Annotated in this window: 98 protein-coding genes, 3 pseudogenes and 1 riboswitch (2 of these 102 cut by a window edge); of the genes and pseudogenes, 67 read left to right on the forward strand and 34 right to left on the reverse strand. The window is 74.2% G+C overall.

Translation table 11 applies throughout. The annotated features are described in order from the left end of the window. On the forward strand, nucleotides 1–745 hold the 3' portion of the coding sequence (gene egtD / locus ACFP3R_RS06025) for an L-histidine N(alpha)-methyltransferase (protein WP_380633621.1). The gene continues 230 nt to the left of window position 1, outside the view; 745 of the gene's 975 nt are visible here — the last part of the coding sequence; its start codon lies beyond the left edge, outside the window; the stop codon is at nucleotides 743–745. A 190-nt stretch (nucleotides 746–935) separates the two neighbouring features. On the opposite strand, the gene ACFP3R_RS06030 is transcribed toward egtD, so the two are convergent. Continuing rightward, nucleotides 936–2,033: a DUF4037 domain-containing protein gene (locus ACFP3R_RS06030; protein ID WP_380633622.1), complete on the reverse strand. Its 1,098-nt coding sequence runs from the start codon at nucleotides 2,031–2,033 to the stop codon at nucleotides 936–938. Between the two features lie 111 nt (nucleotides 2,034–2,144). Between ACFP3R_RS06030 and ACFP3R_RS06035 the strand changes: the two genes are divergently transcribed. Together ACFP3R_RS06035 and ACFP3R_RS06040 are read left to right on the forward strand one after the other, a co-directional pair. After that, nucleotides 2,145–3,740, forward strand: a complete 1,596-nt coding sequence (locus tag ACFP3R_RS06035; RefSeq protein WP_380633624.1) for an alpha/beta fold hydrolase — start codon at nucleotides 2,145–2,147, stop codon at nucleotides 3,738–3,740. A gap of 170 nt (nucleotides 3,741–3,910) precedes the next feature. Then, complete coding sequence (locus tag ACFP3R_RS06040) at nucleotides 3,911–6,619, forward strand: TIM-barrel domain-containing protein (protein WP_380633626.1); 2,709 nt, start codon at nucleotides 3,911–3,913, stop codon at nucleotides 6,617–6,619. 73 nt (nucleotides 6,620–6,692) lie between these two features. Here the strand turns inward: ACFP3R_RS06040 and ACFP3R_RS06045 are convergent, their stop codons facing one another. Further along, nucleotides 6,693–8,891, reverse strand: coding sequence for a pectate lyase family protein (locus ACFP3R_RS06045; protein WP_380633627.1), 2,199 nt, complete (start codon nucleotides 8,889–8,891; stop codon nucleotides 6,693–6,695). 295 nt (nucleotides 8,892–9,186) lie between these two features. Here ACFP3R_RS06045 and ACFP3R_RS06050 point away from each other — a divergent pair, with 295 nt between their 5' ends. Beyond that, on the forward strand, nucleotides 9,187–10,032 hold the full coding sequence (locus tag ACFP3R_RS06050; RefSeq protein ID WP_380633629.1) for a tetratricopeptide repeat protein: 846 nt from the start codon (nucleotides 9,187–9,189) through the stop codon (nucleotides 10,030–10,032). A 53-nt stretch (nucleotides 10,033–10,085) separates the two neighbouring features. Here ACFP3R_RS06050 and acnA read toward each other — a convergent pair whose 3' ends face one another. Continuing rightward, a complete protein-coding gene (gene acnA / locus ACFP3R_RS06055; protein WP_380633630.1) occupies nucleotides 10,086–12,896 on the reverse strand; it encodes an aconitate hydratase in 2,811 nt (936 codons plus the stop codon). Nucleotides 12,897–13,053: 157 nt separating this feature from the next. Here acnA and ACFP3R_RS06060 point away from each other — a divergent pair, with 157 nt between their 5' ends. Together ACFP3R_RS06060 and ACFP3R_RS06065 are read left to right on the forward strand one after the other, a co-directional pair. Beyond that, on the forward strand, nucleotides 13,054–13,797 hold the full coding sequence (locus ACFP3R_RS06060) for an ABC transporter ATP-binding protein (RefSeq protein ID WP_380633632.1): 744 nt from the start codon (nucleotides 13,054–13,056) through the stop codon (nucleotides 13,795–13,797). Continuing rightward, nucleotides 13,794–14,441 carry a hypothetical protein gene (locus ACFP3R_RS06065; protein ID WP_380633634.1) on the forward strand — a complete coding sequence of 216 codons (648 nt, stop codon included), beginning with the start codon at nucleotides 13,794–13,796 and terminating at the stop codon, nucleotides 14,439–14,441. The genes ACFP3R_RS06060 and ACFP3R_RS06065 overlap by 4 nt, the downstream gene beginning before the upstream one ends. Before the next feature lie 31 nt (nucleotides 14,442–14,472). On the opposite strand, the gene ACFP3R_RS06070 is transcribed toward ACFP3R_RS06065, so the two are convergent. Then, a complete protein-coding gene (locus tag ACFP3R_RS06070) occupies nucleotides 14,473–15,945 on the reverse strand; it encodes a flagellar basal body protein FliL (RefSeq protein WP_380633636.1) in 1,473 nt (490 codons plus the stop codon). After that, complete coding sequence (locus tag ACFP3R_RS06075) at nucleotides 15,942–16,304, reverse strand: hypothetical protein (RefSeq protein WP_380633637.1); 363 nt, start codon at nucleotides 16,302–16,304, stop codon at nucleotides 15,942–15,944. Before ACFP3R_RS06075 ends, ACFP3R_RS06070 begins: the two co-directional genes overlap by 4 nt. A gap of 129 nt (nucleotides 16,305–16,433) precedes the next feature. On the opposite strand from ACFP3R_RS06075, the gene ACFP3R_RS06080 reads away from it, so the two are divergent. The 4 genes from ACFP3R_RS06080 (at nucleotide 16,434) to ACFP3R_RS06095 (ending at nucleotide 20,819) form a co-directional block, all read left to right on the forward strand. Continuing rightward, nucleotides 16,434–17,168 carry an SIR2 family NAD-dependent protein deacylase gene (locus ACFP3R_RS06080; protein ID WP_380633639.1) on the forward strand — a complete coding sequence of 245 codons (735 nt, stop codon included), beginning with the start codon at nucleotides 16,434–16,436 and terminating at the stop codon, nucleotides 17,166–17,168. A gap of 61 nt (nucleotides 17,169–17,229) precedes the next feature. After that, nucleotides 17,230–17,799 (forward strand): carbonic anhydrase family protein, encoded by a 570-nt coding sequence (locus ACFP3R_RS06085; protein ID WP_380633641.1) that lies wholly within the window; start codon nucleotides 17,230–17,232, stop codon nucleotides 17,797–17,799. A gap of 22 nt (nucleotides 17,800–17,821) precedes the next feature. Beyond that, complete coding sequence (locus ACFP3R_RS06090) at nucleotides 17,822–19,351, forward strand: AMP-binding protein (RefSeq protein ID WP_380633642.1); 1,530 nt, start codon at nucleotides 17,822–17,824, stop codon at nucleotides 19,349–19,351. 148 nt (nucleotides 19,352–19,499) lie between these two features. Next, nucleotides 19,500–20,819, forward strand: coding sequence for an NlpC/P60 family protein (locus tag ACFP3R_RS06095; protein WP_380633644.1), 1,320 nt, complete (start codon nucleotides 19,500–19,502; stop codon nucleotides 20,817–20,819). A 49-nt stretch (nucleotides 20,820–20,868) separates the two neighbouring features. Here the strand turns inward: ACFP3R_RS06095 and ACFP3R_RS06100 are convergent, their stop codons facing one another. Continuing rightward, nucleotides 20,869–21,645, reverse strand: coding sequence for an ion transporter (locus ACFP3R_RS06100; protein ID WP_380633646.1), 777 nt, complete (start codon nucleotides 21,643–21,645; stop codon nucleotides 20,869–20,871). A 390-nt stretch (nucleotides 21,646–22,035) separates the two neighbouring features. On the opposite strand from ACFP3R_RS06100, the gene ACFP3R_RS06105 reads away from it, so the two are divergent. The 5 genes from ACFP3R_RS06105 (at nucleotide 22,036) to ACFP3R_RS06125 (ending at nucleotide 26,455) form a co-directional block, all read left to right on the forward strand. After that, the gene (locus ACFP3R_RS06105; RefSeq protein ID WP_380633648.1) at nucleotides 22,036–22,785 is read left to right on the forward strand and encodes an MHYT domain-containing protein; all 750 of its coding nucleotides are present in this window, start codon (nucleotides 22,036–22,038) and stop codon (nucleotides 22,783–22,785) included. Nucleotides 22,786–22,809: 24 nt separating this feature from the next. Beyond that, nucleotides 22,810–23,355, forward strand: coding sequence for a molybdenum cofactor guanylyltransferase (gene mobA / locus ACFP3R_RS06110; RefSeq protein ID WP_380633650.1), 546 nt, complete (start codon nucleotides 22,810–22,812; stop codon nucleotides 23,353–23,355). A gap of 87 nt (nucleotides 23,356–23,442) precedes the next feature. Then, nucleotides 23,443–24,504, forward strand: a complete 1,062-nt coding sequence (locus tag ACFP3R_RS06115; protein ID WP_380633651.1) for an AAA family ATPase — start codon at nucleotides 23,443–23,445, stop codon at nucleotides 24,502–24,504. A 17-nt stretch (nucleotides 24,505–24,521) separates the two neighbouring features. Continuing rightward, nucleotides 24,522–25,490 (forward strand): DUF58 domain-containing protein, encoded by a 969-nt coding sequence (locus tag ACFP3R_RS06120; protein ID WP_380633826.1) that lies wholly within the window; start codon nucleotides 24,522–24,524, stop codon nucleotides 25,488–25,490. Beyond that, nucleotides 25,490–26,455: a VWA domain-containing protein gene (locus ACFP3R_RS06125; RefSeq protein ID WP_380633653.1), complete on the forward strand. Its 966-nt coding sequence runs from the start codon at nucleotides 25,490–25,492 to the stop codon at nucleotides 26,453–26,455. The genes ACFP3R_RS06120 and ACFP3R_RS06125 overlap by 1 nt, the downstream gene beginning before the upstream one ends. Nucleotides 26,456–26,510: 55 nt before the next feature. Here the strand turns inward: ACFP3R_RS06125 and ACFP3R_RS06130 are convergent, their stop codons facing one another. The 3 genes from ACFP3R_RS06130 to ACFP3R_RS06140 are packed head-to-tail and all read right to left on the reverse strand — an operon-like array spanning nucleotide 26,511 to nucleotide 29,515. After that, on the reverse strand, nucleotides 26,511–27,422 hold the full coding sequence (locus ACFP3R_RS06130) for a TAXI family TRAP transporter solute-binding subunit (RefSeq protein WP_380633655.1): 912 nt from the start codon (nucleotides 27,420–27,422) through the stop codon (nucleotides 26,511–26,513). Continuing rightward, nucleotides 27,419–28,846, reverse strand: coding sequence for a sensor histidine kinase (locus ACFP3R_RS06135; RefSeq protein WP_380633657.1), 1,428 nt, complete (start codon nucleotides 28,844–28,846; stop codon nucleotides 27,419–27,421). The genes ACFP3R_RS06130 and ACFP3R_RS06135 overlap by 4 nt, the downstream gene beginning before the upstream one ends. Further along, on the reverse strand, nucleotides 28,847–29,515 hold the full coding sequence (locus ACFP3R_RS06140; RefSeq protein ID WP_380633828.1) for a response regulator transcription factor: 669 nt from the start codon (nucleotides 29,513–29,515) through the stop codon (nucleotides 28,847–28,849). 56 nt (nucleotides 29,516–29,571) lie between these two features. On the opposite strand from ACFP3R_RS06140, the gene ACFP3R_RS06145 reads away from it, so the two are divergent. After that, nucleotides 29,572–30,300, forward strand: a complete 729-nt coding sequence (locus ACFP3R_RS06145; RefSeq protein ID WP_380633659.1) for an ANTAR domain-containing protein — start codon at nucleotides 29,572–29,574, stop codon at nucleotides 30,298–30,300. A 119-nt stretch (nucleotides 30,301–30,419) separates the two neighbouring features. Here ACFP3R_RS06145 and ACFP3R_RS06150 read toward each other — a convergent pair whose 3' ends face one another. Continuing rightward, nucleotides 30,420–31,349, reverse strand: a complete 930-nt coding sequence (locus ACFP3R_RS06150; RefSeq protein WP_380633661.1) for a DUF6801 domain-containing protein — start codon at nucleotides 31,347–31,349, stop codon at nucleotides 30,420–30,422. Nucleotides 31,350–32,166: 817 nt separating this feature from the next. Further along, a complete protein-coding gene (locus ACFP3R_RS06155) occupies nucleotides 32,167–33,555 on the reverse strand; it encodes a PucR family transcriptional regulator (protein WP_380633663.1) in 1,389 nt (462 codons plus the stop codon). A 233-nt stretch (nucleotides 33,556–33,788) separates the two neighbouring features. On the opposite strand from ACFP3R_RS06155, the gene ACFP3R_RS06160 reads away from it, so the two are divergent. Genes ACFP3R_RS06160 through ACFP3R_RS06185 form a run of 6 tightly spaced genes read left to right on the forward strand, consistent with a single transcriptional unit; the run spans nucleotide 33,789 to nucleotide 39,980 of the window. Continuing rightward, a complete protein-coding gene (locus ACFP3R_RS06160) occupies nucleotides 33,789–34,880 on the forward strand; it encodes an MCE family protein (protein WP_380633664.1) in 1,092 nt (363 codons plus the stop codon). Nucleotides 34,881–34,890: 10 nt separating this feature from the next. Beyond that, entirely contained in the window at nucleotides 34,891–35,907 is a 1,017-nt protein-coding gene (locus ACFP3R_RS06165) for an MCE family protein (RefSeq protein ID WP_380633666.1), read from the forward strand. Then, on the forward strand, nucleotides 35,904–36,872 hold the full coding sequence (locus tag ACFP3R_RS06170) for an MCE family protein (RefSeq protein WP_380633668.1): 969 nt from the start codon (nucleotides 35,904–35,906) through the stop codon (nucleotides 36,870–36,872). The genes ACFP3R_RS06165 and ACFP3R_RS06170 overlap by 4 nt, the downstream gene beginning before the upstream one ends. After that, nucleotides 36,872–37,879: an MCE family protein gene (locus tag ACFP3R_RS06175; RefSeq protein WP_380633670.1), complete on the forward strand. Its 1,008-nt coding sequence runs from the start codon at nucleotides 36,872–36,874 to the stop codon at nucleotides 37,877–37,879. The genes ACFP3R_RS06170 and ACFP3R_RS06175 overlap by 1 nt, the downstream gene beginning before the upstream one ends. A 23-nt stretch (nucleotides 37,880–37,902) precedes the next feature. Further along, the gene (locus tag ACFP3R_RS06180) at nucleotides 37,903–38,886 is read left to right on the forward strand and encodes an MCE family protein (protein ID WP_380633671.1); all 984 of its coding nucleotides are present in this window, start codon (nucleotides 37,903–37,905) and stop codon (nucleotides 38,884–38,886) included. Continuing rightward, nucleotides 38,886–39,980 carry an MCE family protein gene (locus ACFP3R_RS06185; RefSeq protein ID WP_380633673.1) on the forward strand — a complete coding sequence of 365 codons (1,095 nt, stop codon included), beginning with the start codon at nucleotides 38,886–38,888 and terminating at the stop codon, nucleotides 39,978–39,980. Before ACFP3R_RS06180 ends, ACFP3R_RS06185 begins: the two co-directional genes overlap by 1 nt. Before the next feature lie 188 nt (nucleotides 39,981–40,168). Here the strand turns inward: ACFP3R_RS06185 and ACFP3R_RS06190 are convergent, their stop codons facing one another. The 3 genes from ACFP3R_RS06190 to ACFP3R_RS06200 all read right to left on the reverse strand — a co-directional run bounded on the left by ACFP3R_RS06190 (nucleotide 40,169) and on the right by ACFP3R_RS06200 (nucleotide 42,288). Beyond that, complete coding sequence (locus ACFP3R_RS06190) at nucleotides 40,169–40,546, reverse strand: YchJ family protein (RefSeq protein ID WP_380633675.1); 378 nt, start codon at nucleotides 40,544–40,546, stop codon at nucleotides 40,169–40,171. After that, nucleotides 40,543–40,848: a hypothetical protein gene (locus tag ACFP3R_RS06195; RefSeq protein WP_380633677.1), complete on the reverse strand. Its 306-nt coding sequence runs from the start codon at nucleotides 40,846–40,848 to the stop codon at nucleotides 40,543–40,545. The genes ACFP3R_RS06190 and ACFP3R_RS06195 overlap by 4 nt, the downstream gene beginning before the upstream one ends. A 96-nt stretch (nucleotides 40,849–40,944) precedes the next feature. Further along, nucleotides 40,945–42,288 (reverse strand): glycoside hydrolase family 6 protein, encoded by a 1,344-nt coding sequence (locus ACFP3R_RS06200; RefSeq protein ID WP_380633679.1) that lies wholly within the window; start codon nucleotides 42,286–42,288, stop codon nucleotides 40,945–40,947. 554 nt (nucleotides 42,289–42,842) lie between these two features. Between ACFP3R_RS06200 and ACFP3R_RS06205 the strand changes: the two are divergent. The 11 genes and pseudogenes from ACFP3R_RS06205 to ACFP3R_RS06255 form a co-directional block, all read left to right on the forward strand. Next, nucleotides 42,843–44,627, forward strand: a pseudogene (locus ACFP3R_RS06205) (glycoside hydrolase family 3 protein); the annotation flags it as partial. Continuing rightward, entirely contained in the window at nucleotides 44,619–45,032 is a 414-nt protein-coding gene (locus tag ACFP3R_RS06210; RefSeq protein WP_380633829.1) for a cellulose binding domain-containing protein, read from the forward strand. The pseudogene ACFP3R_RS06205 and the gene ACFP3R_RS06210, both read left to right, overlap by 9 nt. 210 nt (nucleotides 45,033–45,242) lie before the next feature. Further along, a complete protein-coding gene (locus ACFP3R_RS06215; RefSeq protein ID WP_380633681.1) occupies nucleotides 45,243–47,903 on the forward strand; it encodes a glycoside hydrolase family 9 protein in 2,661 nt (886 codons plus the stop codon). A 156-nt stretch (nucleotides 47,904–48,059) separates the two neighbouring features. Further along, nucleotides 48,060–50,990 (forward strand): glycoside hydrolase family 48 protein, encoded by a 2,931-nt coding sequence (locus ACFP3R_RS06220; protein ID WP_380633683.1) that lies wholly within the window; start codon nucleotides 48,060–48,062, stop codon nucleotides 50,988–50,990. Nucleotides 50,991–51,254: 264 nt separating this feature from the next. Then, nucleotides 51,255–53,780, forward strand: coding sequence for a beta-glucosidase family protein (locus ACFP3R_RS06225; protein ID WP_380633684.1), 2,526 nt, complete (start codon nucleotides 51,255–51,257; stop codon nucleotides 53,778–53,780). A gap of 1 nt (nucleotide 53,781) precedes the next feature. Beyond that, the gene (locus ACFP3R_RS06230; RefSeq protein WP_380633686.1) at nucleotides 53,782–54,780 is read left to right on the forward strand and encodes a LacI family DNA-binding transcriptional regulator; all 999 of its coding nucleotides are present in this window, start codon (nucleotides 53,782–53,784) and stop codon (nucleotides 54,778–54,780) included. A gap of 244 nt (nucleotides 54,781–55,024) precedes the next feature. Further along, nucleotides 55,025–56,644 carry an extracellular solute-binding protein gene (locus ACFP3R_RS06235; protein ID WP_380633687.1) on the forward strand — a complete coding sequence of 540 codons (1,620 nt, stop codon included), beginning with the start codon at nucleotides 55,025–55,027 and terminating at the stop codon, nucleotides 56,642–56,644. Continuing rightward, nucleotides 56,631–57,605: an ABC transporter permease gene (locus ACFP3R_RS06240; protein WP_380633689.1), complete on the forward strand. Its 975-nt coding sequence runs from the start codon at nucleotides 56,631–56,633 to the stop codon at nucleotides 57,603–57,605. The genes ACFP3R_RS06235 and ACFP3R_RS06240 overlap by 14 nt, the downstream gene beginning before the upstream one ends. Beyond that, complete coding sequence (locus ACFP3R_RS06245; RefSeq protein WP_380633691.1) at nucleotides 57,602–58,552, forward strand: carbohydrate ABC transporter permease; 951 nt, start codon at nucleotides 57,602–57,604, stop codon at nucleotides 58,550–58,552. The genes ACFP3R_RS06240 and ACFP3R_RS06245 overlap by 4 nt, the downstream gene beginning before the upstream one ends. After that, on the forward strand, nucleotides 58,549–60,498 hold the full coding sequence (locus ACFP3R_RS06250) for a beta-galactosidase (protein WP_380633693.1): 1,950 nt from the start codon (nucleotides 58,549–58,551) through the stop codon (nucleotides 60,496–60,498). Before ACFP3R_RS06245 ends, ACFP3R_RS06250 begins: the two co-directional genes overlap by 4 nt. Next, nucleotides 60,467–62,428: a glycosyl hydrolase family 95 catalytic domain-containing protein gene (locus ACFP3R_RS06255; protein WP_380633694.1), complete on the forward strand. Its 1,962-nt coding sequence runs from the start codon at nucleotides 60,467–60,469 to the stop codon at nucleotides 62,426–62,428. The genes ACFP3R_RS06250 and ACFP3R_RS06255 overlap by 32 nt, the downstream gene beginning before the upstream one ends. 27 nt (nucleotides 62,429–62,455) lie before the next feature. Here the strand turns inward: ACFP3R_RS06255 and ACFP3R_RS06260 are convergent, their stop codons facing one another. Beyond that, nucleotides 62,456–62,764, reverse strand: a complete 309-nt coding sequence (locus ACFP3R_RS06260; protein ID WP_380633696.1) for a transcriptional regulator — start codon at nucleotides 62,762–62,764, stop codon at nucleotides 62,456–62,458. 358 nt (nucleotides 62,765–63,122) lie between these two features. Between ACFP3R_RS06260 and ACFP3R_RS06265 the strand changes: the two genes are divergently transcribed. Continuing rightward, nucleotides 63,123–64,595 (forward strand): amidase, encoded by a 1,473-nt coding sequence (locus tag ACFP3R_RS06265; RefSeq protein WP_380633698.1) that lies wholly within the window; start codon nucleotides 63,123–63,125, stop codon nucleotides 64,593–64,595. Between the two features lie 10 nt (nucleotides 64,596–64,605). Then, a complete protein-coding gene (gene cutA / locus ACFP3R_RS06270; RefSeq protein ID WP_380633700.1) occupies nucleotides 64,606–64,932 on the forward strand; it encodes a divalent-cation tolerance protein CutA in 327 nt (108 codons plus the stop codon). Between the two features lie 92 nt (nucleotides 64,933–65,024). Here cutA and ACFP3R_RS06275 read toward each other — a convergent pair whose 3' ends face one another. Next, a complete protein-coding gene (locus tag ACFP3R_RS06275; protein WP_465269984.1) occupies nucleotides 65,025–67,673 on the reverse strand; it encodes an FAD-binding and (Fe-S)-binding domain-containing protein in 2,649 nt (882 codons plus the stop codon). Nucleotides 67,674–67,758: 85 nt separating this feature from the next. On the opposite strand from ACFP3R_RS06275, the gene fabG reads away from it, so the two are divergent. The 8 genes from fabG to ACFP3R_RS06315 all read left to right on the forward strand — a co-directional run bounded on the left by fabG (nucleotide 67,759) and on the right by ACFP3R_RS06315 (nucleotide 75,503). Next, nucleotides 67,759–68,463, forward strand: coding sequence for a 3-oxoacyl-[acyl-carrier-protein] reductase (gene fabG / locus ACFP3R_RS06280; protein ID WP_380633703.1), 705 nt, complete (start codon nucleotides 67,759–67,761; stop codon nucleotides 68,461–68,463). 56 nt (nucleotides 68,464–68,519) lie between these two features. Then, on the forward strand, nucleotides 68,520–69,287 hold the full coding sequence (gene fabI, locus ACFP3R_RS06285; RefSeq protein ID WP_380633705.1) for an enoyl-ACP reductase FabI: 768 nt from the start codon (nucleotides 68,520–68,522) through the stop codon (nucleotides 69,285–69,287). 85 nt (nucleotides 69,288–69,372) lie between these two features. Next, the gene (locus ACFP3R_RS06290; protein WP_380633707.1) at nucleotides 69,373–70,392 is read left to right on the forward strand and encodes a ferrochelatase; all 1,020 of its coding nucleotides are present in this window, start codon (nucleotides 69,373–69,375) and stop codon (nucleotides 70,390–70,392) included. Further along, the gene (locus ACFP3R_RS06295) at nucleotides 70,389–70,862 is read left to right on the forward strand and encodes a YcxB family protein (protein ID WP_380633708.1); all 474 of its coding nucleotides are present in this window, start codon (nucleotides 70,389–70,391) and stop codon (nucleotides 70,860–70,862) included. The genes ACFP3R_RS06290 and ACFP3R_RS06295 overlap by 4 nt, the downstream gene beginning before the upstream one ends. 32 nt (nucleotides 70,863–70,894) lie before the next feature. After that, a complete protein-coding gene (locus ACFP3R_RS06300) occupies nucleotides 70,895–71,692 on the forward strand; it encodes a hypothetical protein (protein ID WP_380633709.1) in 798 nt (265 codons plus the stop codon). A gap of 432 nt (nucleotides 71,693–72,124) precedes the next feature. After that, nucleotides 72,125–73,945 carry a glycoside hydrolase family 6 protein gene (locus ACFP3R_RS06305; protein ID WP_380633711.1) on the forward strand — a complete coding sequence of 607 codons (1,821 nt, stop codon included), beginning with the start codon at nucleotides 72,125–72,127 and terminating at the stop codon, nucleotides 73,943–73,945. A gap of 105 nt (nucleotides 73,946–74,050) precedes the next feature. Beyond that, a complete protein-coding gene (locus ACFP3R_RS06310) occupies nucleotides 74,051–74,902 on the forward strand; it encodes an aminoglycoside phosphotransferase family protein (RefSeq protein ID WP_380633713.1) in 852 nt (283 codons plus the stop codon). 94 nt (nucleotides 74,903–74,996) lie between these two features. Next, on the forward strand, nucleotides 74,997–75,503 hold the full coding sequence (locus ACFP3R_RS06315) for a hypothetical protein (protein ID WP_380633715.1): 507 nt from the start codon (nucleotides 74,997–74,999) through the stop codon (nucleotides 75,501–75,503). 287 nt (nucleotides 75,504–75,790) lie between these two features. Here the strand turns inward: ACFP3R_RS06315 and ACFP3R_RS06320 are convergent, their stop codons facing one another. After that, nucleotides 75,791–76,792 carry a hypothetical protein gene (locus ACFP3R_RS06320; protein WP_380633716.1) on the reverse strand — a complete coding sequence of 334 codons (1,002 nt, stop codon included), beginning with the start codon at nucleotides 76,790–76,792 and terminating at the stop codon, nucleotides 75,791–75,793. A gap of 206 nt (nucleotides 76,793–76,998) precedes the next feature. Here ACFP3R_RS06320 and ACFP3R_RS06325 point away from each other — a divergent pair, with 206 nt between their 5' ends. From ACFP3R_RS06325 to mshC, 3 genes are all read left to right on the forward strand, one after another. Next, the gene (locus ACFP3R_RS06325; protein WP_380633718.1) at nucleotides 76,999–78,384 is read left to right on the forward strand and encodes a sigma 54-interacting transcriptional regulator; all 1,386 of its coding nucleotides are present in this window, start codon (nucleotides 76,999–77,001) and stop codon (nucleotides 78,382–78,384) included. Between the two features lie 13 nt (nucleotides 78,385–78,397). Then, entirely contained in the window at nucleotides 78,398–80,332 is a 1,935-nt protein-coding gene (locus ACFP3R_RS06330; protein ID WP_380633720.1) for a vWA domain-containing protein, read from the forward strand. Nucleotides 80,333–80,656: 324 nt separating this feature from the next. After that, nucleotides 80,657–81,895 (forward strand): cysteine--1-D-myo-inosityl 2-amino-2-deoxy-alpha-D-glucopyranoside ligase, encoded by a 1,239-nt coding sequence (gene mshC / locus ACFP3R_RS06335; RefSeq protein ID WP_380633722.1) that lies wholly within the window; start codon nucleotides 80,657–80,659, stop codon nucleotides 81,893–81,895. 64 nt (nucleotides 81,896–81,959) lie between these two features. On the opposite strand, the gene ACFP3R_RS06340 is transcribed toward mshC, so the two are convergent. Next, nucleotides 81,960–83,765, reverse strand: coding sequence for a S8 family peptidase (locus tag ACFP3R_RS06340; protein ID WP_380633724.1), 1,806 nt, complete (start codon nucleotides 83,763–83,765; stop codon nucleotides 81,960–81,962). Nucleotides 83,766–83,940: 175 nt separating this feature from the next. Further along, the gene (locus ACFP3R_RS06345) at nucleotides 83,941–84,420 is read right to left on the reverse strand and encodes a GbsR/MarR family transcriptional regulator (RefSeq protein ID WP_380633726.1); all 480 of its coding nucleotides are present in this window, start codon (nucleotides 84,418–84,420) and stop codon (nucleotides 83,941–83,943) included. A 98-nt stretch (nucleotides 84,421–84,518) separates the two neighbouring features. On the opposite strand from ACFP3R_RS06345, the gene ACFP3R_RS06350 reads away from it, so the two are divergent. Genes ACFP3R_RS06350 through ACFP3R_RS06365 form a run of 4 tightly spaced genes read left to right on the forward strand, consistent with a single transcriptional unit; the run spans nucleotide 84,519 to nucleotide 88,962 of the window. After that, nucleotides 84,519–85,469: an ABC transporter ATP-binding protein gene (locus ACFP3R_RS06350; protein WP_380633728.1), complete on the forward strand. Its 951-nt coding sequence runs from the start codon at nucleotides 84,519–84,521 to the stop codon at nucleotides 85,467–85,469. Beyond that, nucleotides 85,466–87,061 carry an ABC transporter permease gene (locus ACFP3R_RS06355; RefSeq protein WP_380633730.1) on the forward strand — a complete coding sequence of 532 codons (1,596 nt, stop codon included), beginning with the start codon at nucleotides 85,466–85,468 and terminating at the stop codon, nucleotides 87,059–87,061. Before ACFP3R_RS06350 ends, ACFP3R_RS06355 begins: the two co-directional genes overlap by 4 nt. Before the next feature lie 48 nt (nucleotides 87,062–87,109). After that, nucleotides 87,110–87,667 carry an ArsR/SmtB family transcription factor gene (locus ACFP3R_RS06360; protein ID WP_380633731.1) on the forward strand — a complete coding sequence of 186 codons (558 nt, stop codon included), beginning with the start codon at nucleotides 87,110–87,112 and terminating at the stop codon, nucleotides 87,665–87,667. Further along, the gene (locus ACFP3R_RS06365; protein ID WP_380633733.1) at nucleotides 87,664–88,962 is read left to right on the forward strand and encodes an MFS transporter; all 1,299 of its coding nucleotides are present in this window, start codon (nucleotides 87,664–87,666) and stop codon (nucleotides 88,960–88,962) included. Before ACFP3R_RS06360 ends, ACFP3R_RS06365 begins: the two co-directional genes overlap by 4 nt. On the opposite strand, the gene ACFP3R_RS06370 is transcribed toward ACFP3R_RS06365, so the two are convergent. Next, nucleotides 88,911–89,807 carry a PAC2 family protein gene (locus tag ACFP3R_RS06370; RefSeq protein WP_380633735.1) on the reverse strand — a complete coding sequence of 299 codons (897 nt, stop codon included), beginning with the start codon at nucleotides 89,805–89,807 and terminating at the stop codon, nucleotides 88,911–88,913. The two genes, ACFP3R_RS06365 and ACFP3R_RS06370, sit on opposite strands and share 52 nt — an antisense overlap. Nucleotides 89,808–89,960: 153 nt before the next feature. Between ACFP3R_RS06370 and ACFP3R_RS06375 the strand changes: the two genes are divergently transcribed. After that, nucleotides 89,961–90,626 (forward strand): HAD family hydrolase, encoded by a 666-nt coding sequence (locus tag ACFP3R_RS06375; protein WP_380633737.1) that lies wholly within the window; start codon nucleotides 89,961–89,963, stop codon nucleotides 90,624–90,626. Between the two features lie 57 nt (nucleotides 90,627–90,683). Here the strand turns inward: ACFP3R_RS06375 and ACFP3R_RS06380 are convergent, their stop codons facing one another. The 3 genes from ACFP3R_RS06380 to ACFP3R_RS06390 all read right to left on the reverse strand — a co-directional run bounded on the left by ACFP3R_RS06380 (nucleotide 90,684) and on the right by ACFP3R_RS06390 (nucleotide 92,524). Beyond that, complete coding sequence (locus ACFP3R_RS06380) at nucleotides 90,684–91,421, reverse strand: CbtA family protein (RefSeq protein ID WP_380633739.1); 738 nt, start codon at nucleotides 91,419–91,421, stop codon at nucleotides 90,684–90,686. A gap of 11 nt (nucleotides 91,422–91,432) precedes the next feature. After that, nucleotides 91,433–91,618, reverse strand: coding sequence for a CbtB-domain containing protein (locus ACFP3R_RS06385; RefSeq protein WP_380633741.1), 186 nt, complete (start codon nucleotides 91,616–91,618; stop codon nucleotides 91,433–91,435). Nucleotides 91,619–91,643: 25 nt separating this feature from the next. After that, nucleotides 91,644–91,818, reverse strand: a riboswitch (cobalamin riboswitch). 49 nt (nucleotides 91,819–91,867) lie between these two features. Continuing rightward, entirely contained in the window at nucleotides 91,868–92,524 is a 657-nt protein-coding gene (locus tag ACFP3R_RS06390) for a (2Fe-2S)-binding protein (protein ID WP_380633742.1), read from the reverse strand. 19 nt (nucleotides 92,525–92,543) lie between these two features. On the opposite strand from ACFP3R_RS06390, the gene ACFP3R_RS06395 reads away from it, so the two are divergent. Then, the gene (locus ACFP3R_RS06395) at nucleotides 92,544–93,173 is read left to right on the forward strand and encodes a LysE family translocator (protein ID WP_380633744.1); all 630 of its coding nucleotides are present in this window, start codon (nucleotides 92,544–92,546) and stop codon (nucleotides 93,171–93,173) included. A gap of 6 nt (nucleotides 93,174–93,179) precedes the next feature. On the opposite strand, the gene ACFP3R_RS06400 is transcribed toward ACFP3R_RS06395, so the two are convergent. After that, a complete protein-coding gene (locus ACFP3R_RS06400; protein WP_380633746.1) occupies nucleotides 93,180–94,364 on the reverse strand; it encodes a GNAT family N-acetyltransferase in 1,185 nt (394 codons plus the stop codon). Between the two features lie 83 nt (nucleotides 94,365–94,447). Here ACFP3R_RS06400 and ACFP3R_RS06405 point away from each other — a divergent pair, with 83 nt between their 5' ends. The 3 genes from ACFP3R_RS06405 (at nucleotide 94,448) to ACFP3R_RS06415 (ending at nucleotide 96,203) form a co-directional block, all read left to right on the forward strand. Continuing rightward, nucleotides 94,448–94,891 (forward strand): GNAT family N-acetyltransferase, encoded by a 444-nt coding sequence (locus ACFP3R_RS06405; RefSeq protein WP_380633747.1) that lies wholly within the window; start codon nucleotides 94,448–94,450, stop codon nucleotides 94,889–94,891. A 66-nt stretch (nucleotides 94,892–94,957) separates the two neighbouring features. Next, nucleotides 94,958–95,221, forward strand: a complete 264-nt coding sequence (locus ACFP3R_RS06410; protein WP_033434999.1) for a phosphoribosyl-ATP diphosphatase — start codon at nucleotides 94,958–94,960, stop codon at nucleotides 95,219–95,221. Nucleotides 95,222–95,285: 64 nt separating this feature from the next. After that, nucleotides 95,286–96,203, forward strand: coding sequence for an AEC family transporter (locus ACFP3R_RS06415; protein WP_380633748.1), 918 nt, complete (start codon nucleotides 95,286–95,288; stop codon nucleotides 96,201–96,203). A gap of 29 nt (nucleotides 96,204–96,232) precedes the next feature. Here ACFP3R_RS06415 and ACFP3R_RS06420 read toward each other — a convergent pair whose 3' ends face one another. Beyond that, nucleotides 96,233–97,111: a RecB family exonuclease gene (locus ACFP3R_RS06420; RefSeq protein ID WP_380633749.1), complete on the reverse strand. Its 879-nt coding sequence runs from the start codon at nucleotides 97,109–97,111 to the stop codon at nucleotides 96,233–96,235. An 89-nt stretch (nucleotides 97,112–97,200) separates the two neighbouring features. Here ACFP3R_RS06420 and ACFP3R_RS06425 point away from each other — a divergent pair, with 89 nt between their 5' ends. Continuing rightward, complete coding sequence (locus ACFP3R_RS06425) at nucleotides 97,201–98,331, forward strand: site-2 protease family protein (RefSeq protein WP_380633751.1); 1,131 nt, start codon at nucleotides 97,201–97,203, stop codon at nucleotides 98,329–98,331. Nucleotides 98,332–98,419: 88 nt separating this feature from the next. On the opposite strand, the pseudogene ACFP3R_RS06430 reads toward ACFP3R_RS06425, so the two are convergent. Then, a pseudogene (locus ACFP3R_RS06430) lies at nucleotides 98,420–99,058 on the reverse strand (response regulator); the annotation flags it as partial. After that, nucleotides 99,055–100,170 (reverse strand): sensor histidine kinase, encoded by a 1,116-nt coding sequence (locus ACFP3R_RS06435; protein ID WP_380633753.1) that lies wholly within the window; start codon nucleotides 100,168–100,170, stop codon nucleotides 99,055–99,057. The pseudogene ACFP3R_RS06430 and the gene ACFP3R_RS06435, both read right to left, overlap by 4 nt. A gap of 109 nt (nucleotides 100,171–100,279) precedes the next feature. Between ACFP3R_RS06435 and ACFP3R_RS06440 the strand changes: the two genes are divergently transcribed. Together ACFP3R_RS06440 and ACFP3R_RS06445 are read left to right on the forward strand one after the other, a co-directional pair. Continuing rightward, complete coding sequence (locus ACFP3R_RS06440; protein ID WP_380633754.1) at nucleotides 100,280–100,825, forward strand: hypothetical protein; 546 nt, start codon at nucleotides 100,280–100,282, stop codon at nucleotides 100,823–100,825. 93 nt (nucleotides 100,826–100,918) lie between these two features. After that, nucleotides 100,919–101,746 (forward strand): tRNA (adenine-N1)-methyltransferase, encoded by an 828-nt coding sequence (locus ACFP3R_RS06445; protein ID WP_380633756.1) that lies wholly within the window; start codon nucleotides 100,919–100,921, stop codon nucleotides 101,744–101,746. A gap of 58 nt (nucleotides 101,747–101,804) precedes the next feature. On the opposite strand, the gene ACFP3R_RS06450 is transcribed toward ACFP3R_RS06445, so the two are convergent. Further along, nucleotides 101,805–102,263 (reverse strand): hypothetical protein, encoded by a 459-nt coding sequence (locus ACFP3R_RS06450; RefSeq protein ID WP_380633758.1) that lies wholly within the window; start codon nucleotides 102,261–102,263, stop codon nucleotides 101,805–101,807. 75 nt (nucleotides 102,264–102,338) lie between these two features. Here ACFP3R_RS06450 and ACFP3R_RS06455 point away from each other — a divergent pair, with 75 nt between their 5' ends. Together ACFP3R_RS06455 and arc are read left to right on the forward strand one after the other, a co-directional pair. Next, complete coding sequence (locus tag ACFP3R_RS06455) at nucleotides 102,339–102,653, forward strand: hypothetical protein (RefSeq protein WP_380633759.1); 315 nt, start codon at nucleotides 102,339–102,341, stop codon at nucleotides 102,651–102,653. A gap of 227 nt (nucleotides 102,654–102,880) precedes the next feature. After that, entirely contained in the window at nucleotides 102,881–104,680 is a 1,800-nt protein-coding gene (gene arc, locus ACFP3R_RS06460; RefSeq protein WP_380633761.1) for a proteasome ATPase, read from the forward strand. Nucleotides 104,681–104,796: 116 nt separating this feature from the next. Here arc and ACFP3R_RS06465 read toward each other — a convergent pair whose 3' ends face one another. From ACFP3R_RS06465 to ACFP3R_RS06480, 4 genes and pseudogenes are all read right to left on the reverse strand, one after another. Then, nucleotides 104,797–106,815 (reverse strand): nSTAND1 domain-containing NTPase, encoded by a 2,019-nt coding sequence (locus tag ACFP3R_RS06465; RefSeq protein ID WP_380633830.1) that lies wholly within the window; start codon nucleotides 106,813–106,815, stop codon nucleotides 104,797–104,799. After that, nucleotides 106,698–107,066, reverse strand: a pseudogene (locus ACFP3R_RS06470) (toll/interleukin-1 receptor domain-containing protein); the annotation flags it as partial. The gene ACFP3R_RS06465 and the pseudogene ACFP3R_RS06470, both read right to left, overlap by 118 nt. 60 nt (nucleotides 107,067–107,126) lie before the next feature. Continuing rightward, entirely contained in the window at nucleotides 107,127–107,771 is a 645-nt protein-coding gene (locus ACFP3R_RS06475; RefSeq protein ID WP_380633831.1) for a response regulator, read from the reverse strand. 86 nt (nucleotides 107,772–107,857) lie between these two features. Then, nucleotides 107,858–108,958: a sensor histidine kinase gene (locus ACFP3R_RS06480; RefSeq protein ID WP_380633763.1), complete on the reverse strand. Its 1,101-nt coding sequence runs from the start codon at nucleotides 108,956–108,958 to the stop codon at nucleotides 107,858–107,860. Nucleotides 108,959–109,069: 111 nt separating this feature from the next. On the opposite strand from ACFP3R_RS06480, the gene ACFP3R_RS06485 reads away from it, so the two are divergent. The 6 genes from ACFP3R_RS06485 to ACFP3R_RS06510 all read left to right on the forward strand — a co-directional run bounded on the left by ACFP3R_RS06485 (nucleotide 109,070) and on the right by ACFP3R_RS06510 (nucleotide 112,981). Then, on the forward strand, nucleotides 109,070–109,978 hold the full coding sequence (locus ACFP3R_RS06485; protein WP_380633765.1) for an ABC transporter ATP-binding protein: 909 nt from the start codon (nucleotides 109,070–109,072) through the stop codon (nucleotides 109,976–109,978). After that, nucleotides 109,975–110,739 carry an ABC transporter permease gene (locus tag ACFP3R_RS06490; protein WP_380633767.1) on the forward strand — a complete coding sequence of 255 codons (765 nt, stop codon included), beginning with the start codon at nucleotides 109,975–109,977 and terminating at the stop codon, nucleotides 110,737–110,739. Before ACFP3R_RS06485 ends, ACFP3R_RS06490 begins: the two co-directional genes overlap by 4 nt. Nucleotides 110,740–110,893: 154 nt before the next feature. Further along, nucleotides 110,894–111,394 (forward strand): hypothetical protein, encoded by a 501-nt coding sequence (locus ACFP3R_RS06495; protein ID WP_380633769.1) that lies wholly within the window; start codon nucleotides 110,894–110,896, stop codon nucleotides 111,392–111,394. A gap of 1 nt (nucleotide 111,395) precedes the next feature. Then, a complete protein-coding gene (locus ACFP3R_RS06500; protein ID WP_380633771.1) occupies nucleotides 111,396–111,563 on the forward strand; it encodes a hypothetical protein in 168 nt (55 codons plus the stop codon). Between the two features lies 1 nt (nucleotide 111,564). Then, the gene (locus ACFP3R_RS06505) at nucleotides 111,565–111,990 is read left to right on the forward strand and encodes a DUF6879 family protein (protein ID WP_380633773.1); all 426 of its coding nucleotides are present in this window, start codon (nucleotides 111,565–111,567) and stop codon (nucleotides 111,988–111,990) included. Nucleotides 111,991–112,060: 70 nt separating this feature from the next. Then, nucleotides 112,061–112,981, forward strand: coding sequence for an aldo/keto reductase (locus ACFP3R_RS06510; protein WP_380633775.1), 921 nt, complete (start codon nucleotides 112,061–112,063; stop codon nucleotides 112,979–112,981). Here ACFP3R_RS06510 and ACFP3R_RS06515 read toward each other — a convergent pair. Continuing rightward, nucleotides 112,953–113,252 (reverse strand): DUF6191 domain-containing protein, encoded by a 300-nt coding sequence (locus ACFP3R_RS06515; RefSeq protein WP_380633777.1) that lies wholly within the window; start codon nucleotides 113,250–113,252, stop codon nucleotides 112,953–112,955. The two genes, ACFP3R_RS06510 and ACFP3R_RS06515, sit on opposite strands and share 29 nt — an antisense overlap. After that, the gene (locus ACFP3R_RS06520) at nucleotides 113,204–113,743 is read right to left on the reverse strand and encodes an NUDIX hydrolase (protein WP_380633779.1); all 540 of its coding nucleotides are present in this window, start codon (nucleotides 113,741–113,743) and stop codon (nucleotides 113,204–113,206) included. The genes ACFP3R_RS06515 and ACFP3R_RS06520 overlap by 49 nt, the downstream gene beginning before the upstream one ends. 104 nt (nucleotides 113,744–113,847) lie before the next feature. Between ACFP3R_RS06520 and ACFP3R_RS06525 the strand changes: the two genes are divergently transcribed. Next, nucleotides 113,848–115,343, forward strand: the 5' portion of a protein-coding gene (locus tag ACFP3R_RS06525) for an FtsX-like permease family protein (protein ID WP_380633781.1). Its footprint extends 964 nt past the window's final position; the window shows 1,496 of its 2,460 coding nt (coding positions 1–1,496); the start codon lies at nucleotides 113,848–113,850; its stop codon lies off the right edge, out of view.

The raw sequence follows: 115,343 nt of genomic DNA on the forward strand, positions 1-115,343 counted from the left end.
GACCGGCGCCCGCGCCCTGGTGGAGCTGGGCTCCGGCTCGTCGGAGAAGACCCGGCTGCTGCTCACCGCGCTGCGCGGGCACGGCACGCTGGAGGAGTTCGTGCCGCTGGACGTGTCGTCGTCGGCGCTGGTCGAGGCGGCGCGGGCGATCCTGGCCGACTACCCGGGCCTGCGCGTGCACGGCGTGGTCGGCGACTTCACCGAGCACCTGGGCCTGCTGCCGGGCGCGCCGCCGCGGCTGGTGGCGTTCCTGGGCGGCACGATCGGCAACCTCATCCCCGAGGAGCGCGACAAGTTCCTCAGCTCGGTGCGGGAGGTGCTGGGCGCGGGGGAGTGGCTGCTGCTCGGCACCGACCTGGTGAAGGAGCCGGACGTGCTCGTGCGCGCCTACGACGACGCGCGCGGGGTGACGGCGGAGTTCAACCGCAACGTGCTGCGGGTGGTGAACCGCGAGCTGGGCGCGGACCTCGACCCGGCCGACTTCGCGCACGTCGCGCTGTGGAACGCCGAGGAGGAGTGGATCGAGATGCGGCTGCGGGCGCTGCGGCCGGTGCGGTCGCACGTGGCGGCGCTGGGTCTGGACGTGGAGTTCGCGGAGGGTGAGGAGCTGCGGACGGAGGTGTCGACGAAGTTCCGGCGCGCGGGGGTGGAGCGGGAGCTGGCCGCGGCGGGCTTCGAGCTGCACCGGTGGTGGACCGACGAGGAGGGGCGGTTCGCGCTGAGCCTGGCCCGCGCGGCCGGGTAGGCGGGGGGTGCTCGGCCGGTCGTGGGGCGGTCGAGCACCCCGCCCCGCCTCGGCCCCGCGACAAGCACCCCGCAGCCGTGAGCCCGCGGGGTGAGGGCGCGCGGGGTGAGGGCGCGCGGGGACCGCGCGGTCGGACGGGTGAGGTCCGGCCGGTCGCGCCGTCAGTGCCCGCCGTCAGTGCCCCGCGCCGTCAGTGCGCCGCGACCGCCCGGAACGCCAGGCCGCGCAACCGGGCCGGGTGGCTGAGCACGTCGGTGCTGTCCACGAACTGGTCCACCGCCCCCACCAGCGGCAGCGCGGCCACCTCCGGGTCGGTCACCGCGGCGGCCAGCGCCCGGGTGAACCGGTCCGCGCGCAGCACCCGGAACGGCCGGTCGTGGTACCACCGGACCGCCGGGTCGACCGGCTCGGCCAGCCCCAACCCGTCGCACACCCGCGCCACGTGCTCGTAGGCCACCACCAGGTGCTCCTCCCGCTCGCGCCAGTTCCCGGCGGCCAGCACCGCCCGCAGCACCGGCACCAGCTCGGCGTACCGGGCGAACGCGCTGCCCAGCCACTTGGAGTAGGGCGGGTACCGGCGGTCCAGCAGCAGCCGCAGCCGCATCAGGTCGCGCACCAGCCGGGCCGCCACCACGGCCGACCCCAGCTCGTCGCCGACCTCGCCGCACCGGCCGACGAACGCCTCCTCCTGCGAGATCCGCAGCCACTGGCAGGCCAGCACGTGCCGCCACACGTCGTCGGGGTACCAGCGCAGCTCGGCGCGGGCCGGGGTGAGCTGCCCGAGCCCGTCGTGGAACACCGCGCCCGCCGTGGTCTCCAGCAGCCGCTGGGTGGGCGCCGCGAGCCAGTCCGCCGCGGTGACGCCCGCGCGGGGGTCGAAGCCCAGCTGCCGGTCGAACCAACTGCCCAGGTCGGTGATCTCCACCCGGTGGTCCACCGGCCCCGAGGTGGGCGCCATCACGCCGGCGGCCTCGTCCCCGGTGGTGCCGTCCCCGGTGGTCGCGAAGTGCGTCGGCCACCCGAGGAAAATCTTGGGCAGGTGCTCCGCCAGCGCGGCCCGGACGTCGTCGGCCCTGGTGTCCTCCGGGTCCAGGAACAGCTGGAGGCGCGGCCCCCACTCGTGGTCCGCCGATCGGGTGGTGTCGAAGCCCAGCACCTCCGAACCGGAGCCGATCCGGGCCGCGCTGTGCGGCACCGGGCCGAAGTGCTCGTGGACCAGCGGTTCGACCGCTTCCCGGTAGAACCGCTCGGACAGCTCCAGGCCGGGAAGGAACCGATCGGCGGCCACGAATCCTCCGTTCTGCGGGTATTGCTCGACACGATCGGGTGAGAGCCTCGCGCGATGGCGTCGCGGTGTCTCTGAGGGGCGACGCCGAGTGAACAGAGGGAGCGCTACCCCATGCAACTCCGATACAGAGCGCTGGTCCTGACCTTAGCCGCGGGCACCGCGGTCTCGGGTCTGGTCGGAACCGGTTCCGCCGCCGCCCGGGAAGCGCAGGGCGCCACCCCGGTCGAGTGGTCGACCTGCGCGGCCGACGTGCTCGCCGAGATCCCCGAGGCCCAGCGGACCAAGGTCAGCTGCGCCAACCACCCCGTGCCGCTGGACCACCGCAGGCCGGGCGGCCCCAAGATCACCGTGGCGCTGATGAAGCGCCCCGCCGACGACCAGGCGAACAAGGTCGGCTCGCTGTTCCTCAACCCCGGCGGCCCCGGCGGCGCCGGGCTCATCTACTCCGCCTACGGCAGCTCCTTCTTCCAGCCGGGGGTGATGGAGCGGTTCGACCTGATCGGGTTCGACCCGCGCGGCGTGGGCCGCAGCTCGCCGCTGCGCTGCTTCGAGACGCTGGAGGAGGCCGAGGAGGTCTTCGGCCGGATGTCCGCGATCCCGCTGACGCGGACCCAGATCCGCGACACCACGGTTGCCACCGAGGACTACACCGACGCGTGCGCGCGCACCGCCGGCCCCCTGCTGGACCACATGTCGACCGAGGCCGTGGTCCGCGACCTCGACCTGCTGCGGCAGGGCGTGGGCGACCGGCAGCTGAACTTCGTCGGCTTCTCCTACGGCACGCTGATCGGCGCCACCTACGCCAACATGTTCCCGTCGAAGTCCCGGGCCCTGGTGCTGGACGGCAACGTCGACCCGGCGCTGCGCACCACCAACGGCGCCGAGTACGACCGGCAGCGCGCGCAGGGCTTCGAACTGGCGCTGGACGCCTTCCTCAAGCGCTGCGACGCCGAGGGCGACAGGTGCGCCTACAGCGAGGGCAACCCGCGGGCCAAGTTCGACGAGGTCCGCGACCACCTGCGCACCCGGTCGATCACCCTGCCGTCCGGTCAGGTCGTGACCTACGACGGCTACGTGGGCCGCGTGTCCAGTGACCTGTACGCGCCGACCCGCTTCAAGGCGCTGGCCGCGTGGTTGCAGGCCGTCTACGCGGTGCTGCACCCGGAGGCCGCGCCGTTCTCGGCCCAGGCGCAGGTCGACGAGCTGCCGCCGCTGGCCAACCGGCGCGGCCTGGCCGACGTCCGGCCGCTGCCCACCGCGGACACCCCGTACGAGTTCGACGACTCGTACTACGGCGTCAACTGCTCGGACAAGCCCTTCCCGCGCATCCCCCAGCTGTACCCGGCGGTGGCCGCCGCGTGGGAGCGGGAGTCGCCGACCTTCGGCCGCTCGCAGGCCACCTCCGACCTGCTGACCTGCGCGACGTGGCCGGTGCCGCGGCCCGACCGCTACGCCGGCCCGTGGGGCAAGCGCACCCCGAACCCGGTCGTCGTGGTGGGCAACTACTACGACCCGGCCACGCAGCACAAGTTCTCCCAGCGCATGGCCCGCCAGCTGGGCAACGCGCGGCTGCTCAGCGTGGACGCGTTCGGGCACTGCATCCTGGGCGACAGCGCGGGCGTGGACACCCTGGTGACCGACTACCTGGTGAACCTCAAGGCCCCGGCCAACGGCCAGGTCTTCCAGCCCAACGCCCAGCCCTTCTAGCCCGTCCCCGGTGGTTCCCCGGTGCGGTCGTCGCGTTCGCGGCGGCCGCACCGGCGCGTTCCCCGCGGGTAGGGTCGGCCACGCCGGTCCCACCCGCGGGCAACCTCCCGCGGTGCTCGGCGTCCACCTCGGTGGAGAACCGACCGCACCACCCCGGGGAGCCCCGTTCCATGTCCAAGCGCGTACTGGTGCTGCTCGCGGTCGTCCTCGCCGCGGTCCTCGTGGTGGTGCTCGCGGTGGTGTTCCGGGACCGGGAGGAGCACCCCGGCGCGGTGGTGGACGGCCAGGTCCGGTTCCAGGTCCTGACGCCCACCCTGATCCGCGCGGAGTACGCCGAGGACGGGGAGTTCGAGGACCGGCCCACCTACAACGCGGTCAACCGCGGCCTGGCCACCACCGCGTTCACCACCGAGGAGGTCGACGGCTCCCTGGTGATCCGCACGGACCGGCTGACGCTGCGCTACCGGCAGGGCTCGGGCCGGTTCGGGCCGGACAACCTCCGGGTCGAGCTGGACGCGGGCGGCGAGGCGGTCACCGCCCGCCCGACGTGGGGTCAGCCCGGCGAGTGCGGCCTGGGCCTGGTGTGCGAGGCCGAGACCATGCTCGCGCTGGAGGGCGCGCAGGGCGTGCGCGACGCCGACGGGTACACCGGTCCCGGCTACGTCGCGGACCTGACCGCGCCGGGCGCCGGGGTCGAGTGGAGCCAGCGGGAGGTCACCGCGGCGGGCGAGCACCGGGTCCACCTCCGCTACCGCGCGGACCGCGCCCAGGAGCTGGTCGTGCGGGCCGGTGACCGGGAGCAGGCGGTCGCGCTGGAGCCGACCGGCGGCGAGTGGGCCGAGGCGGGCGCCGTGCTGACCCTGCCCGCCGGCAGGACACCGCTGTCCCTGCGCTGCCCCGACGGCGGCTGCGACGCCGCGGTCGACCACGTGGCCGTCACCCCGCCCGGCGACGGCTTCCCCGAGCACACCGGGGCCGAGCACGCGGCCGCCAACCTCGGCGGCTGGCGGCGCAGCCTCGACTACGTCGACCAGCCGCGCTCGCTGCCGGTGATGATGTACGAGGGGCTGCTCAGCCGGGACGGCTGGTACCTGCTCGACGACAGCGGGACCGCCATCGCGAACCCCGACGGCACGACCACGCCCCGGGCCGAGCGCGACGGCTACCAGGACGGCTACCTCTTCGGCTACGGCCACGACTACCGCCAGGGGCTGCGCGACCTCAGGGACCTGACCGGGCCGCCGGTGATGCTGCCGCGCCAGGCGTTCGGCAACTGGTACTCCCGCTACGCCGCCCACGACCAGGACCACTACCGCGACGAGCTGCTGCCCGCGTTCGAGGCGGCGGGCGTCCCGCTGGACGTGCTGGTGGTGGACACCGACTTCAAGAGCCCCAACAAGTGGAACGGCTGGAACTGGGACGAGTCGCTGTTCCCCGACCCGGACGGGTTCTTCCGCTGGGCCGAGGAGCAGGGCCTGCGGGTGGCGCTCAACATCCACCCCAGCATCGACGCGAACGACCCCCGGTACGCGGAGGCCGTGCGCACCGCGGGCGGGGAACTGGCGCCCGGCGAGTGCGGCATGGGCGGCGACATGGACTGCCGGGTGTTCGACCTGAGCGACCCGCGCCAGCGCCAGGCGTACTTCGACCTGCACCGGGAGTTCGAGGAGCTGGAGCCGGAGCTGCTGTGGTGGCTCGACTCGTGCTGCGACGGCAGCGCGTTCCGGCCCGAGGGCATCTCCCCGGACAGCGCCTTCAACGCCGAGTACGTCCGCCGCGCCGAGCAGCGGGGCCTGCGCGGCTTCTCCTGGAACCGCAGCGGCGGCGGCTACAACGGCTACGGCGGCAACCAGGTCTACCCGGCCGGGCCGTGGGCCGAGCACCGCTACACCGTCGACACGTCGATGGACACCTCCTCCACCTGGGAGCTGCTCGCGTTCGCCTCGGAGTACACGAGCAGCCGCGGCAACATCGGGATGCCGTACCAGTCCCACGACATCGGCGGCCACAACTACGCGGGCAACCCGGACAACCGGCTCCCCGACGACCTCTACGCCCGCTGGGTGCAGTTCGGCGCCTTCCAGCCGCTGCTGCGGCTGCACTCCAACCACGGCTACCGGCTGCCGTGGGAGTACCCGGGGGTCGAGGAGGCGGCGGTGAGGTTCCTCAAGCTGCGCAAGGCGCTGCTGCCGTACACCTACACGGTGGCGCGGCAGGCGCACGACACGGGCCTGCCGATGAACCGGCCCCTCTACCTCGACCACCCGGGGCACCCGGAGGCGTACGAGCACCCGTCGCAGTTCATGTTCGGCGATGACGTGCTGGTGGCGCCGGTGACCTCGCCGGGGACCGAGGACGTGCCCACGGAGCTGTGGGTGCCGCCGGGCACGTGGGTGGACTACTTCACCGGCGAGACCGTTACCGGGCCGACCACGACCACGGTGACCTCGGACCTCGACACCATGCCGGTGTTCCTGCGGGTCGGCGGCATCCTGCCCACCAGCGCCGACGACACCTCCAACGCCCGGGAGCAGGTCGGGGACCTGGTCCTGGACGTGGTCGCCGGCGCCTCGGGCTCCTTCGAGCTGTACGAGGACGAGGGGGAGGGCCTGGGGTACCGGCGGGGCGAGTCCGCCCGCACCGCGATCCGCTACTCCGAGGAGGACGGCTCGGTGACCGTCGAGCCGCGCGCCGGGTCGTTCGCGGGCGCGCCGGCCGAGCGGACGTGGACGGTGCGGCTGCGCGGCGTGGCCGAGCCGACGCGGTTGGCGGTCAACGGCGCGGACGCCCCGGGGTGGGAGTACGACGCCGAGAGCCGCACGCTGACCGTCACCGCGACCTCGCCCGCCGACCGGGAGCTGACCGTCACCACGCGGTGAGGGTCGGCTCCCGGCACGCACGCGACGCGGGCCGCCCCGGGGGTGGGACGGCCCGCACGCGGTCCGGAGCGGGTCAGATCTTGCCCGTGCCCGCGCCCTGGGTCACGATGGCCTTGACGTCGGCCGCCGGGGCCGCGGTGTACCGGTAGTAGTTGGCCGGGTTCTCGACCGAGCCGCCCACCACGGGGTCGCCGGACTCACCCGTGTAGTGGTTGTTCCGCTCGACGATGCTGCCCTTCGGGCCCGCGTAGCTGGTGGTCATGGGCTCCTCGACGTCCTCGAAGTAGTTGCCCTCGACCCAGCAGCCCGCCTGCTGCTGGCAGGCCACGCCGACGTCGCTGTTGTCGTAGAAGTAGTTGTTGAGCACGTGCACCGGGTTGCCGAAGCGGACGCGCGGGTTGCGCTGCGGCGTCTTGTCGAACCAGTTGTGGTGGTAGGTGACCTTCAGGTACCCGGTGTCCTGCGCGCCGTTGTCGTCGTCGTGGCCCAGCAGCATGTTCTTGGTGTGGTTGTGGGTGTGGTTCCACGAGATCGTCACGTAGCTGGACCCGCGCTTGACGTCGATCAGGCCGTCCTTGCCCGCGGACAGGTCGTTGTGGTCGATCCAGACGTGGTGGGAGAACATCTGGACGTTGATCGAGTCGTCGTTGGCGTTGCGGAACACCATGTTGCGGATGATCACGTTGTGCACCGCGTTGGCCGGGGGCGAGGTGACCTCGCTGACCGGCAGGCCGACGTTGAGGCCGCCGCCGGTGATGCCGGAGCTCGCGCCCACGCCGATGATCGTCTTGTCCGAGGACACGTCGTACATGCCCGCCGGCAGGGTGATCAGGCCCTGCACCCTCACCACGCGCGGGCCGTCGGCCTTGATGTTGGCGATGAAGTCGGCGGCGTTGGTGACGGTGACCTCGGGGCCGCCCGCGCCGCCGGTGGTGCCGTTCTGGCCCAGGGCGTTGACCGACGCGAAGCCCACCGGGCCGTCGGTCGGCTGCCCGCCGCCCTGGTCGGGGGTCCGCACGGTGACCGCGCCGGACGGCGACGAGGCGTTGCCCGCCGCGTCCCCGGCCACCACGTAGAAGGTGTAGTCGGTGGCCGGGCTCAGGCCGGTCACGGTGAACGAGGTGCCGGTGGCGGTGCCGACCCGCACGTCGGTCGCGCCGGCCTCGCGGTAGACGGTGTAGCCGGAGACGCCGACGTTGTCGGTGGCGGCGTTCCAGGCGAGCGCCACGCTGGTCGCCGAGGTGCCGCTGGAGCGCAGGCCGGACGGCGCGGCGGGCGGCGTGGTGTCGGGGACGGGCGAGCCCAGCCTGCCCACGCCCGCGCCGGCGCGGACCTTGGCCGGCACGGTGTTCGGGTCGTCCACGGTGTAGGCGTAGTACGTGCGGGGCTCGGTGACCGCCCCGTCCGACTCGGGCACGCCGGAGTTCACGTAGACGTTGTTGCGCTCCACCAGCCGACCGGGGTCGGACTCGAAGATCTGGACCTTCGTCGGCGAGGCGACGTTCTCGAAGTAGTTGCCCTCGACCAGCACGCCCGCGTCCATCGCGGTGGCCGCGCCGTAGGAGTCGGTGCCCCGGACGTCCCGGTAGTAGTTGTTGAACACGTGCACCGGGTCGGCGAAGCGGACGCGCGGGTTGCGCTCCGCGGTGCCGTCGAAGAAGTTATGGTGGTAGGTGACGCGGAGTTTGCCGTCGTCCTGTCCGCCGTTGCCGTCGGAGTGGCCGACCAGCGAGTTCTTCTGCTGGTCGTGGAAGTGGTTCCAGGAGACGGTGACGTAGTCGGAACCGCGTTTGACGTCCAGCGCGCCGTCGTAGGCGCCGGACAGGTCGTTGTGGTCGACCCAGACGTGGTGCGCGCCGTCGGTGATGTTGATCGCGTCGTCGTTGGCGCCGGTGAAGGTCAGGTTCCGGATGATCACGTTGTGCGTGCCGTCGACGTCGAGGCCGCCGCCGGTGATCCGGCCGCCGGTGCCCACGCCGATGATCGTCTTGTCGGACTCGACGTCGAGCATCCCGCTGATCTGGATGGTGCCGCTGACCTGGATGACCACCGGGTCGGTCCGCTCGACCGCGGCCTCGAACTGGCTGCGGCTGGTGACCGTCACGGTCTGGCCGCCCGCGCCGCCGGTGGTGCCGTTCTGCCCCAGGGCGTTGACGGAGGCGAAACCGATCGGGGACGCCTCGGCCGCTGCCGCCGGTGTGGTCGCGACGACGGCTGACGTGAATCCGCCGATGAGCGTCGCGGATAACGCGAGCGCGGTTGTTCTCCTCACGAAGTCCTCCGTTGGACTCGGCCGACAGCGTTGTCGGCGGTGCGCGGGTGGGAACGGTGGCGGCGTTCTCCTCTCCAGCAATAGGGGGTCGTGTTCGGATATGTCAAAAAGATTCACATGCGTGTACCCGTTCGACGATTTCGATTGATTTCGACTGGCTGTTCGATTGTCATTCCAGCGGGCGTGGCATGGTTCACGTGGTTGAACGGCTGTTTCGCCCGCGATGATCACCCCCCGGCGTGTGGGCCGAACGGGTAACAGCCCGTCGGACGTGCCGGCGTGGCGCGGGACTGGTGTGGTGATCTCGGCGGTCGACGGCACCGGCGGGGTCGGCAAGACGGCTTTGGCCGTCCACTGGGCGCGCCGCGTGGAGCGCCATTTCCCGGACGGCACGCTGTTCGTGAACCTTCGTGGCTACGGTCCGGGTGATGCTCTTGCGCCCAGCGAGGTGCTGGAGTCGTTCCTCGGCGCACTGGGCGTGGCGCCTGATGCCATCCCGGCCGGCTTGGAGGCCCAGGCGGCCCTGTACCGGTCGGTGCTGACCGGGCGGAGGGTGCTCGTCGTGCTCGACAATTCGACGGTTCCTGCCAACGGCTCCTGCCGGAGCAGGCACGGCTGTTCCGGCTGCTGGGTGTCCACCCGGGGCCCGGCCCCGATATCGGTCCACGCCGCAGCCGCACTCGCCGACGTCGGTCTACCTGTCGTGCGCCGGTTGCTGGAAGCGCTCATCGACGCGCACCTGCTGGAGCGCACCGGCAGGGACCGCTACCACCTGCACGACCTCTTGCGCGTCTACGCCGCTGGTCAGGTGGACGGGAACGACGCGGGTGCGCACAAGCGGGCCGGTGACCACGGAGCCGTGGTAGCGGCTCCCGTGCACCTGGCGATGGCGCTGTCGGGTCAGGGCAGGCACGACGAAGCGGTCCGCACCTGCGAACGGGTTCTCGGCGAACTCGACGAGCGACATGGAGGACCGCCGGACACCGCGGAGTTCTTCGAGGTCTTCGGGACTTCGCTGCGAGCGGTTGGCGAGGTCGACCGGGCCTGCGAGTTCCGGCAGCGGGCGTTGGCGCTGTACGAGGTCTTCGACCTCGGGCGGGCTGCCGAGGTGCGTGATCAGTTGGACGCCTTGAGGCCGTGACCGACGAGGGGCCGTCCACCACCCGGTGGACGGCCCCTCGTCGGTCGGGCGGGTCAGCCGCGGACCATCTTGCGCAGCACGTACTGCATGATGCCGCCGTTGCGGTAGTAGTCCGCCTCGCCGGGGGTGTCGATGCGGACGACCGCGTCGAACTCGACCTCCGCGCCGTCCTCCCCGGTGGCCTTGACGTGGACCGTGCGCGGCGTCTCACCGTCGTTGAGCGCGGTGATGCCGGTGAAGTCGAACGTCTCGGTGCCGTCCAGGCCCAGGGACGCGGCGTCCTCGCCCGCGGGGAACTGGAGCGGCAGCACGCCCATGCCGATCAGGTTGGAGCGGTGGATGCGCTCGAAGGACTCGGCGATCACCACGCGCACGCCCAGCAGGGAGGTGCCCTTGGCGGCCCAGTCGCGGGAGGAGCCGGAGCCGTACTCCTTGCCCGCCAGCACGACCAGCGGGACGCCGGCCTCGGCGTAGGCCACCGACGCGTCGTAGATCGTGGTCTGCTCGCCGCCGGCCAGGAAGTCGCGGGTGTACCCGCCCTGGACGTCGTCCAGCAGCTGGTTGCGCAGCCGGATGTTGGCGAACGTGCCCCGGATCATCACCTCGTGGTTGCCGCGCCGCGACCCGTACGAGTTGAAGTCCTTGCGCTCCACGCCGTGCTCGGTCAGGTACCTGCCCGCGGGCGAGTCGACCTTGATCGCGCCGGCCGGGGAGATGTGGTCGGTGGTCACCGAGTCGCCCAGCAGCGCCAGCACGCGCGCGCCGCCGATGTCGGTCACCGGGGCCGGCTCCATCTCCATGCCCTCGAAGTACGGGGGCTTGCGGACGTAGGTGGACTCCGCGTCCCAGTCGAACGTGTTGCCGGTCGGCGTGGGCAGCGACCGCCACCGCTGGTCGCCCGCGAACACGTCCGCGTAGCCCTTGGTGAAGCCCTCCGGCGAGATCGACGACGCGACGACCTCGGAGACCTCCTGCGCCGACGGCCAGATGTCGGCCAGGTACACCGGACGGCCCTCGGCATCGGTGCCCAGCGGCTCGGTGGTGATGTCCTTGTCCATCGTGCCGGCCAGCGCGTAGGCCACCACCAGCGGCGGGGACGCCAGGTAGTTCATCTTGATGTCGGGGTTGATCCGGCCCTCGAAGTTCCGGTTGCCCGACAGCACGGACACCGCCGCGAGGTCGCCCTCGTCGATGCCCGCCGAGATCTCCTCCTGCAACGGGCCGGAGTTGCCGATGCAGGTGGTGCAGCCGTAGCCGACCAGGTGGAAGCCCAGCTTCTCCAGGTACGGCAGCAGGCCGGCGCGCTCGTAGTAGTCCATGACGACCTTGGAGCCCGGCGCCAGGGTGGTCTTCACCCAGGGCTTGCGCTCCAGGCCCTTCTCCACGGCCTTCTTCGCCAGCAGCGCCGCGCCGATCATCACCGACGGGTTCGAGGTGTTGGTGCACGAGGTGATCGCGGCGATCGCGACCGCGCCGTGGTCCAGCTCGAACTCCGCGCCGTCCAGGGACACCCGCACCGGGTTGGACGGCCGGCCCTCGCTGCCCTCGGCGGCCGAGTGGGACACGCGCGGCTCGCCGCCCGCGTCGCCGTCGGCGGGCGAGATCGGGTCGCTGGCCGGGAACGTCTCCTCGACCGCCTCGTCCACGCTGGAGCGGGACTCGTCCTCGGTGTCGGACACGTACGCGCCGAGGGCCTGGCGGAACGCCTCCTTGGCGCCGGCCAGCTCGATGCGGTCCTGCGGGCGCTTCGGGCCGGCGATCGACGGCACGACCGTCGACAGGTCCAGCTCCAGGCGCTCGGAGTAGACCGGCTCGGCGTCCGGGTCGTGCCAGAGGCCCTGCTCCTTGGCGTACGCCTCGACCAGCGCCAACTGCTCGGCCGAGCGGCCGGTCAGCTCCAGGTAGTCGATGGTCTCGCCGTCGATCGGGAAGATCGCGCAGGTCGAGCCGAACTCGGGGCTCATGTTGCCGATGGTGGCGCGGTTGGCCAGCGGCACCGCGCCCACGCCCGAGCCGTAGAACTCGACGAACTTGCCGACCACGCCGTGCCGGCGCAGCATCTCGGTGATGGTCAGCACCAGGTCGGTGGCCGTGGTGCCGGCGGGCAGCTCGCCGTGCAGCTTGAAGCCCACCACGCGCGGGATCAGCATCGACACGGGCTGGCCCAGCATCGCGGCCTCGGCCTCGATGCCGCCGACGCCCCAGCCCAGCACGCCGATGCCGTTGACCATCGTGGTGTGGGAGTCGGTGCCGACCAGGGTGTCCGGGTACGCCTGGCCGTTGCGCACCATGACCACGCGGGCCAGGTGCTCGATGTTGACCTGGTGGACGATGCCGGTGCCCGGCGGGACGACCTTGAACTCGTCGAACGCGGTCTGGCCCCACCGGAGGAACTGGTAGCGCTCCTTGTTGCGCTCGTACTCCAGGTCCACGTTCAGCTCGAACGCGTCCGGCCGGCCGAACACGTCGGCGATCACCGAGTGGTCGATGACCAGCTCGGCGGGCGCCAGCGGGTTGACCTTGGCCGGGTCGCCGCCGAGCTGGGTGACGGCCTCGCGCATGGTGGCCAGGTCGACCACGCAGGGCACGCCGGTGAAGTCCTGCATCACCACGCGGGCGGGTGAGAACTGGATCTCGGTGTTCGGCTCCGCGGCCGGATCCCAGCCGCCCAGCGCGCGTACGTGGTCGGCGGTGATGTTCGCGCCGTCCTCGGTCCGCAGCAGGTTCTCCAACAGGATCTTCAAGCTGTACGGCAGGCGCTCCGCGCCCTCGACCGCGCTCAGCCGGAACACCTCGTACGAGGCGTCGCCGACGGTGAGCGTGCCGCGGGCGCCGAAGCTGTCCTTGCTCGCTGGTGCAGTCACGTGAAACTCCATCTGGTGACGCGCAAAGTCGGTTCGGGAACTTCTGCTGAGTCTCCCGCACCGGTCGGTGCGGTGCCTCCCTGCCCTAAACAGTACGCGTGTCTTGTATAAACCTTCAACCGGGTCCCACCTCGGTCCGGGCATCATCACACCCGTGGTGCGTCTTGATCGAATCGGCAAGCGCTACGGCCGGGGCCCGTGGGTGCTGCGGGACCTCTCGCTCGACGTCGGGCCGGGCGAGGTGGTCGCGCTGCGGGGCGGCAACGGCTCCGGCAAGTCCACCCTGCTGCGCATCGCGGCGGGCGTCACCGCGCCCACGACCGGCCGGGTCGCGCGCGGCGCGTCGGTCGGCTACGCGCCCGAGCGCTTCCCGACCGGGGTCCGGCTCTCCGCCCGCGAGTACCTGCGCCGACTGGCCGCCGTGCGGGGCGTGCCGCCGAGGTGGGACCTGGTCGAGGCGCTGGGCTTCGCGGGCGACCCGGACGCGCCCCTGGCCACCCTGTCCAAGGGCAACGCGCAGAAGGTCGCGCTGGTCCAGGCCCTGCACGCGACCGACCTGCTGGTGCTGGACGAGCCGTGGTCCGGGCTGGACGCGGCGGCCGGGGCCGTGCTGGGCGGGCTGGTGGGCGCCTCGCCGGCGGCCGTCGTGCTGACCGACCACCACGGGCACGACGTGCCCGGGGTGCGGGAGGTGTTCCTCGGCGAGGCCCGCGCCGGGGTGGTGGTGATCGAGCTGGACCGGGTGGGGGAGGCGTTCGCGCTGATCAGCGGCTTGGCGGGGGTGTCGTCGGCACGTCCGGTCGGTGCCGGGGCACGGGTGGAGGTGCGGTCCGGGCACAGCGACGGGGTGCTGGCCGAGGCGCTGCGGCTGGGCTGCTCGGTGCGGAGCGTGCGGTCGTGAGGGCGCTGGTGGGTTACCTGGTGGTGGACGTGCTGCGCACCCAGCGCTGGCTGCCGCCGCTGCTGCTGTTCGCGGCCGTGCTGGGGATGCTGTACGCCTCCGACGCGGGACCGCCGCTCGCCGCCTACGCGGGGACGTGCGTGCTGGTCCACCCCGTCTCGGCATGGCTGGCGGTCGTCGTCGCGGGGACCGAGGGCCCGGTGCGGCGCGCGGTCACCGCGGTGACGGCGGGCGGTTGGGCGCGGGTCCAGGTCGCGGTGACCGCGGTGTCCGCCGCGGGCGCGCTGGGGTTGGCGCTGGTCGCGGCTGTGGTGCCGGTGCTGACCCAGCCCCGCCCGTACCCGCCCGCGGTCGTGGCCCAGGGGTTCGGCGGGCTGGCGGTGTGCGCGCTGGTCGGCGTCGGGGTGGGCGTGCTGTGCGGCCGCCCGGTGGTCGACCGGGTCGGCTGGTCGGTGCTCGCGGCGGGCGGCCTGGTGGTCCTGCCGCTGCTGTTCGGCCGCACCCCGCCGATCGGCAACCTGCTGTGGTCGCTGTCCCACGGCGACGGCGTGCCGGGCGCGCTCGCGCTGTCGGGCGGGCTCGCCCTGCTGCTCGTGGCGGGCGCCACCGCGCTGGCGACGGCACTCGGCCCCCGCCGCGGCTGACAGCGCCGGGACGGGGGCCGGGGAGCGCGTCCTACTTGACGGCCTTGATCAGCTCGTCGAGGTCCTTCGGCTCCAGACCGCGCATCAGCGTCAGGAACAGCTCGCTGTAGGTCCGGAACGGGCTGACGTACCACTTGCCGTCCACCTCGGTGGCGACCACGCCGACGCCGTCCTTGAGCACCTGCGCGCCGACCCGGGCGATCACGTCGATGGCGGCCGACGGGACGTTGCGCCCGCCCTGCTGCCGCACCAGCTGCGCGATCTCGTCGGCGCACAGCCGCTGCTTCTCGCCCTGCGCCTCGGCGGTGTAGCAGTCGCCGTCGCGGGTGATCTCGCCGGTCTCGCCGTCGACCTCCAGCACCAGCCTGCGGATGGTCAGCTGGGTGCCGCCGGTGACCTCCTTGGCGTCGGTCTCCAGCTCGACGAGCTCCGCCCCGGTCGCGGGCACCCGGCCCATCTGGTCCAGGATCACCGGGCCGACGTCCTGGAGCACGCCCATCTCGTCCGGCGGCAGCAGCGCGATGACGCCCTTGACGTCACCGGACATCGCCTTCTCCACGAGCTGCTTCGCCGCGTCCTCGGGCGAACCCGCGCCGGCGGGGGCGATGCCCTGCTTCGGCCACTCCAGGCCCTCTTCCTCCAGCGCGGCGTTCGCGATGGTGTAGAAGAGGCTCGGGTACCACTCGTCGCCGACCTTGATGGTGGCGATGCCGATCGGCTCGCCCTTGCGGTCGGCCTTGACCTCGGCGAAGTCGAGCGTCTCGGTCTGCGGCTCGGCCCGCTCCAGCTCCGCGCCCAGCGCGTCGACCAGCTTGTCGGTCAGCGGGATCTGCTTGACGTCCGAGGTGATGGTGATCCGGCCCTCGGTCACCTTGTTGATCGTCAGGTGGTCGTTGACCCGGAGGGCGGCGGCCTCGTCGAACTTGATGCCCTCGCTGGTGATCTGCACCCCGCTGAGCTTGTTGGGGTCCGCGTCCGGCTTGAGGATCTCCAGCCGCTTGGCCTCGCTGACGGTGGCCTCGGTGTAGTCCTTGCTCAGCGCCGCCTCGGCGGGCGCCAGGCCGTTCATGATGCCCAGGACGTCACCGCTGCCCAGCGCGCTGAGCAGGTTGTTCGCCGCGGTCGACGGGGTGTCCGCGCCCGCGGCCACGTCGTCGGAGCTGCGCAGCGCCCACACCGTGCCGACCGTGCCGGCGGCCAGCACCAGGACGGCCACCACGGCGGTGACCACCAGGCCGGTCCGCTTCTTCTTCGGCGGCTCGGCGCCGACGTAGCCGTGCGGCGGCTGGCCGTACGGGTGCTGCGGGAACCCCTGCTGGGGGAAGCCCTGCTGCGGGTATCCCTGGGGACCGGTCTGCGGGTAGCCGCCCTGCTGGGGCTGACCCTGCTGGTGCTGTCCCTGCTGCGGGTAGCCCTGCTGCGGGTACCCGCCCTGCTGGGGCTGCCCGTAGGGGTTGTTCTGCTGCGGTTGCCACTCGCCACCGCCGCCGCCTGGGTAGGTCACGGTGCTCCTCCTGTACTGCCGAACGCTGTGCGGGTTTTCGCGGTGAGCACGGTGATCGCCCCCGCGATCGCCAGCACGGCACCACCGAGGGTGACCACCGGTCCGGTCGCGGTGATCCCGACCAGTGCCGCCTCGCTGCCCCCTTGGACGGCGGCGAGTGCCGCCACCGTTCCCGCGATCGTGCCGAAGATGAGGCCCCCGCACGAGGCGATTCGCGGAAATCGCACGGCCCAGAGGAGGACCGAGCACGCCGCCAGCGGGGTCAACCCGACCCAGGTGCCGCGCACCAGCTCCCCCGGCACGCCGTCCAACCCGGCGAAACCACGGAGCGCGAGCACCTCGTAACTGGTCCTCGTCACGGAACCCGACCTCAGCCACGGCAGGAACGTGCCCACCACCGCTGTGACCAAGCCGACAACCGAGAGCACCCCACCTGTCCACGTCCTGCGCACCGGCACATGCTCGCAAACGTGTGGGACGGTGTGGGCATGAGTGCTCGGGACGTGATGGCCACCGCCCGCCGGATCACCGCGCTCACCGGCGCCGGCGTGTCCGCCGCGTCGGGAGTGGACAGGTTCACCCTCCCCTCCCCGGACCACCTCGCCTCCGCGGTGGTGCGCCGGGAGCTGTGGCGGTCCTGGCTGGACGATCCGATGTGGACCGCCGAGCCCAACGCCGCGCACCGGGCGCTGGCCCGGCTGGAGCGCGCCGGGCGGGTGCGGGCGCTGCTGACGCAGAACGTGGACGGGCTGCACCGGCGGGCCGGGTCGACGGCGGTCGAGCTGCACGGCTCGGTCGCGCGGGTGGTCTGCGTCGACTGCGGCGCGGGCGCGTCGGTGGAGTGGGCGCTGGCGGAGGTGCGCGGCGGCGCGGACGAACCGCGGTGCCCGCTGTGCGGCGGGGTGGTGCGGCCCGCGGCGGTGGCGTTCGGCGAGCCGCTGGCCGAGGAGGTGCTGAGGGCGGCGCGCGCGGCCGTGCTGGACTGCGACGTGCTGCTGGTGGCCGGGACGTCGTTGGCGGTGGAGCCCGCCGCCTCGCTGGTGGGGCTCGCGGTGCGCGCGGGGGCGGCCCTGGTGGTCTGCAACCTCGGGCCGACCCCGTACGACGGGGTGGCCGCCGCGGTGGTGCGCGAGCCGGTCGAGCGGTCGCTGCCCGAGCTGGTCGCGGTGCCCGTGGTGGCCTCCGGCCCGGTCCGGACCTGGGGCGACCCCAGCACCTGGTGATCACCCGTCGGAGGAGGTCGATCACCCGCCCGTGGCGGGCTCCCGGTGCCATCCTGGTCCCATGGGGGACCAGCAGTCGCCGATCAACATCGGCCGCACCGTCACCACGCCCGACCTGGTCGACCAGTTGGAGATCGGCTGGCGCCCGGACCGCTTCTCGGTGCGCGACGGGCCCGACGGCGTGCGCCTCGTGCCCCTGGGCACCCACACCGCCCACCTGTCCGACCAGGCGTACCGGCTGGCCAACCTCCACTTCCACCGGCCCAGCGAGCACTGGGTGCGGGGCCGCCCGATGCAGGCCGAGATGCACGCGGTGCACCTGCGGGTCGACGACCGGCTCCACGCGTGCGTGATCGCGGTGTTCCTCGACCTGGAGGGTGGGCCGGGGGAGGACGGGACCGGCGAGCCGCCGACCGAGGTCGACCTGCCGGCGCTGCTCCCGGACGGCGGCTTCCACCGCTACGAGGGCTCGCTGACCACGGGGGAGTTCACCGAGAACGTCAGCTGGGTGGTGATGCGGGAGCCGGTGGTCGTGGCGGACGGGGGGCTGCGCGCCTTCGTCCGCGCCCACGCCGACCACGCCCGGCCGGTCCAGCCGCTGAACCGCAGGTTCGTGCTGACGACGGGCTGAAAGCCCAATAGGGTCAGCTCGTATGCGCGTACCCCTCACCGTCGCCGACTTCCTGTACCGGGCGGAGCGGGTCTTCGCCGACGGCGTCGCCACCGTCGACGAGCCGAACCAGCCCGCGCCGCCCGTGCCGACCACCACCTACGGGCGGTTCGCCGACCGCGTCCGCGCCTGGCAGGCCGGGTTCGACGCGCTCGGCCTCGGGGAGGGCGCGCGGGTGGCCGTGGTCAGCCACAACTCCGCCCGGCTGCTCGAACTGCTGCACGCCGTGCCCGGCACCGGGCGCATCTGCGTGCCGGTCAACTTCCGGCTGCGGCCCGAGGAGATCGCCTACATCGTCGAGCACAGCGGCGCGTCCGCGCTGCTGGTCGACCCGGAGCTGGAGCTCGACGGCGTCACCGCGCCCCACCGGTTCACCCTGGGCGAGGAGACCGAGGCGCTGATGCGGTTCGACGCCGAGCCCCGGCCGTGGGGCGAGCCCGACGAGGACGCCACCGCCACGATCAACTACACCTCCGGCACCACGGCCCGCCCCAAGGGCGTCCGGATGACCCACCGCAACATCTGGCTCAACGCGGTCACCTTCGCCCTGCACGCCCGCGCCTGGGAGCGCGACGTCTACCTGCACGTGCTGCCGATGTTCCACTGCAACGGCTGGGGGATGCCCTTCGGCCTCGCGGGCCTGGGCGTGCCGCAGGTGGTGCTGCGCAAGGTCGACGGCGCGGAGATCCTCACCCGCGTCCGCGACCACGGCGTCACCCTCGTGTGCGGCGCGCCCGCCGTGTGGAACGCGGTGCTCGACGCGGCCCGGGAGTGGGACGGCGAGATCCCCGGCCGCGACCGGGTGCGGATCGTCTGCGCGGGCGCGCCGCCGCCCAGCCGCACCACCGCCCGCGTCGGCGAGGAGCTGGGCTGGGAGTTCCTCCAGCTCTACGGCCTGACCGAGACCTCGCCGCTGTTGACCTTCAACCGCACCCGACCGGGTGATGACGGACTTGCGCCGGAGGAGCGGGCGCGGAAACTGTCGCGCGCCGGCGCGCCGGCCGTGGGCGTGCGCCTGCGGATCTCGGACACCGGCGAGGTGCTGGCCCGCTCGAACGTGGTCATGGACGGCTACTGGGACAACCCCGGGGCGACCGCCGAGGCCCTGGAGGACGGCTGGTTCCACACCGGCGACGGCGGCGCGCTGGACGACGAGGGCCACCTCACGATCTCCGACCGCAAGAAGGACGTGATCATCACCGGCGGCGAGAACGTGTCGTCGATCGAGGTGGAGGACGCCCTGTTCGCCCACCCCGCGGTGGCCGAGGCGGCGGTCATCGGCGTGCCCCACGAGAAGTGGGGCGAGACCGTCAAGGCGCTGGTCGTGCGGGCCGACGGCGCGGAGGTGACCGAGGCGGAGCTGATCGCCCACTGCAAGGCGCGGCTGGCCGGGTTCAAGGCGCCGACCTCGGTGGAGTTCCGCGACGCCATCCCGCGCACCGCCACCGGCAAGGTGCAGAAGTTCAAGCTCCGCGAGCCGTACTGGTCGGCGCTGGACCGGGAGGTCAACTGAGCGGGTCAAACCCGCTGTTACCCGTGTGGCTGATGTTCGCCCTGGTTCGACTGGAAAGCCTGTGGCGCCAGTGGCACAGTGCACCCCGTGAGACCGGTGGGCCGTTCGGCGCAACGCCGATGGTCCGAACGGCGGGGAGGCGGGTGTCGTGGTTCGGTGGGCGCTCTCGGTGGTGGTCGCGCTGTCCGCGGTGGTCGGCCTGGCGGGTCCGGGGGCCGCCGCGCCGCCGCCACCGCCCAACCCCGGCGACGCGGAGATCGGCGCGGGCCGGCAGGAGGTCGACGCCAAGGCCGCCCGGGTCGGTGAGCTGACCGGCGCGCTGGCCGAGGCCGAGGCCCGCCTCCAGCACCTGACCGACGACGTCGCGTTCACCATGGAGCTGGCCAACAAGGCGAGGGTCGACCTGGAGGCGGCCCGGCGCGAGGCCGACGGCGCGCGGCGCGAGGCGGAGGCCGCCCAGGTCGAGGCCGCCGCCGCGGCGCGGGCCGTCGAGGACGCGCGGGACCGGTTGGACGAGTTCGCCGCCGCCAGCTTCCGGCAGGGCAGCACCGTCGGGTCGCTGTCGGCCTACCTGGGCGCGTCCAGCCCGCAGGACCTGCTGGCCCGCGCGCAGCTGCTGGGCGCCGTCGGCGACTCCAGCCTGGACGCCATGGACGACGTCGAGCGCGCCAGGGCGGAGGGGGCGAACAAGGACGCCGCCGCCCGCGCCGCGCTCGCCCTGGCCGACGAGAAGCGGGCCGCGGCCGACCGGGCGGCGCCCGACGCCGACTCGGCGCGGATCACCGCCCAGCGCGCCCAGCAGGACCAGGCGTCGGAGGCGCGGGCGATCCAGGAGGACAAGGCCCGCGTCGAGGGCGAGCTGGACCGGGCGCGCGGCACCGTCGAGGGCATGGAGGCGCAGCGCGCCCAGTACGACCGGTGGCTGGCGGACAAGCGGCGCGAGGAGGAGGCCGCCGCCGCCCTGGCCGCGCAGCAGGCGGTGCAGCAGGCCGCCGCGAGGCCGGCCGTGCCCGTCCGACCCGTCGCCGGGCCTGTCGCCGGACCCGTGGGCAACCGGGTGGAGATCGTCGTCGAGCGGGCCCTGCGGCAGCTGGGCGTGCGCTACTCGTGGGGCGGCGGCAACTACGACGGCCCCACGGTCGGCATCCGCGACTGGGGTGTGGGCGACTCGTACGGCGACTACTACACCGTCGGCTTCGACTGCTCGGGGCTGATGATGTACGCGTTCGCGGGCGTCGGCGTCCACCTGCCCCACTACAGCGGCTACCAGCACAACGCGGGCCGCAAGGTGCCGCTGTCCCAGGCCCGGCGCGGTGACCTGCTGTTCTGGGGGCCGGGGGGCGGCACGCACGTCGCCCTCTACCTGGGTGGCGGGATGATGGTCGAGGCGCCGTACTCGGGCTCGCACGTCCGCGTCGCCCCGGTCCGCTACGGCGGCGTCCTGCCCTACGTCACCCGCCTGCTGTAGGCCCGGGGTCGGGTCGGGATCGGGTCCGGTGCGGTCCGGTGCGGTGCGGTCAGCGGCGGTCGCCCGCCGGGGCCAACCCCAGGGCCCGGACCTCCTCCCGCAGCGCCCGGACCTCCTCCAGCAGCACCTGGTCCGGCGCGGGGCGCGGCGCCCCCGACTCCATCGCGCTGCACACCACCGCGATGAACAGGTTGAGCATGGTGAACGTCCCGACCAGCAGGTAGGCCAGGAAGAAGAGCCACGCCAGCGGGTGGGTGACCATCAGGTCCCGCATCACGTCCGACCACCCGTCGCCGGTGGTGATCTGGAACAGGGTCAGCACGGTCGCGCCCAGGTCCGCGAACCTCGGGTCGCCGCTCGCCCGGAACAGGTTCACCGCCACCACGCTGCCCACGTACAGCACCAGCACGAGCAGGCCGGTCAGGGACAGCAGGCCCGGGATCGACCTGACCAGGGCGGTGACCACGCGGCGCATGCTGGGCACCACCGCGACCAGCCGCAGGGCGCGCAGCACCCGCAGGGACCGCACCACCGTCAGCGGCCCGGCGGCCGGGAACAGCGAGACGCCGACCACCAGCAGGTCGAACACGTTCCACGGGTCGCGGAAGAAGCGCGCCCGGTGCGCGTACAGCCGGGCGGCCAGCTCCGCCGCGAAGAACGCCAGGGCGGCGCGGTCCAGCGCGGTCAGCAGGTCGCCGTGCGCGGTGGTCAGGGCGGTCGACGTCTCGCAGCCGAGGACGACGGCGTTGATCACGATCACGGCGACGACCACCCGTTGGAAACGCGTGCCGTCCACGACGGAGCGAACGCGGTCGCGCAGAACCATTCGGAAAACCCCTCGTGCACCTCGGCCGGTCGGTGGGCACCGTGCGTATCGGCGCACCGGGTGGCGGGCTTGAGCCGGTTCACCCGGACGAGCGTCGGTTCACCCGGAGGAGGGGAGGGGTCGGGGTGGCGCGAAAACACACCCGCCCGGTTCGGGGAACTCGTGGGGGAGGTCGGCGGTTCGGAGAGGTCGGCCGCCCGGCTGGTCCGGCCCGTCCAGCCAGGTCGGCCGCCCAGGCAGCTCGTCGCCGTCGGGAGGAGCCACCCGAACAGCCCGATGCGCGTGCGTTTGACTACTCTCAGTAGAGAAACAAGGCGGATATATATCAAATCGATGAATTGAGCTGGGCTGATCTGGTGAGAGGCGCTCACCTTCGGTTACTAACCTCGGGTGAACCACGACACCATGAACCACTTCTCCGCCGGCCTCTCCACCCTCGTCATCGCCTACGTCGTCGCCGTCACCGGCTCGCTGATCGGCCTCGCGTGCATGGCCCGCGCGGGCGGCGAGCGCCACAGACCCGCCAAGGTCCGCTGGACCGCGCTCGGCGCGCTCGCCATCGGGGGCATCGCCATCTGGCTGATGCACTTCATCGCCATGCTCGGCTTCGAGATCCCGGGCACCGCGGTCAAGTACTCCGCGCCGCTGACCGCGCTGTCCGCGGTGGTGGCGGTCGTCGTGGTGGGCGGCGGCCTGTCGCTGGTCACCCTGTTCCGCTTCACCCGGATGCGCCTGCTGCTCGCGGGCGTGCTGGCCGGGCTCGGCGTGGCCGGGATGCACTACCTCGGCATGTCGGCGATCCGGTTCAAGGGCGAGATCGCCTACGAGCCGTCGCTGGTGGTGGCCTCCTGCGTGATCGCGGTCGTCGCGGCGACCGCCGCCTTCTGGTTCACCCTGGTGGTCCGCACGCCCGCGGCGAGCGTCGCGGCCGGGTTGATCATGGGCGTGGCGGTCACCGGGATGCACTACACGGGCATGGCCGCGGTGCGGGTCATCGGTGACGAGAGCCTGCCCGCCGCGGTGGGCACCACCGTGTTCGACCTGGTGTTCCCCGTGTTCGTGATCAGCGGCCTGGTGGTGGCGGTGCTGCTGTGGATGCTGTTCACCACCGGTGACGACGCGGTCGGCGAGCCCGCGTGACCGGGTTCCGCCTAACCTGGGCCCGTGGGGGCGGCCGACGCGGGTGAGGGCAGCTCGGCCGTGGTGCTCGCGGGCGGCCGGGGCAGCAGGCTGGGCGGCGTGGACAAGGCGCTGCTCGTGGTCGACGGGCGCACGCTGCTCGACCGCGTGCTGGAGGCGGTCGGCGGTCCCGGCCGGGCCGTGGTCGTCGGGCCGCGGCGGGACGTGCCCGGGGTCCGCTGGGCCCGGGAGGACCCGCCCGGCGGCGGACCGCTGGCCGGCCTCGCCGCGGGCCTGCGGTGGGTGACGACCGACCTCGTGGTGGTGCTGGCGGTGGACCAGCCGGGCGTCACCCGGGCCACGGTGGACCGGCTGCTGGCCTCGGTCGGCGACACCGGCGCGGTGCTCGTGGACGCCGGCGGCAGGCCCCAGTGGCTGACCGGCGCGTGGCGCGCGGACCGGCTGCGCGCGGCCCTGCCCGCCGACCCGCGCGACGCCTCGGCGAGGTCCGCGCTCGGCCCGCTCGACCCCGTCCGGGTGCCCGCCCTGCCGGGCGAGGCGAGGGACGTCGACACGCCCGCGGACCTCTGAAACCCCGCACGGGCCACCCTTCACAGGGTCCACACCGTCCTCAGGGGAGACTTGGTCACGATCGCGCGATTTTGTCGAGGAGGACCTTTGTCCGAGCCCGCCGCCGAGGCTCCCCACACGCCGGCTCGTGACGCCCAGTTGCTCGAACGCACCGTGTTCGAGGTCAAGCGGGTGATCGTCGGGCAGGACAGGCTGGTCGAGCGGATGCTCGTCGGTCTGCTCGCGAAGGGCCACCTGCTGCTGGAGGGCGTGCCCGGCGTGGCCAAGACGCTGGCTGTGGAGACCTTCGCCACCGTCGTGGGCGGCTCCTTCTCGCGCGTGCAGTTCACCCCCGACCTGGTGCCGGCCGACATCCTCGGCACCCGCATCTACCGCCAGGCCAGCGAGAGCTTCGACGTGGAGCTGGGCCCGGTGGTGGCGAACTTCGTGCTCGCCGACGAGATCAACCGCGCGCCCGCCAAGGTGCAGTCCGCGATGCTGGAGGTCATGGCCGAGCGGCACGTGTCCATCGGCGGCCGGACCTTCCCGATGCCCGACCCGTTCCTGGTGCTGGCCACCCAGAACCCGATCGAGAACGAGGGCGTCTACCCGCTGCCCGAGGCCCAGCGCGACCGGTTCCTGTTCAAGATCCAGGTCGAGTACCCCACGGCCGAGGAGGAGCGGGAGATCGTCTACCGGATGGGCGTCGAGCCCCCGGTGCCCGCGCAGGTGCTCGGCGCCGAGGAGCTGGTCCGCCTCCAGGGCGTGGCCTCCCGCGTCTTCGTGCACCACGCGCTGGTCGACTACGTGGTGCGGCTGGTGATCGCCACCCGCGCGCCCAAGGAGCACCAGCTCACCGACGTGGCCGGGTGGGTCGCCTACGGCGCCTCGCCGCGCGCCAGCCTCGGCATCATCGCCGCCGCCCGCGCCCTGGCGCTGGTGCGCGGCCGCGACTACGTGCTGCCGCAGGACGTCGTGGACGTGGTGCCGGACGTGCTGCGCCACCGGCTCGTGCTGTCCTACGACGCGCTGGCCGACGGCGTGCCGCTGGACCACATCATCACCCGCGTGCTCCAGACCGTGCCGCTGCCGCAGGTGTCCGCGCGGCCGTCGGTGCCCCAGCACACGGGCGCGCAACCCGCGGGCGCGCAGCCCGCGGGCAGGCCGTGACCGGGTCCGACGACGTCGTGGGACCCGCCGCCGCGGTCGACCCCGGGGGCGAGACCCCGGGCGACCGGCCGCACTGGGCGCCGCCCCCGCTGCACGGCGGTCGCGTGGAAGCGGCGCTGCGCACCCTCGAACTGGACGTCCGCCGCCGGCTCGACGGCCTGCTCCAGGGCAACCACCTGGGCCTGGTACCCGGCCCCGGGTCCGAGCCCGGCGAGGCCCGGCCCTACCAGCCTGGCGACGACGTGCGGCGGATGGACTGGGCGGTCACCGCCCGCACGACCGTGGCGCACATCCGCGAGACGGTCGCCGACCGCGAGCTGGAGACGTGGCTGGCGATCGACCTGTCCCCGAGCCTGGACTTCGGCACGGCCGCGTGCGAGAAGCGCGACCTGGCGGTTGCCGCGACCGCCGCCGTGGCCCACCTGACGGGCGGCGGCGGCAACCGCATCGGCGCCCTGGTCTCCACCGGCGAACGGCTCGTCCGCATCCCCGCCCGCGGTGGCCTGGCGCACTCGCGCGGCCTGATCCGGCGGGTCGCGGAGACGCCCCGCGCGCCCGAGGGCACTCGGGGCTCGCTGACCGAGGTGGTCGAGCAGCTGCGCCGCCCGCCGCGCCGCCGCGGCCTGGTCGTGGTGATCTCGGACTTCCTCGGCGGCACGGACTGGCAGCGCCCGCTGCGGGCCCTGTCCGCCCGGCACGACCTGGTCGCGGTCGAGGTGGTCGACCCGCGCGACATCGACCTGCCGGAGGTGGGCACGGTCGTGCTGGCCGACCCGGAGTCGGGCCGGCAGCGGGAGGTGGTGGCCTCGCCGCTGCTGCGCCGCGAGTTCGCCGCCGCGGCCGCCGAGCACCGCGCCGAGGTGGCCGCCGGTTTGCGGCGCGCCGGTGCGGGGCACCTGGTGCTGCGCACCGATTCGGACTGGATCGCCGACACGGTGCGCTTCGTGGTCGCCCGCAAGCGCCGCTGGTCGGGAGGTGTGGCCTGATGAGCCTGTCGGGCTTCACCGCGCCGTGGTGGTTCCTGCTGCTGATCGCGGTGGCCGGGCTGGCCGCCGCCTACGTGGTCGTGCAGCGGGTGCTGCGCCGGCGGACGCTGCGGTTCGCCAACCTGCCGATGCTGGAGAAGGTCGCGCCCAAGAAGCAGGGCTGGTACCGGCACGTGCCCGCGGCGCTGCTGATGGTCGCGTTCGTGCTGCTGACCGTGGCGCTGGCAGGGCCGACCGCGGAGCAGAAGGTGCCGCGCAACCGGGCCACCGTGATGCTGGTGATCGACACGTCGCTGTCGATGAAGGCCACCGACGTCAAGCCCTCCCGCCTGGACGCCGCGCAGGTGGCGGCCAAGTCGTTCGCCGACGGGCTCACCCCGGGCATCAACCTGGGCCTGATCTCCTTCGCCGGGTCGGCCACCGTGATGGTCGCGCCGACCACCGACCGGGAGGCCGTCAAGTCGGGCATCGACGGGCTCAAGCTCGCCCAGTCGACCGCGACCGGTGACGCGATCGTGGCGGCGCTGGCGGCGATCGACTCGTTCGGCAAGATCGTCGGCGGCGCGGACGGCCCGCCGCCCGCGCGGGTCGTGCTGATGACCGACGGCAAGGAGACCGTGGGCACGCGCAAGGCGTTCGACGCGGCGGACGACGCGAAGAAGGCGGGCGTGCCGATCTCCACCATCTCCTTCGGCACCGAGGACGGCGTGGTCGAGATCGAGGGCCGGTCCCAGGAGGTGCCGGTGGACGACGACTCCATGAGGGAGATCGCCGAGCTGTCCGGCGGCGAGTTCTTCAAGGCGGCCAGCGCCGAGGAGCTGCGGCGCGTGTACGACACGCTGGGCGAGCAGATCGGCTACGAGAAGAAGCAGGCCGACGCCTCACGGCCGTGGGTCGCCCTCGGCACCGTGCTGGGGCTCCTCGCGGTCGCCGGGGCGCTGCTGTTCGGGCAGCGCCTCCCCTGAACCGGCCGGGTCGCCCGGTGGCGGATCACCGGGCGACCCGGCCACCCACACCTCCTCAGCCGTGCAGGTCGCGGTACGCGGCGGCGGCGCCGGGGTGCAGCGGCAGCCCGGCCGTCCCGATGAGGCTGCGCACGTCGAGGTACTGGGTGCCCAGCGCCTGCGCCGGCACCAGTTCGGCGGCGCGGGAGACCAGCGTGCGGGTGATCTCCCCGGCCACCGCGTCCGGCAGACCCGCCCGGCACACCAGCAGGTTCGCCACGCCGATCGTGGGCACCTCGCGGTCGGCCCCGTAGACGTCGACCGGCACCGGGACCTGCTCGTAGACCGAGCCGTGCGCCCGGCGCAGGGCGGGCACCAGCTCGGCCAGCGGCAGCAGGCGGATGCCGCCCAGCTCGGCCAGCCGGGGCGTCGGCACGCCGCCCGACCACAGCAGGGCGTCGACCCGGCCCGCCGCCAGCGCGGGCGCCGCGTCCTCCAACCGGTGGTGCTCGACCCGGACGTCGCGCAGGCCCAGCGCGGCCAGCATCCGCTCGCCTGACAGCGCCGCGCCCGAGCCCCGCGCGCCCAGCGACACCGTCCGCCCGGCCAGGTCGGCGGCCCGCCGGGCCGGGTCGTCGGCCCGCACCACGAGCTGGAGGTAGTTCTCGTAGACGCGGCCCAGGGCGCGCAGCTCCAGCGCCGGGTCGGCCGCCCGCGCGGAGTCCGCCAGCGCCAGCGCGACCCGCGCGCCGCCCGTGCCCAGCAGCTCCAGGTTCTGCCTGCTGCCCTCGGTCTCCAGCGGGCGGGCCCGCAGCCCGCCCAGCCGGGCCGCGAGCAGGGTGGCGAAGTCGAGGTAGAAGCCGCCGTGCTCGCCGGCGGCGATGACCAGTTCGTCGGACGGCTCACCGCCCGTGCAGCCGCTGACCGCCGCGCCGGTGGCGAGCAGACCCAGCAGGAACGAGCGGCGGGTGACCGGGTGGGGGCTCACAGCAGCGGCTCCAGGGGGAACTCCACCCGGGCGGTCAGGCCAGCGGGGGCGGTCGGGCCGGTGGGTGCGGTCGGGCCGGTGGGGGAGGGCGGCCCCACCCGGGAGGCCGGTCCGGCGGGCGAGGTCAGCACCAGCCTGCCCTGCCACGCCCGCACGAGCTGGTCGGCGATCGCCAGGCCGAGGCCGGTGCCGGGCCGGTCGGAGCGGCCCCGCCAGAACCGCGAGGTGGCCAGCGCCAGCTCCCGCTCGTCGAGCCCCGGCCCGTCGTCGCGCACCTCGACCCAGCCGGTGCCCGCCGACCGGTCCGCGCCCAGCTCCACCCGGACCCCGCCGCCGTACTTGACCGCGTTGTCCAGCAGCACGTCCAGCACCTGCGCCAGCGCCGACTCGGGGCAGCGCACCAGCACCGCGGGCACGGGCCCGGCGGGCACCGGCACCTGCCAGAACCCGGTGCGGTCCACCACGACCGCGCCCAGGTCGGTCAGGTCGGGCTCGTGCCCGCCCGCCGCCGCCTCGGTCGCGGCGCTCTCCGCCGAGGCGAGCGCGAGCAGGCCGTCCAGCAGGGACTCCAGCCGCTCGATCTCGGCCACCCCCGCCAGGTAGGCGCGCCGCCCGCCGGGCCGCACCTGGTCGCGCAGCGAGTCCACGCGCAGCCGCAGCGCCGCCATCGGGTTGCGCAGCTGGTGCGAGGTGTCCGCGATCAGCCGCCGCTGCTGGTCGGCGGCCTCGGTGACGGCGTCGGACATCCGGTTGAACGACTCGGACAGCTCCCGCACCTCCGGCGGCCCGCTGCTGCCCGGCACGTGGGCCCGCCGCTCGCCCGCGGCCACCGCCCGCACCCCGATCGCCAGCTCCGCCAACGGCTTGAGCAGCCACCGCGCCGCGGCCACCGCCAGCAGCACCGAGACCAGGCCCGCGGCCAGCGCGCCGCCCAGCACCCACAGCCACCCCTCGGCCACGTCCGCCGCGGCCCGGTCCACCGACGCCCACAGCACCACCGCGCCCGCCACCCGGGTGCCCGTGCCGACCGGGCGGGCGAACACCACGTGCCCGGACGACCACGGCGTCACCGTCGGCACCGCCCGGACCGGCTGGTTGCGCAGCGCGGCGTCCAGGTCCGGCGCGAGCGCCGGGTCGTCCGCGTCCAGGCCCGCCCGCGCCACCGGTTCGCGGCGGGCGTCCACCACCACGACCGGCTCGCCGTAGAGCTCGAAGTAGGCGGCGACCTCGTCCTCCAGGGCGGTGCTGTCCCCGGTGCCCTCGGCCTGCTGCGCGAGCGCGGTGAACCGGTCGAGGTCGGCGGTGCGGCTGAGCGCGAACCGCTGCGTGCGCTCGGCGGCCGTGGCCGACAGCAGCGGCACGGCGAAGCCGGCCACCGCGGCGGCGGAGAACAGCAGCAGCACGACCAGCAGCCGGCGGCGCACCTACGCCCCGTCCGCGGCCAGCCGGTAGCCGAAGCCCCGGATGGTGGTGATCAGGCCCGGCCGGCCGAGCTTGGCGCGCAACCCCGCCAGGTGCACGTCCAGCGCCCGCGACACGGCCAGGTAGGCGTCGCCCCACACCTCGTCCATGAGTTGCTGGCGGCTCACCGCGGTGCCCGCGCGGCTCGCCAGCACGGCCAGCACGTCGAACTCCTTGGTGGTCAGCGCGACCTCGGCACCCGCCACGACGACCCACCTGCCCTCCAGGTCGATCTCCACGTCGCCCACGCGCACCGCGCGGTCCGCGGGCCCGGTGAGGGCGGCGCTGCGGCGGGCCACCGCGTCCATCCGGGCCAGCAGCTCGCCCAGGCGGACCGGCTTGACGAGGTAGTCGTCCGCGCCCAGGCGGAGCCCGCGCACGATCGACCGCTCGTCGCCGCGCGCGGTGAGCACCAGCACCGGCACCGCCGACACCCGGCGCACCTTGCGCAGCACCTCCAGCCCGTCGATGTCGGGCAGGCCCAGGTCGAGCAGCAGCAGGTCGTACTCCCGGTGGGTGAGCAGCGCGTCAGTGCCGCGCGTCACCCGACCGGGTCGGTGGTCGTTCTCCTCCAACGCCTGCACCAGCGCGTCGGCCACGCCGTCGTCGTCCTCGACCAACAGCACCCGCACCGTGGCCACCCCCTCAGGTTGAGGCGATTATCGCGTTTGAGGTGTAAACAATTCCTGTGAGCATCGACGAGCACGCCCCGGCCGCCCTCCTGGACGAGGCGAGCGAGGCCCTGGAGGAGCTGGCGGGCGTCCTGGCCGACGACCAGTCCCTGGAGTACGTGCTCCAGCAGCTGGCCGAGTCCGCGGCGCGGGTCATCCCCGAGGCGGAGAACGTCGGTGTCACGGTACTCACCCCGGACGGCCCGATCACGGCCGCCGCCACCGACCACGAGGTGGTCTCGGTCGACGCCGACCAGTACGCGGCGGGCGACGGGCCGTGCCTGGAGGCGACGCGGCTGCGCAAGCCCGTGCGCGTCTCGGTCCACGAGGGCCGCGAGCGGTGGCCCGACTTCGCGATCGCGGCCGAGCGCGCGGGCGTGCGGGCGTACCTGTCGGTGCCGATCGTCCTGGCGGAGGAGGACGTGCTCGGGTCGCTCAACATCTACAGCTCCGACGAGCACGCGTTCGACCCGTTCGACGAGGCGCTGCTGCGCCTGTTCGTCACCGCCGCGTCCACCGCCATCACCGCGTTCCGCCGGTACGAGCGGTCGCGGTCGCTGGTCGAGCACCTCCAGCGGGCGCTGGTGTCGCGCGGGGACATCGACCAGGCCAAGGGCGTGCTCATGGGCGCGTACGGGATCTCCGCCGACGAGGCGTTCGCCCGGCTGGTGACCGAGTCGCAGCAGCACAACACCAAGCTGCGCGAGGTGGCCCGGAACCTGCTGGCGTCCGTGCGAAGACCCTGATCCGCCATTCCCCGACAAGATTTTCGCGCACCCGCGAGTGCGCGCGGCAGTTGTCGTCCGCCTGGCCGGAACGGGGCGGGGGCCGGTCCACGCGGACCGGCCCCCGTCCCGTTCCGGGGTCAGGTTCGGCGTCGGCGCAGGTGGAACACCGTGCCCGCGCCCACGAGCAGGAGCGCGCCGCCCGCGACCAGCAGGCCGCGCACCGAGGCGCCCGTGCTCGCCAGCCCGCTCCCGCCGCCGGGGGCGGCCGGTGGGGCGGTGGTCGTGGTGGTGGTCGCGGTGGTCGTGGTCGAGTCGGTGCCCGACGTCGTCGTCCCCGTGGTCGTGCTCCCCGTCGTGGTGGTGGTCGGGTCCGTCGTGGTCGTCGTGCCGGTCCCGCTGGTGGTCGTCGTGGTGGTCGTCTCGTCGGTGGTGGTGGTCGTGGTGGTGGTCGTGGTGCCGCCACCCGGCCGGACGGTGAACCGGTGCAGGAGGGTGTCCTGGTCCGGCTTGAGCGTGCACGGCAGCGGGAAGGTGCCCAGGCCGGTGTCCTCGCCCGTGGCGGTCTTCGGGGTCAGGGTGGCCTCGAACGCGCCGACGCGGATGGTGGTGTCGCCCTCGTGGGGCAGGGTCACCGACGGGGCCTCGCCGATCGCCACGGTGTCGAACGGGCCCTCCGGCGGCACGTCCGTCCTCGCGATGCCCAGTTCCGGCACGACCTCCAGCGGCGTGCCCGCGTTGTCCACCACCGTGGTCGCCCGCGCCGTGCCCTCCACGGTGGCGGCGCCCACCAGCACCAGGCCCTGCGTGGCCAGCGGCGGCACGGTCGCCGTCGCGGTCACCCGGACCGGCGGCAGCGGCTGCCCGGCCACCGCCTCGTCCGGGCCGGGCAGGTCCTCGGCCACGATCCGCACGCTCATGTCCTGGTCGCCGATCAGCGGGAACGGGCAGCTGTAGACCAGCGTGAGGGTCGCCGTCGCGGCGCTGCCGACGCCCGCGCCCAGCAGGGCCGACCCGCCGACCACCGCCGCGCAGAGGCCGAGCGCCGCCACCCGGAGCCTTGATCCCATGAGCCCTCCCCGAAAACGCGGAACAACACCTACCGGCGGGTAAGGTATCTTTACCGGATAGGCGCGGCAAGTATTCTCACGCTCCCCACAAAAGCTGTTCCGGCAGTTGTCACGAGGGTGACAAATAAATTGTCCGCGCTTGTGCGCGTTCGGTTCCCGGAAGTAGTTTCGGGGAATGGACGGAGGCGGGCGGTGAGGGTCGCGGCGCTCCTGGTCGCGGTCGGGGCGCTGCTGGGCGCGGCGCTGGCGTCCGCCCCCGCGCGGCCGGCGGGCGGGGTCCCGGTGCGCGCCGCCGGCGGGGCGGCGGTCGCGGCCGCGCAGCCCGGCACCACCATCACCATCACCTACCGGGTCGACGCGGTGACCCGGATCGCCAAGCTCGGCTCCGACCTCGCCGTCGGCCCCGGCCGGCTGGTCGTCGACATCGACCTGGTCAACGGCACCATCATCGGCGACCTGTGGCTGCCGCCCGCCCCCGGCTACTTCGTCGTCTTCGGCTTCGTGCCCACCACGGCCCGCACCGACCTGATCCCGGCGGCCAAGGTCACCGGCACCATCGAGGCCGGCGAGATCAAGGCCCACGCCCTGGTCGACATCGGGCTGGCCGAGGTGGTGGTGGACCGGCAGCCGCTCGACGTCGGGCCGGGCTGCCGGACCGACGTGCCCGCGTCGCTCCACGTCGAGGGTCCCTTCGACCTGGCGGCGACCGTGCTGGAGGGCGTCTACGAGATCCCCGCGTTCGACGGGTGCCGGGGCCGGGAGCGGCTGGACCCGCTGATGACCGGCCTGATCTCCGGTCCGGGCAACGCGATCGAGCTCACGCTGACCGCGGTCCCGCAGCTCCCGGTGTCCCCGCCGGACCCGGAGGCCCTCCCGCCGACCTCACCGACCTCGCCGGTCCCGCCGACCTCACCGGCCCCGCGGGCCCCGCCGGCTCCGCAGCCCCCGCCGACCCTGCCGACCCCGCCGGCCCCGCCGACCCCGCCGACCCCGTGAGCAGCCGCAGCGCCCGCAGCGCGATGCCCATGTCGAACAGCGCGTCCGGGTCGTGCAGCCTCGCCCCGAACAGCTCCTCCAGCTGCCGCAGGCGGTAGCGCACGGTCTGCGGGTGTACCGCGAGGCTCGACGCGACCTCCGGCGCGCTGCCCCGCGTCTCCACCCACGCGGTCATCGTCTCCAGCATCCGCTGCTGCTGCTTGGGCGTCAGCCCCTCCAGCGGCGCCAGCGCCCGCTTGACCAGCTCGCGCACCAGGTCCTCGTCGCCGAGCAGCAGCAGCGTGGACAGGTGCTCGGTGGTGTCCACGATGGGCCGGTCCCGGATCACCCCGGACTGGATCAGCGTGATCGCCCGGCGCGCCCAGCGCAGCGACTGCCGCGCCGACCCCAGCGGCACCAGCGGGCCGACCGCCGCGCGCCACCCGCCGAGCTTGTGCTCCAGCGCCACCAGCTGCCGCTCGGGATCGGTGAGCAGCAGGCACGGCTCGCCGCCCTCCAGGTCCATCAGGACGTCCTCGTGCAGCGCCGGGATCGGCAGCTGGTGCTGGTCGGTGCGCCGCTCCAGGGCCACCACGAGCACCCGCTCGGGCAGCGGCCAGCGCGCCGCCTCGGCCAGCTCCGCCACCGCGTTCGGGTGGTAGCCGGGCTCGCCGAGGATCAGCTCCAGCAGCCGCTTGCGCCGCCGCTCCAGCGCGCCCGCGTGCCGGGCCTGCGCCTCGGCGTAGCCCTCCATCGAGCGCAGCGACAGCTCGTCGATGTAGGCGAAGATCGCCTCCGCGATCAGGCACATGGTGGCCAGCGGCACCCGCTCGGTCTGGCCGAACTCCGAGATCCGCCGCCACGCCACGCGCGCGCCGATCCGGTAGGCGGTCTGGAGCAGGTCCAGGCTCCGCCCCGCGCTCACCTCCAGCTTGCCCAGCAACCGGAACAGCTTCGCGCGGTCCTCCCGTTCCGCGGTCGGGTCCACCATCCGGTCGATGAACTGGTGGATCGCCTGCTCCACGCCCTCGACCACCACCTGGCCGAACATGCCCTCCAGCTTTTGCGAGTACTCCGCGATCTGGTGCTGGATCTCCCGCACCATGTCGACCGCGACATCACCGGCCCGCGCCCGGAACTTCGGCGCGAGTTCGGCCGGCAGCCGTTCCCACAGGTGCGTGTCCCCGACCGGCGGTAACTCGGCCGACGGGAGTTCCCGGGTTCTGCTCATGCTGCTCACCCTCACCAGACGACGGGTTTCGCTCCGACGACATTGGTAGCCGCACGGATCGCGGGGGCGCCAGGGCGGGAAGGACTTTTGTATCCCCGTGAGTGTTCCGGAACAGGTTCTTGTCACGGCCTTGACAAAGGATCACCATTGCTTGTGCGCTACTGCGGCGATGCGTAACGTACCGGCCGGTAATGTTGTTCCGGCAATTCACCGAAACTCCCCGGAGAATACTCGTGGTAGTGCGGCGTCGGGTGCTGGGGCTGCTGTTCGCGGCCCTGCTGGTCGCGTTGTGCGGCCTGTCGGTGGCGACCTACCGGAAGGCGTTCACACCCCGGGTGGGCGTGCTGCTGCGCACCGACCACGTCGGCAACCAGCTCCAGGCCGAGTCCGACGTGAAGCTGCTCGGCGTGCGGGTCGGGGAGGTGCGCGCGGTCCGCTCCCGCGGCGGCGGCGCCGAGGTGGAGCTGGGCCTCGACCCCGAACTGGTGGACCGCGTGCCGGCGAACGTGTCCGCGCGGCTGCTGCCCAAGACGCTGTTCGGCGAGCGGTTCGTCAGCCTGGAGCCGCCCGCGGACCCGGTGGGCGCGCTCGCCGCGGGCGACGTGATCGAGCAGGACCGCACGTCCACCGCGATCGAGCTGGAGCGCGTGCTCGCCGACCTGATGCCGACCCTCCAGGCCGTGCGGCCGGACAAGCTCGCCGCCGCGCTCACCTCGGTGGCCCGCGCGCTCGACGGCCGCGGCGAGGACCTGGGGCGCACCATCGTCCGGCTCGACGCCTACCTGCGCGAGCTCAACCCGGAGCTGCCCGTGCTCGAGGAGGGCATCAGCAGGTTCGCCGACGTGGCCGACGTGTACGCCGACGCCGGCCCGGACCTGGTCCGGGCGCTGCGGGACGCCACCGAGGTCAGCCGCACCGTCGCCGAGCAGCGCGCCGACCTCGACGCCGTCTACGCGAACCTGACCACGGCCTCGGCCGACCTGACCGGCTTCCTGACCGACCACGGCGGGACGGTCGTGGACCTGGCCGACCGGTCGCGGTCCTCGCTGGAGCTGCTGGCGACCTACTCGCCGGAGTTCCCGTGCGTGCTCAACGCCGTCAACGCGCTGCGGCCGAGGGTGGACGAGGTGCTCGGCAAGGGCACCGACCAGCCCGGTGTGCACGCGCGGGTCACCATCGTGCCGCCGGGGCGGGAGTACGTGCCGGGGCGCGACGAGCCGGTGGTCCGCCGGGGTGGCGCGCCGCACTGCCCGGCCGGTCCCGTCCGGGCGGTCGCGCCCGACCGGGTGCCCGACTGGGCGGGCCTGCTCATGGGTGTCCGATGAGGGGGGTCCGATGAAGGGGATCGCCGCGCCGCTGACCAAGTTCCTGGTCTTCGTCGTCGTCACGGTCGCCGCCACCGGTTTCCTGGCCGCGACCATCGCGGGCAGCCGGGTGGGCGACGGGGACCGCTACGTCGCGCGCTTCACCGACGTGACCGCGCTGGCCGAGGGCGACGACGTCCGGATGTCCGGCGTGAAGATCGGCCAGGTCGAGTCGATGGAGCTGGTCGACGACGAGCTGGTGGACGTGGAGTTCTCGGTCGCGCGGGACCGCTCGCTGGCCGCGGGCGTCACCGCCGCGATCAAGTACCGCAACCTGGTCGGCCAGCGGTACGTCTCGCTCGACCAGCCCGCCGGGTCGATCGCGGCGGAGCTGCCGCCCGGCGGCCTCATCCCGGTCGAGCGCACCACGCCGGCGCTCGACCTGACCGCCCTGTTCAACGGGTTCGAGCCGCTGTTCCAGGCGCTGAACCCGGACGACGTCAACCGGCTGTCCCACGAGATCGTCCAGGTGCTCCAGGGCGAGGGCGGCACGGTGGAGGACCTGCTCGCCCACACCGCGTCGCTGACCACCGCGCTGGCGGCGAAGGACGACGTGATCGGCCGGGTCGTGACCAACCTGAACGCCGTGCTGGAGACGGTCGGCTCCCGCGACGACCGGCTGGACTCGCTGCTGGGCTCGCTGCGGCGGCTCGTGTCCGGGTTCGCCGCCGACCGGCGGCCGATCGGCAACGCGATCGCCGGCCTGGCCGAGCTGAGCGGGAGCACCGCGTCCCTGCTGGAGCAGGGGCGGCAGCCGCTCAAGGACGACATCGCCCACCTCGGGCTGCTCGCGGGCACCCTCGGCGGCGCGCCCGAGCTGGAGCCGTTCGTGCGCAACCTGCCGGTGAAGCTGGAGGCCGTCGGCCGCACCGCGTCCTACGGCTCCTGGCTCAACTTCTACCTGTGCTTCGCCTCCTCCGAGGCCGAGCCCGCCCCCGGCGGACCGCCCGTGGGCATCCCCGTCACCGAATCGAGGTGTCGCCGATGACGCGCAGACCGGTGCTGCTGGGGGCCGTGGGGCTCCTGGTCGTGGCCGTGACCGCCGTGCTCACCTTCTTCCTGGAGGACCTGCCCTTCTTCGGTGGCGGCGAGCGGCACGCGGCGGACTTCACCGAGGCGGCCGGGCTGCGGGTGGACGACGAGGTGCGCGTGGCGGGCCTGAAGGTCGGCGAGGTGACCGGGGTCGGGCTGCGCGAGGGCCGGGTGCGGGTGGCGTTCCGGGTCTCCGGCGTGCGGCTGGGCGACCGCAGCCGCGCCGAGATCAGGATCAAGACCCTGCTGGGGCAGAAGTACCTGGCGGTGGACCCCGAGGGCCGCGACCCGCTCACCGGCCCCATCCCGGTGGAGCGCACCACCTCGCCCTACGACGTGGTCGAGGCGTTCAACGGCCTGGCGGACACGGTGGACCGGATCGACACCGACCAGCTCGCGCAGAGCTTCCAGGTGCTGTCCGACACCTTCCGCGACTCGCCGCGGCACGTGAAGCAGGCCCTGGAGGGCCTGTCCGCGCTGTCGCGGACCGTCTCCTCCCGGGACGAGGAGCTGGCGTCGCTGCTGGCGGGCGCGAACCGGGTCAGCGGCGTGCTGGCCGAGCGCAACGAGGACTTCGCCGCGCTGATCACCGACGGCACCCTGCTGCTGGAGGAGATCGCCCACCGCCGGGACGCCATCGCGCGGCTGCTCGACGGCACCCGCGCGCTGTCCGAGCAGCTCTCCGGCCTGGTCGCGGACAACCAGGAGCAGCTGGGGCCGGCCCTGGAGCAGCTGGAGCGCGTCACCGACGTGCTGCGGCGCAACCAGGAGGCGTTCGACCGCGGGCTGGCCCTGGCCGGGCCCTACTACCGGCTGCTGAACAACTCGCTGGGCAACGGCCGGTGGGTCGACACCTACGTGTGCGGTCTCGTCGTCACGCCCGGTCAGGACCGGCGCGACTGCCCGCCGGGAGGCCGCTGATGTTCATCCGGACCAGGGGCGGGCGGCGGTTCGTCGTCGCGCTCGCCCAGGGGCTCGTGCTGGTGCTCGTCGCCACCGCAGCGGTGTGGTGGGTGTTCCTGCGCCCCGCCACCACCCGGATCACCGCGTACTTCACCGCCGCCGTGGGCGTGTACGAGGGGTCGGACGTGCGGGTGCTCGGCGTGCGGGTCGGCGAGGTGGTCGGCGTGGTGCCCGGGGCCGAGGCGGTGCGCGTCGACCTGGAGCTGGACCACGGCGTGGACGTGCCCGCCGACGCCCGCGCCGTCGTGGTCGCGCCCGACGTCGTGGCCGACCGGTACGTGCAGCTCACGCCCGTCTACACCGGGGGTGACACGCTCGCGCCCGGCGCGGTCGTGCCCAGCGCCCGCACCGCGGGCACCGTCGAGCTGGACGAGCTGTACCGGAGCCTGGACGCGCTGCTGACTGCGCTGGGCCCGAACGGCGCCAACCGCGCGGGCGCGCTGTCGGACCTGCTGACCACCGGCGCGGCGAACCTCGACGGCACGGGCGGCGCGGTCAACGAGTCGATCCGGCGGCTCGCCGACGCGGCCCGCACGCTGGCCGGGTCGCGGGACGACCTGTTCGGCACCGTGGACCACCTCCAGTCGTTCACCTCGCTGCTGGCCGCGAACGACGAGCAGGTGGGGCGGCTGGCCGACCAGCTGGCCGACGTGTCCGGGTTCTTCGCCGCCGAGCGGGACGACCTCGCGGCGGCGCTGGGGGAACTGGCCGGCGCGCTGGAGGGGGTCAGGGCGTTCGTGCGCGACAACCGCGACCGGGTGCGGTCCGGGGTGGCGGACCTGGCGGTGCTGACCGGTTCCCTGGCGCGGCAGCGCGAGTCGCTGGCCGAGGTGCTGGAGGTGGCGCCGGTGGCGCTGCACAACGTGATCGCGGCCTACGACCCGTCGACCGGGACGCTGAACGCGCGGGCGAACCTGGACGAGTTCGTGACCGACCTGCTGAGCGTGCCGGGGGGTGCCCGGTGAGGGGGTCTGGTGGGGTCGGGGCAGTGGGCTCCGGTGCGGTCGGGCGTTGGGCGGCGCTGGGGTTGGTGCTGGCGCTGACCGGGTGCTCGGCGATCCCCAGCGCCTACGACCTGCCGCTGCCCGGCGGCGCGGACCTGGGCGACCGGCCCTACCGGGTGACGGTGGAGTTCGACGACGTGCTGGACCTGGTGCCGCACGCGGCGGTGAAGGTCGACGACGTGGCGGTGGGCCGGGTCGAGGACATCGAGCTGTCCGGGGACGGCTCGACCGCGCTGGTGCGGGTGGCGGTGCGCGGTGACGTGCTGCTGCCGTCGGACGCGGTGGCGCGGCTGCGGCAGTCCAGCCTGCTGGGCGAGAAGTACGTGGAGCTGGCGCCGCCCGACGGGGGCGCGGGCGCGGCGCCGCTGGTGGACGGCGCCGTGGTGCCGGTGTCGCGGACCAACCGCAACCCGGAGGTGGAGGAGGTGTTCGGCGCGCTGTCCATGCTGCTCAACGGTGGCGGGATCGGGCAGCTCCGGGACATCGCGCGGGAGCTGGGCACGGCGCTGTCCGGCAACGAGACCGCGGCGCGGTCGCTGCTGTCCGCGGTGGAGTCGTTCACCGGTTCGCTGGACGAGCACCGGGGCGAGATCACCCGGGCGCTGGACGCGGTGGACCGGCTCGCGGCGACCCTCTCGGCGCGCCGGGGTGAGATCGGCGAGGTGCTGGACGGGCTGGAACCCGGGTTGGCGGTGCTGCACGAGCAGCGCGGGCAGCTGGTCGGGCTGCTGGGCGCGCTGGACGACCTGGCGGGCGTCGCGGTGGACGTGGTGGACCGGAGCCGGGACGACCTGCTGGCCGACCTGCGCGCCCTGGAGCCGACGCTGCGCACGCTGGCCGAGTCCGGGCAGGACCTGCCGCAGTCGCTGGAGCTGCTGCTGACCTTCCCGTTCACCGACGCGGTGCTCGACGGCATCAAGGGCGACTACCTCAACACGTACCTGACGCTGGACCCCGGGGGGCGTTGATGGTCACGCGGCGCATCCGGGCGCAGGTGGCGCTGTTCACCGTCATCGCCCTGCTCGGCGTCAGCTACGTGAGCGCGGAGTACGCCGGGCTGCTCGTGCTGGACGACGGGTACGCGGTGCGGCTGGAGCTGGCCCGGACCGGCGGGCTGTTCAGCGGTGGCGAGGTGACCTACCGGGGCGTGCCGGTGGGGCGGGTCGGCGAGATCCGGCTGGGGGACGGGCAGGTCGAGGCGGAGCTGCGCATCGACGCGGACACGCCGCCGATCCTGGCGGACCTGGAGGCCGTGGTCGCCAACCGGTCGGCCGTGGGCGAGCAGTACGTGGACCTGCGGCCGCGCGGCGGGACCGGGCCGTACCTGGGCGACGGCTCGGTGATCCCGAAGGGCCGGACCACCCTCCCGCCGCCGGTGGAGAAGGTGTTGACCAGCATGGACGACCTGGCGCGGTCGGTGCCGGTGGGCGCGCTGCGGACCGTGGTGGACGAGCTGGACACCGCGTTGCGGGGGGTGGGGCCCGACCTCCAGGCGCTGCTCGACGCGACGGCCGAGTTCATCGCGGCCGCCACCGCGCACCTGCCGCAGACCACCCGGCTGCTCGACGACTCGGTCACCGTGCTCCAGACCCAGCTGGACCACTCGGCGGCGATCGACTCCTTCGCCGCCGACGCCGCGCTGGTGGCCGAGCGGCTGCGCGCCTCGGACGGCGACCTGCGGCGGGTGATCGCGGCGGCCCCCGGCGCGGCGGCGGAGGTGAGCGCGGTGCTGCGGGAGTCCGGACCGGACCTGGGCGTGGTGCTGGCGAACCTGCTGACCACGGCGGACGTGCTGGCGACGCGGCAGGGCCAGCTGGAGCAGGTGCTGGTGAGCGTGCCCGACGCGGTGTCGGTGGGCGCGTCGGCGCTGGGCGGCGGGCAGGCGTCGTTCGGCCTGGCCCTGACCTTCTTCGAACCGCCACCGTGCGAGGAGGGCTACGGCGGCACGACCCGCCGGTCCGGTGTGGACACCGCGCCGGCCCCGTTCAACACCGGCGCGAGCTGCACCCTGCCGCGCGGCTCGGCCACGGGCGTCCGGGGCTCCCAACACGCCCCCCGCTGACCACGAACGCAGAACTCGCCCAACCTGAACGTACGACTCGCGCGTCCTGAACGTACGACTCGCGCGTCCTGAACGTACGACTCGCGCGTCCTGAACGTACGACTCGCGGAGTGTGGGGGTTCGACACGTGCGCGAGTCGTACGTTCGGGACCACCGTGTCGTACGTTCGGGACCGGTGAGTTCAGCGTTCAGGTCGGGCCCAGGTAGGACCAGGTGCCGTTGTCCCGGGTGAAGCGGCTCGTTTCGTGGAGGACGTCGCGTTCGCCACGCCGGCGGTAGTGGGCGCGGAACTCGACGGTGCCGGTGGTCTGGAACAGGGTGCCGTCGGTGCGGGACAGCACCTCCAGGTGCGTCCAGCGCTGGTCCGGGTCCAGGTCCAGCGAGCGGGGGCGCGTGGTGGGGTGCCAGGTGTCCAGCAGGTAGTCCTCGTGGCCCAGGGCGAAGGCGCTGTAGCGGGAGCGCATGAGGGCCTCGGCGGTCGGCGGCTTCTTGAGGCCCTCGTGGTACGGGGCGCAGCACGCCTCGTACGGCTCGCCGGCGCCGCACGGGCAGCGGTCGGCGGTCATGCGGGGCGGTCGCAGGCGTTGCGGCCGGACCGGTCGTAGCGCAGCCACGCCAGGGCGTTCTCGGCCTCGCGGTCGCCCGCGGCGGCGTCGGCGCGCAGGCCGGCGTGCACCTGGTAGCGCAGGTCGGCGGGGGCGTTGGGGTGGACGAGCAGGTTGGCGCGGATGGCCGGGTTGGGGTCGTCGGCCAGCAGGGCCAGCGCGCCGGCGGGGGCGGCCGGGTTCGTGGACAGGGCCTCGCGCACCGCGTCGTCCGGGTCGCGGGCCAGGGCGGCGGCGTCGGACGCGGACAGGGGTTCGGTCACCGGGCGAGCATATAAAGCCCGGCGCGGAAAGGGGGCGGCTCCCCTCCCGATGACTGCCAGTCGGGGAGGGGAGCCGCCGGGCGGGCTGTTACGGCATCAGGCGCACGCCGCGCCGTTCAACGTGGGAGAGGTGAACGGTGGGGTGCTTCCGTTGAAGCTCGCGTTGTAACCGATGGTCGCGGTACCACCGGTCGCGAGCCTGCCGTTCCAGGACGTGTTCGTGACGCGCACGGTGTCACCCGTGTCGCTCCACGTCCCGTTCCAGCCCTGGGAAACGGTCACTCCGGGTGCGGAGAACGCCAAGGTCCAGGAATCGACCGGCGCTCCCCGGTTCTCGATGACGATCTCACCGGTGTAACCGTTCGACCACCTGCTCACCACTCGGTGCGTCACCCGGCAACCGTCCCCTGGAGGCTGGGTGGTCGTCGTGGTGGTCGTGGTCGTGGTCGTTGTAGTGGTGGTGGTCGAGGTGCTGGTGCTGGTGCTGGTCGGGCCCGCCGCCACGGCCATGTCGTAGGCCCGCTGCGGCACGAACTGGCCCGCGCCGGCGATGCAGCCGTCCGCCTCGCCGGGCAGCTTGATCCACAGGTACGCGGCGACCTGGGCGTCCCCGGTCTCGGTGGTGCTGGCCGTGCCGATCGCCCGGCCGGCCGGGTCGCACCACTCGTCGCCCAGCGGGCCGTTGCCGTTGCGGCTGGTGTCGACCACGGCCTTGAGGCGCGAGTCGCCCAGCGCGTTGAGCACCGACTTGCCGAACGCGACCTCGTCGCGGGTGTAGCGGTAGTTCGACACGTTGAGGGCGATGCCGTCGGCGCTGTTGGAGATGTCCGCGCCGCGCAGGCGCTCCACCGCCTCGGCCGTGGTGAGCCAGGCCGAGTGGCCGATGTCGAAGTACACCTTCGCCTGGGAGGAGCCGGCCCTGAGCTTCTTGCCCGCGTAGGCCATGGACGCCATGGTCTCGTTCTGCTGGCCCTGGCTCTGGCAGTTGCTCATGATCGGCAGCACGTCCGGCTCCAGGACGATCGCCGCCGGGCGGCCGGCCAGGCCCGCCGCGACCTCGTCCACCCACGCCCGGTACGCCGAGTGCGAGGACGCGCCGCCGCCGCTGGCGCCGCCGCAGTCGCGGTTGGGGATGTTGTAGACGACCATGATCGGGATCTTCCCGGCGGACGCCGCGGCGCCCACGAACGCGTCGACCTGGCCGCGCACCTGGGAGGTGTTGGTCGTGGTGTACCAGCGGGCCTGCGGCACGCTCGCGACCCGGTCGCGGATCACCGCGGCCTTCGGGTCGTTGGGGTTCTGGGCCACCCACCTCGCCGCCGAGGTGTCCGGGACGACGTAGAACGCCGAGTCGGCCGCCTGGGCGGTGGTGCCACCGCCCAGGACCAGTGCCACCGCACTGGCGACCAGAGCGCCGGACGTGGCGCTCGCGGCGGCCAACCGGGCTCGGCCACCTCGGGCGCCGGTCCGCGGACGCCGGCCGCCGTGGCCGGGGTCATGGGCATTCGGTGAGTGCATCAGGAGGTCCTCGCAGCGTCGGTGCAACGGGGGCTGACTTCCTGGGAGCGCTCCCAGGTGGCAGGACTGTAACCACTGGGAAACGGTGAGGAAAAGGGGTGAGGTCCGAGGGGGTGGGTCCGTGGTTTCTCACGGTACGTGAGGGTGGGACCGGAAAAACGACGCTCGAAGCCGCTTTCGGCGCGAATTACGCCGATTTGGCGACGTTGGGTGAACGATCTTCTGGTGAATTGAGCCGTTCGGGGGAGGAGAATTCGTGGTCCTCCCCGGCCGGACCAACTGTGGGAGGTTCGACAAAATTACGCCGGGGGACGCAGTCGGAGCTGCTCCGGGCGGGTCAACCCTGGTGCGGGAATGCGGACAATTCTACTGTGGGAACGCTCCCAGACCGTTCACACGGAGGCTCCGCAATGACGCGCACTCCCTCCCGGTCCGTCGCGGTCGCCGCGACGACCGCCCTCCTGGCGGCCACCGCCCTGACCGCCACCGCCCTGACCGCCGGCGCCACCGCCACCGCGCCGGTCGTCGCCGCGCCGGCGCCCCGGTCCGGACCGGCGGCCCAGGCAGACCCCCGGGTCGAGCAGCTGCTGGCCCGGATGACCCTCGACGACAAGGTCGGCCAGATGACCCAGGTCGACCGGGCCGCGCTGGACCCGGTGTCCGACCTGGCCACCTACCGGATCGGCTCCGTGCTCTCCGGCGGCGGCTCCGCGCCGACCCCCAACACCGCCCAGGGCTGGGCCGACATGTACGACCAGTTCCAGCGCACCGCCCTGTCCACCCCCCTGGGCATCCCGATGATCTACGGCGTGGACGCCGTGCACGGCCACAACAACGTGCGCGGCGCGACGATCTTCCCGCACAACATCGGCCTCGGCGCCACCCGCGACCCGGACCTGGTCCGGCGCATCGGCGCGGCCACCGCGGCGGAGGTCGCGGGCACCGGCATCGACTGGAACTTCGCGCCCTGCCTGTGCGTGGCCCGCGACGACCGGTGGGGCCGCACCTACGAGTCGTTCGGCGAGGTGCCCGAGATCCCCACCGCGATGACCAGCTACGTCGACGGCCTCCAGGGCGCGACCCTGGGCGGCGACAACCGGTCCGTGCTGGCCACCGCCAAGCACTACATCGGCGACGGCGGCACCTCGGGCGGCGTCGACCAGGGCGACGCCCGCATTCCCGAGCAGGAGCTGCGGGACGTGCACCTGCCGCCGTTCCGGGCCGCGGTGGAGCGCGGCGTCGGTTCGGTGATGATCTCCTACAGCAGCTGGAACGGCGTCAAGGCGCACGGCCACCGCTACCTGATCACCGACCTGCTCAAGGGCGAGCTGGGCTTCACCGGCCTGGTGGTCTCCGACTGGGCGGGCGTCGACCAGATTGACGGCGCGACCGGCTTCACCGGCGCCGAGATCACCGCCGCGGTCAACGCGGGCGTCGACGTGGTGATGGTGCCCAACGACTACCGGCGCTTCACCGGCCTGCTCAAGGCCGAGGTCCAGGCCGGGCGCATCAGCCAGGCCCGGATCGACGACGCCAACCGCCGCGTCCTGACCAAGAAGTACGAGCTGGGCCTGTTCGAGCGCCCGCTCACCGACCGCTCGCTGACCTCGACGGTCGGCTCGGCCGCGCACCGCGAGCTGGCGCGCGAGGCCGTCCGGGAGTCCCAGGTGCTGCTGCGCAACGACGGCGTGCTGCCGCTGGCGAGGACCGGCCGGTACTTCGTGGCGGGCAAGTCGGCCGACAACATCGGCTACCAGAGCGGTGGCTGGACCATCACCTGGCAGGGTGGCAGCGGCAGCACCACGCCCGGCACCACCATCCTCCAGGGCCTGCGCGACGCGGGCGGCAACGTCACCCACGACCGCTACGGCAACGGCGTGGACCGGTCCTACACCGCGGCGATCGCGGTGGTGGGGGAGACCCCGTACGCCGAGGGCCAGGGCGACCGGCCCACCGGCCTCGGCCTCGACCAGGAGGACCTGACCACGATCAACCGGCTCCGCTCGGCGGGCATCCCGGTCGTGGTGGTGCTGGTCTCCGGCCGCCCGCTGGACGTCGCGGGCCAGGTCGGCGGCTGGAACGCGCTGCTGGCCTCCTGGCTGCCGGGCACCGAGGGGCGCGGCGTGGCCGACGTGCTGTTCGGCGACCACAACCCGACCGGCAGGCTGCCCGTGACCTGGATGACGAGCTCCTCGCAGCAGCCGATCAACGCCGGCGACGGCAAGGCCGCGCTCTACCCGCTGGGCCACGGCCTGAGCTACGGCCCGACCCCGACGACCACGACCACGACCCCGACGACCACGACCCCGACGACGACCACCACCACCACCACGACCGCGACCACCACGACCACCACGACGACGGCCCCGCCCGGGGCGGGCTGCACCGCGACCACCCGCGTGGCGAGCTCCTGGCAGGGCGGCTTCCAGGCCGAGGTCACCGTGACCAACCGCGCCACCGCCCCCTCCACCGGCTGGACGGTCTCCTGGACCACCGACGCCGCGGTCACCAGCCTCTGGAACGGCAGGCTCGCCCAGTCCGGTCGGCAGGTGTCCGTGGAGGACGTCGGGTGGAACGGCGCGCTCGCGCCGGGCGCCTCCGCGACGTTCGGCTACACCGCCAACGGCTCCGCGTCGACCCCTGAGTCGACCTGCCGGACGAGGTAGCCCTCTGGGAGCGCTCCCCGAACCTGCGTCATCCGGACCAGCGACAGCCTGCTTTCGGCCCACGTGACAGGGGCCACTGGGGCCAACTTGTCAAGGCTTTGTGCTCCAGCCCTCTTTTCACGGTGTTTCGATGCCGTTACAGTCCCGGACTGGGAGCGCTCCCAGAACCTCCACCGCCCTGCATCCCGGAGGAACCACATGCGACGACGCATGGACAGAGTGCTGTCCGGCACCCTCGCGGTGCTGGTCGGCGCGCTGTTGTCCGCACCGCTCCAGGCACCGACCGCGGTGGCCGCGCCGGCGTTCGACTACGGCGAGGCCCTCCAGAAGTCGATCTGGTTCTACGACGCCCAGCGGTCGGGCGACCTGCCCGCCGACAACCGGGTGTCCTGGCGCGGGGACTCGGCCCTGACCGACGGCCGGGACGTGGGCCTGGACCTGTCCGGCGGGTTCTACGACGCCGGCGACCACGTGAAGTTCGGCCTGCCCTTCGCGGCCACCATGACCATGCTCGCGTGGGGCGCGGTGGAGAACCGGGACGCCTACGAGGGCGCGGGCCAGCTGCGGCACCTGATGTCCAACCTCAAGTGGGGCACGGACTGGATCATCAAGGCGCACCCGTCGCCCAACGTGGTCTACGGCCAGGTCGGCGCGGGCGACGACGACCACAAGTGGTGGGGCGCCGCCGAGGTCATGCGGATGGCGCGCCCGTCGTACAAGGTGGACGCCTCCTGCCCCGGCTCGGACCTCGCGGGCGAGTACGCCGCGGCGATGGCCTCCGCTGCCATGGTGTTCCGGCAGACCGATGCCGCCTACGCGGCCACCCTGCTGACCCACGCCCGGCAGCTCTACACCTTCGCCGACACCTACCGCGGCAAGTACAGCTCCTGCATCACCGACGCCGCGAAGTTCTACAACTCCCACAGCGGGTACCAGGACGAGCTGGTGTGGGGCGCGATCTGGCTGCACCGCGCCACCGGCGAGCAGTCCTACCTGGACAAGGCGAGGACCGAGTACCAGAAGCTGTCCACCGAGCCGCAGACCACCACCCGCTCCTACCGCTGGACCATCGCGTGGGACGACAAGTCCTACGGCTCCTACGCGCTGATGGCCAAGCTCACCGGCGAGCAGCAGTACGTGGACGACACCAACCGCTGGCTGGACTACTGGACCACCGGCTACAACGGCAACCGGGTGCGCCACTCCCCGGGCGGCCAGGCCCACCTCGACACCTGGGGCTCGCTGCGGTACGCGGCCAACACCGCGTTCGTCGCGCTGGTCCACGGCGACTGGCTGCGCTCGCGCGACGCCGCGAGAGCCGCCACCTACCACGACTTCGGCGTGCGGCAGATCAACTACGCGCTGGGCGACAACCCGCGCAACGCCAGCTACGTCGTCGGCTTCGGCGCCAACCCGCCGCGCAACCCGCACCACCGCACCGCGCACGGCGCGTGGGCCGACACCATGCAGGAACCCGCGACCAGCAGGCACGTCCTGTACGGCGCGCTGGTCGGCGGCCCCGGCACGAACAACGACGCGTACCGGGACGACCGCACCGACTTCGTCGCCAACGAGGTCGCGCTCGACTACAACGCGGGCTTCACCAGCGCGCTCGCCCGGCTCTACAAGGAGTACGGCGGCACGCCCCTGGCGAACTTCCCGACCGCCGAGACCCCCGACGGGCCGGAGCTGACCGTGCAGGCGTCGGTCAACCAGGCCGCGGCCGGCTTCACCGAGGTCAAGGCGTTCGTGATCAACAAGAGCGCGTGGCCCGCCCGGACGTTCACCGGTTCCCTGCGCTACTACTTCACCCTGGACGGCGCCACCACGCCCGACCAGGTCACGGTCACCACGAACTACAACCAGTGCGGCACGCCCAGCGCCCCCCGGCAGCACAGCGGCCGCACCTACTACGTCGACGTCCCGTGCCCCGACGTGTACCCGGGCGGCCAGTCCGCGCACCGGCACGAGGTGCAGTTCCGCATCACCAGCGCGGGCACCTGGGACCCGTCGAACGACTGGTCCCACGAGGGACTGGGCCAGGGCAACACCGTCGCCCTCACCGACCGCCTGACCCTGGTCCAGGACGGCGCGGTGCGGTGGGGCCGGGAGCCCGGCCCGGCCGTCGAGGACCGCGAGGCCCCGTCCGTCCCCACCGGGCTGCGGGTCTCGAACGTGGGCGCCACCGGCGCCACGCTGAGCTGGACGGCGTCCACCGACAACGTCGGGGTGGCCGGGTACGACGTGCTCCTGGCGGACGGCACGTCGGCAGGTACCCCGGCCACCCCGGCGTTCCAGCTCTCCGGCCTGACCCCGGACACCGCGCACACCGTCGCCGTGCGGGCCAGGGACTCCGCGGGCAACACCTCCGCCCCGAGCGCCGTGATCACCTTCCGCACCGCGCGCGAGGGCACCGGCGGCGGCGGGACCCTGGCCGTGCAGCAGCGCGGCGGCGGCGCCGCGACCACCAACCAGATCGGCGCCGCGCTCGCCCTGGTCAACCGGGGCACCACCGCGGTCGACCGCTCGACGGTCACCCTGCGGTACTGGTTCACCGGTGACGCGGCCAACGCCGGCTACCAGGTGTTCTGCGACTGGGCCTCGGTCGGCTGCGCCAACGTGCGCGCCACCGCGGTGACGCTGCCGACCGCGCGGGCCGGCGCCGACGCCTACCTCCAGGTCTCGTTCACCGCGGGCTCCCTCGCGCCCGGCGCGAGCACCGGTGACGTCCAGCTGCGGGTGGCCAAGTCCGACTGGTCCTCCTTCGACCAGACCAACGACCACAGCTACCGGGTCAGTGCCGCGCTGACCGACTTCGACCGGGTCACCGCCCACGTCGGCGGCACCCTCGTCTGGGGCACCGAGCCCTAGCACCCACAGTCTCGGCACGGGGCGTTCTGCGCGCCCAGGCGCCCCGTGCCGACTCCAGCTCGAGCACCACCGCACCACACCGCCGCTGTACCGCACCACCCACACCGCCGCCGAAGACTCGCGGATCAACGGCTGATCCGTGCAGGAGGAGGACGCATGAGGTACCGCACCAGAGCGGGACGGTTGCGAACCGGACCGCTCGCGTTGATCGCCGCGGCAGCCACCGCCGCGGGTGTCATGCCGTTCGTCGCGCCGGTGGCGAACGCCGCCGTCGCGTGCACGGTGAACTACCAGGTGACCAACCAGTGGCCCGGTGGCTTCGGCGCCAGCGTGAACATCCGCAACCAGGGTGACGCCGTCAACAACTGGCGGCTCACCTGGACCTTCGCGAACGGCCAGCGGGTGCAGCAGGGCTGGAACGGCACGTTCAGCCAGAGCGGCAGCGTGGTGACCGTGACCGGGCCGAGCTGGTCGCCCAACCTGGGCGCCAACGCCCAGGTGTCGCTCGGCTTCAACGGCCAGTGGACCGGGTCCAACAACGCCCCGACCGACTTCGCGATCAACGGCACGCGGTGCACCGGCCCGAACACGGCGCCCAGCGTGACGTTGAACTCGCCGACGGCGGGCCAGACGTTCCAGACCGGTCAGGCGATCCCGCTGGCGGCCACCGCGAGCGACAGCGACGGCACCGTCGCCAAGGTCGACTTCCTGTCCGACGGCGTGGTCGTCGCGACCGACACCTCGTCGCCGTACTCGGCCACCTGGAGCGGTGCGTCCGTCGGTGAGCACGCCATCACGGCGCGCGCCACCGACGACAAGGGCGGCGTGACCAACTCCAGCATCGCGGGCATCCGGGTGCTGGCCGGTCAGGCGATCCAGGTCAACCCGCCGTCGCTGAGCGTGCGGCAGGGCTCCACCGCCACCTTCGGCGTCTCGCTGGCCACCGCGCCGACGAGCAGCGTCGCGGTGGCGGTCGCCCGCTCGGGCGGCAGCACCGACCTGACCGCGAGCCCGACGACGCTGACCTTCACCACCGCCAACTGGGCGACCAAGCAGAACGTCACGGTCACCTCGGCGGCCAACGGCGGCGAACTCGGCACGGCCACGTTCACCGCCAGCTCCACCGGGATCACCCCGGCGACGGTCGAGGTCAAGGAGATCTCCGGCAGCGCCTCGAACTTCGAGCAGGCGTTCCTCGACCAGTACGCCAAGATCCACGACCCGGCCAGCGGGTACTTCCGGACCTTCAGCGACGGCCTGAAGGTGCCGTACCACTCGATCGAGACGCTGATGGTCGAGGCCCCGGACCACGGTCACCAGACCACGTCCGAGGCGTTCAGCTACTACCTGTGGCTGGAGGCCAGCTACGCCCGGATCACCGAGGACTGGTCTTCGTTCAAGAAGTCCTGGGCGTCGATGGAGAAGTACATCATCCCGTCGACCGCCGACCAGCCGACGAACAACAGGTACGACCCGTCCAAGCCGGCGACCTACGCGCCGGAGCACCCGCGGATGGACCAGTACCCGTCGCAGCTGGACTCCAACGTCCCGGTGGGTCGTGACCCGATCGCGGCCGAGCTGAAGTCGGCCTACGGCAGCGACGACATCTACGGCATGCACTGGCTGATCGACGTCGACAACACCTACGGCTTCGGCCGGTGCGGCGACGAGTCGGACGCGGCGCCCGCGTACATCAACACCTACCAGCGCGGTTCGTCCGAGTCGGTGTGGGAGACCATCCCGCAGCCGTCCTGCGACACCTTCGCGCACGGTGGCCCCAACGGCTTCCTCGACCTGTTCACCAAGGACGCCCAGTACGCCAAGCAGTGGAAGTACACCAACGCCCCGGACGCCGACGCGCGCGCGGTGCAGGTGGCGCTGCTGGCCCAGGAGTGGGCGACCGAGCAGGGCAAGGGGTCGGAGATCGCCGCGGAGGTCGGCAAGGCCGCGAAGATGGGCGACTACCTGCGGTACGCCATGTTCGACAAGTACTTCAAGAAGATCGGCAACTGCAACAGCACCTCGTGCCCGGGTGGTACCGGCAAGGACAGCGCGCACTACCTGATGTCCTGGTACTACGCGTGGGGCGGCGCGACGGACACGTCGGCCGGCTGGGCGTGGCGCATCGGTGACGGCGCGTCGCACCAGGGCTACCAGAACCCGCTGGCCGCGTACGCGCTGTCGCAGGTCCCGGCCCTGAAGCCGAAGTCGGCGACCGGCCAGCAGGACTGGGCCACGTCGATGACCCGCCAGCTGGAGCTGCTCCAGTGGCTCCAGGCCGCCGACGGCGGCATCGCCGGTGGCGTCACCAACAGCTGGGAGGGCCAGTACGCCGCGCCGCCGTCCGGCACGCCGACCTTCTACGGCATGTACTACGACGCCCACCCGGTGTGGCGCGACCCGCCGTCGAACCGCTGGTTCGGCTTCCAGGCGTGGCAGATGGAGCGCACCGCGGCCCTGTACGAGATGACGGGCAACGCGGCGGCCAAGAAGATCCTCGACAAGTGGGTCCCCTGGGCCATCGCGAACACCACGGTCGGCACCAACGGGACCTTCCAGATCCCGTCCGACCTGGAGTGGACCGGCGCGCCGGACACCTGGAACGCCACCAACCCCGGCACCAACGCGAACCTGCGCGTCCGGGTGCTCAACCACAGCCAGGACGTCGGCATCGCCGCGTCCTACGCGAAGACCCTGCTGAACTACGCGGCCGAGTCGGGCAACGCCCAGGCGCGGACCGTGGGCGAGGGCCTGCTCAACGCGCTGCTGGCGCACCAGGACGACAAGGGCATCGCGGTGCCGGAGACGCGCACGGACTACAACCGCTTCGACGACGTGTACAACACGTCGAACCGCGAGGGTCCGTACGTGCCGTCGGGCTGGACGGGCACCATGCCCAACGGTGACCAGATCAGGCAGGGCGTGTCGTTCGTCGACATCCGGTCCATGTTCAAGCAGGACCCGGACTGGCCGAAGGTCCAGGCGTACCTGGACGGCGGCCCCGCGCCGACCTTCACCTACCACCGGTTCTGGGCGCAGGCTGAGATCGCCACGGCGTTCCAGCTGCACGTGGAGCTGTTCGGGTAGTTCACCCGAAGGTCGCCGACACCCCCTTCACAACGAGGTGAAGGGGGTGTTCGGCGTTTCCTTTTGCGTCGAACGCGTTCGATTCGAAGCCGTCGAACGAAACATTCGCGAAACTTCGGTGTTGACGCGGGTCAGAGACCTGTGCCACATTTCTGGGCATCCCCGTTCGATCTCACGACCTGGGAAGTTCAGGGACGTGAATCGAAACGATTCGATTCAGAGAGCTGGGTATTCGAGGAATTCGACCAGCAGGAGAGGTGTGTCGTGGGCCTGCCGTTCCGAGATCCGGCGCTGTCGCTCAAGGGCAGGGTTTCCGACCTGCTGGGGCGGCTGACCGACGAGGAGAAGGTGGCGATGCTGCACCAGCGGCAGCCCGCCGTGCCGCGCCTGGGCCTGGCCGAGTTCCGCACCGGCACGGAGGCCCTGCACGGCGTCGCGTGGCTGGGGCCGGCGACGGTGTTTCCCCAGGCGGTCGGCCTGGCCGCGACGTGGGACACCGACCTGGTGCGCCGGGTCGGCGAGGCGGTCGGCGTGGAGGCCCGCGGGTTCCACCGGCGGGACCCGGTCGCGCACGGCCTCAACGTGTGGGCGCCGGTGGTGAACCCGCTGCGCGACCCGAGGTGGGGCCGCAACGAGGAGGGCTACTCCGAGGACCCGGTGCTGACCGCGGCGATGGGCACGGCGTACGCGCGCGGCCTGCGCGGCGACCACCCGCGCTACCTGCGCACCGCGCCCACGCTGAAGCACTTCCTGGGCTACAACAACGAGGACGACCGCTGCACCACCTCCTCCGACCTGCGGCCGCGGGTGCTGCACGAGTACGAGCTGCCGTGCTTCCGCGGGCCGATCGAGGCCGGCGCGGCGGTGGCCGTCATGCCGTCCTACAACCTGGTCAACGGCCGCCCCGCGCACCTGAGCCCGCTCATCGGGCGGGAGCTGCGCGCCTGGGCGCCCGACGGGCTGGCGGTCGTCAGCGACGCCTACGCGCCGTCGAACGTGGCCGGGACGCAGGGCTACCTCCCCACGCAGGTCGAGGCGCACGCGGCGCTGCTGAAGGCCGGCCTGGACAGCTTCACCGACCAGGACGCCGACCCGACGCTGGTGGTCGAGAGCGTCACCGCCGCGCTGGCGGCCGGCCTGCTGGAGCGGGCGGACGTCGACCGGGCCGTGGGCAACGTGCTGCGGCTGCGGTTCCGGCTCGGCGAGTTCGACCCGCCGGAGGACAACCCCTACGCGGCGATCGCCCCGGACGTGATCGGCTCGCACGGCGGGTTGGCGCTGGAGGCGGCGCGGCAGGCGGTGGTCCTGCTGCGCAACGAGTCGTTCCTGCCGCTGCGGCCGGGCGTGGAGCTGGCCGTCATCGGCACGCACGCCGACGCGCTGTTCGAGGACTGGTACAGCGGCACGCTGCCCTACCGGGTGACCGTCCGAAGAGGACTGGAGCGGTTCGCCGCGGTGTCGTGCCACGAGGGCGTGGACCGGATCGCGCTGCGCGCCCCGGACGGCCGGTACCTCGGCGTGCGCGGCGGCGCCGTCGGCCTCGGCGGGCGGGAGCTGTTCGACCGCTTCGACTGGGGCGACGGGGTGTGGGCGCTGCGCGACGTGGCGTCCCGCCGCTACCTGGGCACGGCCGCGGACGGCTCGCTGGTCGCGACGGCGGCCACGCCGGGCGGCTGGGACGTGCGCGAGCTGTTCGAGCCCCGGTCCGAGGGCGGCTCCGTCGTGCTCCGCAACGTGGTGCAGGGCACGGACACCGGTCCGTTCGAGGTCGAGCTGGTGGTGGACGGGACCGCCGCGGCGGCGGAGCTGGCCGCGCGGGCCGGGGCGGTGGTCCTGGTGCTCGGCAACGACCCGCACGTCAACGGCCGGGAGACCCAGGACCGCACCACGCTGCGGCTGCCGTCGCTGGACCTGGTGCGCGCGGTCCGCGAGGCCAACCCGGACACGGTGCTGGTGCTGGTCAGCAGCTACCCCTACGCCCTGGAGGGCGAGGAGGAGCACCTGCCCGCGATCGTCTGGACCGCGCACGGCGGGCAGGAGCAGGGCCGCGCGGTGGCCGAGGCGCTGTTCGGGGAGTTCCCGCCCTCGGGCCGGCTGCCCCAGACCTGGTACCGGTCCGACGACGACCTGCCCGGCATCCTCGACTACGACGTCATCCGCTCGGGCGGCACGTACCTGTACTTCGCCGGCGAGCCGCTGTTCCCCTTCGGCCACGGCCTGTCCTACACCACCTTCGAGCACACCTCCCCGGCGTACGCGGACGGCGTGGTGTCGGTGTCGGTGACCAACACCGGCGCGGTCGCGGGGGCCGAGGTGGTGCAGCTGTACTCGGCGGCGCCCGGCTCGCGGGTGCGGCAGCCGCTGCGCCGGCTCCAGTCGTTCCGGCGGGTGCGCCTGGAGCCGGGGGAGACCGCGGTGGTCGAACTGCCGGTGGAACACCTGTGGCACTGGGACGTCACCACCGGGCGGCGCGTGGTGGAGGCCGGGCGGTACGAGCTGATGATCGGCGCGTCCTCGCGCGACATCCGCGCCCGGCTGGTGGTGGACGTGCCGGGCGAGGTGATCGGGCCGCGCGCGGGCGTGCTGCGCGCCGCGGACTTCGACGACTGCGACGGCGTGCGGCTGGTGGACGACGAGGTCGAGTTCACCCGCGAGGGCGCGTGGATCGCCTTCCACGACGTGGTCCCCGGCGACCGGGCCGCGCCGCCCGGGGTCGGCGTCTCGTTCGACGGCGCGTCGTTGCTGCTCACCGCGCACGCGGCGGGCGTTCGGGTGCGGGAGGTGCGTTGACGTGGTCACCATCGCCGATGTCGCGCGGCACGCGGGTGTCGCGCCCAGCACGGTGTCGTACGCGCTGACGGGGCGGCGCTCGATCTCCTCGGCGACCAAGGCCCGGGTCGAGGCGAGCGTGCGGGCGCTGGGCTACCACCCGCACGCGGGCGCCCGGTCGCTGGCCAGCAACCGGGCCAACGTGCTGGCGCTGGTGCTGCCCGTGCGCGAGGGCATGAACATGCCGGTGATGATGCAGTTCGTGGTGGCGGTGGCCAACGCGGCCCGCCGGCACGAGCACGACGTCCTGCTGGTGACCGCCGACCAGGGCGCGGCGGGCCTGCGCCGGGTCGCGGGCAGCGCCCAGGTCGACGGCCTGCTGGTGATGGACGTGGAGATGCACGACGAGCGCGTGCCGGTGCTGCGGGAGCTGGACCGGCCCTCGGTGCTCATCGGGTTCCCCGCCGACGCCGCGGGCCTGACCTGCGTGGACCTGGACTTCGCCGAGGCGGGCGCCCGGTGCGTGGACCACCTGGCCGACCTCGGGCACACCTACGTGGCGCTGGTCGGCGCGCCGCGCGCGGTCTACCAGCGCGACACCGGGTTCGCCCACCGCACCATGGCGGGGTTCAGCGCGGCCGCCATGCGCCGCGGCGTGGCCTCCACCACCCTGCCCACCGAGCCGGACCACGAGTCGGTGCGGGTGGCCATCACCGGGCTGCTCGACCGGCACTCGGCGGTGACCGGCCTGGTCGTGCACAACGAGGCCGCGCTGCCGTCGGTGGTGGAGGTGCTGCGCGCGCTGGGCCGCAAGGTGCCCGAGGACGTGGCCGTGGTCGCGATCTGCCCGGACGACCTGGCCGGGCGGCTGACCCCACCGCTGACCTCGGTGGCGGTGCCCGCCGAGCAGCTGGGGCACCACGCGGTGGCGCTGCTGATGGCCAAGCTCGACCGGGCCCCGACGCCGCCGCTCACGCTGCTGCCGCCCCGGCTGACCGAGCGGGCCAGCACCACGCGCTGAGCCCCCGGGCGGGCTCCTCGCCGGTCGTGTGATTTCGAAGCGCTTCGATTCCAAGGGAGGTGTACCGGATGGGCCCGCGCGAGATCGGCGGTGGGGTCGTGCGCGGCCCCGGGCCCGGGGTCCTCGACGCGCCGGCCCACCGCCCGGTCCGGACCTCCCCGCCGGCCGGCCCACCCCTCGACCTCATCCCCCCTCCACGCGCGAAGGCGCGCGACTCCCTGGATTTCGACGCTAAGGGGCGTTCATGATTCTCAACCGCAGGGGTTTCCTGTCCCTCACCGCGGTCGCCGGCGGCACGCTCGTCGTCGGCTGCGGCTCGTCCGCCCAGCAGCACACCGGGTCCGCGCTCGACGCCGACGCGCTGGCGCGGGTGCTGCCGGCGCACGTGCCGGTCGAGTTCGCCAAGCCGGACCTGCCCGGGGTCAACGGCTCCGCCCCGGGCTACCTCACCTTCCCGGACCGGCTGGTCGCCGCGGTGCGGGACAAGCCGCTCAACGGCGGCGAGGTCACCGCGATGACGCCCGCCTTCTGGCCCGTCCCGCCGGGCCTGGGGGAGAACTCCTACTACGACGTGGTCAACGAGCGCCTCGGCGGCGTGGTGAAGTTCGACCTGGTGCAGGGCAGCGACTACGGGGCGAAGCTGGCCGCGATGATGGCGGCCCGGCAGGTGCCCGAGATGACCGTCATGCCGACGTTCACCGTCCCGCCCCGGTTCAGCGAGGGCGTCGGTGAGGTGTTCCGCGACCTGACCGACTTCCTCGCCGGCGACAAGGTGAAGGACTACCCGCTGCTGGCCAACATCCCGACCGACGCGTGGAACGCGTGCGTCTACGGCGGGCGCCTGTACGGCGTGCCGTTCCCGGACAAGCCGTTCCCCGAGGCCCTGTTCCACCGCAGCGACCTGTTCGACCAGCTCGGCGTGGAGCCGCCCAGGAGCGCCGACGAGTTCGCCGCGCTGTGCAAGGCGGTCAACGACCCGGCGAGGAACCGGTGGGCCGTCGGCGACGTGTTCCGGTCGGTGGTCCGGGTGTTCGGCAACCCCGGCGACTGGAGCCGCGACGCCTCCGGCAAGGTCGTCAACGTGATCGAGACCGAGGCGTACACCGAGGCGGTCAAGTTCACCCGGGCCCTCTACGCCGCCGGTTACGTGCACCCCGACGTGGTGGCGGGCAACACCACCCGGCTCAAGGAGCTGTTCGCGGGCGGCCAGATGCTGATCTACCAGGACGGCCTGGGCGCGTGGCGCGAGGCGCTGGCCCAGCAGCGGCCCACCAACCCCGGCTTCGGCATGGAGGCCATGCCGCTGTTCGCGCACGACGGCGGCAAGCCGACCTACCCGGTGAGCCCGCCCACCGCCATGGTCACCCTGATCCGCAAGGACGTCCCGGACGACCGGGTGCGCGAGCTGCTGCGGGTGGCGAACTTCGCCGCCGCGCCGATCGGCACCGAGGAGCACTTCGTGCTGCGCTACGGCACCGAGGGCGAGCACAGCGCCCGCAACGCGAGCGGCGCGCCCGACCTCACCGAGCTGGGCCGCAAGGAGATCACCCTCACCTACGGCTTCCTCGCCGCACCGCCGGACGCCCTCGTCGAGACGCAGTACCCGGACTACGTCCGGTCGCTGCACGGCTGGCTCGCCGACGCCTACGAGCACCAGGTCAAGCCGCCCACGTTCGGCCTGCGCATCGAGGAGCCCGCCGAGCACTCCAAGCTGCCCAAGCAGTTCGAGGACCGCACCAACGACATCCTGCGCGGGCGCACGCCCGTCGAGCAGGTCGGGAAGCTGGCCGAGGACTGGCGCAAGGCCGGCGGGGACGAGCTGCGCGCGTTCTACGACAAGGCGCTCTCCGATGCCGGCCGCTGACCTGCTGGAGCGGCCCGCCCCCTCGGCGGGCCGCCCGGCCCCCCCGTCCCGCCGCCCGCGGTGGGCGCGCCGGCTGCGGCGGGACTGGGTGCTGCTGCTCATGGTGGCGCCCGCGATCCTGGTGCTGGCCGTGTTCCACTACGTGCCGCTGCTGGGCAACGTGGTGGCGTTCCAGGACTACTCGCCCTACGTCGGCATCGCGGGCAGCCCGTGGATCGGCTTCGCCAACTTCGAGCGCATCCTGACCGACCCCGACTTCTGGGACGCCACGGTCAACACGCTGACCATCACCGCGTTCCAGCTGGTGTTCTACTTCCCGGTGCCGATCGGGCTCGCGCTGCTGGTGCACAGCCTGCTGAGCCCGCGGCTGCGGATGTTCGTGCAGAGCGTCGTGTACCTGCCGCACTTCTTCTCCTGGGTGCTGGTGATCACGCTGTTCCAGCAGATGATCGGCGGGGCGGGGGTGCTCAACCAGTTCCTGCGCTCGCACGGGTTCTCGCCGGTGGACGTGATGACCGACCCGGACCTGTTCCTGGTGCTGGTCACGGCCCAGTCGGTGTGGAAGGACGCCGGGTGGGGCGCGATCGTGTTCCTGGCCGCCCTGTCCACCATCGACACCTCGCTGTACGAGGCGGCCGCGGTGGACGGCGCGGGCCGGTGGCGGCGGCTGTGGCACGTGACGCTGCCCGCGCTGGTCCCGGTGATCGTGCTGCTGCTGATCCTGCGCCTGGGCGAGGCGCTGACCGTCGGGTTCGAGCAGTTCCTGCTCCAGCGCGACGCGGTCGGCGCGGACACCGCCGAGGTGCTCGACACCTACGTGTACTTCACCGGCGTGGTCAACTCCGACTTCGCCTACGCGGCGGCCGCGGGCCTGGTCAAGGGCCTGGTCGGGCTGGCGCTCGTGCTGGCGGCCAACAGGGTCGCGCACCTGGCCGGGGAACAGGGGGTGTACTCGCGATGACCGTTGCGCAGTCCCGGGTCCGGTCGCGCCCGACCCGTTCGGACCGCCCGTCCCGTCCGGTGTGGGAGGAGCCGCCCACGCGCCTGGGCCGGGCGGCCAAGGGCGTGCTGGTCGGCGTGGTGCTGCTGGCCGTGCTGTTCCCGCTGTGGGTGGTGGTGCTCACCAGCGTGTCGCCGTCGCCCGCGATCACCAGGGCCGGCGGGCTGGTGGTGGTCCCGGACGGGTTCACCACGGCCGCCTACGCCGAACTGCTCTCCGGTGGTGTCGTGACGCGGTCGGTGCTGGTCAGCACCGGTATCACTGTGGTCGGCACGCTGTTCAGCACGATCATCACCCTGCTCGCGGCCTACGGCCTGTCCCGGCCGGGGTCGTTCGCGCACCGGCCGCTGCTGTTCGTGGTGCTGCTGACGTTCCTGTTCGGACCCGGCCTGATCCCGACCTACCTGCTGGTGCAGTCGCTCGGGCTGCTGGACACCTACGCGGCGCTGGTGCTGCCCGGCGCGGTGGCGGCGTTCAACCTGGTGGTGCTGCGGTCGTTCTTCATGAACATCCCGCAGGACCTGGTGGACAGCGCCCGGATCGACGGCGCCAACGACCTCGGCGTGCTGACCCGGATCGTGCTGCCGCTGTCGAAGGGCGTGACCGCGGTGATCGCGCTGTTCTACGCGGTCGGCTACTGGAACGCGTTCTTCAACGCCTTCCTGTACCTCAACTCCACCGAGAAGTGGCCGCTCCAGCTCGTGCTGCGCGCCTACGTGCTCCAGGGCCAGCCCATCCCGGGCGCCAGCCCCGCCGACTCCACCCTGGACGGCTCGGGCGGCCTGGTGGCCACGCTCGCGGTGAAGATGGCCGTGGTGGTGATCGCGGTGGTGCCGGTGCTGCTCGTCTACCCGTTCGTGCAGAAGCACTTCACCAAGGGCGTGATCGTGGGGGCGATCAAGGGATGAGCGGCATCCGCTACGGGGGCGACTACAACCCCGAGCAGTGGCCCGAGGAGGTGTGGGCCGAGGACGTCGCGCTGATGCGCCGGGCCGGCGTGACCACGGTGACCGTGGGCGTGTTCTCCTGGGCCCGCCTGGAACCACGGCCGGGGGAGCGGGACTTCGGCTGGCTGGACCGGGTGCTCGACCTGCTGCACGCGGGCGGGATCGAGGTCTTCCTGGCCACGCCGACCGCGTCGCCGCCGCCGTGGCTGGGTCACCGGTTCCCGGAGACGCTGCCGGTGGACTTCGACGGCCACCGGCTCGCCTACGGGTCGCGCAACCAGTTCTGCCCGTCCTCGCCGGTGTACCGGGAGCACGCGCTGGCCCTGGTCGCCGACCTGGCCCGGCGCTACGCCGACCACCCGGCGCTGGCGCTGTGGCACGTGGGCAACGAGCTGGGCCAGGTGTGCCACTGCGACGTGACCGCCGCGCACTTCCGGCAGTGGCTGCGCGCCCGCCACGGCACGCTGGAGGAGCTGAACGACGCCTGGCACACGGCGTTCTGGAGCCAGCGCTACGGCGCGTGGGACGAGGTGATCCCGCCGCGCCGCGCGCCGTACCTGATCAACCCCGGTCAGCGGCTCGACTTCGCCCGGTTCTGCTCGGACGCGCTGGTCGAGTCGTTCCGGGCGGAGCGCGACGTGCTGCGGCGGTTCACCCCGGACGTGCCGGTGACCACCAACTTCATGGGCCTGCAACGCACCGTGGACGGCTGGGCGCTGGCCGGGGAGGAGGACGTGGTCTCGCACGACTGGTACCCCGACCCGGACGACCCGGAGTCGCACGTGCTCAGCGCGCTGGGCTTCGACCTGATGCGCTCGCTCAAGCGCGGCCCGTGGCTGCTGATGGAGCAGGCGGCGAGCGCGGTGAACTGGCGGCGGCGCAACCCGCCCAAGCCCGCCGGGCAGCTGCGCGCCCAGTCGGTGCAGGCGGTGGCGCGGGGCGCGGACGCGGTGTGCTTCTTCCAGTGGCGCGCCTCCCGGGGCGGCGCGGAGAAGTTCCACTCCGGGATGGTGCCGCACGCGGGTCCGGACAGCCGGGTGTTCCGCGAGGTCGAGGCGCTGGGCGCGGACCTGGCGGCGCTGGCCCCGGTGGCGGGCGCGCCCGTGGTCGCGGAGGTGGCCGTGGTGCTGGACTGGGAGAACTGGTGGGCGGTCGAGCTGGACGCGCACCCGTCCGGCGACCTCGACCTGCTCGACCGGGTGCGCGACTGCTACCGGCCGCTGTTCGAGCTGGGCGTGACCCCGGACTTCGTGCCCGCCTCGGCCGACCTGTCGGCCTACCGGCTGGTGGTGGTGCCCAACCTGTACCTGGTGCGCGACCCGGAGCCGCTGCGGTCGTTCGTCGCGGGCGGCGGGACGCTGGTGGTGGGGTTCTTCTCCGGCGTCGTGGACGAGCGCGACCAGGTGTTCCCCGGCGGCTACCCCGGGCCGCTGCGGGAGCTGCTGGGGCTGCGCGTGGAGGAGGTCGTGCCGCTGCGCCCGGACGAGGCGCCGGTCTGCTCGTCGGAGGCGCTGGGGGAGTTCACGGCCGGCTTCTGGCGCGAGGACCTGGTGGTCGAGGGCGCGGAGGTGGTGGCCGCGCTCGACGACGGCACGCCCGTGGTGCTGCGCCACCGGCACGGCGCGGGCGCGGCCTGGTACATGGCCACCCGGCCGGCGGCGGACGCGGCCGTGCGGCTGTTCGGGCGGCTGCTGGCCGACGCCGGCGCGACGCCGGTGCCGCGCCCGCCGCGCGGTGTGGAGGTGGTGCGGCGCGGTGAGGTGCTGTTCCTGGTCAACCACGGTGCGGGAGAGGTTTCGCTGGACGTGCCGGGCGCCCACGTCGACCTGCTGACCGGTGGCGCGGTGTCCGGTTCGGTGACCCTGGGGAGGTTCGGTGTCGCGGCTCTGGTTCCGCAGTCCGGCTGAGCGGTGGGAGGAGGGCCTGCCGCTGGGCAGCGGCAGGTTCGGCGCGGTGTGCCGGGGCACCGGCCGGTTCGACCTCAACGACGACCGGGTGTGGCTCGGCGGCCCGGCGCGGCCGGTGGCGGGCGCGGCGCGGGTGCGGGAGGCGCGGGAGGCCGTGCTCGCGGGCGACCCGGAGCGGGCCGAGGTGCTGCTGCGGTCGGTGCAGGGCCCGGACACCGGCGCCTACCAGCCGCTGGGGACGCTGCGGCTGCACGGCCCGGAACCCGCCGAGGGCTACTCGCGGGCCCTGGACCTGCGCACGGGCCTGGCGACCGTGGACTACGGCGGCGGCGTGCGGCAGGAGGCGGTGTGCTCCTACGAGCACCACGCGCTGGGCGTGCGGGTGGAGGGCGCGCCCGGGGTGACGGCGTCGCTGGACGTGCCCGGGGTGACCGCGTCGCTCGACGTGCCCGGGGTGATCGCGTCGCCGGTCGCGCCCGTGCCGCTGGTCCGCGTCGACGAGCCGGGCGCGGTGGTGTTCTACGTCGGCCTGACCGACCCGCCCGGGTGGGAGGTGTTCCGCGACCGGGCGGTGGCCGACCACCGGGAGCTGTTCGACCGGGTCTCGCTGGACCTCGGCCCCGCCCCGGACGGGCCGACCGACACCTGGCGCGCCGACGACCCGGCGTTCGCGGCGCTGCTGTTCCAGTACGGCCGGTACCTGCTCATCGCCTCGTCCCGACCCGGCACGCTGCCCGCGAACCTCCAGGGCGTGTGGAACCCGTACCCGGAGCCGCCGTGGCGGTCGAACTACACGGTCAACATCAACACGCAGATGAACTACTGGGCGGCCGAGCCGACCGGGCTGCCGGAGTGCCACGAACCGCTGCTGGAGTTCGTCGGTGGCCTGGCGCGCGCCGGCGAGGAGGTGGCGCGGGCGCTGTACGGCGCGGACGGCTGGTGCGCGCACCACAACACCGACCCGTGGTTCCTGGCCACGCCGGTGCAGGGCGACCCGGCGTGGGCGAACTGGCCGATGGGCGGCGTGTGGCTGTCGCTGCACCTGTGGGAGCACTTCGCCTTCACCGGCGACGTCGGGTGGCTGCGCGAGCGGGCGTGGCCGGTGCTGCTGGGCGCGGCCGCGTTCTGCCGGTCGTGGGTGTTCGAGCACGGGGGCGTGCTCACCACCGCGCCGTCGACGTCGCCGGAGAACCACTACCGGAGCCCGTCGGGCAACGAGGTGGCCGTCGGCGTCGGGTCCACGATGGACCTGACCCTGGTGTGGGAGCTGTTCACCCGGCTGCGCGAGGCGGGCGAGGTCCTGGGGCTGCCGGTGGACACCTCCCTGCTGGACCGCCTGCCGACGCTGCCGGTCGGGTCGCGCGGGCAGCTGCTGGAGTGGGCGCGGGAGGTGCCGGAGACCGAGCCGCGCCACCGGCACGTGTCGCACCTGGTCGGCCTGTTCCCCGGCACCCGGATCCGGCGCGGCACCCCGGAGGCCGCGGCGGCGCGGCGGTCGCTGGAGGAGCGCGGCGACGAGGGACCCGGCTGGTCGTACGCGTGGAAGGCGGCGCTGTGGGCCAGGCTGGGGGAGGGTGAGCGGGCGGCGGCGCTGGTCGCGGCCATGCCGCGGTGCCCGAACCTGGTGGCGGCCAACCCGTTCCAGGTGGACGGCTCGCTCGGCGTGCCGGCGGCGGTGGCCGAGATGCTGGTGCAGGGGCACACCGGGGAGGTGGAGCTGCTGCCCGCGCTGCCGGCGGCCTGGTCGGCCGGGCGCGTGACCGGGTTGCGGGTGCGCGGCGGGGTGGCGGTGGACCTGCGCTGGGCGGACGGCGCGCCGACGTCGGTGGCGGTGCGCGCGTCGACCGCGCGCGAGGTGGTGCTCCGGCACGGGGTGCGGCGAGAGGTGCTGCGCCTGGCGGCGGGGGAGCGGCGGGAGGTGCGGTGGTGAGGTCCGGCCCGCGCGTACCCGCGCTCCTCAGCGCTCGTCGTGGCGGGCCGGCAGCGCGCGCAGGGCGGCCACCTCGCGGGCCGGTGCCCCGCGCCCGGCGGCGGCGATGGCCACCCACGTGCGCGGGCGCTTGCCCTCGTACCCCTTCTCCGCCTCCGGCAGCCCGGCGTCCTCCAGCACGCTGATGTGCCGGGACAGGTTGCCCGCGGTCAGCTCCAGGGTGGTCCCGAGGTACCCGAACTCCACCCGCTCGGCCTCGCTCGCGATGGTGAGGAGGCCCAGCCGGTGGCGCCGGTGCACCACGTCGTCCAGCGCGGCGGTGGGGTGTTCGCTCACCGGCGCAGCCTGCTGAGCGCCGGCGCGACCAGTCCGCCGACGGGCGCGACGCGGCCGGGGAGCAGGACGTCCTTCGCACCGCCCCCGGCGCCGGCAGGCCGATCGCGGTCAGCGGCAGCCGGTGCCCGCGCCTGGCGATCCCGGTCCGCCGCCGGAGCCGGTCCGGCTCGTCCGGCAGTCCCGCGGTGTTCGGCGCCGTCGTCGGACGCCCAAGACCGGTGTGTTCGGCAATCAGGTTCGCATTGCACACCGGTCCGGCGCGACGGGCGGTCCGGGTCGAGCCACCCCGGGATCGACGTCCACCGGCCGGCGGGTGACCATGTCCGGACCACGCGGCCCCGGGACGAGGAGACGACGGTTGGACGAGCGCGACTACCTGGAGCACGACGGGCTGGCGCTGGGCGGGCTGGTCGCCGCGGGCGAGGTGACCGCCGCGGAGCTGCTCGCGGCCGCCCGGAGCCGGGCGCGGGCGGTGAACCCGCGGCTCAACGCCATCTGCACCTGGCTCGACGACCACGCCGACGAGCGCGCCGCCCAGGAGTTGACCGGTCCCTTCGCCGGCGTCCCGTTCCTGCTCAAGGACCTCCACCAGGACCTGGCGGGCACCCCGACCTCCGACGGGAACCGCGCCCTCGCCGGGCGGGTGGCCACGCGCACGAGCACCGTGGTGCGGCGCTGGCTCGACGCCGGCGTGGTCGTCTTCGGGAAGACGAACACCCCGGAGTTCGGCTCCAAGGGCGTCACCGAGCCGGAGCTGTTCGGCCCGGCGCGCAACCCGTGGGACCCGGACCGCACCCCGGGCGGCTCGTCCGGCGGGGCGGCGGCGGCCGTCGCCGCGGGGATCGTCCCGGTGGCCGCGGCGAGCGACGGCGGCGGGTCCATCCGCATCCCGGCGGCGTGCACCGGGCTGGTCGGGCTCAAACCCGGCCGGGGGTTGGTGCCGCACGGGCCGGCGGAGAGCGAACCGCTCAACGGCCTGGCCACCCACGGCGTCGTCTCCCGCACCGTCCGCGACACCGCGGCCATGCTCGACGTGCTCGCCGGGCCCGAGGCGGTGAGCCCCTACGCGCCGTACGCGCCGGACCGCTCGTTCCTCGACCGCCTCGACGAGGCGCCGGGACCGCTGCGCATCGGCTTCACCACCCGCTGCGCCCTGCGCGAGCACCCCCACCCCGAGGCCGTCCGCGCGGTCGAGCACGCCGCCGGGCTGCTCACCGGGCTGGGGCACCACGTCGAGGAGGTGGACCCGCCCCACGACGACCGGCAGCTGGGCCGGGACTTCCTGGTCGTCTGGTTCGTGCACCAGGCGATCGAGGTGGCCCGGATCAAGCGGCTGACCGGCGCCGGCGACGGCGGCTTCGAGCAGGACACCCTGCTCATGGCCGCGCTCGGCCGCGCCCTCGGCGCGGTGGAGCTCCAGGCGGCCCAGGAGCGCCGCCGCGACCACATCGGCGCCGTGGCGGCCTTCCACGAGCGCTACGACCTGCTGCTGACCCCCACCCTGGGCGAACCCCCGATCTGGGTCGGCTCCCTGGCCACGCCGGCCCCGCTGCGGGCGCTGGCCGCGGGCCTGCTGCGCACCCGGGCGACCGGCGTGCTCCGGCACGTCGGCATGGTGGACCAGGTCGTCGAGCGCAACCTGCGGTGGGTGCCGTACACGCAGTTGGCCAACGTCACCGGCCGCCCGGCGATCAGCCTGCCGCTGCACCGCACCCCCGACGGGCTGCCCCTGGGCGTGCAGTTCCTCGCCCGGCTGCGCGGCGAGGAGCTGCTGCTGCGGCTCGCCCGGCAGCTCGAACTCGCGGCGCCGTGGCCGGGGCGCCCCGACTAGGCTGCGGAGGGTGGACGACAACCACGTGGTGGTCCTGACCACCGCCGGCAGCGCCGAGGCGGCCGACGCCCTGGCGCGGGCGGTGGTGGAGGCGCGCCTGGCCGCGTGCGCCCAGGTCGGCGGCCCGGTCCGGAGCGTCTACCGGTGGGACGGCGCGCTCCAGGAGGACCGGGAGTGGCAGCTGTGGATCAAGACCGCCTACGACCGGGTCGACGAGCTGACCGAGTTCATCAAGACCCGCCACGACTACGACGTGCCCGAGGTGGTGGCGCTGCCGGTGCTCGGCGGCAACACCGACTACCTGGCCTGGGTCACCGAGCAGACCCGCGAGGGGTGACGGCCCGCGCCCCGGTGGTGGGACCCGCCGCCGGGACGGCGACCCGCGCCGCCGCCGGGGGCCCCCGGCCGCCGCCAGAGACCCGGCCGCCGCTACAGGCCCAACCGCCGCCGCAGCAGGGTGGCCGTGTGCACGGGCTCCGCGTCGGTCCCGTGCCGCACCTGGGTGCGGCAGCTGAAGCCGTCCGCCACCACCGGCGTGCCCGGGTCCGCCGACCGCACCGCCGGGAACAGCGTCAACCCGCCCACCGCCATCGACACGTCGTGGTGGCCGCGCTCGAAGCCGAAGTTGCCCGCCAGGCCGCAGCAGCCCTCCAGCACCGACGCCTCCACCCCCGCCCGGTCCAGCAGCTCCCGGTCCGCGTCCAGCCCCACCTCGGCGTACTGGTGGCAGTGCGGCTGCACCACCGCCCGACCCGCCACCGGCTGCCGCTCCAGCAGCGGCGCGACGTGCTCGGCGAACGTCCGGACCGACCCGGCCAGCCGCGCCACGTCCGGGTCGTCGCCCGCCAGCTCCAGCGCGTCCGCGCGCAGGAACGCCGTGCAGCTCGGCTCCAGCCCGACCACCGGCACGCCCGCCCGCGTCCACGGCCGCAGCACCCGCGCGGTCCGCCGCAGCACCCGCCGCGCCACGCCCAGCTGGCCGGTGGAGAACCAGGTCAGCCCGCAGCAGACGGCCGGGCGGGGCGCCTCCACCGCGTGGCCGGTGTGCCGCAGCACGGCCGCCGCGTCGAAGCCGACGCCCGGTTCGAAGTGGTTGGTGAACGTGTCCGGGAACAGCAGCACCCGCTCGCCGTCCCCCGAGGGGGTGAACCGCGACTGGAACGAGCGCACCGGCACGGGCAGCGGCCGTTCCGGGGCGACCCCGCCGAACCGGGCGAACCGGGCGGAGACCCGGTTCACCAGGCCCAGCCGCAGCCACAGCGGCAGCCAGCCCATCGAGTAGTGCGCCGCGGGCCGCACCCGCCGCCGGTAGTGGTGGTGCAGGAACTCCGCCTTGTAGGCGGCCATGTCCACGTCCACCGGGCAGTCCCGCTTGCACCCCTTGCACCCCAGGCACAGGTCCAGCGCGTCGCGGACCTCCGCCGACCGCCACCCGTCGCGCACCACCTGCCCGCCCAGCAGCTCGAACAGCAGCCGCGCCCGGCCGCGGGTGGAGTGCTCCTCCTCCCGCGTCACCCGGTAGCTCGGGCACATCACCCCGCCGCGCGTGTTCAGGCACTTGCCCACGCCCACGCACCGCCGCGACGCCGCCGCCAGGTCGCCGCCGTCGGCGCGCAGCGCCAGCTCCGCGCGGGTCGGGATGACCGGGGGCGCGACCACCACGCGCAGGTCGTCGTCCAGCCGGGCCGGGTCGACGATCCGACCGGGGTTCATCAGCCCGCGCGGGTCGAAGGCCGCCTTGAACCGCCGGAACGCCTCGATGGCCGCCGGCGGGTACATCCGGGGCAGCAGCTCCGACCGGGCCTGCCCGTCGCCGTGCTCGCCGGACAGCGACCCGCCGTGCGCCACCACCAGGTCGGCCGCGTCCTCCAGGAACGACCGGTGCCCGCGCGCCAGGTCGAAGTCGATCCGCACGTGCAGGCAGCCCTCGCCGTAGTGGCCGTAGGTGACGCCGCGCCTGCCGTGCCGGCCCAGCAGCGCGTCGAAGTCCCGCAGGTAGGCGCCCAGCCGCTCGGGCGGCACGGCCGCGTCCTCCCAGCCAGACCACGCCTCGCCGCCGTCGGCCATCCGGGTGGCCAGCCCGGCGCCGTCCTCCCGCACCCGCCACAGCGCGCGCTGCCGCGCCGGGTCGGTCACCACCGCCGAGTGCGGCGCGAGCGCGGCGGCCCGGTGCGCCACCGCCTCGTCGGCGGTCTCCACGAACAGCCAGCTCCGCCCGCGCGGCAGCAGCCGGCGCGCCTCCCCGGCCGCCCGCGCCAGCGCCGCGTCCAGGCCCTCGACGGTCAGCACGTCCAGCTCGCGCAGGCCCGGCGCGAGGTCGGCGGCGTCGTACGGGCCGTCGAACCCGAGCACCGCCAGCACCCGCCGCTCCGGCGCCCGGACCAGCTCCACCACCGCGCCCAGCACGGTCGCGCAGGTGCCCTCCGTGCCGACCAGCGCCCTGGTCAGGTCCGGCAGCGCGTCGAGCCGGTAGCCCGATACGCGCCGGTCCAGCGCCGGGAACCAGGTCGGGTCCACCTCGGGCAGGTCCAGCGGCGGTGGGGTGCGGGTGTCGAACCGCCGCCCGTCGGCCAGCAGCACGTCGAGCGCCCGCACGTTGTCGCTGGTCTTGCCCCAGGCCACCGAGTGCGCGCCGCACGCGTCGTTGCCGATCATCCCGCCGAGCGTGCAGCGCGAGCGCGTCGACGGGTCAGGGCCGAACACCAGGCCGTGCGGCCGGACGGCGTCGTCGAGGCGGTCCAGCACCACCCCCGGCTGCACCACGGCCAGCCGCTCGACCGGGTCGACCGAGATCACCCGGTCGAGGTGGCGGGAGAAGTCGAGCACCAGGCCCTCGCCCGCGGCGTTGCCCGCCACGGAGGTGCCCGCGCCCCGGTTGGTGACCGGCACGCCGTGCTCGGCCGCCACGCCCACCGCCGCCACCGCCGCGTCCACCGAACGGGGGCGCACCACGACCAGCGGCACGTGGCGGTAGTTCGAGGCGTCGGTGGAGTACAGCGCGCGGCTCGCGGCGTCGGCGAGCACGTCGCCGTCCACCTCGGCCCGCAGGCGTTCGACGAAACCGGTCACGGGGCGAATTGTGATCCACCGCTGGCCGGTGGTGGCGTACCCCCGGGTAGCAGATAGCCTCGCGGCGCATCAACCAGCAGCGATGGGAGCAAGCGTGTCGAGGTCCGTACTGGTCACCGGCGGCAACCGGGGCATCGGCCTGGCGATCGCCAGGGCGTTCGCCGCCCAGGGCGACAAGGTCGCGGTGACCCACCGCGGCTCCGGCGCGCCCGAGGGCCTGCTCGGCGTCAAGTGCGACGTGACCTCCGCCGACGAGGTGGACGCCGCGTTCGCCGAGGTGGAGGCCGCGCACGGACCGGTCGAGGTGGTCGTGGCCAACGCCGGCATCACCGACGACACCCTGCTGCTGCGGATGAGCGACGAGCAGTTCACCCGCGTGCTCGACGCCAACCTCACCGGCGCGTTCCGGGTGGCCAAGCGCGCGTCCAGGGGGATGCTGCGCAAGCGCTACGGCCGGATCGTGTTCATCTCCTCGGTGGTCGGCCAGATGGGCGGCGCGGGCCAGGTCAACTACGCGGCCAGCAAGGCGGGCATGGTCGGCGTGGCCCGCTCGATCGCCCGCGAGCTGGGCTCCCGCAACATCACCGCGAACGTCGTCGCGCCCGGGTTCGTCACCACGGACATGACCGACGCCCTGCCCGACGACCGCAAGCAGCAGATCCTCGCCCAGGTGCCCGCGGGCCGGTACGGCACGACCGAGGAGATCGCGGCCGCCGTCACCTTCCTCGCCTCCGACGCCGCCGCCTACATCACCGGCGCGGTGCTGCCGGTCGACGGCGGTCTCGGCATGGGCCACTGAGCGCCCGGCGCCCCCAGTCTTCCCCCAGCACAACACTCTTTTCGGAGGAACAACCCGTGACGGGACTGCTCGAAGGCAAGCGGCTGCTGGTCACCGGGGTGATCACGGACGCGTCGATCGCCTTCCACGTGGCCAGGGCCGCCCAGGAGCAGGGCGCCCAGGTCGTGCTCACCGGCTTCGGCCGGATGAGCCTCGTGGAGCGGATCGCCAAGCGCCTGCCGGAGGCCGCGCCGGTGGTCGAGCTGGACGTGCAGGACCAGGGGCACCTCGACTCCCTGGCCGACCGGGTCCGCGAGCACGTGGACGGCCTCGACGGCGTGGTGCACGCCATCGGCTACGCCCCGCCGTCGTGCCTGGGCGCGCCCTTCATGGACGCGCCGTGGGAGGACGTGGCGACCGCCATGCACGTCTCGGCGTACTCGTACAAGGCCCTGGCGCAGGCCACCCTGCCGCTGCTGGACCGCGGCTCGTCGATCGTCGGCCTCGACTTCGACGCCCGCCAGGCGTGGCCCGCCTACAACTGGATGGGCGCGGCCAAGGCGGCGTTCGAGTCGATCAACCGCTACCTCGCGCGCGACCTCGGCCCGCGGGGCATCAGGGTCAACCTGGTCTCGGCCGGCCCGGTGCGGACCATGGCCGCGAAGTCGATCCCCGGTTTCGCCGACCTGGAGTCCATGTGGGCCGAGAAGGCCCCGCTCGGCTGGGACGTGAACGACCCCACCCCGGTCGCGAAGTCGGTGTGCGGCCTGCTGTCCGACTGGTTCCCGGCCACCACCGGCTCCATGGTGTTCGTCGACGGCGGCGTGCACTTCCTGGGCCTGTAAGGCGGTTCACCCGGCCGGGTCGGCGTGCGGATGCTCACGCCGACCCGGTCGTGCGGCCGCGGGTGGTCGGCGCGAGGATGTCCCGGTGAGTTACGACGCGCTGCTCTGGCTGTCCTTCGGCGGACCGGAAGGACCCGGGGACGTCCGCCCCTTCCTGGAGAACGTGACCCGCGGCCGCGGGGTCCCACCCGAGCGGTTGGACGAGGTCGAGCAGCACTACCAGCACTTCGGCGGCGTGTCGCCGATCAACGCGCTCAACCGTTCGGCCATCGGGCGCGTGCGCGCGCTGGTGGACCTGCCGGTGTACTTCGGCAACCGCAACTGGCACCCGATGGTCGAGGACACCCTGGCCGAGATGAAGGCCGCCGGCGTCCGGCGCGCGCTGGTCTTCCCGACCAGCGCCTACGGCGGCTACTCCGCGTGCCGCCAGTACGACGAGGACATCCTGCGGGCCCGCGCCGCCGTCGAGGACGCGCCCGAGCTGGTCAAGATCCGCCAGTTCTTCGACCACCCGCTGTTCGTGGCGTCCTTCGCGGACTCGGTGCGCGCCGCCGCGGCCGGCTTCGGCGACGACTACCGCCTGGTGTTCACCGCCCACTCGGTGCCGGTGTCGGCGGACCGGGCCGCCGGGCCGCCGGAGGAGGGCGGGCACCGCTACTCCCGCCAGGTGGCGGAGGCGTCGCGGCTGGTCGCCGAGGCGGTCGGGGTGACCGGGTACGACGTGGTGTGGCAGTCCCGCTCCGGGCCGCCGGAGGTCCCGTGGCTGGAGCCCGACGTCGTCGACCACGTCGAGGCGCTGGGCGCCGAGGGCGTGGCCAACGTGGTGGTGTGCCCGATCGGGTTCGTCAGCGACCACCTGGAGGTCGTGTGGGACCTCGACACCGAGGCCCGCGACCGCGCGGCCGAGCTGGGCCTGGGCTTCGCCCGCGCGGCGACCCCGAACGAGGACCCGCGCTTCGCGGAGCTGGTGGCCGAGCTGGTGGCCGAGCACCTGGCGGGCGCGCCCGCGCGCAAGCTGTCGGACTTCCCGGCGGCCGGCTGCACGGTCGACGGCGCCCCGTGCGCCCCGCTGTGCTGCGAGCCCGCGAAGCGGCCCCGGCGGTGACGGTCGACTTCGGCTGGTCGCCCCGACCGGCCGACTGGAGCGACGCCCTGCGGACCTCCGTGCCGCTCTACCGCCGAGCGCCGTGGTTCGCCGCGGCGCTCGGCGTGCTGGGCGTGGTCGTGCTGGTGCTGGGCATGACGTGGGCGGGCGTGTTCGGGCTGGTCCTGGCCGTGGTGATCGGTGGGCTGGTGCCGGTGGGGGCCGCGGTGAACTTCCACAACCACCCGCTCGCGGCCAAGGCGGTGACCGGCACCGCGGACGACCACTCGCTGCGGATGTCGGTCGGCGAGGCCGCGCGCAGCGAGCTGCGCTGGGCCGAGCTGCCCGGCTGGGCGGAGACCGCGCGGGGCTTCGTGCTGCGGACCGGGACGGCCGCGGTCTACGCCGTGCCGCACCGCGCGTTCGCCGACGACGACGCGGTGGCGAGGTTCCGCTCCCTGCTGGTGGCGCACGTGGGCCCGGCGGCCTGATCCGGCGCGCTCCCCGCGTACCCTCGTCCAGCGTGTCTACTGCGAGTGCGACGTTGGTCGTCTGGACGTCAGCCTGGCTGCACGGCGCCGCCGCGGCGGACGACGTGCTGGACGCCCTGGGCGCCTGGGCCGGGCTGCACGAGGTGGTCGCCGACGACGACGGCACCGCGACCGCGCTCGACCTGCCGGGTCCCGAGGAGGCCCCGGTGGGCCCCGCGCTGCTGCTGGCGTCGCTGCGCCGCGCCGCCACGACCACCGCGCGGCTGGTGCTGCCGGTGCCGGGCGACGTGCGCGGGCTGGGCGGGCACGGGCCGCTGGGCAAGTGCGCGCTGCGGGCCGGCCAGGCCGTGGTGCTGCCGGAGGTCGGCGTGGGCCTGGTGCCCCGGCTGGTGGCCGACGGCGTGCTGCGGTGGACGGTGTTCGACCTGCCCGTCCCGGCCGTGTTCGAGCACGTGCCGATCGGGGAGGCCGAGCACGGGCTGGCGTCGGCGATGCGCGAGGCGGCCACCGCGCTGGTGACCCTGGACGTGGCCCGGTACCGGCCCAACGCGCGCGCCGAGATCGCCGCGCTGGCCGCCGAGCAGCAGGGGCTGTCCTGGCCCACGGGCACGCCGCCGAGGTCCCTGCGCGTGCTCCAGCGCGCCGCCGAGGTCGCCGCGATCCTGGCGGTGGCGGGCTCGGACGCGCCGGGCGGCGCGGTGTCGGCGACCGCGACGCGGGCGCGGGACGAGGCGCTGCGGCCGCTGGGCGACGCGGTGCGGCGCGCCCGGCTCGCGGCCGTGGACGAGGCGGTCCGGGTGCTTTCGGACCAGGGCGCCGGCCGCCATTAGTCGGCGCGGTCGTCGAATGTTCGACAAGATCCTTTTCCGGGCGCGGCATTTCTGAAGCGGTTCAGTTCACGGATGCGCACGAAATGTTTTTGTTCTGCCGGCTCCCGGAACGCCCGGTGCAGTCGGCCGAACAGGTGAAGTCGAGAGGACCGTTTGCTCCCGAAAGGGCCGGCGAAGCTCTTGCGCAAGGAAGTCGCACAGCCGATGCATCCGGAAAAAACCGCTGGTCACAGGCTTCGCGCAGGCTACGCGTACGGGTATAGGGCCGGATTATCTCCAGGTCAACCCCTCGTCAACAGGACATGTCATGCGTTACCGTTCGTCTGGGAGCGCTCCCAGTCAGTAGTCCCCCCGGTCTCGCGTCGAATCCCGGGGGTGGCGGATGCGCTGGGAGCGCTCCCAGATGGCGATTTGCTCGCAAGGAGGCGATGCATGAGTCTGCGCACGTTCGTACGCTCCCGCAAGGTTGCGGGCGCGTTGGCGGTTACCTCGGTGGCGGCCCTGTCCGCGGCCGGGGTGGTGGCGAGCACCGCCACCGCCAACGCGGCGCCCGGTTGCCGGGCGGCGTATTCGATCACGAACCAGTGGCCCGGCGGATTCGGCGCCAGCGTCACGGTCACCAACCTCGGGGACGCGATCTCCGGCGGGTGGACCCTTGAGTGGGACTTCGCCGCCGGCCAGACGGTCCAGCAGGGTTGGAACGGCCAGTTCTCGCAGTCCGGGACCAAGGTGACGGTCCGGAACTCGTCGTGGAGCCCGACCCTCGGCACCGGCCAGACGGTCACCCCCGGCTTCAACGGGTCGTGGAACGGCTCTAACCCGGCGCCCACGCAGTTCCGCCTCAACGGGACGGTGTGCACGGGTTCGGTCGGCCCCACCACGACGACCACGACGACGACCACCACCACGACGACCACGACGACCACGACGACCACGAGTGGGCAGAACCCGAACCCGGGTGCCCGCGTGGACAACCCGTACGTGGGCGCCGGCGTGTACGTCAACCCGCAGTGGTCCACCCGGGCGGCCGCCGAGACGGGTGGCTCGCGCATCGCGAACCAGCCGACCGGTGTGTGGCTCGACCGGACCAGCGCCATCGAGGGCAACGACTCGCCCACGACCGGCTCGATGGGTCTGGCGGACCACCTGGACGAGGCGGAGAAGCAGCGCGCCGCCCGCTCGGACGGTCAGCTGGTCTTCCAGTTCGTCGTCTACAACCTGCCCGGCCGCGACTGCGCCGCGCTGGCGTCGAACGGTGAGCTGAAGGCCGACGAGATCGGCAAGTACAAGACCGACTACATCGACAAGATCGCGGCGATCGTGGCGGACCCGAAGTACGCCAAGCTGCGCATCGTGTCGGTCATCGAGATCGACTCCCTGCCGAACCTGGTCACCAACGTCTCGCCGCGCGCGACGGCCACGCCCAACTGCGACGTGATGAAGGCCAACGGCAACTACCAGGAGGGCGTGTCCTACGCCATCGGCAAGCTCGGCGCCGTCGGCAACGTCTACAACTACATCGACTCCGGCCACCACGGCTGGATCGGGTGGGGCGACACGGTCGCCGAGTACGACAACTTCTACGCCTCGGCGAAGATGTTCGCGTCGGTGCTGGGCAAGAACGGCGCCACCAAGGACAAGGTCCACGGCTTCATCACCAACACGGCGAACTACTCCGCGCTGGAGGAGCCGTACTGGACGGTCGACGACCTCGTCGGCGGCCGCCCGGTGAAGGAGAACGCCAAGTGGGTCGACTGGAACGACTTCAACGGTGAGCTGGGCTTCGCCACGGCGATGCGCACCGAGCTGGTCAAGCAGGGCTTCGACAGCGGCATCGGCATGCTGATCGACACCTCGCGCAACGGCTGGGGCGGCGCCAACCGGCCCACCGGCAAGTCGACCGCGACCAACGCGGACGACTACGTCAACCAGTCGCGCATCGACCGGCGCGCCCAGAAGGGCAACTGGTGCAACCAGGCCGGTGCCGGTCTCGGCGAGCGCCCGAAGGCCGCGCCGAAGCCGAACATCGACGCCTACGTCTGGATCAAGCCGCCGGGTGAGTCCGACGGTTCGAGCAAGGCGATCCCGAACGACGAGGGCAAGGGCTTCGACCGCATGTGCGACCCCACCTACGGTGGCAACCCGCGCAACGGCAACAACCCCTCGGGCGCCCTGGCGGACGCCCCGGTGTCGGGCCACTGGTTCTCGGCCCAGTTCCAGGAGCTCATGCGCAACGCGTACCCCGCGCTGTGACCTGAGGTCCCGCTGCACGACTGAAAATCGCTGAACGACCCGCGGGCGGTGTCCTCTCCGGACACCGCCCGCGGGCGTATTCCGCTTGCCGGCCCGCCTGGCGTCGTGCCCGTGGACGTCGAGGAGATCACCGCGCGCCTGTCCCTCCGCTTCGGACCGGAGGTGGCCGGGTGGGCGGCGGCGGTGCCGGACCGGGTGGCCGACCTGGCGCGCCGGTGGGACTTGGCCCCCGCCGGCGGGCCCCTGTCCCAGGGCGCGTCGTCCGTCGTCGCGCGGTTCCCGGCCGGCGGCGTGCTGGTGGTGCTCAAGCTGAGCCCCGACGAGCCGTTCCTGGCCGGGCAGGCGGCGGTGCTGCGGCTGTTCGGGCCGTCCGGGCGGGTGCCGGCGGTGCTCGCCGAGGAGGCGGGCGCGGTGCTGATGGCGGCGGTGCGGCCCGGCACCGAGGTGGCCGACCTGCCCGAGCCGCCCACCGCGCCGGAGTGGGCGGACCTGGTCGGGCCCCTGCACGCCGTCGCGCCGCCGCCGGGCGCGCTCGACCTCGCGGACCGCTGCGCGGAGTTCTTCACCCGGATCGGCCGCCGGGTGACCGCGTCCACGCCCGTCACCCCGGGGATGTGGGAGCGGGCGCGGGGGCGCTGCGGCGCCCTGCTGGCCGGCGGCCCGCGCGTCCTGCTGCACGGCGACCTGCACACCGGCAACGCGCTGGTGGGCCCGCGCGGCCTGGTGGCCATCGACCCGAGGCCGTGCGTGGGCGACCCGTGCTTCGACGTGGTGGACCTCGCCCTGGACGCCGCCGGGCGCGGGGGCGTGGCGGACCGGTCGGCGCGGCTGGCCGGCGCGTGCGGCCTGGACCCCGACCGCCTGCTGGGGTGGTGCCGGACCCTGGCGCCGGTCATCGCGCTGTCGCGCCTCGACGACCGGCCGGCGCTGGACGAACTGCGCACCCTGGCGGCCTAGCGCCTCGCCGGCCCCGGTGGTGACCACGCGTGACCGGGAATTCACCACTGAGCGCAGGACAACCGCCCGTGCGTGAACGTCCGTTGGTGCGTCAATGGACCCCATGCGCCGACGCCTGCTCGTCCTGGCCGCCCTGGTCCTCCTCGCCCCGACCGCGCGGGCCGCGGAGCCCGCGCGGGTCGCGTACGACCCGGTGGTCCACATCGAGAGCGCGGGCAGGCACGGCCTGAAGCTCTCCACGACCGAGGCGGGCATCGTGTCGCCGCGCCCCGGGACCGGCGGGCCGAGCCGGCAGTGGCGGATCTACCACATGGCGCCCGGCACGCGCGTCGCCGTGGTCAGCATGGCGGTCTCCGGCTGCCTGACGGCCGTCGCGCCGCAGGACGTGCGCATGGTGGGGGTGTGCGAGGGCGCGCCGAACCAGGTCTGGACCGAGCACCGCCTGCTGGACGACTCCGCCACGTCCTTCGCGTTGGAGAACACCGGTCACCCGGGCCAGTGCCTGACGGGGGCGCGCCCCTTCGCCCGGGTCGAGCTGACCGCCTGCGACAGCGGCCGCGGCGACCAGTTCTGGATCGCCGTGCTCGCGGGCAACCCCTGAGGGTCCGGCGGGGTCGGGCACCGCGCCGGTCCGGGCCGGGCCGCTCGTGCCGGGGCGAACCGCACCGCGTCGGGCGAGCCGCGTCGGGCGAGCCGCGTCGGGCGAGCCGCGTCGGGCGAGCCGCGTCGGGCGAGCCGCGTCGGGCCACTCGCGTCGGGCGAGCCGCGTCGGGCCACTCGCGTCGGGCCACTCGCGTCGGGCCACTCGCGTCGGGCGGGCCGGGCCACCTGGTGCGGGCCGGGCGAGCCGGGCGAGCCGCGCCGGGCCCCCGCGCACCGCGCCGGCCCTTACATCGGCTCCCGCATCATCGGCCGGCAGTTCTCGCACAGCTCACGACCCGGCCTGACCAGGAACATGTCCTTGCCGCACCGCCGGCACACCGGCCAGGCCCGCGAACCGGCCCGACCACCGGCACCGGCACCACCGGCACCGGCACCGGCACCGGTCGGCGCGCCCGGCGCGGTGTCGGGCAGGTAGGCGCCCAGGCCGTCGGTCAGCTGCTGGTAGTGGGCCAGGCCGAAGCGCGGCACCACGTAGATCCACCGCTCGGGCGTCTGGAGCGGCACCGCCTCGCCGGCCGGCACCATCTCGGCCACGTCGTCGACCGTGACACCCCGCCACGGCCGCAGCAGGGGGTGGTACCCGCCGCACGGGCGGCGCCTGCGGTCGAAGCAGCGGGGGAAGTTCTCGGTCGTGCAGCGGGCGGCGTGCACCAGGCGCAGGCCGGTCGCGGTCGCGGCGCGCCGGGGCGGCAGGTCGTCCCACGAGATGCGGTTGCAGCCGACCGACGGGATGCGGTGGAACCACTTCGGGGTCCGGTCGGAGTCGGAGAACCACAGCGGCAGCCAGCCCGCGCGGTGCGCCCCGCTCGTGTTCAGCGCCGCCGCCCGCGCGGTGACGTCGGCGCGCCGCAGCTCGACGCCGGTCCGGACCGGGCCGTGGATGGCCACGTCCAGCACCGTGCCGGTGCCCGTGCCGATCCCGGTGTCCGACCGGTACCCGGCGTCCTGGGCGGCGCGGTGCCAGTACTCCTTCTGCCGCTTGTGCTCGTCGCTCTCCAGGGCGACGAGGTGCTCGCCACCCTCCAGGTGCACCGCGTAGTACCGCCCGTGCCGGAACTCGACGTGCAGCTCGTCCCGCTCGGCGTCGTCGGGCTCCAGGCAGATCAGGACCCGGTCACCCGGGTCGACCCGGCCGGCCAGGGACCGGATCAGGGCGTGGTCGGCGTCGGACAGGCTCGACAGGTCCAGCACCCGGTCCTCGGGCTGGTAGAGGGCATGCGCAGTCATGGGCAACCTCGCACTTCGTCGGCCTCGTGGGCCTGCTCCCGATGGTAGGCGCGGGGTACGACAAACCCGGGTCCGGAACTTCGGCCGAACGCCCCTGAGCACGCTTGTTCGTCGAGAGCGGAACCACCGGCGGGGCCCGCCCGCGCCCGCCGCGGGTGGAGTTGCTCCATGTCGACCGATCGCCCGGGTGCACGTAGCTTCGTGGGGTGACCCCTGACCTTCCCACCACCGCCGGCGCACTCCGGGCGGCAGGCCACCTGCCGCGCGGGGTGAAGGCCGAGATCCGGGACAACCTGCTGGCCGCCCTGCGCGAGGGCCGCGACCCGTGGCCCGGCATCGTGGGGTTCGACCGCACCGTGCTGCCCCAGTTGGAGCGCGCCCTCCTCGCGGGCCACGACGTGGTCCTGCTGGGCGAGCGCGGCCAGGGCAAGACCCGCCTGCTGCGCACCCTCGTCGGCCTGCTCGACGAGTGGACCCCGGTCATCGGGGGCGCCGAGCTGAACGAGCACCCGCTCGCGCCCATCACCCCGGAATCCCGCCGCCGCGCCGCCGAGCTGGGCGACGACCTGCCCGTGGCCTGGAAGCACCGCGACGAGCGCTTCGCCGAGAAGCTCGCCACCCCGGACACCAGCGTCGGCGACCTCGTCGGCGACGTCGACCCCGTCAAGGTCGCCCAGGGCCGCAGCCTCGGCGACCCCGAGACCATCCACTACGGCCTGCTGCCCCGCTCCCACCGCGGCGTCATCGCCGTCAACGAGCTGCCCGACCTGGCCGAGCGCATCCAGGTGGCGCTGCTCAACGTGATGGAGGAGCGCGACATCCAGATCCGCGGCTACGCGCTGCGGCTCCCGCTGGACGTGCTGCTGGTGGCCACCGCCAACCCCGAGGACTACACCAACCGCGGCCGGATCATCACCCCGCTCAAGGACCGGTTCGGCGCGGAGGTCCGCACCCACTACCCGCTGGAGATCGCCGCCGAGGTCGACCTGGTCCGCCAGGAGGCCGACCTGGTCGCGGAGGTCGGGGACCACCTGCTCCAGGTCATCGCCCGGTTCGTGCGGCACCTGCGCGAGTCGTCCTCGATCGACCAGCGCTCGGGCGTCTCGGCCCGGTTCGCGGTGGCGGCGGCGGAGACGATCGCGGCGGGCGCGCTGCGGCGCAGCGCCCTGACCGGGGAGAACCCGCCCATCGCCCGGCCGGTCGACCTGGAGGCGGTGCCCGCCGTGCTGCGCGGCAAGCTGGAGTTCGAGGCCGGCGAGGAGGGCCGCGAGCACGAGGTGCTGACCCACCTGCTGCGCCGGTCCGTGGCGGACACGGCCCGTGCCGCGTTCGCGGGCCTGGACCTGCGGCCGCTGGCCGCGCTGGTCTCCGACGGCCACCCGGTGGCCACCGGCGAGCGCGTGCCGGCGGGCGACCTGCTGGCCGCGCTGCCCGAGCTGCCCGTGCTGCACGAGGTGGCCGCGCGGGTCGGCGCGGGCCCCAAGGACCCGGCCGGCCGCATCGCCTCGGGCGTCGAGCTGGCGCTGGAGTCGCTCTACCTCACCCGACAGCTGTCCAAGGACGGCGACGACGACCGCACGGTGTACGGATGAGAGCGGTGACCCGATGAGCACCTACCGGTACGGCCGCTACGTCGACGGGCCCGACCCGCTGGCCCCGCCGGTCGACCTGCGCGCGGCGGTGGACGAGCTGGGCCGGGAGGTCATGGAGGGCTCCTCGCCGGAGTCGGCGCTGCGCGAGCTGCTGCGCCGCGGCCTGCCGGGCGCGCGCGGCCTGGACGACCTGACCGCCCGGCTGTGGCGCAAGCGCGCCGCGCTGACCCGCCGCCACCGGCTGGACGGCACGCTCCAGGAGGTCCGGCGCCTGCTCGACGAGGCGCTGACGGCCGAGCGGGCGGCGCTGTTCCCCGACCCGGACGACGAGGCGCGGTTCCGCGAGGCCCGGCTCGACGCGCTGCCCCGGTCCACCGCGGCGGCGGTGGGCGAGCTGGCCGAGTACGACTGGCGCTCGCCCGAGGCCCGCGAGTCCTACGAGCGGATTCGTGACCTGCTCGGCCGCGAGCTGGTGGAGCAGCGGTTCCAGGGCGTCAAGCAGGCCGTGGAGAACGTCGGGGCGCGGGACGTCGAGCGGATCCGGGACATGCTCGCCGACCTCAACGCCCTGCTGGCCGCGCACGCGCGGGGCGAGGACACCCGGGAGTCGTTCGACCGGTTCATGCGCGAGCACGGCGAGTTCTTCCCGGAGGACCCGCGCACGGTGGACGAGCTGGTCGACGCGCTGGCCGCCCGGTCGGCCGCCGCCCAGCGGATGATGAACTCGATGAGCGAGCAGCAGCGCCGGGAGCTGGCGCAGCTGTCCCAGCAGGCGTTCGGCGACTCCGCCGTGGGCGCGCAGCTGTCCCAGTTGGACTCGCTGCTGCGCGGCCTGCGGCCCGGGGAGGACTGGGACGGCTCGGCGCGGTTCCGCGGCGACAACCCCCTGGGCCTGGGCGAGGGCGCGCGGGCGATGGCCGACCTGGCGGAGATGGACGAGCTGGCCGAGCAGCTGGCCCAGTCCTACCCCGGCGCCCGGCTGGAGGACGTCGACGCCGACGCGCTGGCCCGCCAACTCGGCGCGGAGGCGGGCGTGGACGCCCGGCGGCTGGCCGAGCTGGAACGCGAGCTGCGGTCCCAGAACCTGCTCGAACGCGCCCCCGACGGCTCCCTGCGGCTCACCCCGAAGGCGCTGCGGCAACTGGGCGAGACCGCGCTGCGCGGCGTGGTCGACGGCGTGCGGGCGCAGGGGCAGCGGGACAGCCCGTCCGCCGGCGCGGCCGGCGAGCTGATCGGCTCGACCCGGCCGTGGCGGTTCGGCGACACCGAGCCCTGGCACGTGCCGCGCACGATCACCAACGCGGTGCTGAGGTCGGCTGGCGGCCCGCTGGCCCTGGACGTGGCGGACGTCGAGGTCAGCGAGACCGAGCAGCGGTCGCGGGCGGCGGTGGCGCTGTGCGTGGACACGTCCTGGTCGATGGTGCAGGACGGGCGGTGGGTGCCGATGAAGCGCACCGCCCTGGCCCTGCACCACCTGGTGCGCACCCGGTTCCGCACCGACGCGCTGGAGCTGATCACGTTCGGCCGGCACGCCGAGACCGTGGACATCGGGGAGCTGACCGCGCTGGAGGGCGTGTGGGAGCAGGGCACCAACCTGCACCACGCGCTGCTGCTGGCGGGCCGGCACGTGCGGCGGCACCCCGACGCGCAGCCGGTGGTGCTGGTGGTGACCGACGGCGAGCCGACCGCGCACCTGGAGCCGACCGGCGAGGCCGAGTTCCACTACCCGCCGCTGGAGCGGACCCTGGGCAAGACGCTGGTCGAGGTGGACGGCCTGGCCCGGCTGGGCGCGTCGATCACGGTGTTCCGCCTCGGCGACGACCCCCGGCTGACCGCGTTCGTGGACACCCTGGCCCGCCGTTCCGGCGGTCGCGTGGTGGCCCCGGACGAGGACGGGCTGGGCGCGGCGGTGGTGAGCGACTACCTGCGGTCGCGCAAGCGGCGCTGACGGGCGGACCACCACGGCCGCCCGGGTCGCGGATCGGGTCGCCGGCGCGGCGGATCGCCAGGGCGGCGGCGCTGCGGGGCTGCGGGGCTGCGGGGTGGCAGGGCGGCAGGGCGGCGGGGCGGCAGGGCGGCGGGGCGGCAGGGCGGCGGGGCCGGATGATCCCGGTCACGCCGCCTCCCCGTCCCGCCGACGGGGGGCGGGACGGGTGTTCCCCGGGTCGCCGGGGCCGGCGACCCGCCCCGGCGACGCGCGGTCACCGGTCGGTCACCGTCCCGAGGAGCGGACGCGCCGGCGCCCCGGCGGACGCGAGCTAGGGTCGGTGACATGCAGACCTGGTCATCCACCCCCGTCCCGCGGGTAGCGGGCGAGCCGCGCCCGCTGCGGCTGTTCGACACCGCCACCGGTGAGGTGCGCCCGACCGCGCCCGGCGCCACCGCCGGGCTGTACGTCTGCGGCATCACCCCCTACGACGCCACCCACCTCGGGCACGCGGCGACCTACCTGGCGTTCGACCTGGTCCACCGGGTGTGGCTGGACAACGGGCACGACGTGCACTACGTGCAGAACGTCACCGACGTCGACGACCCGCTGCTGGAGCGGGCGGCGCGCGACCAGGACGACTGGGTGGTCCTGGCCATGCGGGAGACCGCGCTGTTCCGGGAGGACATGGAGGCGCTGCGGGTCCTGCCGCCGCGCGAGTACGTCGGCGCGGTCGAGGCGATCCCGGAGATCGTCGAGGCGATCGGCAAGCTCCTGGCGTCGGGCGCCGCGTACCAGGTGGACGACCCCGAGCACCCGGACGTGTACTTCGACCACGGCGCGACCGGCCGGTTCGGCTACGAGTCGAACTACGACGCCGAGACGATGGTCCGCCTGTTCGCCGAGCGCGGCGGCGACCCCGACCGGCCAGGCAAGCGCCACCCGCTGGACGCGCTGCTGTGGCGCGCGGCCCGGGAGGGCGAGCCGTCGTGGTCCTCGGAGCTGGGCGAGGGGCGGCCGGGGTGGCACATCGAGTGCAGCGCCATCGCGCTCAACCGCCTGGGCGCCTCGTTCGACGTCCAGGGCGGCGGCTCGGACCTGATCTTCCCGCACCACGAGTTCAGCGCCGCGCACGCCGAGTCGCTGACCGGGTCGCACCCGTTCGCGCGGCACTACGTGCACGCGGGCATGATCGGCCTGGACGGCGAGAAGATGTCCAAGTCGCGCGGCAACCTGGTCTTCGTGTCCAAACTGCGGGCCGAGCGGGTGGACCCGAACGCGGTGCGCCTGGCCCTGCTGTCCGGCCACTACCGCGACGACCGGCCGTGGACCGACGGGCTGCTGTCGGCCGCCGAGGAGCGCCTGGCGCGCTGGCGGCGGGCGGCGGCGCTGCCGACGGGTCCGGGCGCGGCGCCGACCGCGGCCCGGCTGCGCGACCACCTGGGCGACGACCTGGACACGCCGAGGGCGCTGGCGGCGGTGGACGCGTGGGCCGACGAGGCGCTGTCGGTCGGCGGGTCGGACGCCACCGGGCCGACGCTGTTCCGGGCGGCGGTGGACTCGCTGCTCGGGGTGGAGCTGTAGGTGAGGCGCCGCTCCCCGGACCTCGACGCGCGAGGTCCGGGGAGCGGCGGTCACCGGAGCGGGATCACACGTCCAGGGTCCAGCTGTTGAGCGTGCCCGTGTCGAAGGACGCCGCGTCGCGCACCCGGAGCTGCCAGGTGCCCGCCGCGGTCTCCGACGACGCGTTCACGGTGTATGAGCGGTTGATGTTGTCCGCGCTGCCGCCGGAGCGGTTGTGGAGGTTGTAGACCGAGCCGTCGGGGGCGACGAGGTCCACGACGAGGTCACCGATGTAGGTGTGGGTGATGTCCACCTGCACCGTGGTGGTGGCCGACGCGCTGCCCGCGCAGGTCAGGGCGATCGGGCTGCTGACCGTGGCGTTGTCGCCGATGGCCACGTCGGTGCCGTTGGTCGCCGGGGCGCAGCCGCCGCCGGTGGTGGTGACCGCCCACGTGAACGCGGTGCTGCCGGTCCGCCCCGCCGAGTCCGTCGCGGTGACCGTCACCGAGTACGAGCCCGCGGTGGTGGGCGTGCCGCTGATCAGGCCGGACGCGCTGATCGACAGGCCGGGCGGCAGGCCGGTGGCCGAGAAGGTGTACGGCGCGGCGCCGCCGGTCGCGGTCAGCTGGAGGCTCACCGGGGTGCCGACGGTGGTCGACTGGTTGCCGGGGTTGGTCACCGCCGGGCCGCCGGGCGTGGCGCTGCCGGTGAACAGCAGCTTGTTCGCCGAGCCCGTGCCGGGGCTGCTGATCTTGTCCGAGGTGGCGGCGGCGACGATGGCCGCGTTCACCGCGGGCGGCGCGGCCGTCGGGTTGGCCGCCAGGTACAGCGCCACCGCGCCCGCCACGTGCGGCGAGGCCATGGACGTGCCGCTGATGGTGTTGGTGGCGGTGTCGTTGGTGTGCCAGGCCGAGGTGATGTTCTGGCCGGGCGCGAACAGGTCGGTGCAGGTGCCGAAGTTGGAGAACGAGGCGCGGGCGTCGGTGTTGGTCGACGCGTTCACGCTCAGCGCCTCGGCGACGCGGGCCGGCGAGTAGTTGCAGGCGTTGGCGTTGGAGTTGCCCGACGCCACCGCGTAGGTGATGCCCGCGGCGATGGAGTTGCGCACCGCGGTGTCCAGGGCGGTGTCCACGCCGCCGCCGAGCGACATGTTGGCCACGGCGGGCTTGACCGCGTTCTGGGTCACCCAGTTGACGCCGTTGACCACGCCCGCGGTGGTGCCGGAGCCGGCGCAGTTGAGCACCTTCACCGCGACCAGGCGGACCTCCTTGGCCACGCCGTGGGCGGTGCCGCCGACCGTGCCGGCGACGTGGGTGCCGTGGCCGTTGCAGTCGGTGTTGTTGGTGTCGACGGTGTTGGTGCCCCAGGTGGCCCGGCCGCCGAAGTCCGAGTGCGTGGTGCGGATGCCGGTGTCGATGATGTACGCCCGCACGGTGCTCGCGGTGGTGGCGTAGTTGTAGGCGCTGTCCAGCGGCAGGTCGCGCTGGTCGATGCGGTCCAGGCCCCAGGACGGCGGGTTCGGCTGGACCGCGTCCAGCTTCACCGGCAGGTCGGCCTGCACGAACGCCACCCGCGGGTCGGCGGCCAGGCGCCGGGCCTGCGGCGCGGACAGGGTGGCGTGGAAGCCGTTCAGGGCGTGCTGCCACGACGTCCGGACGGCGCCGCCGTACTTGCCGACCAGCGAGGACGCGGTCGAGGCTGACGCGGTCCGCGGCGAGGCGGAGTCGTTGAGGACGACGACGTAGGAACCGGGGACGGCGTCGGCGCGGTCCGCGCCGAGCACGGTGCCCTCGGCGGCGGCCACGCCGGTGCTCACGAAGGCCAGTGCGGCGGCCGTCGCGGTGGCCAGGCCCAGTGCGGCTAATCTTCGGGCGGTGCGGTTGTCTCCCATGACGGGATCTCCCTAGAGCAGGGCTGCTCGACCGCCCCGGCCTCGGGCCGGTCGGTCGGGCGTGCAGGGATGGGGGACGTTCGCGAACGGCGGTGCGACCTGGTCACCATGCATCGTCGGGGCGAATCGGGCGCGCGCAGTAGGGCCGATAGTCGTGAATGCGCGCCCGTGGCGATCAAGGACCGAAGGTCTCGTCCCGGTACGTCCGCCAGTGCTCCAGCAGGGTGGGCAGCTCGCCCTGGATGAACTGGAAGAAGGCGCGCATCTCGGCGATGCGCCGCCCGGCGGAGCTGTCCGGGCCGAGCACCTCGACGCCCTCCTTGAGCGGGACCTCCCAGCGGCGGAACATCTCGTCGCGGCGGAACAGCGCCTCGTACCAGACGTCGTCGAACACCCGGTAGACGTCGCGCCGGGTGCCGGTCTCGCGCTCGCGGCTGACCAGCCGCACCTGGGTGAGGTAGCGGACCGCGCCGGAGATCGCCGCGGGGGAGACGCGCAGCAGGTCGGCGAGCTCGGCGGCGGTCAGGCTGCCGGAGTCGGTGGCGAGCAGCGCGACGAAGACCCGCGCGGGCATCCGCGGGACGCCGGCCTCCACGAACACCGAGGAAAAGCGCTCGATGAAGCGCAACACCGCCTGGTCGTCACGCTCGTCCACCTCTGTCACGGTCGCATCATCTCCCAACACCCGAGCGCTTGGAAGTTCCTGCGCTTCCTTAACTTCACGACTTTGTGAAAAGACTGTAGCGTCCGGTCATGACATCTGCGATATCCGTGTCGGGCCTGGTCAAGACCTTCGGCCCGACGCGCGCGCTGGACGGTCTGGACCTGACCGTCCGGCAGGGGGAGGTGCACGGCTTCCTCGGCCCGAACGGTGCGGGCAAGTCGACCGCGATCCGGGTGCTGCTCGGCCTGCTGCGCGCCGACGCGGGCGCGGTGTCGCTGCTGGGCGGCGACCCGTGGCGGGACACCGCCGCGCTGCACCGCAGGCTCGCCTACGTGCCCGGCGACGTGAGCCTGTGGCCGAACCTGACCGGCGGCGAGGTCATCGACCTGCTGGGCCGGCTGCGCGGCGGGCTGGACGAGCGCCGCCGCGCCGAGCTGCTGGAGCGCTTCGAGCTGGACCCGCGCAAGAAGGGCCGCACCTACTCCAAGGGCAACCGGCAGAAGGTGGCCCTGGTCGCGGCGCTGGCGTCGGACGTGGAGCTGCTGATCCTCGACGAGCCGACCTCCGGGCTGGACCCGTTGATGGAGGCCGTGTTCCGGGAGTGCGTGGAGGAGCTGCGCGGCGAGCGGACCGTGCTGCTGTCGAGCCACGTGCTGGCCGAGGTCGAGGTGCTGTGCGACCGGGTCAGCATCATCCGCAACGGCCGGGCGGTGGAGACCGGCACGCTGGCCGAGCTGCGGCACCTGACCCGCACCGCCGTGTCCGCCGAGCTGGCCGGGGAGCCGGCGGGGCTGGCGGACCTGCCCGGTGTGCACGACCTGGTCGTGGACGGGCGGCGGGTGCGGTTCGAGGTGGACGGCGAGCACCTCGACGGCGCGCTGCGCTGCCTGGTCGGGGCCGGGGTGCGCGCGCTGACCAGCCGGCCGCCGACGCTGGAGGAGCTGTTCCTGCGGCACTACGAGGACGTGCGGCCGAGGGGTGCCGGGGCATCGGGTTCGGCGCCGACGGGTTCGGGCCGGTCGGGTCGGGTGTCGTCGTGACCGGTCTGGGCGCGCTGGTCCGCCTGGCGCTGCGCCGCGACCGGCTGCTGCTGCTCGCCTGGGTCGTCGGCCTGGTCGGCGTCACCGCGGTCACCGCCTCCGCCCTGCACGAGCTGTACGGCACGGTCGAGTCGCGCGGGCAGCTCGCCGCGACCGCCGGCGCGAACCCCGCGTTCCTGGCGATGCTCGGCCCGCTGCACGACGCCTCCACCGTGGGCGGGGTGCTGGCCTGGCGGTGGGGCGTGTTCGCCGCGCTGCTGGTCGGCCTGATGAGCGCGTTCCTGGTCACCCGGCACACGCGGGCCGAGGAGGAGACCGGCAGGCTGGAGCTGATCGGCTCGGCGGTGGTGGGCCGGCACGCGCCGCTCGCGGCCGCCCTCGTCACCGCCGTGGTGGCTAACGCGCTGGTCGGCGTCCTGACCGCCCTGGCGCTGATCGGCCTGGGCGAGGGCGTGGCCGGGTCGCTCGCGTTCGGCGCGGGGCTCGCCGCGGTCGGCCTGGTGTTCGCCGGCGCCGGCGCGGTCGCCGCGCAGCTGCCCGAGGGCGCCCGCACCGCCAACGCCCTGGCCGGCGCCGTCCTGGGCCTGGCCTACCTGCTGCGGGCGGTCGGCGACGCGGCGGGGGAGCACGGGCCGACCTGGCTGACGTGGTGCTCGCCGCTGGGCTGGTTCGAGCAGCTCCGGCCGTTCGCCGGGAACCGGTGGCCGGTGCTGGCGCTGCCGGTGGCGTCGGCCGCCGCGCTGGTGGTGGTCGCGGCCGTGCTGGTGGCCCGGCGCGACCTCGGCGGCGGCCTGGTGCCCACGCGGCCGGGCCCGGCCCGCGCGTCCCGGTCGACGACCGGCGCGTTCGGCCTGGCGTGGCGGTTGCAGCGGGGGGTGCTGCTGGGCTGGGCGCTCGGCCTGCTCGTGCTGGGCGCGGTGTACGGGGCGGTCGCGCGGGGCGTCGAGGAGATGCTGGTGGACAACCCGGCGCTGCGGCAGGTGGTCGACCGGCTGGGCGGCTCCGGCGGGGTGGTGGACGCCTACCTGGCCTCGGTCCTCGGGATCGTCGCCCTGTTCGCCGCCGCCTACGCGGTGCAGGCGACGCTGCGGGCGCGGGCCGAGGAGGTGGAGCTCCGCGCCGAACCGGTGCTGGCCACGCCGGTGAGCCGGGTCGCGTGGCTCGGCGGCCACGTGGCGGTCGCGGTCGCGGGCTCGGTGGTCGTGCTCGCCGCGGCGGGGCTGGGCGCGGGGCTGGTGCACGGCCTGCGCGTGGGCGACGTCGGCGGCCAGGTGGTCCGGCTGGTCGGCGCGGCGCTGGCCCACGTGCCCGCGGTGTGGGTGGTCGCGGGTCTCGCGCTGGCGCTGTTCGCGCTGGTCCCGAAGCTGACCGCGGTGAGCTGGGCGGTGCTGCCCGCGTTCCTGGTGCTCGGCCAGCTCGGGCCGCTGCTGCGCCTCGACCGGTGGGCGATGGACCTCTCGCCGTTCACGCACGTGCCGAGGGTGCCCGGCGCGGAGGTCACCGCGGCCCCGCTGCTGTGGCTGACGCTGGTGGCGGCGGTGCTGGTGGGGGTCGGGCTGGCCGGCTTCCGGCGGCGCGATGTCGGCCAATAACTGAAAGAGTCCTTTCGAAAGTAGTCTTTCAGGTCTATCGTCGGGGCCATGGACCTCTCACGGCCCCGACGGGTCACCGACGTCGACGCGCTCAAGGCACTGGCCCACCCGCTGCGGGTGTCGCTGCTCAACCACCTGGTCGCGATCGGTCCGCGCACCGCCAGCGAGTGCGCCGAGGCGGTCGGCTCGTCCGCGTCCAACTGCAGCTGGCACCTGCGGCAGCTGGCGAAGTTCGGCTTCGTCGAGCGCGCCGACGCCGCCGGCGGCCGGGACCGGCCGTGGCGGGCCACGTCCGTCGGCTACGAGGTCGGCGGGTTCGACGACGACCCGGCGGTGCGCGCGCAGCAGGACGCGCTGCTGGTGCTCCAGCTCAACGAGGAGAACCGGCTGGCGCAGCGGTTCCTGGAGCGGCAGCACGCGCTGCCGGGGGAGTGGCTGGCGGCGTCCTCGCTGCACGGCTACTCCGTCAACGTGACCGCCGAGGAGCTGACCGGCCTGCTCGGCGCCATCGACGACCTGCTGCGCCCCTACCTGGTGCCCGTGCGCGAGGGCGCGCCCGAGGGCGCGCTGCCCGTCCACGTCGGCCTGCGGGCGTTCCCGCGGTGACCGGGCCGCTGGGGGTGCCCGCGTTCCGCCGGCTGTGGTCGGCCGGGATCGTCTCCGAGATCGGCGACTGGGTGCTGCTGGTCGCCCTGCCGGTGTACGTCTACCAGCGCACCGGCTCGGCGGCGGCCACCGCCACCACGTTCGTGGTCGCGCTGCTGCCGAGCCTGGCGCTGTCGCCGGTGGCCGGCGTGCTGGCCGACCGCTGGGACCGCCGCCGGCTCCTGGTGGTGGTCGCCCTCGCCCAGGCGGTCACCCTGTTACCGCTGCTGACCGGTGACCTGGTGGTGCTCAACGTGGTCACCGCGGTGCAGTCGGGGCTGGCGGCGCTGGGCCAGCCGGCCGTGAACGCGCTGCTGCCCACCCTCGTGCCCCGGGAGCGGGTGGTCGCGGCCAACGGGCTGGTCAGCCTCGGCAACAACCTCGCCCGCCTGGTCGGCGCGTCCCTGGGCGGCCTGCTGCTCGGGCACGCCGGGGTGTCCGGCGTGGTGCTGGTCGACGCGGTGTCGTTCCTGCTCGCCGCGGCGCTGCTGGCCTCGCTGCCCCGCGACCGGGGCCCGGCGGAGGTGGCCGGGCAGGAGGCCGGGCAGCCGGCCGGGCAGGTGGTGCCGCCCTGGCGGGCCTGGGTGGACGGCCTGCGCGAGCTGCGCGGCCCGCTGCGGCCGCTGCTGGCCGTGGTCGTGCTGACGGCGACCGGTCAGGGCCTGTTCGTGGTGCTGTTCGTCGTGTTCGTGACCGAACGCCTCGGCGGCGGCGCGACGGAGGTGGGCCTGCTGCGCGGCGTGCAGGCGGTCGGCGGCCTGGTCGCGGGCCTGCTGGTGGGCGTGTTGTCCCGCCGGTTCGCCCCCGCCCGGCTGATGGGGGCCTCGCTGCTCGCCTACGCGGTCATCGCGGCCCTGGCCTGGAACGGCCCGCTCCTCACCACCGGGTTCGGCTTCTACCTCGCGGTGTTCGTGGTGGTGGGCGCGCCGAGCGTGCTCATCGGGGTCGGCCTGATGTCGGTGCTCCAGCTGTCGACCGCCGACGAGGTGCGCGGCCGGGTGCTGGCGACCTTCCTCGGCCTCTTCGACGCCTGCCAGGGCATCGGCATGGTGCTGGCGGGCGCGCTGACGCCGCTGCTCGGCCTGGGCGCGCTGCTCAACGTCCAGGCGGGGTTGTCCCTGGTGGCGGGCGCGCTGGTGCTGGCGACGCCCTGGGGAGCGCTGAGGTCCGGACCCGGTGAACGCCCGCCCGACCCCGGCGCGGCTCACATGCCCGTCGGCCCGCGCCCCGGCCCGCGCCCGCGCCGCCGCAGGTAGCGCTCGAACTCGGCGGCGATCACGTCGCCGCTGGCCTCGGTGATCTGGATCTCCGCGTCGCCGCGCTCCTCCAGCGCCCGCACGTAGTTGCGCACGTCCTCGTCCTCGTCGGCCATCTCGCTGACCGTGCGCTCCCACTCCTCGGCCTGCTCCGGCAGCGCCCCGAGCGGGACCTCGACGTCGAGCACCTCCTCCACCCGGTGCAGCAGCGCGAGGGTCGCCTTGGGCGAGGGCGGCTGGGACACGTAGTGCGGCACGGCCGCCCAGAACGAGATCGCGGGCACACCGGCCTGCACGCACAGGTCCTGGAACACGCCCACGATGCCGGTCGGCCCCTCGTACCGGGACCGCTCCAGCCCGTACTTCGAGGCCGCCGCGGCGTCGTAGGCGGTCCCGGTCACCGGCACCGGGCGGGTGTGCGGGGTGTCCATCAGCAGCGCGCCCAGCGTGACCACGGTGGTCACGCCCAGGTCCTCGATGTGGCCCAGCAGCTCGCCGGCGAACTTCCGCCAGCGCATGTTCGGCTCGATGCCGTGCACGAGCACCACGTCGGTCGCCGACCCCGGCGGGCGGCACACCGACAGCCTCGTGGTCGGGAATTCCACCCGCCGGGTGACGCCGTCCACCATGCGGACCGTGGGGCGGGTCACCTGGAAGTCGTAGTAGTCGTCCGGATCGACCTCGGCCAGCGGCGTCGCGTCCCACGTGAGTTGCAGGTGCTCGATCGCCGTGCTGGCGGCGTCGCCAGCGTCGTTCCACCCCTCGAAAGCCGCCACCATGATCGGGTTGGTGAGCGGTTTGCTGGGGTCGAAGGGGGTCTGGGCGGCCTGGTCCGGATCGGTCACCGGGCCAGCCTACGACCACGGGCGCGCACCCGACGCCGTAGGCTGGTCCACGCCGGGTCGTGTCCCGCCGCCGCTTCGGGGCGCGCCCGTGCGTCGTGGCCACCCCACCACCGAGGGTCGGGTAGGCGTCGCGTGGAACCGGGAAGGTCGTGGATGACGGTCGAGGCTGTGCTGTGGGACATGGACGGCACGCTGCTGGACTCGGAGAAGCTGTGGGACGTCCCGCTGTCCGAGTTCGTCGGGAAACTGGGCGGCACGCTGTCGCTGGAGACGCGTCAGCTGCTGGTCGGCACGAGCGTGCCCAGGACGATGGCGATCCTGTTCGCCGAGGTGGGCATCGACGACCCCACCGAGGACGAGGTTCGGGACGGCGCGGCGTGGATCGTCCGCCGCACCGAGGAGGTGTTCCGCGCCGGCCTGCCGTGGCGGCCGGGGGCCCGGGAGGCGCTGCGCGCGGTGCGCGACTCCGGGGTGCCGATGGCGCTGGTCACCTCCACCGAGCGCGGGCTGACCGAGATCGCGCTGGACACCCTGGGGCGCGACCTGTTCGACGTGACGGTGTGCGGTGACGAGGTGGACGGGCTGAACAAGCCGCTGCCCGAGCCCTACCTGAAGGCGGCCCGCCTGCTGGGCGTCGACCCGGCGCGGTGCGTGGCGGTCGAGGACTCCCCGACCGGGGTGGCCTCCGCCGTGGCGGCCGGGTGCACGGTCCTGGTGGTGCCGTGCGACGTGCCGGTGCCGGGGGGCGAGCGCCGCGTGTTCCGCGACTCCCTGGTGGGCGTCGACCTGACGACGCTCGCCCCGCTGCCGGGCAGTTGATCCGGGTGGACCGCTGACCTGGCCGGATCGCCGGCCCGGCTGGGCCGCCGGCCCCGGCTACACCGCCGACAGGCGGTCGGCCCGCCGCACCGCCGGGTCGACCAGCAGGCCGAACACCACGCCGAGACCCAGCCACAGCGTGGCGGTCTCGGCCAGGGACGCCAGCCGGAAGTCCCAGAGCACGCCGCTCGGCATGTCCTCGGGGATGGCGTCCGGCGCGGCCGGGAACAGCAGCAGCACCAGCACCACCGCCGCCACCACGGCCAGCGCGACCGCCGTGGTCCGCAGCGGCGGTGACCAGTGGCCGAGGCGGGAGGCCAGCCAGCTCGCCCCGAACGCGACCAGCAGGCCCGAGGCGATCAGCGCCAGGTAGAGCACCGTGCGGTAGCCGACGGTCTCCGGGTCGCCCACCGCGGGCGGGTTCGCCGGGTACTTCACCGCCGGCAGCAGGGCCGCCGCGCCGAACGCCGCCGCCCCCAGCCACACCGCCCGGCTGAACGGCGACCGGTCGGGGAACCAGCGCCGCGACCCGGCGTAGGCGGTGGCGAACAGCGCGCCCACCGCCACCCCGACGATGACCGCGGCCAGCACGCCGCCGAACACCTGCACGCCCCGGCCGACCAGCTCGCCGTGCTCGTGGCCGCCGGCCCCCGGCTCGACGGGCCGCGCCTCCTCGACGGCCAGCGCGGCGCGGATCGGCACCTCGACCACGACCAGCCCGACCAGGCCCGCGAGCAGGCCGGACACCCCACCGGCGGCGAGCCCGCGCACCAGGTGGTCCCTGTAGGTGAGCACGCCGCCCCGCCTCAGTGGCACGGGACGCCGAGCGCGTGGCGCCCGTCGTGGAAGAACTCGTGGAGCGTCTCGGCGGCGTGGCCGATCGCCGCGCCGTTCTCCTGGAGCACCAGCCAGGTCACGGCCAGCGCGACCAGCGCGACGGCGTAGGCCCACCGGGGGACCTGGACTGGGGCGGACTGCGCGGGGCTCGTCATGACGGGCTCCTCCATGCCTCGTGGAAGGTCAACAGGTGCCGTGGCCGGTCTCCTGACTCCCGGATCGACACCGTCCCCGCGTCTTCCCAGCCGCGCGTGCGGCCAGTGACGTGCTCGGCGGGTTGGCTCCCCGGTCACAGTGGCGAGGACCGCGCCGGATTCGCACCGGCTTCCCGTCCACCACGGCGAAGCGAACATAGAGGTCGCCCGTCCCGCCGCACAACCGGCCGGACGTCTTGTCCGCCGGGTTCACCGCAACGCGCAGTCACCGCACTTGCCGCCGCCGTCGAGCCGGTAGTAGAGGCAGCAGCTGCGCCGCCGGAACGCGACCTCGCCGGGGAACGGGATGAAGTCCCCGCAACCCCGCAGCGGGGGTTCGGCGAACAGCTCCTCGCCCAGCGCGACGCACTCCTCCGCGCTCGCCGCCCCGCCGAGCGCCACGAACCGCAACGCCCCCGCCGCCGACGAGGCCGCGTTGCCCCACAGCAGGCCGGGCGCCACCGGGGCGACCGAGCGCACGGCCTCCACCACCGGCGCCAACGACTCGACGATCCCCACGCCCCCGGCCGGCTCCTTGACCCGGACCCGCAGGCCGTCCGCGTCGTAGCGCCACCAGAGGTTGGCGGGCCGCACGTCCGGCGCCGTCCCGCCGACCGCGCGGGCGGCCACCACCGGGGACAGCAGCCGGGCGGTGTAGCTGAGGAAGAACAGCGAGGCGGCGACGCGCCGTTCGGCGGTGCGGTACCGGGCGGCGATCCGGTCCACGGTGGCGGGCAGGGCGGACCCGTCGAGCAGCGCGGCGCCGTCGTGCCAGCCCTCGTCGGGCCGGCCGACGTCGAGGGCGAAGAACGGGCTGAGGCCGCGGATCTGCCGCAGGGTGGTCAGGACTCGGGAGAACTCGGACACGTGGCCTAGTCTGCCGCCCGTGGACGCGCTGGGGTTGGGACTGTCCCTGGGCCTGGCGGCGAGCATCAGCCCCGGCCCCCTGCTGGTGCTGGTCGTGACGTCGGCGCTGCGGTCCGGCCGGCGGGCGGGCGTGCTGGCCGCGTGCGCGCCGCTGCTGTCGGACGCCGCGGTGGTCGGGGTGACGCTGCTGCTGCTCGGGCGGCTGCCGGAGCGGGCGCTGGGCGTGCTCGGCGTGGTCGGCGCCCTGTTCGTGGTGTGGAGCGGGGTGCGGACGGTGCGGGAGGCGCGCACGGCGTCGCTGGAGCCGGGGGCGTCCGAGTCCACGGCCGCGCCGGGCGTCGCGGCGCTGCGCCGGGCGGTCCTGGTGAACCTGCTCAGCCCCCACCCGTGGGTGGCGTGGGCGACCGCGCTGGGACCGCTGACCGTCACCACGTGGCGGGCGTCGACCGGGGCGGGGGTGGCGTTGCTGGTCGGTTTCTACGCGACCCTGGTGGGTGGGAAGGTGGTGATCGCGCTGGTGGTGGCGCGGGGGCGCCGGCACCTGGGCGACGCGGGTTACCGGCGGGCGCTGACGTTCGCCGGGGTGCTGCTGGGGTTGGCCGGGGTCGCCCTGGGCGTCGAGTTCGCGCCCACCCTGTTCGGGGGCTGAGCGCGGCTACGGCAGGTAGAAGGTCAGCACGTCCGACCGCACCGGCGGGAACAGCGTCCGCATCAGCTCCTCCTCCGGGCCCGGGTACACGTCGGGCTGCCGGGCGGTCAGCCCCTCGATCCCGTGCGGCCCGAACAGCAGCGACGCCACCATGTCCGGCGCCACGCCCGCCCCGCCCGCCGCGCCGGGGGCCTGCATCGTGCCACCGACCGCCACCGGCCCCACCTCGCCGCCCGCGAACGGCACCCGCACGTGCGAGCGGTAGAACGACACCACCGCCTCGCCCTCCTCGCCGGCGAACCGCGCCGACGCCGCCAGCCGCGCCCCGAACACCGGCCGCAGGTGCTCCAGCAGCGCCACCGGGTCGGGGACGCGCACGTAGTAGGAGTTCGCCTCGGCCTTCGCCGGGGCCAGGAACGCCTCCAGCGCCGCGCCCGCGACCGTCCCCGGCCGCTCGGTCACCTCGGTCGCCCCGGTCAGGGCCAGCAGCGCGTGCGCGGCGGCCCCGTCCACCGCGGCCACCTCCGCCAGCCGCACCCCCTCCTCCGGCGGCGTGGTCCGGCCCGAGGCGACCGGCACGCCGTCGCGCTCCACCAGCCACTCGGTGCTGCCGCCGCGCTCCACCAGCCACCGCCACAGCGGGGCGGAGTGCGGCATCCGCAGGTCGAACGGGGCCTGCTCGGCGTCCTGGAACCGGGCGAGGACGGGGATGTCGGCGGCGGTCGCCTCGCGCAGGGTGTGGCCGGCGCCGGCCGGTGTGCCCGTCACGTCCCGGGTGGCGGCGTACGGCACGGCGTAGGTGTAGCCGAACTGCCGGTAGAAGTAGGGGATGCCGAGCATGATGTTCACCAGGTGGCCGCGCGCGGCGGCCCGCTCGTGCGCCCAGCCCATCAGCGCGCGCACCGCGCCCCGGCCCTCGTAGCGCCGGTCGGTCGCCACCAGCTCGACCTGGCCCGCCGGGATCTCCAGCCCGCCGAGCACCAGCGTCTCGTCCAGCAGCGTCGCGGTGGACACCACCAGGTCGCCGTCCACGACGACCGCGCACGCCTCCCAGCCCGCGTCCGGGTCCTCCACCACCAGGCGGTGGTCCACGGCGTCCTCGGGCTCGCCCCGGTCGGCCAGCAGCGCGCCGATCCGCTCCAGGTCCTCCGGGCGTGCGGGCCGCAGCACCAGGCCGTCGCTGAGGGTCATCGCCGCAGTGTCCCGGCGGGTGTCCCGCCGCGCCACGGATTTTCGCCGGCGCGCGGGGCCCGCCGTGGCGCACAATCCCGCCCATGACCTGGCTGCCCGCCGACTTCGCCCACCCCACGCGCGTCGACCTCGACGCCGAGCACCACCTGCGCCCCATCCGGGAATCCGACGTGGACATCGACCACCCGGCCGTCATGGGCTCGCGCGAGCGGCTCTGGTCGCTCTACGGCGAGGCGTGGGGCTGGCCGCCCGCGACGATGACCCGTGAGCAGGACCGCGTGGACCTCGCCCGGCACGAGCGGGAGCAGGACGCGCACGAGTCGTTCAACTACGCCCTGTTCGACGCCGACGAGACCGCGCTGCTCGGGTGCGTCTACATCGACCCGGCCGACGACGCCGACGCGCTGATCTCGTGGTGGGTGGTGGACGAGCACGTCGGCACGGACCTGGAGCGCGCGCTGGACGCGTTCGTGCCCCGGTGGATCGCGCGGGAGTGGCCCTTCGCCGAGCCGCGTTACGGGATCTAGCCCTCGGGCCTGATCAGGGGGTCCTGCCGGTCCGCCGCCGTTCGGGGGATGGGAGGATCCGGACCCGTGAAGACCTTCGACGAGCTGTTCGCCGAGCTGAGCGAACGCGCACGCACCCGCCCTGAGGGCTCCGCCACCGCCGCGGCTCTGGAGGCCGGGGTGCACGCGCAGGGCAAGAAGGTGCTGGAGGAGGCCGGCGAGGTCTGGATCGCCGCGGAGCACGAGTCCGACGAGCGCCTGGCCGAGGAGGTCTCGCAGCTGCTCTACCGCGTCCAGGTGCTGATGCTCGGCCGCGGCCTCACCCTCGAAGACGTCTACAAGCACCTGTGACCCCGGCGGCGCGGTCCGGCCCCGGACCGGTCCCGACCGCCGGGCGCCGCCGCGCCGTCCCCTGATGGGCGGGGTGCTCGCCGGGTTCGTCCCCATCTGGGTGCTCACCGCCGTCGGGTTCGTCGCCGCCCGCACCGACGTGCTCGGCGACCGCGCGGAGTCCGTGCTCGGCCGGTTCGCGTTCTCCCTGGCCATGCCCGCGGTGCTGTTCACCACCCTGCTCGACGGCTCGCCCGCGGACCTGGCCAACCGCGGCGTGCTCGCGTTCGTGATCGGCACGGTCGTGGTCGGGGCGCTGGGGTTCGCGGTGCAGTGGCGGGTGTTCCGGCGGTCGCCGCCGGACCGGGTGCTCGGCGCGATGGCCGGCTCCTACGCCAACGCGGGCAACCTCGGCATCCCGGTCGCGGTCGGCGTGCTGGGCGACTCGTCGTTCGTGGTGGCGGTGCTGCTGTTCCAGCCCGTGGTGGTGATGCCGCTGGTGCTGGCGGCTCTGGAGGTCGGGTCCGGGCGGCGCGGCTCGGTCGCGCGCACCCTGGCCCTGCTGCCGGTGCGCAACCCGCTCATCCTCGGTTCGCTGCTGGGCGTGGCGTGCGCGCTGCTGGACGTGCGGCTGCCGGACCTGGTGCTGGAACCGGTGGCGGCCCTGGGCGCGGCGGCCGTGCCGACCGCGCTGGTGGCGCTCGGCCTGTCGCTGGGCGCGGCCCGCCCACCGCGGCCGGGCGGGCGGGCGGAACTCGGCGCGGTGGTCGCGCTGAAGCTGCTGCTGCACCCGCTGGTGGTGTTCCTCGCGTGCCTGGCGCTCGACGTGACCGGCCCGCTGCGCCTGGCGGCCGTGGTGTGCGCGGCCCTGCCGACCGCGCAGAACGTCTACGTGCTGGCCCGCCGGTACCGGCCGGACCCGGGGCTGCAACGGGACGCGGTGCTGGTGTCCACCGCGGTGTCGATGGTCACGCTGTCGGTCGTGGTGCTGCTGCTGCGGTAGGCGCGTCGCCGCGCGGACGGCGCCGCGGGTCAGTCCGCCCGGTCGAGCGGCGTCTCCGCGCCCGCGTCCGGCTCGGGCCAGCCCGGGTAGGGCGGCGGGGTGCCGTCGAACGCCGGGCACAGCGCCTTGTGGTCGCAGTAGTCGCACATCCGGCTCGGGTTGGGCCGGAAGTCGCCGGAGCGGCCCGCGCGCAGGATGGCGTCCCAGATCGCCTCCAGCGTGCGCTCGAACCGGGCCAGCTCCGCCTCGTCCGGCTGGTAGGCCAGCGCCTGCCGGTCCGCCAGGTACATCAGCCGCAGCTGCCGGGGCACCACGCCGCGCAGCCGCCACAGCACCAGCGCGTAGAACTTCATCTGGAACAGCGCCTTGGCCTCGCCGACCTCGCGCGGCGCGGCGCCGGTCTTGTAGTCGACCACCCGGACCTCGCCGGTCGGCGCCACGTCCACCCGGTCGACGTACCCGCGCAGCAGCACCCCGGACGGCAGCTCCCACTCCACCAGCAGCTCGCGGGCATCCGGGTCGAACCGGCGCGGGTCCTCCAGGCCGAAGTAGCCGTCCAGCAGCCCCTCCGCCGAGGCCAGCCACTCCTCCTGCTCCGGGTCGCCCTCGGCGAACAGCTCCGCGAACTCCGGCCGCTCCGCCCGCACCCGCTCCCACGCGGGCCCCACCAGCTCCCGCGCCCGCTCCGGCACCCGCTCGGCGGCGGGCAGGGCGAACAGGTCCTCCAGCACCGCGTGCACCACCGTGCCGCGCACCTGCGGCCTGGTCGGCTTCTCCGGCAGCCGGTCGACCGCCCGGAACCGGTAGAGCAGCGGGCACTGCTTGAAGTCGCCCGCCCGGGAGGGCGACAACGCGGGCCTGCGGACAGGGCGGTCGGTGGTCGTCGGCGCTGCCATGGCGATGACCATAAGCCACACCCCCGACAAGGACGCCCGCCGCGACGACCTGGCCCGGCGATCAAACAGCTTCACCACACCCCTGCCCCTAGGCTTCGGACGTGACGACAACCGGCAGTTGGCGACGGCAGGTCGGCCGGGACGGCGGGCTGCCGCTGTTCCGCGCGGCCGGTATCCCCGTGCTGCTCGCACCCTCCTGGTGGCTCGGCTCGGCCGCCATCGTCGCGCTCTACGCCCCCATGGTCAGCCGCCTCGTCCCCGGCGCGGACGGCACCACCGGCGTGCTGCTGGCCGCCACCTTCGCGGTCTTCCTGGGACTGTCCGTGCTGGCCCACGAGCTGGGCCACAGCCTGGTCGCGCTCCGCCTCGGCCTGCCCGTCCGCCGCCTGCGCCTGTTCCTGCTCGGCGGCGTGTCGGAGGTCATGCGCACCCCGACCCGCCCCGGCCACGAGGGCGCCATCGCCGTCGCCGGCCCGCTGGTCTCGATCTTCCTGGCGGGGGTGTTCGCCCTGGCCGCCGTCGCGATGCCGGCGCCGGACGCGATCTGGCTGCTGGTCGCCCAGACGGCCTTCGCCAACGCCGCCGTCGCGGTGTTCAACCTGCTCCCGGGGCTGCCGCTGGACGGGGGCCGGATCCTGCGCGCGGGGGTGTGGGCCGTCACGGGGCGCCGGGCCTCGGGCACCAGGGCCGCGGTGGCGGGCGGCGGCGTGGTGGCCGCGCTGCTGGTCGTGTGGGCGGTCTGGGGCGTGCTGGAGGGCAGCGAGGACCGCTGGGTCCGGTTCGGGGTGTGCCTGCTGACCGCCTGGTTCGTGCTGGCGGGCGCCCGCGGCGAGCTGACCGCCGAGCACCGGCGCACCTGGCCGGAGGGGCTGACGCTCACCGAGCTCGTCCGCCCGGTCCTCCAGCTGCCCGCCGAGAGCCCGGTGTCCGGCGCGCTCACCGCGTCCGCGGGCCGGGGCGTGGTCCTGGTCCGCGCGGACGGCGTGGCCGCGGGGCTGCTCGACCGCGAGATGGCCCGCCGCCTGGCCTCGACCTCGCCGCACGCGCCCGCCGAGCAGGCCGCCGTGCCGATCCGGCCGGAGACCGTGCTGCTGGAGAACGAGAGCGGCGACGAGGTGGTCGAGCGCGTGCGGGGCACCGCCGCCTGGGAGTACCTGGTGGTCGACCTGGAGGGCCGCCCGGCGGGCGTGCTGCGCCGCGAGGACCTCAAGGCCGCCCTGGACCGCCGCTGAGGGGACCGCCGCTGATAGGACCGCCGCCGAGGGGACCGCCGCCCGAACCCCCGGCCGGACCGCCGACGGGACCCCCGCCCCGACCGCCGAGCAGCCCGGCGTCCTGCGCCAGGATCGCCGCCTGCACCCGCGACCTCAGGTCCAGCTTCGTCAGCACCCGCGACACGTGCGTCTTCACCGTCGTCTCGCCGATGTGCAGCTTTCGCCCGATCTGGTGATTCGACAGCCCCTCGCCGAGGCACCGCAGCACCTCGACCTCCCGCTCGGTCAGCGCGTCCAACCCGGCCGGCCGGACCCGGGGCGCGGTGGCGGCGAACTCCCGCATCACCCGCCGGGTCACGGCCGGCGCGAGCACCCCGTCCCCGGCCGCGACCCGCCGCACCGCCTCGACCAGCGCGGGCGCCTCCACGGACTTCAGCAGGAACCCCGCCGCGCCCGCCCGCAGCGCGCCGTGCACGTACTCGTCCAGGTCGAACGTGGTCAGCACCAGCACCTCGCACACCCCGGCCAGTTGCCGGGTCGCCTCGATGCCGTCGGTGCCGGGCATCCGGATGTCCATCAGCACCACGTCCGGCCGCAGCGCCCGCGCCAGCCGCACCGCCGCCGCGCCGTCCCCGGCCTCGCCCACCACCTCGACGCCCTCGGCGCCGCCCAGGATCATCACCAGGCCCGCGCGGATCGCCGCGTGGTCGTCGGCCACCAGCACCCGGACGACCGAGCCGGTCACAGCGGCAGCTCCGCCCGCACGACCCACTCGCCGCCCTCCCGGCCGGCCGAGCACCGGCCGCCCACCGCGTGCGCCCGCTCCGCCATGCCCGCCAACCCCGTCCCCGACCCGTCCCCCGACGCGCCGCGCCACTCGGTGCGCACGACCACCACCAACCGCCTGACCTGCCGTTCCAGCGCCACCGACGCCCACGCGCCGGACGCGTGCTTCACCGCGTTGGTCAGCGCCTCCTGCACGATGCGGTAGGCGGCGACGTCCACCGCCGTCGGCAGCCCGGTGACGTCCGCCTCCCGCAACGCCACGTCCAGCCCGCCCGCGCGGGCCGACTCGACCAGCCGCCCGACGTCGACCAGCCGCACCGCCACCGGCTCGTCCACGGGGTCGTCGGCGCGCAGCACGTCGATCATCATCCGCATCTCCGCCAGCGCCCGCACGCTGTTCTCGCGCACCGCCCTGAGCACCGCGCGCGAGGTGCCCGGGTCGCCGTCGCGCAGCGACAGCACCGCCTCGGACTGGATGGCGATCGCGGCCAGGTGCCCGGCCACCACGTCGTGCAGGTCGCGGGCCATCCGGGTGCGCTCGGCGGCGACCGCCGCCCGCCGGTCCAGCTCGACGATCCGGGCCATCTGCTCGGCCCCCTCCCGGTGCCGCCGGACGTTGGTCGCCCACCACACGGGCACCACGAGCAGCGAGAACACCTGCAACCCGGTGTAGAAGGACAGCCGCCAGTCCCCGAGCACCGCCACCACGACGGCGATGCCGACGGTGAGCGCGGCCACCGCCCCGACCAGCACCCGGTGCAGCCGGCGCGGGCCGTGCAGGGCGGCCGTGAACAGCACGTCGACGCACACCACGACCACCGGCATGCTCAGGTCCAGGTAGAGGTCGACCAGGGTGGCCGCGGAGACGACGACCAGCGCCACCACCGGCGCGCTGCGGCGGAACACCTGGCCGGCGCACGCCACCGCCAGGACGGCCACCCGGGCACCGGTCGGGGTCGCCCCGTCCCGCCCGCCCACGACCAGGTCCAGGCCCAGCCGGTAGACCAGCAGCCCCAGGCCGAAGGAGGCCACCGCCACCAGCAGGTCGTGGTGTCTCCGGGGCAGCTCCACCCCGCCATCACAGCACAGCCGCGCGCACCGGGCGTCCTCCGAAGTGATGACCTCCGGTCGGTCGGCCCGACGACGCGCCGGAACCCCTCCGAACAGCACCGTTGCCCCCGTGGTCGATCCGTTGGTGTTCGTGGTGGTGGCGTGCGAGGTCGGGTTCTGGGTCGTGCTGGCCGCCGGGCTGCTGGCCCGGTACGCGCTGCGCGCGCCCCGGCTGGGCGCGGTCCTGCTGGTCTGCACGCCGCTGGTGGACGTGGTGCTGCTGGTGGCGACCGTCCTCGACCTGAGGGCGGGGGGCGAGGCGAAGCCCGCGCACGGGCTCGCCGCGGTCTACCTCGGGGTGAGCGTGGCGTTCGGCCACAGCCTGCTCCGGTGGGCCGACCAGCGGTTCGCGCACCGCTTCGCCGGTGGTCCGCCGCCGGAGGAACCGCCGCGGCGCGGGCCGGCGCGGGTCCGCCACGAGTGGCGCGAGTGGGGGCGGTTCGCCCTCGCCTGGGCCGTCACCTGCGTGGTGGTGCTGCTGCTGGTGGCGGTCGTGGGCGAGCCGGAGCGCACGCGGCCGCTGTGGGACCAGGTGCGGGGCATGACCGTGGTGGGGCTGGTCTGGCTGGTCGGCTGGCCCGTCTACCACACCCTCACCGAGAAGGGGGAGGGGTGAGCGGCGCGGGGGCCGGTGCCGCCGGGAGACCGCGGCGGCCACCGTGCGACCATCGTGCGCTGTTGACGCGCTTTTAGCAGGAGGTTCGCCGCGGTGAGCACCGCCAGTGGTCCGTTCCGGCCGGGAGACCGGGTGCAGTTGACCGACCCGAAGGGACGGCACTACACGATCGTGCTCGAACCGGGCCGGGAGTACCACACCCACCGCGGCGCCCTGCCGCACGACAAGCTGATCGGGCAGCCGGAGGGCTCGGTGGTCGTCTCGGTCGGCGGCACGTCGTTCCTGGCGCTGCGGCCCCTGCTGCCCGACTACGTGCTGTCCATGCCGCGCGGCGCGCAGGTGATCTACCCCAAGGACGCCGCCCAGATCGTCATGTACGGCGACGTGTTCCCGGGCGCCCGGGTGCTGGAGGCCGGCGCCGGGTCCGGGGCGCTGACCTGCTCGTTGTTGCGGGCCGTGGGGGAGAAGGGCTCCGTCACCTCCTACGAGGTGCGCCAGGACCACGCCGACCACGCCGTCCGCAACGTCGAGCAGTTCTTCGGCGAGCGGCCCGGCAACTGGTCGCTGACCGTGGGCGACGTGGTCGACCACACCGGCGAGGTCGACCGGGTGGTGCTCGACATGCTCGCACCGTGGGACGTGCTGCCGACCGTGGCGCGCAGCCTGATCCCGGGCGGCGTGCTCGTGGTCTACGTGGCGACCACGACCCAGCTGTCCAAGGTCACCGAGGCGATCCGGGAGCAGCAGCACTGGACCGAGCCGCACGCCTGGGAGACGCTGGTGCGGCCGTGGCACGTGGTGGGCCTGGCCGTGCGCCCCGAGCACCGGATGATCGCCCACACCGCGTTCCTGCTGACCACCCGCAGGCTCGCCGACGGCGTCACCCCGCCCCGCCCGCAGCGCCGCCCGTCGAAGGGCTGACCGGCGAGGACGGCCCCCCGCGCCGGTTCGGTGCGGGGGGCCGTCGCACGACCGGGGGTCACTTGTCGCAGGCGACCCAGCCCTGATCGGTCTTGCGCAGGTAGAGGGTGTCCTCCTGGTCCTTCATCAGGGCCTTCATCTCCTCGGGCACGTTCTCGTACGTGACCTTCATGGTGGCCTCGGCCGTCGTGTCCGAGGTCTCCTTCACGTCGCCCGCCGTGGCGGTGATCTTGATGTTCTTCGCCGCCTCGATCGACTTCTTGGCGCTCTCCCGCATCTCCGGCGGCAGGCCCTCCAGCTGCTTCTCGATCTCCTCCAGCTGGCTGTTCGCGTCGTAGAGCTTGCGCATGTCGTCGACGTTGTCCTGGTACTCCGGGCACGTCAGCGAGCGCATCTTGTCGAAGTCCTTGTCGGTGAGCGCCGCCGCGAAGCCCTTCGCCGCGTCCTCGGGGGAGCCGTTGCCCCCGCCACCACCGAGGGTGAGGAACAGCACCGCCACGACCGCGATCACCAGCACGCCGCCGCCCGCCAGGACCCACGGCAGGGGGCTCTTCCTGCGCGGTGTGCCGTAGGGGTCGCCGAAACCACCCGGTTGGCCGTAACCGGGCTGGTTGAACTGGCCCGGCTGGCCGTAGGGCTGCTGGCCGTAACCGGGCTGACCGGGCTGACCCGGCTGCCCGGGACCGGGCTGGCCCGGCTGACCGGGCTGCCCCCAGGCGCCCGGCGGGGGGCCGTAGCCGGGCTGCTGCCCACCCTGTGGGAACCCCTGGGGCGGGGGAGGGTACCCGCCGGGCTGCTGGCCGAACCCCGGTTGCGGGCCGAACTGGCCTGGTTGTTGGCCGAACGGCCCCGGCTGCTGACCGTGGGGATCCGGCTGCTGCGGCGGGACGGACATCACTTCTCCTAGAACTTTCCGCTGGTGGCAGTGGACACTGCCCGGACCACGCGAGTGGGTCGTTCGTGTTGGACGCACGGTAGCGGGTGGGCGGTTCCGGCAGACACCGGTATGGAGCAGTCGATCCGGCCGAGCGGGCGGTTGTGTGATCACCCAACACCCGGGAAGGCGCTGGGTGGCGGCTTTTGTCGGTGATCGCCGGTACCGTTGTCGTACGAACACGGGAGGAGGGTGCCGACATGCAGCACGGTCATCCCGGCAGCCAGCCCGATGAGGGTGGCGAGCTGAACACGGGCAACAACTCTGGTGAGCTGACTGCGCAGATCCGGTTCCTCGAGGACGAGATCGCGTTGCTGCGCCGCAAGTTGACGGAATCCCCACGACACGTCCGCCTGCTGGAGCAGCGGTTGGCAGAGGCCACGGAGCGCGTCAGCCAACTGACCGAGCGCAACACGAAGCTCATCGACACCCTTCGGGAAGCGCGGGGCCAGCTGCTGGCGCTGCGCGAGGAAGTGGACCGCCTCGCCCAGCCGCCCAGCGGCTACGGCGTGTTCCTGGCGCGGTTCGACGACGGAACGGTGGACGTGTTCACCTCCGGTCGTCGGATGCGCGTCTCCGTGTCGCCCGCGGTCGACACGTCGTCCCTGGTCCTGGGCCAGTCGGTGCGCCTGAACGAGGCGTTGACCGTGGTCGAGGGCGGCGGCTTCGAGCGCACCGGCGAGGTCTGCACGCTGCGCGAGGTCCTGGAGTCCGGCGAGGAGGACACCTCGATCGGCCGGGCCCTGGTCGTGGGCCACGCCGACGAGGAGCGGGTGGTCTGGCTCGCCCAGCCGCTGATGGACGCGCCGCTCAAGTCGGGCGACTCGCTGCTGGTCGACTCCAAGGCCGGGTTCGCCTACGAGCGGGTCCCCAAGGCCGAGGTCGAGGACCTGGTGCTGGAGGAGGTGCCCGACGTCAAGTACGAGGACATCGGCGGCCTGTTCCGGCAGATCGAGCAGATCCGCGACGCCGTGGAGCTGCCCTTCCTGCACGCCGACCTCTTCCGCGAGTACAAGCTGCGCCCGCCCAAGGGCGTGCTGCTCTACGGCCCTCCCGGCTGCGGCAAGACGCTCATCGCCAAGGCGGTGGCCAACTCCCTGGCCAAGCAGGTCAGCCGCGCGCGTGGCGAGGACCACCGCGAGGCCAAGAGCTACTTCCTCAACATCAAGGGCCCCGAGCTGCTCAACAAGTTCGTCGGCGAGACCGAGCGGCACATCCGCCTGATCTTCCAGCGGGCCCGCGAGAAGGCGTCCGAGGGCACCCCGGTGATCGTGTTCTTCGACGAGATGGACTCGATCTTCCGCACCCGCGGCAGCGGCGTGTCCTCCGACGTGGAGACCACGATCGTGCCCCAGCTCCTCAGCGAGATCGACGGCGTCGAGGGCCTGGAGAACGTGATCGTGATCGGCGCCTCCAACCGTGAGGACATGATCGACCCGGCCATCCTGCGCCCCGGCCGGCTCGACGTGAAGATCAAGATCGAGCGCCCGGACGCCGAGGGCGCGAAGGACATCTTCAACAAGTACCTCACGCCCGACCTGCCGATCCACGCCGACGACCTCGCGGAGTTCGGCGGCGACCCGTCGGCCTGCATCGAGGGCATGGTGCAGCACACGGTCGAGCGGATGTACGAGGAGTCCGAGGAGAACCGGTTCCTGGAGGTCACCTACGCCAACGGTGACAAGGAGGTCCTGTACTTCCGGGACTTCAACTCCGGCGCCATGATCCAGAACATCGTCGACCGCGCCAAGAAGGCGGCCATCAAGAGCCTGCTGGACACCAAGCAGCCGGGTCTGTCGGTGCGCCACCTGCTCGACGCGATCGTGGACGAGTTCGCGGAGAACGAGGATCTGCCCAACACGACCAACCCGGACGACTGGGCGCGGATCTCGGGCAAGAAGGGCGAGCGGATCGTCTACATCCGCACGCTGGTCACCGGCAAGAACCAGGAGTCGGGCCGGGCCATCGACACGGCCACGAACACCGGTCAGTACCTGTAGCAAGGGCGGCGCCCCGCGTCACGGGGAGCGACCGCCGGGAAGCCCGTCCGGCACCTCGCCGGGCGGGCTTCCGCACGTCCGGGGCGCGGCGCCCTGATCAGGAGCAGAGGCCCTCGTCACGGCCGTGGGTGGGCGCGTCGGGGAACCGGTCGGCGCTTCCCGGCGGGGTCGGGCACCAGGGACCCCGTGTCGCTGCCCGCCGCCCGCAGGGCGAAGGCGATCCGCCCCTTCGCGGCCCGGTCGCGGACGTCCCACACCTCCAGGTGCCGGCGGTCGGCGAGGACGAGGACCTCGTCCGGGTGACCCGGCCGGGGGAGCACCTCGACGTCGCCGTCCCGCTCGGGGCCCCGGGCGTCCAGGTCCAGCGGCGGGTCGACCGGGCCGGCCGGCCACCGGGTGAGCAGGCCCTCGCACACCGCGGTCACCTCCCGGTCGCCGGCGGAGAACAGGTCGACGCCCCACCGCTCCTGGTCGCGGGGGCGGTCGGGATCGGCCCGGGACGGGAGGCGGAGGGTCCGCACCGGCGTGAGGTCGGGCACCGAGTAGACCGTGACGCGGCCCGAGACCGCGACGGCCACCCGGCTGCCGTCCGCCGTGGGCGCGAAGGCCGGCCGGCCGAGGGGGACCGTCGGGTCGAGCACGTGCGGCGCGCCCCGGCGGGCGACCACCCGGCCGCCCGGGGCGAGGAGGAGCACCTCGTCCCCGACCACGTCGACCTCGTGCCCGCCGTCGCCGACCGGGGTGCCGGACGGGCGCCCGAGGTCGGGTGGGGCCCGCGGGGCGCGCAGCGCGACCACCGTGGTCCCGAAGGGCGCGGCCAGCAGGGGGCGGAACCGTCCGACCTCGGCGTGGCGGTCAGGTTCCCGATCACGCCGTCCGGCCCGCTCGGCGCCGTGACCACGTGCCTCCGGCCGGTCGCGAGGTCCAGCAGGACGAGGACCTCGTAGCGCCCGCTGCCGGAGGTGCTGCCCATCCGGTGCTCGACCACGTACCGGCCCGTGGTGTCGGCGTCGTCCAGGCGCGTGACCGCGCAGTCGGGCAGGTCGACGGTCCGCTGCCGCGCACCGGTCGCCGCGTCGAACACCTGGACCGCGGACCCGGCGCAGGTGAGCACGCTCGCGCCGCGACCGGCGACCACGGCCGAGTCGAAGCGGTGCCGCTCCCGACCCGTCTCCAGGTCGAAGACGATCACCTCGTCCGGGCCGAAGGCGTCCGAGACCACGAGGGACCGGCCGTCGGAGCCCAGCCGGAAGTTCGGACCTGCGCGGGGGCAGCCCGTCGGCGCGGACCTGGACCGGTTCGCGGCGCTCGACGTCCCACAGCCCGATCCGCCGGTCCTCGCCCAACGCGGCGAGCCGGCCGCCGTCGTGGTCCAGCGCCGCCGCGGTCGGTCCGGGCACGCCCTCGACCGACCACGGTCCGGGGTCGCCGTCGAGGGTGCCGGGCCAGACAGTCAGCACCGTCCCGCGCTCGGTGCCGGCCAGGGCCGCGGTGACCGGGCCGTCGGCGAACTGGTCGACGACCAGCACCAACCGGCCCACGCCGGCCGCGAGCGGGTCGGCCCACAGGCGCACCTCGTCGCGGTCGAGGCGGTCGGCGAGGTCCGCGCCGACCTCCGCGCGCACGGCGCTGAGCAGGCCCGCCACCGGCGACGTGTCCACGACCGGCCGGAACACCGCGACCCGCGCGCCCCCCGCCCGCAACCGGGGCACGAGCGCGGCGCGGACCAGCGAGGACTTGCCGCTGCCGGACGCGTCCGCCACCACGACCACGGGGTGGGCCGAGACCAGCTCCCGGAGCCGGGCGGCCTCGCGGTCCCGGCCGTGGAACAGGGCCGCGTCCTCCTCCCGGAAGGTCTCCAGCCCGCGGTAGGGGCGGAACCCGGGCGCGGGCGCGGGCCGGCCTGCGGGGGTGGGCCGGCCCGGCCGGCCGGGCCGAGCGCGGCCAGCTCGTCGACCAGCCGGGAGATGTCCCGGTCGTCGTTGCCGTGCCGCAGGCGCAGCACGTGGCTGCGGGCCAGCGCCCCGGTGCCCGGCGGCAGGTCGGCCTCGGCGGGCGGCTCCGCGCCGTCCAGCAGCACCGGGATCACCCGCACGCCCGAGGCGAGCGCGGTGGCGATCTCGTACCGGACCCAGTCGCCGGGTTCGTCGAGCCGCCGGCCGCGACCGTTGGACGCGGTCAGCCACCGGGGGCCGATCACCGCCGGCAGCACGTCGCCGCGGTCCAGCCACCGGTCGATCTGCTCGGTGAAGTCGTCGCCGGGCCGGATGGTCCGGCTGGCCAGGAACACGCGGTCCGCGCCGAACCGCGACTCCAGCTCGCGCGCGACCAGCGTGGCGGCCCAGTCGCCGTCACCGGTGCGGTAGCTGACGAACACCCCGTCCACGTTCGACCCCCCGGCCCAACCTGGCAGAGCGGACCGCCGCGGGCACGGGCGGTGACGGGGTCAGGCGCGCGCGGTGACCAGGCCCGACTCGTAGGCGGCGATCACCAGCTGCGCCCGGTCGCGGGCCTGGAGCTTGTGCAGCAGCCTGCCGACGTGGGTCTTGACCGTGCCGGTGGACAGGTGCAACTCCCGCATGATCTCGGCGTTGGACAGGCCGCGCGCGATCAGGGCCAGCACCTCCCGCTCCCGGTCGGTGACCCCGTCCAGCCGCACCGGGCGCGGTCGCGGCGCGCGGGCGAACTCGGCCACCAGGCGGCGCGTCACCGAGGGCGCCAGCAGGGCGTCGCCCGCCGCCACGACCCGGATCGCGGCCAGCAGGTCGGCGGGCGGCGTGTCCTTGAGCAGGAACCCGCTCGCGCCGGCCCGCAGCGCCGAGTAGACGTACTCGTCCAGGTCGAACGTGGTCAGGATGAGCACCCGGGCCGACGAGGAGGCGCTGATCTCGCGGGTGGCCGAGATGCCGTCCACGCCGGGCATCCGCACGTCCATCAGCACCACGTCCGGCGAGGTCGCGCGCACCACGGCCACCGCCTCGGCCCCGTCGCCGGCCTCGCCGACGACCCGCAGGTCCGGCGCGGAGTCCACCAGCACCCGGAAGCTGCCCCGCAGCAGGGCCTGGTCGTCGACCACCACCACGTCGGTCACCGCCACACCGTTCACCGCCACACCGTTCACCGCCACACCGCTCACCGCCACACCGTTCACCGCCACACCGCTCACCGCCACGTCGGTCACGACAGCGGCACCCGTGCCCGCACCGCGAACCCGCGCCCGGCCAGCGGCCCCGCCGAGAACGTCCCCCCGTACACCGCGACCCGCTCCCGCATCCCGATCAGCCCGTGCCCGCCACCGCCGCCGAGCACCCGCTCGCCGGGCCCGTCGTCCACCACCGAGATCGCCACCTCACCCCCCGACACCTCCACCGACACCGCGCAGGACGCGGGCGCCGCGTGCTTGACCACGTTGGTCACCGACTCCTGCACGATCCGGTACACGGTCAGCCCGAGCGCGTCGGGCACCGGGCCGCCGACCGACAGGTCCACCTCCACCCCGGCCAGGGACGCCCGCGTCACCAGCTCGGGCAGGTCCGACAGGCCGGGCATGGGCGCCAGCTCGGGCGCCGCGTCCTCGGCGCGCAGCACGCCCAGCAGCCGACGCATCTCCACCAGCGTGTCCCGGGACGCCGTCCCGATCACCCGCAGCGCCTCCCGGGTCTCCTCGGGGCGGCCCGGCCCGACGTGGGCGGCGATGCCGGCCTTGACCGCGATCAGGGTCAGGCTGTGCGCCACCACGTCGTGCAGCTCGCGGGCGATGCGCATCCGCTCCTCGGTGACCGCCCGCTCCGCCCGCTCCGCCGCCGCCCGCGCCTCGTAGGACCGCCGGACCCGCGTGGTGCGGCCCAGCGCCCAGGACGCGCCGACCAGCACCGACACGAACAGCACCAGCCCGAGGTCGTCGGGCCACGGCTCCGCGACGGCCACCGCCGGCGCCGCCGCGGCCAGCGACGCCGCCAGCGCCCCGACCGCGACCCGCCGCGGGCACAGCGCGGCCACCGAGTACATGACGAACGCCGTGGGCGCGTAGGGCTCCAGGGTGATGTGCGCGACCGTGGCCGCGCACTGCGCCGCCACCACGACCACCAGCGCCGCGAGCGGCCGGCGGCGGCGCACCGCCAGTGGCGCGCCGATCAGCACCGCCAGGGGGAGGCCGAGCCACGGCGGCGCGGGGCTCATCTCGACGAAGCCCAGGTACGTCGTGGTGACCACCACGGCGGCGAGCCCGTCCAACCCGTAGAGGTAGGCCGTCGGCAGGCGCAGCACGCGGGGGTCCACGGCCGGCACGGTATCCGGCCGGCGGGCCCCCGGCATCGGACTCCGGGCCGATCCCGGGGTGCGGACCCCGGTCCGATCCGCCGGGCGCGCCGGGCGCGCAGGCTCGTCACCGTGATCGAGACGAGACGGCTGACCAAGCGCTACGGGAAGACCCGGGCGGTGGACGAGCTCACCACGAAGGTCGAACCCGGCCACGTGACGGGCTTCCTCGGCCCGAACGGCGCGGGCAAGTCGACCACCATGCGGATGGTCCTCGGCCTGGACCGGCCGACCGGCGGCGAGGCCCTGGTCAACGGCCGCCGCTACGCCGAGCTGCGCAGGCCGGTCCACGAGGTGGGCGCGCTGCTGGACGCGGGCGCCGCGCACGGCGGCCGCACCGCCCGCGACCACCTGCGGGTGCTGGCCCGCGCCAACGGCATCGGCGACCGGCGCGTGGACGAGGTGCTGGAGCTGGTGGGCCTGGCGGGCGCGGCGACCCGGCGCGTCGGCGCGCTGTCGCTGGGCATGAGGCAGCGGCTCGGTGTCGCGGCGGCGCTGCTGGGCGACCCCGGTGTGCTGCTGTTCGACGAGCCGGTCAACGGCCTCGACCCCGAGGGCATCCGCTGGGTGCGCCACCTGATGCGCGACCTGGCCGCCGAGGGCCGCGCGGTCCTGGTGTCGAGCCACCTGATGGGCGAGATGGCGCTGACCGCCGACCGGGTGATCGTGATCGGCCGGGGCCGGCTGGTGCTGGAGGCGTCCGTGCGGGAGCTGCGGGCGCGGTTCCAGGAGGACGTGCTGGTCCGCTCGCCCGAGCGGGGCGAGCTGGGCCGGGTGCTGGAGGGGGCCGGCGCGTCGGTCGCCACCGAGGACGGCGCGCTGCTCGTGCGCGGCCTGGCCGCCGCCGACATCGCGGACCTGGCCGCGTCCCGGGGTCTGCCCGTGCACGAGCTGACCCCGCGCGGCGCGTCCCTGGAGGACGCCTACCTGCGGCTCACCGAGGACAGCGTCGAGTACCGCGCGAAGGAGACCGCCCGATGACCGACGTGCTCGGGTCGGAGCTGCTCAAGCTCCGCTCGGTGCGCTCCACCGCGTACCTGCTGCTGGCGATCGCGCTGCTGCTGGCGGTCGGCGTCGTGGTGTCGTACCTGATGACCGCCGACTGGGACGTGGCGCCGCCGGAGCGGCGGCAGCGGTTCGACCGCGCCGACCCGGCGGTGCCGCTGCTGCCGTTCGGGCAGTTCTGCCTGGGGGCGCTGGGCGCGCTGGCGATCACCGCCGAGCACGGCACCGGCATGATCCGCCCGGTGCTGGTGGGCGTGCCGCGCCGCGGGCGGCTGCTGGCGGCCAAGGCGGTCGTGGTGGCCGGCGTGTCGCTGGTCGTCGCGGCGGTGGCGAACCTGCTGGCCTACGTGGCGGGCGAGCTGATCACCGGGAACCGGCCGAAGCCGATCTCGGCGTACGACTCGTTCGGCGAGGCCCTGCCGACCCTGCTGGCGAACACCGCGTCGCTGGTGCTGGTCGCGCTGGTGGGGTTGGGGCTGGGCTTCGTGGTCCGGTCGACGGCGGGCGCGCTGGTGACCCTGTGCGGGCTGCTGTTCGTGCTGCCGGTGGTGGCGCTGCTGCTGCCGCGGCGGTGGGGCGAGCCGCTGTACTCGGTGCTGCCGCCGGTGCTGCCGCCGCAGTTGGCCGGGGCGGAGGGCTCGGTGCTGTCGCCGTCGGGGGCGGGGCTGGTGATGATCGCCTACGTGGTGGTGGCGCTGGGGGCGGGCGCGGTGGCGCTGGTCCGCCGGGACGCCTGAGGTCGGCGGGCGGTGACCGGTGGTCGCGGCGGTGACTACGGAGTGTCGCGAAGCGGTGCACTGCCCGTCCATCGCGGACGAGGTCCCGACGTGGGCGGGCCACGCCCGTCGAGCCGGGTTCCGCACGACCGTGCGACCACACGGGTGAGACGCGATGAGCGAAGAGGGACATCGACCGGACGACAACCGGCCGGAGCTGGTCGGAAGCGCCCACGACGTGGTCCAGGCGCGTGACGTCACCGGTGGCGTGCACCTCTACGGCCACGTGTCGAGGTTCCCGGGCCCACCGCCGCGCCGGCTCCCCGGGAACGCGCCGCGCTTCGTGAACCGCGTCGACGAGCCGGACCAGTTGGACGCCACGTCGGCCGAAGACGGGAACGGCGTCGTGATCGTGGTCGGCACGGCCGGCGTGGGCAAGACGTCGTTGGCCGTGCGCTGGGCGCACCGGATCAAGGACCGGTTCCCGGACGGTCAGCTCCACGTGAACCTGCGCGGCTGCGACCCGGCCGAGCCGGTGACGCCGGAACAGGCGCTGGACCGCTTCCTCCACGCCGTGCGCGCGGTGTTCGCCTGGTCCTACCGGGCCCTGCCCGACGAGGCGTCCGGACTGTTCCGCGTCCTGGGGCCGCACCCGGGCCCTCGCCGTCCACCGTGAGGTGAACGACGACCGGGGCGCGGTCGACGCCCTGGCGGACCTCGCCGTGGCGCTCCACCTCTCGGGCGACGCGGAAGCGGCTTCGGCGCGGTGGCGGAACGCGCTCGACCTCCTCGCCGCCCATCCCGACGACCCGGGCGTCGGCGCGTTGCGGGCGAACCCGAGGTGAGTTGGACGACAGCGGGTGGAACGACTTCATCCGCGCGAAGGTCGCGGACGGCGTCCGCCGGGACGAGGTCCACGTGTGCCGCGGACCGCTCACCGATCACGAGCGCTGGGCGCTGGAACGGCCGTGCGCCGACACCGAGCGAGCCGGGCAACGCCTGTACGTCCTGGACCTCGCGGAAGTGGCCGAACCGCCGGAACTGCCCGACTACGACTACTGGATGTACGACGAGTCCGCCGTGGTCCGGATGCTCTACGACGAGGACGGGAAACACCCGGGGCACGAGCGGTTGCCCGATGCCGAGGTGGCGGCCCACGTCGCCCACCGGAACGCGGCCGTCGCCGCGGCGACGAGTTGCCCGGAATACCGGGCGACCCACCCGGTGTACTGGCGCGAGAACCGGGCGCGCACCGGCGACCGGGCCGGCTGACCCGGTTCCGGGCCGGCGCGACCGGGTCGTCCGGGGGCGGCTGCGGGAATCGCCGGTTACCGTGTCCGGCGTGCCCGATTTCGCCCTAGGTCTCGCCGCCCTCGGCCGCCCCGCCTACATCAACCTCGGTCGCGACGGGGCGCTGCCCGCCGACCGGGACGTGGAGGCCATGCGCGAGCACTGCCACACCGTGCTGGACGCCGCCTACGAGGCCGGGGTGCGCCGGGTCGACGCGGCCCGCTCGTACGGCCGGGCGGAGGAGTTCCTGGCCGGGTGGCTCGACTCGCGCGGGCACCGCGACGTGCGGGTGTCGAGCAAGTGGGGGTACGCCTACGTCGGCGACTGGCGCGTGGACGCGGCCACCCACGAGGTGAAGGAGCACTCGCGGGAGCGGTTGGGGCGGCAGTGGGCGGAGACGCGGGACCTGCTCGGCGCGCACGTCGGTCTCTACCTGGTGCACTCGCTGACCGCGGACAGCCCGCTGTTCGGCGACCTGGACCTGCTGCTCGCGCTGGGGGAGCTGCGCGACTCGGGCGTCCGGCTGGGCTTCTCCACCTCCGGTCCGGAGCAGGCCGGGACGGTGCGCCGGGCGCTGGAGCTGGAGGTCGAGGGGCGCAAGCTGTTCGACGCGGTGCAGTCGACCTGGAACGTGCTGGAGACCTCGGTCGGGCCCGAGCTGGCGCGGGCGGCGGAGTCCGGGGTCGAGGTGTTCGTCAAGGAGTGCGTGGCCAACGGCCGCCTCGCGGTGGACCCGCCCGCGCGGGTGCGCGAGCTGGCCGGGCGGCACGGCGTGGGCCCGGACGCGGTCGCGCTGGCCGCGGTGCGGGCCCAGCCGTGGGCGGACGTGGTGCTGTCGGGCGCGGCGAGCGCCGACCAGCTGCGCGCCAACCTGGCGGCCCGCGAGGTGGAGCTGGACCCGGACGAGCTGACCGACCTCGCGGAGCCGCCCGAGCGGTACTGGGCTACCCGGGCGTCGTTGGCCTGGGACTGAGCCGCACCGAGCCGGAGTCCAGGTCGACCGGACCGCGCGGGGGAGCGCCGGACTCCTCGTCCTCGCCCAGCACGAGCGTGGTCTGCCGCTGCTCCGGCTCGACGCGCTTGCTCCCGTGCACCACCGCGGTGAACTCGTCGAACGCGGTCGTGCCGATCACCGGGTGCCCGCCCCGGCGGCGGCGGACCCGCCGCAGCAGCAGTTCGCCGCTCGCCGGCGCGATCAGCAGCACGGCGAGCCCGGGGATGGACAGGGCGAACGCCGGACCCACTCGAACCACCCCTTGACCAACGCCCGGCCGTCCGGCACCACCGGCCAGTCCGGGTCCTCCACCAGCGCGCGCACCTCCCCGACCTCCACCCACCCGCCCCACGCCACCTCTTCCGGCTGGTGGGTGAACGGCCCGTCGGTGCGCGTCTCGTAAACGTGCGCGACGTAGCGGATGGTTCCGTCGACGAACGTCGTGCGGAACCGGAACGCCGGCGTCGCGGTGACGCCCAGCTCCTCGGCCAGCTCGCGCGCGGCGCACTCGTCGGGCGTCTCGCCCGCCGCGACCACCCCGCCGCACGTGGGGTCGTAGAGGCCGGGGTAGACGTCCTTGGTGTCGGTGCGCCGGTGCACGTAGAGCCGCCGCCCGTCGAGCGACCGCACCACGATGGCCGCGCACGCGTGCCACAACCCCTCGGCGCGCACCCGCGCCCTCGTCGCCGCGCCGACGGGGTTGCCACCCCGGTCGACGAGCAGGACCTCCTCCAGGCTCATCCGGGAATCCTCCTGCGGTCGTACCGGCGCGTGCTACCCCGGGCCGACGCCCGCCGACGACCGCTGTTCCTACCGTCGTGCCGTTCTCGTCACGAGGAGGAGTTGTGCCCAGATCCCTGCGGCTCGCGGTCGCGGAGTTCCGCGACCGGCCCGGCCGCGCCGTGCTGCCCGGTGTCGCCCTGGTCGTCGGTGTCGCCTGCCTGCTGGCCGGGCTGGTGCTGAGCGACGCGATGGTGCGCGCGGTGGGCGACGGCGCGCCGGTGGTGCCCGCCGGGGTCGACCTGGTCGTCCGCGCGCAGCCCTACTCGGACGTGTCCCTCGACCAGTCGACCGCCGATCGGGTGGCCGCGGTGCCGGGGGTGACCGGGGTGCGGCAGGTCCGGCGGGTGCGCGTCGACCTGCTGCTGGACGGCCGCGCGGGCGACCGCCGCGCCGACGCGGACGTGGAGGTCGAGGGGGCGCGGCGGGTGCCGGTCCTGGAGGGCCGCCCGCCCGGCCCGGACGGCGAGATCGCGGTGGACCGCGTCACCGCCCACGAGCACGGCCTCGCGCCCGGCTCGCTCACGCGCGTGGCCGACGCGGCGGGCGACCCGGTGGACGTGGTGGTCCGGGGCATCACCCGGCGGGGCTCGGTCGCCGAGGAGCCCGTGATCGCCGTCGGCGAGGGCCTGGCCGCCCGGCTGGGGCCGGCGCAGGTCCTGTCGCTGCACGTCACCGGCGGCGACCGGGCCGCGGTGGCGGCGGCCGCGGGCGGGGGGTTCCGGGTGGACACCGCCGCCCTGGTCTCCGCCGAGCGGCCCGAGCAGGACCTCGCGGTCGTGCTGCTGCCGTTCAGCCTCCTGGCGCTGGCCACCTCGGTGTTCGTCGCCTCCGCCACCTACCGCGCGGTCTACCTCCAGCGGCAGCGCCACACCGCGCTGCTGCGCTGCCTGGGCGCCTTCCGGGGGTCACTCGTCCGGGCGAACTTGATCGAGGCGCTGCTGACCGGCGCGGTCGCGGGCGGGGTGGGCGCGCTGCTGGGCGGGGTGGTGGCGTGGCTGCTGGCCCGGCTGTTCGACGCCACCGGCCTGTCGGTGGTCCTGGGCGCGGTGGAGCTGAGCCCCGCGCTGCTCCCCACCGGGACCCACTTGCTGATCGGCGTGGCCACCGCGACCGCGCTCAGCGGGTTCGCCGCGGTCCGGCCCTCGCTCGCCGCCTCCCTGGTGCCGCCGCTGGCCGCGCTGCGCACCTCCGAGGGCCGGACGCCGGACCGCGCCGTGGTGCGCCGCCGCCGCGTGTTCGGTGTCGTGCTGGTGTCGCTCGCGGCGGTCCTGTCCGCGCTCGGCGTGCTGGCCCAGGGCTCCCTGGCGGCGATCTTCCTGGTCCTGTTCTCCGCCATCACCGGGGTGTTCGGGCTGTTCGGCGTGCTGGGACCGGTCGTGGTGCCCGGTCTGGGCCGCGTGTTCGGCTCGGTCGCGAGCCGCTTCGGGGGAGCGCAGTGGAGGCTGGCCGCGGCCGAGGTGCGGCGGGTGCCGCAGCGGTCGGCGTCGGTGGCCATGCCGCTGCTGCTGGCCGCCGCCATGGTCACCTTCTTCGCGGTCGCGGTCGGCTCGGCGCAGCG

The sequence above is a fragment of the Saccharothrix lopnurensis genome (assembly GCF_042658445.1).
Classification (GTDB): domain Bacteria; phylum Actinomycetota; class Actinomycetes; order Mycobacteriales; family Pseudonocardiaceae; genus Actinosynnema; species Actinosynnema lopnurensis.

Coding starts and splice junctions, on each gene's coding strand:
- ACFP3R_RS06215 (WP_380633681.1), top strand. CDS start 45,243: ATGGACAGAGTGCTGTCCGGCACCCTCGCGGTGCTGGTCGGCGCGCTG.
- ACFP3R_RS06250 (WP_380633693.1), top strand. CDS start 58,549: ATGAGCGGCATCCGCTACGGGGGCGACTACAACCCCGAGCAGTGGCCC.
- ACFP3R_RS06400 (WP_380633746.1), bottom strand. CDS start 94,364: ATGACCCTCAGCGACGGCCTGGTGCTGCGGCCCGCACGCCCGGAGGAC.
- ACFP3R_RS06360 (WP_380633731.1), top strand. CDS start 87,110: ATGGACCTCTCACGGCCCCGACGGGTCACCGACGTCGACGCGCTCAAG.
- ACFP3R_RS06320 (WP_380633716.1), bottom strand. CDS start 76,792: ATGACTGCGCATGCCCTCTACCAGCCCGAGGACCGGGTGCTGGACCTG.
- ACFP3R_RS06235 (WP_380633687.1), top strand. CDS start 55,025: ATGATTCTCAACCGCAGGGGTTTCCTGTCCCTCACCGCGGTCGCCGGC.
- ACFP3R_RS06090 (WP_380633642.1), top strand. CDS start 17,822: ATGCGCGTACCCCTCACCGTCGCCGACTTCCTGTACCGGGCGGAGCGG.
- ACFP3R_RS06035 (WP_380633624.1), top strand. CDS start 2,145: ATGCAACTCCGATACAGAGCGCTGGTCCTGACCTTAGCCGCGGGCACC.
- ACFP3R_RS06340 (WP_380633724.1), bottom strand. CDS start 83,765: ATGGGAGACAACCGCACCGCCCGAAGATTAGCCGCACTGGGCCTGGCC.
- ACFP3R_RS06520 (WP_380633779.1), bottom strand. CDS start 113,743: ATGAGCCTGGAGGAGGTCCTGCTCGTCGACCGGGGTGGCAACCCCGTC.
- ACFP3R_RS06490 (WP_380633767.1), top strand. CDS start 109,975: ATGACCGACGTGCTCGGGTCGGAGCTGCTCAAGCTCCGCTCGGTGCGC.
- ACFP3R_RS06240 (WP_380633689.1), top strand. CDS start 56,631: ATGCCGGCCGCTGACCTGCTGGAGCGGCCCGCCCCCTCGGCGGGCCGC.
- ACFP3R_RS06495 (WP_380633769.1), top strand. CDS start 110,894: ATGAGCGAAGAGGGACATCGACCGGACGACAACCGGCCGGAGCTGGTC.
- ACFP3R_RS06420 (WP_380633749.1), bottom strand. CDS start 97,111: ATGGTCATCGCCATGGCAGCGCCGACGACCACCGACCGCCCTGTCCGC.
- ACFP3R_RS06315 (WP_380633715.1), top strand. CDS start 74,997: ATGGACCCCATGCGCCGACGCCTGCTCGTCCTGGCCGCCCTGGTCCTC.
- ACFP3R_RS06125 (WP_380633653.1), top strand. CDS start 25,490: ATGAGCCTGTCGGGCTTCACCGCGCCGTGGTGGTTCCTGCTGCTGATC.
- ACFP3R_RS06165 (WP_380633666.1), top strand. CDS start 34,891: ATGAAGGGGATCGCCGCGCCGCTGACCAAGTTCCTGGTCTTCGTCGTC.
- ACFP3R_RS06155 (WP_380633663.1), bottom strand. CDS start 33,555: ATGAGCAGAACCCGGGAACTCCCGTCGGCCGAGTTACCGCCGGTCGGG.
- ACFP3R_RS06350 (WP_380633728.1), top strand. CDS start 84,519: ATGACATCTGCGATATCCGTGTCGGGCCTGGTCAAGACCTTCGGCCCG.
- ACFP3R_RS06305 (WP_380633711.1), top strand. CDS start 72,125: ATGAGTCTGCGCACGTTCGTACGCTCCCGCAAGGTTGCGGGCGCGTTG.
- ACFP3R_RS06185 (WP_380633673.1), top strand. CDS start 38,886: ATGGTCACGCGGCGCATCCGGGCGCAGGTGGCGCTGTTCACCGTCATC.
- mshC (WP_380633722.1), top strand. CDS start 80,657: ATGCAGACCTGGTCATCCACCCCCGTCCCGCGGGTAGCGGGCGAGCCG.
- ACFP3R_RS06040 (WP_380633626.1), top strand. CDS start 3,911: ATGTCCAAGCGCGTACTGGTGCTGCTCGCGGTCGTCCTCGCCGCGGTC.
- ACFP3R_RS06150 (WP_380633661.1), bottom strand. CDS start 31,349: ATGGGATCAAGGCTCCGGGTGGCGGCGCTCGGCCTCTGCGCGGCGGTG.
- ACFP3R_RS06175 (WP_380633670.1), top strand. CDS start 36,872: ATGTTCATCCGGACCAGGGGCGGGCGGCGGTTCGTCGTCGCGCTCGCC.
- ACFP3R_RS06170 (WP_380633668.1), top strand. CDS start 35,904: ATGACGCGCAGACCGGTGCTGCTGGGGGCCGTGGGGCTCCTGGTCGTG.
- ACFP3R_RS06375 (WP_380633737.1), top strand. CDS start 89,961: ATGACGGTCGAGGCTGTGCTGTGGGACATGGACGGCACGCTGCTGGAC.
- ACFP3R_RS06100 (WP_380633646.1), bottom strand. CDS start 21,645: ATGGTTCTGCGCGACCGCGTTCGCTCCGTCGTGGACGGCACGCGTTTC.
- ACFP3R_RS06405 (WP_380633747.1), top strand. CDS start 94,448: ATGACCTGGCTGCCCGCCGACTTCGCCCACCCCACGCGCGTCGACCTC.
- ACFP3R_RS06190 (WP_380633675.1), bottom strand. CDS start 40,546: ATGACCGCCGACCGCTGCCCGTGCGGCGCCGGCGAGCCGTACGAGGCG.
- ACFP3R_RS06220 (WP_380633683.1), top strand. CDS start 48,060: ATGAGGTACCGCACCAGAGCGGGACGGTTGCGAACCGGACCGCTCGCG.
- ACFP3R_RS06385 (WP_380633741.1), bottom strand. CDS start 91,618: ATGACGAGCCCCGCGCAGTCCGCCCCAGTCCAGGTCCCCCGGTGGGCC.
- ACFP3R_RS06245 (WP_380633691.1), top strand. CDS start 57,602: ATGACCGTTGCGCAGTCCCGGGTCCGGTCGCGCCCGACCCGTTCGGAC.
- ACFP3R_RS06080 (WP_380633639.1), top strand. CDS start 16,434: ATGAGTGCTCGGGACGTGATGGCCACCGCCCGCCGGATCACCGCGCTC.
- ACFP3R_RS06415 (WP_380633748.1), top strand. CDS start 95,286: ATGGGCGGGGTGCTCGCCGGGTTCGTCCCCATCTGGGTGCTCACCGCC.
- ACFP3R_RS06330 (WP_380633720.1), top strand. CDS start 78,398: ATGAGCACCTACCGGTACGGCCGCTACGTCGACGGGCCCGACCCGCTG.
- ACFP3R_RS06085 (WP_380633641.1), top strand. CDS start 17,230: ATGGGGGACCAGCAGTCGCCGATCAACATCGGCCGCACCGTCACCACG.
- arc (WP_380633761.1), top strand. CDS start 102,881: ATGCAGCACGGTCATCCCGGCAGCCAGCCCGATGAGGGTGGCGAGCTG.